Below are 114,968 nucleotides of genomic sequence, written 5' to 3'. Positions count from 1 at the left end.
AAGTTGCTAATCATACCACCAGGTACTTGGTGTGTTAATACGGATACGTCTGGATAAGGAGGCAGTGTGTCGTATTTTTTATACTTTTTTCTAACCTCTCTAAAAACATTGCCAGCTTCTTCATAGAGTGCTTGGTCTACATCTATTTGATAGCCAAATTCCTTAAAAACATGTATCATTGTTTCTCCAGATGGATGGGAAGTCTGAGATGATAAGCTATAAAAAGCCGTATCAAACATAGTTGCTCCAGCTTCTAAAGCTTTAAGCTGAGACATATTTGCAAGTTCTGCAGTGGTCTGCGTATGTATATGTATAGGAAGCTTAAATTCTTGTTTTAGAGCTTTTACCAAATCAAAAGCCATTTTTGGAGTTAGTATGCCAGATTGGTCTTTTATAGAAATTATATCTATACCCATATTTACTAAATCTTTTGCTATTTTTACGTAGTATTCGACGGTATGGACTGGGCTTGTTGTATACGATAATACCCCTTTTACTATAGCATTTAAGCTTTTGCCGGTTTCTATGGCTTTTCTCATGTTTCTAACATCGTTTAATGCGTCAAAAATTCTAAAAACTTCTACTCCATTGTCGTAGGATTTTTTAACAAAAGCCTCCACAACGTCGTCTGGATAATTCCTATAGCCTACGATATTTTGACCTCTTAACAACATTTCAAGTTTAGTATTTTTTGTGATGTTTTTAAATTGTTTTAAACGTTCCCATGGATCTTCTTTTAGGTACCTAAGACATACATCAAATGTAGCGCCGCCCCAAACTTCCAAAGACCAAAATCCGCATTTATCCAAAATTTCTAACGCAGGAAGCATATCCTCTGTTCGTACTCTCGTGGCTAAAAGACTCTGGATACCGTCTCTTAGGCTAACATCGGTAAAATATAATTTCTCCATATCACTATTATACACTAAAATGGTAAAATAATTTTTTATGGTTGAAAAGCTAAAGACCTATTGGGAAAAATTTTTGGATTTTATTACATTACACCATGAAGTGCCCATTCACATGTTGCTGTTGTCATTTCTAACAGGGTTGTTGGGTGGTATAGGTGCTATTGTTTTTAGATCTATGATAGCATTCTTTCATAATCTTTTTTTTTATCAGAGGATAGATATTTTTTATAATGCCGATAAACATAGTTTACCAAGTCCCCTTGGTTGGTTTGTGATGTTTATACCGCCTTTGGCCGGTATGATAGTAGTTTACATAGTCCAAAACTACGCTATAGAAGCAAAGGGTTTTGGGACACCAGAAGTTTTACATGCGATTTACTATAGAAAAGGTAAATTAAGGCCTAGGATAATAGGGGCAAGGATATTGGCTTCTTCGATATCAATTGGCGCTGGTGGGTCTGTGGGTAGAGAAGGTCCGATAGTACAAATAGGTGGTGTAATAGGTTCCACGCTAGGACAAATATTTAAATTAGAATACTGGCAGATATATACACTTATAGCTTCTGGTGCTGGTGGTGGCATAGGGGCTGCTTTCAACACTCCTTTGGCAGGTGTGGTTTATGCTTTGGAGGTAATATCACCAGAGGCTAGCGTAAGAACCATAATACCAGCTATAATATCTGCTGGAGTTGCAAGCTATGTTGGTAGACTTTGGTGGGGCAATAAACCCTCTTTTATAGTAGAAAATACTAAATTTATAATACCTTCTCTACAGGCCCTACCTCTTGAGGCTATAGCATTTTATATACTTTTAGGTATCTTGGTTGGTATAGGAGGGGCTATGTACGTATATTGGATATATTATTCTGAGACGGTTTTTGTAAAAATCTCTAAAAACCCTTACATAAGGCATTTTGTCGGTATGACTATAGTTGGTTTTTGTGCTGTTATGTTTATGCATTTTACTGGACATTACTACGTACAGGGCATAGGCTATGCTACCGTTCAAGACGTGCTAAACCAAGCTATAAAAAATGCCTGGTTTTTAATATTTTTATTCTTCATGAAGCTTCTCTTAACTGGAGTTTCTCTTGGCTCTGGCGGCTCTGGCGGTGTGTTTTCTCCTGGTATTTTTATGGGTGCTACGTTGGGTGGGGGTGTTGGGCTTTTAGCTAAGCAAATAGATCCACACATTCCAATTAATATGGTATCGTCTGGTGTAGTTGGCATTGCAGCGATGCTAAGTTCTACGGTAAGCGCTCCTATTACCGCTGTGGTTATGAGTTTTGAAATGACACGAGACTACAGGGTTATTGTGCCTTCTATGATAGCATCGGGTGTAGCTTTTGGTGTAAGGCGTATGATTATACATTATAGCATAGATACATTTAAACTAGAAAAACAAGGTTTTCATATACCAGAAACATATGTAAGAGTTTTAGATTATCCGAATGATTCCCAATAATGGGCGATACAGGGCTCGAACCTGCGACCTCCACCGTGTGAGGATGGCGCTCTCCCAACTGAGCTAATCGCCCTTGGGATATTAACTAAAAGTATTTTAACAAACCTTCTACTATTTTGTTGGTATCTATCTCATAAGAACCATTAGCAATTTTGGCTTTTATCTCTTCAATCTTCTTTGACATATCTTTTATATTTTCGTCGGAGTTTGAATTTATATTTTTAGCTATAGATGATAGTTCTACTTTGTAAGCCTGCTCACTGTTTTCTTGGGGTGTAACCTCTTCGTTTACAACACTACTGCTTTGTTTTTGTAATTTATCTTTCTTTGCAATAGAAGTATCTAGCCCAGCGTTTCTAGTGATATCTCCTTCTATCCTACTCATATAACACCTCTATATAAATATCGGAATATATTTAAGATATTTTAATATAAATTGTTTGCAAGGCTTTTATGAATATAAAACAAAGCTCTGGCTCCCAAGAGCAAGGATGCCATTAACCAATCTATCCATATCAAGAAAGCTATTATTAACCAAAGCGATGCGTAAACTATGCTTTTAATAAGTAAGTGTGATATGTATACTGTTATTATATATTTTAAAAGCAACAAAGCTAAGGATTCTACAGCGGATACTGCAAGTACATAAATTTTACGAATATTCTTGCTTTGTATAAAAATGCTATATACAGAATAAAAAAATACTGTAAAAAACAGTAAATAGCTGAGATTTTTAGTAAATTCCAAAGGTAGATTAAGATGTTTGAACATCAAGCTTATATAAAACAAATAAACAGAACCACCAGTAAATACTACAACAAAAAACATTAGGTACAAGAAATACATAACCTCTATGCGTTTTGCCTCTTTTTTATCCCACATCAACGCTATGGCATAATCTAAATCTTTTATAAATCCAGTAGAAAAATATAGAGATACCAAAGCTCCTATAATACCTGCTTTTAACCTCTTTTGCTCTAAATAGGATATGTCTTTTATTATTTTATTTGTAAAATCTGGGAACACAGCGCTAAAGTGATATATATAATTGTCTATTTTATTTTCTAAAAACATATGCAGAAAAAAACCAGCCCCAAGTATAAGGGGTACTATTGACATTATAAAACTAAAAGACAAAGCACCGGCATGATAAAGTATTTTTAATCTAAAAAAGTCTAATACAAAGTTTATTAGGTTTTTCACATACTTAAAATGCCGCTGCGAGTAGAACTATGATACCAGCCACTATAACTCCAAGTACTACTATTGTGGTAACGAGGTCAAAAGCACCCATTCCTTTTTCCATATCAAGCTCCTTTAGTCCTTTTGAGGACTACCTCTTTAAATTCCTTAAGCGTTGGATTTATATGTATCGTCTCGTTTAATTTTCCTTCCAATACTTCCATAGTCTTATAGCCATTACCAGTTATATATGCTACTACAATTTCATCTGGCTTGAAGTGCCCTTGCTGAGCTAATTTCTTCAATACAGCTATAGTGGTACCGCCCGCTGTTTCTGTAAATATCCCTTCTGTTTGAGCTAAAAGCTTCATACCTTCTATTATTTCATTGTCATCGGCTGTTTCCCATGTGCCACCAGTTTTTCTTACCACATCAAGAGCATAAATACCATCTGCCGGATTTCCTATGGCTATTGATTTTGCTATGGTATTTGGTTTTACTGGTTTTACAAAATCAAGCCCTTCTTTAAAAGCTTGGGCTATCGGTGAACATCCTAGGGCTTGAGCCCCGTATACCCTAGTGTTATATTTGTCTATCAAACCTACTTTGTAAAATTCCTCTATACCCTTATAAATCTTTGTTAAAAGGGAGCCACTTGCCGCTGGAGTTACTATAGCATCTGGAGCTATCCACCCAAGTTGCTCTATAGTTTCAAAAGCAAGGGTTTTTGAACCTTCTGCATAGTATGGTCTTATATTTATATTTACAAAAGCCCATCCTAAATCGTTGGCAATTTCTGAGCATAGCCTGTTTACATCGTCGTAATTTCCATTTACTGCCACCACTGTAGGATTGAAAACAAGACTACCGATAATTTTTTGGGATTCAAGATTTGCAGGTATAAAAACGTAGCAATTTAGATCTGATTGAGCGCAATGAGCTGCTACAGAATTTGCCAAATTACCGGTGGATGCGCAAGCCCCGGTATCAAAACCAAATTCTTTTGCTTTGGATAAAGCTACAGATACAACTCTATCTTTAAAAGAAAGTGTTGGATGGTTTACCGAATCATCTTTTATATATAAATTGTTAAGACCAAGTATTTTTCCAAGTTTATCTGCTTTTTTAAGAGGGGTAAAGCCTGCTGTTAGCCCAACGGTAGGATTTTCTACAGGTAACAAATCTATGTATCTCCATAAACTTTTTGGACCTTTTGATATGTTTTCTTTGTTTATTGTGCTTTTAATATAATCATAATCATAATTTACTTCCAAAGGACCAAAACAAAACTCACAAACGTGTATTGGTTCTATAGGATATTCACGCTTGCATTCTCTACATTTTAGTCCTTTGAGTTTTGCCATTTCCTAAAAACCTCCAAAATGTAATAAGTAATTATTATAACTCTTTCATACAACACTTGGCATATTTTCTTGTTTAGATGCTTTTATGGTTTGGAATAAGCTTCTTCCAGTTTTTTTTCTTGCTATCTCCATAAGCCCAAGAGCCGTATATCCATAGACTGTGGTTTGGACGTTGTCTTTTGAAAAGCCATTTTTCAATACATCAAGCACCTCTTTTCTATGAACTTGATCTTTCATGAAAATAAAATCTATCATTATGATACCACCTATATTTCTAAGCTTTATTTGTCTTGGTATTTCTTTGGCTGCTTCCAGGTTTGTGGAGTAAGAACTTGATTCTATACAATCACAGGTATTTTTACCGCTATTTACATCTATTGTAGTCATAGCCTCTGTCTCTTCTATTACTAAAAAACCACCGCTTTCTAACCATACATACTTGCTTAAAAGCCTGTTGATGTGCTTTTCTACTTCGTATAAGTTTTCTAAACTCTCTTTATCAATAATCATTTCAACGTTTATATTTAAATCGTTTGACAATATGAAACCCACTATATTGTTGTAAACTTTTATATCAGATACTACAATTTTCTCTATACCACCAACATAATCTTTTATCATTGATACATAGCATGGCTCTTTAGGTTCTAATTGCATAATAGCTTTGTGAGATATGTCTCTTATGAGTTTTGCTTTTTTCCTATAAAATTCCAACTCTTGTCCTATTCTCGATATGTCTACATTTTTAGCTTGAGTCCTAATAATTACAGATTCTTTTTCTCTTAAAAGCCTATAAACTTTATCAATGTAATCGCTTTTAAAATTCTCATCAAAAAGATGTGAGGTTTTTACAGATTTATCAGCCTCATAATATATTATGTACTTTCCTTTAAAAGAGAGTTTGGTGGTTAATTTAGCTCCTTTAAATTTGGATGGTTCTTTTTTTACTTGAACAACAACATAATCTCCTATTTTATATTCTTTATCAGCTTCTTTGAAAGGCAGATACCCATCTTTTTTTAAACCTATATCAACAAAATATCCTTCTACTCCGTTTGCGATAGATTTTATCTTACCTAAAAAAATAGATGAGCTATATTCAGGATCGTTTAAATTGTCTACTTTAATATCTAAAAGTTCGTTACTTTTAAAAAGCATTGAAAATATTACATCATTCTTTTTATATACTACCAATTTCATCTTTTATATTATCTAACATTTTTAATATTTTAGCCGCTCTATCAAAAGATTCATCTTCTAAGCCATCTAAAAACTGCCCTAACATATCCATAAGCTTGTTGCCGTCTTTTCTCGTATAGGAAGTCCCATTCTCTAAGATAATTTCTTCATCTGCAAAATTCATAAAAATGCTTCCTTTGTTGGTATGAACAGTCCAACTCCTATCTATAAAATGGTGATTCCAAGCTACTTGCAACTGAAACGGTATTTCGTTGTTTACTTTTCCTGTTAGCTCCCAGACGTGCCCAACTCTAACGTTTTCTATTCTAACATCTCCAAATAAATACAATAAATTGTACAAATCATGCCAAGCTAAATCCCATATAGGATTTATATAACCTCTTCCTTTGTTTAGTCTTTTTATCTCTATATATTTTGGCTTTATGTGTTTTGGAAATTCTTTTATGCAAAGCGAGAATCTTTCAATTTCTGATATCCATATTTTATTCTTAAATTCTGTCAAGCTTATAAACTCTTCATAAGATGTGGCTGGTGGTTTTTCTATAAGTATATCAGCCCCAGTGTTTAACAACAACATTTTTGCTATATTTACATGTTGAGTAGGGTCTGTTGCTATGATAGCCTTAGAAATAGATGAATTTAAATCACCTATATCGCATACATAGGGAAAACCTTTATCTAATATTTTATTAATGTCTTTATCACAAAGCACTATATCCTTGGTTAATTGCTTTAGTACGTTTAGATATTTATTGCCCATATTACCAACGCCTATCAATACAATATGGTTTTGTACGCTCATAGCTCACCTAACTTGTAAGATTTCACTAAAAGTCTTTGTTGCTCTATTATGTAGCTTCTTATGTCCTCTTCTTGCTCTTTTGTTACATCTTCAAATTTTATACCATAACAAAAATGGTCTACAGCATCAAATTTATTTCTTATGGTACCAAATATTATTAAATCTTTATCGTATATGCGAAACTTTACAAATACTTTCTGAAGATCAGACAAAGATATACTAGTGCAAAACCTTGTTCCTCCTATGCTCAAATCCTTTATCACTCCTTCTATAAGATTATCTTCTTCTGGTTCCGGTAAAATCTGTTCTTTTTCATAAGCTTCCAGTTCCTCGGATGTAGGAAAATATATATATGCTTTTAAACTTAACTCTATCCTTACTGCGTCCCTGATAGGTGTCCTTAGAACCTTGTCTGAATGCTCTACCTTGTATAAAATCCTACCAGAATCTTCATATATTCCAATAACTTTTGAAGTAAAAGATGTTTGAACGTAGTCTTGAGTGATAAAACTAAACGTTACAATATCTCCTATTTTGATAGGACTCTTGTTTATGTTGTAAAGTGCTAGATAGATATATTTTTCGTCTTTATCCCATACAACAGCATCGTACGGTCTTTCATTAAACAAAATCTTTCCACTTTGATACAGTTCTATGTCTTTTGTGGTAGATATAGGTAAGAACCACGGTACATGGTCAAAACCAAGTTTATGCCTTAATTGGTTTATAATATCCGCAAAAGATGTATCTTTATTCAGAATTTTTGATGCCACTATTTCAAAAACCTTTTTATTGTTAAAGACTAAAGATACGTTCCATCTATAATCTGTAGAATATTTCCACAACAATTCAGCTTCCAACTCTGTTAGCCCATATTCTTTGGCTTTTTTGAAAAAATCTTCTTTTATTTTGTTTCTTTTTTTAATTTCTACTATCAAATATGGTATTAAAAAAAATAAAAATATAACGGTTAACAGCATCCATAAAACTATTATTATATTTGTGGTATTGGAACTGCTATACCATATATTTACCGCTTGCTGTAAAGTATTCATTAGATCTTATTCGGAATTTTGTAGATATCTTTCAGCAGCCATGGCAGCTATGCAACCCTCTCCAGCAGCAACAACAACTTGACCTGTTTGACCACTTCTACAATCCCCAGCAGCGAATATGCCTGATACTGAAGTTTCCATATTATCGTTAACCTTTATATATCCATACTCATCTAACTCTACCAAATCTTTTACTATATCTGTGGCCGGTATCATACCTATAAATATAAAGACACCATCTACGGATAAGATAGAATGTTCACCGGTTTTAGTATCTTCCAACAATAAAGAATTAACAAAATCGCTACCTTGGATGGCTTTTACCACTTTGTTTGGTACAAACTCTATTTTTGGATTAGAGAAAACTCTGTCTTGAAGAAGTGGTTTTGCCCTTAGTTTATCTCTTCTGTGTATTAGGTAAACTTTTGAGGCAAAGCGTGTTAAAAAGATCGCTTCTTGCGTTGCAGAATCACCACCGCCGACAACAGCTATTGGCACATCCTCAAAAAGAGCACCATCACAAGTAGCGCAATAAGATACACCTCTATTTAAAAATTCTTTCTCGCCTGGTACGTCAAGGGTCCTCATACGGGCACCAGTGGTAATTATGACGGTTTTCGCTCTTAACTCTGATCCATTGTCAAGTTTAAGGATTTTAATATTATCGTTGTCGTTTTCCACAGATATCACACCTTGCCTATGGATTTTAAGCCCAAACCTTTCAGCTTGAGCTTTGAATTTGCTTGTAAGTTCTTTGCCGCTTATACCTTCTGGAAACCCAGGATAGTTTTCTACTAAATCCGTTATAGCTATTTGGCCACCAAGTGTTGATTTTTCCAAAAGTATTACATCCATCTTGGCTCTAGCACAATAAAGCCCGGCTGTAAGACCGGCCGGACCTCCACCAACTATTATACAATCGTAAATTTTATGAGTGTTTATCATAAATTGTTTTTGATCATCTTTCTTAAGCCATCTTCTGGTTGTACACCAACTCTTGTATCTACCACTTCGCCATTTTTAAACATCATTATAGTAGGTATAGCTCTTATACCGTATCTCATGGATACACCTGGGTTATCGTCTGTGTTTAGCTTACCTACCTTTATTTGGCCAGCAAATTCACCGGCTAGTTTCTCAACGACTGGGGCTATGATTCTGCAGGGCCCACACCAAGGTGCCCAAAAATCAACCAAAACTGGAACTGAGGAGTTTATGACCTCATTTTCCCAGTTGGCGTCTGTAAGTTCAACAACATTTTGTGCCATCTTGAACCTCCTTAAACAATAAATTATAAACTTCTATAGCTCTTTTGTCCTTGATAAAATAACATATTATAGGTCCTTCTCTTTTCCATCCTACAATACCTTTTGAGCGAAGTATGGCAAGGTGCTGAGATATATTAGGTTGTGGGATTCCTAGCACATCCCCAAGATTTTTTACACATTGCTTGTGTTCTATCAGAAGTTCCACAATCCTCAACCTTACCGGATGCCCTAAAGCTTTTAAAAACTCGGCTATTTCTACAAGAGGCCCTTCGTTTTCTATTTCCATACTCATAATGAAAATATTATAAACTAATTTTTTTTATATTATGCGTTTTTTAAAAGCTTTTAAAAATAAAGGGCACAAGGCCCCAATAGAATGGACAAAGCGCGGTTTAAAAACTATATTGAGCGTTTATATAAAATGTGCGTCCTGGTTCTGGTAAATTTACTCCTATATTGAAAGGATTTGAGTAATAATCGTTATACATGTAATATTCTTGATTTAGAAGATTATCAACCCCAAGCACTACCGATATGCCGTTTTTAAGATTTATCCCACCAGATACGTTTACCAAGCCATAACCTGGTACTTTTTTCTCGTTTAAATCTGTGTTTACTTTATCCTGAGTGCTTGCTAAGATGGTCTCTATTTTACCAAAGTATGTTTTGTTGTCGTATTTTAGCGCCAAGACTTCCCTAAAAGGTGGTATGTCTGGTAGATTTGGGCTTGTGATGTGCTTAGCTTGGTTTGTTATTTGATAACCTCTAACGTAGGAGGTTTCTGATGATACGCTAAGAGTATCTGTTATAAAATATTTAGCGCTTAGATTGGCACCATTCATATAGGCGTTTGTATTCCAATATTCGTTTATCTTTCCTTTTGGGTTAGAAAATTGTGTTATGGTTATATAATCGTATATATATCTATAATAAAGATCAAGGTTCATAGAAAATCTGTTGTAATTAGAGGAAAGTCCTACATCAAACTCGTTGTTTTGGGCTGGTTTTAGGTTAGGATTTCCTATCCAATATTTACCCATGTTTACAAAATATATGTACCTTTCTTCTGGATCTGGTACTCTTACAGTATGCCCAAAGCCAACGTAAAAATTGTTGTATTGGTTAATGGTTTTATTAAGCTTTATATAACCACTTAGATATGTGTCTTCTTTGTCTTGTGGTGATGCTCCATAAAGTGAAGCGTATGAATATCCCATATTTTGGTAAGATAGATCTTTTTTCACCAAAGAACCGTCTGGTGATGATTTTGTATGGTCTATTCTAAGGCCTATGTTTATTTTTAGGCTTTTAAAAGCATTAAAATCTTTTTTAGTAAAAGCACCTATGTTTGTAATAAACACATCTGGGATTATGTAGGGAGGACTCATGCCCATTGATGTTTGATTTAACACATACCAATCTCTTCTGTAAAAATCAAGCCCAAAGGTGGTATCAAATACATCTGTGGAAATGGAAGAACCGTAGGTTTTTGTGCGAGCGTAGGTGGCCATGTACGGTTGAGGTCTATATTGGTTTGTCATAAGGTGATATACGTCTGTATAGTAAGTTTTGAAGTTTATACTTTTGATATCCTTTGAGATGTTTTCTTTGTCTATGTGAAAATTAACGATATTTGATCTATCGTATATGGCATCCATACTAAGAAATGGATACAGCACGTTGTTGGCGCTTTGCTTTATATATTCTAAACCTATATCTGTATTTGTAGTGGGTGTAAAGCCAAATTTAGTCATGTAAGAGTTTATGTTAAAATCATGGGTTGGTTTAGATTTATACTCGTTTGGTATATAATCTGTGATTTTGACACCATGAGCGTCTTTGTAAGGTTCGGCGGTTTTAAAAGAATACCCTGCCACAAAGTAAAACTTGCCGTTGTTGTAAGAAGCCTCTACGTTTGGATTTACAAATCCGTAAGAGTTTGCATTAAACGATAAATTTGAGTGAAATCCAAGTTTTGGATATATGGTTTTGACGTCTACCAAGCCACCCATAGAACCTTGGTGCGTTACGTCGTAGGGGCCATATACGATTTTTATCCCCTGAAGAAAGTTTAGAGGTATGTGAAAAGCTGGTACATCCATCCTACTTGGACATGCTCCGTAAAGCCTCGCCCCATCTATCAAAACGTTTATATTGTCTCTGTTTAGACCATCTAAAACTATATCGTTTGCAATAGGACCTTTGGAATAGTTAAATATACCAACTTGATTGTCAAGAGCTTGAGCTAAATCCACACTGCTTTTTCTTTGTAGTGTTTTACTGCTTTTAAAAGCCTCAAAACCTTTTGAACTACCAATTATTTCTAAAGGTTTTAGCAAGAAGATACTTGAAAAATCTTGTGCAAGACCAATAGATGAGAAAACACAAAGACTAAGAAGCACTTTCTTTACCATTTCCTATCCTCCTTTAGCTTTAAATCATATTTTATTTTAACATATATTTTTCGTGAAATCAAGTGAAATATTTGAGGTAAATTTAAAATAGATGTTATTTTTGGCTTTTAATATTTGAAGTAATGAGAAAAATAGATATTCTGTCAACGGTAGTTTTTTATACGTCTCCGGGCGGAGTCGAACCGCCGGCCTCGAGATTAGGAATCTCGCGCTCTATCCTACTGAGCTACGGAGACTAGCAATCTTAATATTATAAATGAAAATGGCTATTTTTGTATGGGGTAAATGTATTGTGAGCGCAATTTTTATAATCAACACCAAAACAATAAAATGTGTGAGTTAATGTTTAAAAAGCCTGCATAAAGCAGGCTCTTAAATTTTATTGGATGCTTATATATTGAACCATTCCGTTAGAACCAAGTAGCCAAATGAAGTTGTGGTTTATCACTTCTGGTAGTCCCATCCATTCCAAAATAGATGATCCAATATCAAAAGTATCGTCTTTTACTATTACAGGATTGTTTGATAATACACTTGATAATATGCTTGCACACATATTAGCTGGTGGTTCTGTTGTAAATGATATTGTAAGAGATGACGAGCTATTGGCAAGTGGTATGGAATAAGATATAGGATAACCGCCTTGTATCCAGTTAGATCCGCTACAATTGTTTCCGTCAGTATAAATATTGAAGTATGGTATTTCTGCTGATAATACGTCGTTCGTCATCCTAATAATCGGTGTTCCAGTATCATATATTGTTATGTAAGTAAGACTGTTAGGGTAATTGGCATTCACATATGGAGCATTTCCATTGCCAGTATAGCTAATCAAGTTGTTTGCACTAAAACTTCCAAGCGTTATACTTCCTATTGGTGTTGTAAAGCCTGGTGTTGCATAGTAAGTGTTAGATAATGGATAGAAACTTAATGAATAAGCGTTAAAGTATTGGTTTTGTTGCCATAGATAATACAATGGGCAGAAAGTATTGACAATTATATTTGTGCTATCAAAAGATGCAAATGTATTTTGCCCGCAGTCCATTCCAAAGTCACCTACTATATAATTTCCAGTTGGAAATGGAGCATTAGTGCCACTTGTGTTTGAATTTACTGCCACAGGCATATTTATGCAATCTGTTGATGCCGACGTTAAACAAACTTGCACGTTGGCTACCGTGCCTGAGAAAACTGTGCCATCACCAAAGTGTCCGTAAAAGGTTTGTGATGTGTAAGCTGACTGAGGTATAGGGAACGTTCCCTGATTGACAAGAACACCTGATGCCCCAGTATCAAATAAAAGATTTACTGGTTGTCCGTTGATATAAACAACGATAACTGGAATATTGGATGGTACAGTAGCAGATGATAAAATCCTGCTACCGGCATAAATATTCATCGCTATTGGATTGGCTGATATTTATGTTTGGGTTTGTGAACTGCCACCACCTCCGCCTCCACCGCCACAGGAAGCAAGGGTTAAGCCTATAACGCCTACTGCCAAAAGTTGTTTAGCGTTCACCTTCTTCATCTTACCACCTCCGCTGTTGTTGTTAGAAAACCTATGGTTCCAAAGGTAGTATACTTGTATGTGCCAGTGGGACAGGTGTACTCATAGGATGCCATCCTTAGAGGTATTCTTGTGATAAGCTGTTTTTGGCAGTTTTGTGGGTTTTGGATAAAGTAAGATACTGGGGCTAACTCTCTTGAGGAGATAGCTATTACTTTGGTGATGTTGTTGTTAGCATCGGTATATACCTTGTACTGGAAAGTATTACCTTGGACTGTGTAGATGTGAACCGTGGCAGACTTGTTGGACTGATTACCCACTACTTTTTGACTTACCACATTGTTTTGTGGTGTGAACGGCTGGTTCAAAAATAGTTGCATATTACACCTCCTTTTAAGTTTAGTTTTTTATTATACCGCATCGTGTAGAAATTAGTTTAATATTATAAACACATGCCGCTAAAACTATAATACATCAAACTATACTGTGCTGATAGGATGTTTTAAATCATTTTTAATAATAAATTTAAATTTATATTCTTTCTTATGAAGAAAGCGTTTGCGATTGGAAAATTGAAAGAGTTAGGTTATAAAATGACACCTCAAAGAGAGTATGTGCTTGATCTTTTTTTAGATTCCAAAGATCATCCAAGCGCTGAAACTCTTTATGGTATGATAAAAGAAAAATTTCCATATATATCTTTGTCCACAGTTTACAATACCCTCAATACATTAGTAGATATAGGATTAGCAAAAACTATTTACTTAGAAGATAAAACGTATTTTGATCCAAACTTAGAACCTCACTCTCATTTTATATGTGAACATTGTGGTAGCATCTACGATATGGAACCTGTATCTATAGATTTAAGCAGTGTTAAAAATGATAATATAGCCAGAACTACTAGTGTAGAGGTTTTTCTCTACGGAGTATGTAAAAACTGCATAAATGTAAAAGCAAATTAGTTGATAAAGCTTTTACTTTCATATAGAATATAGATATGTTTTTTTGGAAAAAGTCGGATACTGAGAAAAAGGCAGAGGAAGGGTCTAAAGAAGCTATATTAGAGCTTATAAAAAGCGGTAAAACCTCTAAAGCAGAATCTATATTAGAAAACTTTAAAGACAACGAAGAACTAAGAAAAATACTATTTGATTTATACTTAAAAAATAACGAATATTACAAAGCATATACGCTTATAGAAAAGTATAAAGATGTGGGTACAGCTCCAGAAAGGGCTTTGGTATACGAAGAATCTGGATATATCACAAAAGCTATAGAGGAATATTTAAAGATAGGAGATTTTAACAGTCTTTATAAAATAGGGCTTTTATATAAGCACATAGGAGATTACCAGAAGGCTTTAGAATTTATCAATAGAGCTTATCAGATAGTTCCTTACGATAAGAAAAAAGAAGTAGAAGAGCTTTTGTTTGACCTCAAAAAGATATTAGGAATAGTGGATATACCAAAAGAAAGCCTCTTTGAAAAAATAAGTAAGACCCTCAAAAAAACAAAAGATACTATCTTGCTAAATACTATTTTTATAAATAGAAAAATAGATGAAGAGCTTTTTGAGGAATTAGAGGAGAAGTTAATAAGAGCGGATATAAACGTTAAGCTTGTTTTAAATATTGTAGAAAATCTCAAAAAAGAAGCTATAAAACGCAATTTACAGACAGCAGAACAGCTTAAACCACTTTTGAAAGAAGAGCTTTTAAGCATTATAAGAAACTGCGGTAACAAAGATTTATTTTTCGAGCTTTTAAATGAAAAAGAAAAACCGTTTGTTATATTGTTCTTAGGGGTTAATGGGTCTGGTAAAACCACTACGATAGGAAAACTGGCTAGCATATACAAGGCTCAAAATAAGAAAGTGCTTCTTGGAGCAGCGGATACCTTTAGAGCAGCTGCAATAGAGCAATTAGAAGTATGGGCCCAGAGGGCTCAAGTGGATATAGTTAAAAAACAAGAAGGTGCTGATCCTGCATCGGTGGCTTTTGAAGCCACTAAAAAAGGTTTGGAAGAAGACTACGATGTGGTAATTATAGACACGGCAGGAAGGCTACATACGAAAGAACCACTTATAAATGAGCTTAGAAAAATTAAAAAGTCTATTCAAAAAGCTTATGAAAAAGCTCCTCAGAAAGCTTTGCTAGTTATAGATTCTACTATAGGCCAAAACTCTATATCTCAAGCAAAGATATTTAAAGAGGCTGTAGATATAAACGGTTTGGTGATAACGAAATTAGACGGTACATCCAAAGGTGGAAGCGTTATCTCTATATGTAAGGATTTAGCACTACCAATATATATGACAGCAGATGGTGAAAGAATGGAAGATTTGGACCCTTTTGATCCGGAAACGTTTGTAGACGCTCTACTTAGTTAGTCTATCTCCTCTTCTTCACCCTTATCAAGCTTATAAGATAAATAAAGAGCTCCAGCCACAGCTATTACTATAATAACCAATATAACGGCTCCTAAACCCTCAAAATGAAGAAAACCAAGATTTCCCATTGGAAATATTTTATAACATCAATATAAAATCTATATAAAATATTAAGCTAATTTTAAAAATAGCGCTCCTAACGGTGGAAGCGTTAAACTTATGGAAAAGTTAAACTTATGCCAAGGTTCAGCATGCGCTTCTATGAGTCCAGCGTTTCCAACGTTAGAACCCCAATAGTACATAGAGTCTGAATTTAATATTTCTTTATAAAAACCTGGTTTTGGAACACCTATTTTATAATCATGTCTTGGGACAGGAGTGGCGTTAAAAATACAGATTACGAAATCACCGTTTTTGGCTTTTCTTAAAAACGAAAAAATAGATTGCTCTACGTCTTGAAAATCAATCCATTCAAAACCTTCTGGATCGTGGTCTAATTCATAAAGAGCAGCCTCTTGGTGATAAAGTCTGTTTAAATCTTTTACCAAATTTTGTATACCTTTATGCGAATCAAACTCTAAAAGATGCCAGTCCAAGCTTTTATCGTGGTTCCACTCGTCAAATTGGCCAAACTCACTACCCATAAAAAGAAGCTTTTTACCAGGACTTCCATACATATAAGATAGTAAAAGTCTTAAATTTGCAAATTTTTGCCAGTAATCACCGGGCATTTTTCCTATCAAAGAACCTTTTCCATGCACCACCTCATCGTGAGAGAGCGGTAATATGAAGTTTTCGTTAAAAGCATAAAGCATCCTAAACGTTATATCTTGTTGATGATATTTTCTATGCACAGGATCTTTGGAAAAATAGTTTAGCGTGTCGTGCATCCAGCCCATATCCCACTTAAAGCCAAACCCCAAACCCCCGATGTAGGTGGGTTTTGTAACCATAGGCCAAGCGGTGGATTCTTCTGCTACCGTAAATATCCCCGGATTAAAGATATATACTGCTTCATTTAGTTTCCTTAGACAATCAATAGCTTCTAAATTTTCTTTACCACCGTAAATATTTGGTTCCCATTCACCTTCTTTTCTTGAATAATCAAGATAAAGCATGGAGGCAACGGCATCCACTCTTATACCATCTACATGATATTTATTAAACCAAAAATTCGCACTGCTTATTAAAAACGCCCTAACTTCATGTCTTCCATAGTTAAATATATAGCTCCCCCAATCCGGATGATAACCTTTTCTTTTGTCCATGTGCTCGTAAAGATGAGTCCCGTCAAAGAAAGAAAGCCCATAATCGTCTGTGGCAAAATGAGATGGCACCCAATCGAGTATCACACCTATATCGTTTTGATGCAAAAGTTCTACAAGATACATAAAATCTTTTGGCTCTCCATGTCTGGATGTGGGAGCAAAATAAGAAAGCGTTTGATATCCCCAAGACCCGTAAAAAGGATGCTCCATAATAGGTAAAAACTCTACATGGGTAAATCCCATATCTTTTACATACTCTACAAGCTGATGGGCTATATCCTTATAAGATAGAAATTCGTTTTCTAACGTTCTTCTCCAAGAACCAAGATGCACTTCGTATATGCTTATGGGTTCTTTGTAGTGGTTTGACTGTCTTCTTTTTGAAAGCCATAAATCATCTTTCCATTGATAGCCAGATATATCGTAAATTATACCGGCACTTTTTGGTGGGACTTCTGTATAAAACGCGAATGGATCTCTTTTTTCTACCTCGTATCCAAAGTTTGAGACTATGTAATACTTATAAAGTTCATAGCTTTTAAGACCCTCTATGAAGATTTCCCATATGCCAGAGCTTCCTTTGGGTCTTAAAGGGTATTCTTTTTTATTCCAAAAGTTAAAACTACCCTCTACATAGACTTCTTTTGCGTTTGGAGCCCAAACTGCAAAATATACTCCACCTTCAAGTACATGAGCTCCAAGCTTTTCATAAAGATGATAATGCGTTCCTTCGTTAAAAAGATACAAATCTTCATCGGTTAAAAGGCTTATATCGTAATTGTATTTATAATAAGCCATTATTTTTTACTACATCTTTTAAAAAGCTAAAAAACTCGTCTTTTAAATCCTCTCTTTGTAAAGCAAATTCAACTATAGTTTTTAAATAATCAAGCTTGTTCCCTGTGTCATATACCCTTGCTTTAACTTTGTAAGCGTAAACTGCCTCATCTTCTAAAAGCATCTTCATAGCATCTGTGAGCTGTATTTCTCCACCTTTGCCTGGTTTTGTGTTTTTAAGCTTTTCAAAAATAGTAGGTGTAAAAAGATACCTTCCCAAAATAGCCAGATTCGAAGGAGCTGTTTCTACGTCTGGTTTTTCTACCATATTTTCTATTAGAAATATATCATCTTCTATTTCTTTTCCAGATACTATACCGTATTTATACACTTCTTCTCTTGGAACTTCATAAACTGCTACTATACTTTTCCCAAATTTTTTGTAAAGATTTTTCATCTCTGAGATGATGTTTACATCTGTCTGAATTACTATATCACCGAGAGAGACAACGAAAGGCTCTGCACCTACTACGGGCTCAGCTGTTAAGACAGCATGTCCAAGACCGAGCTGCTCTTTTTGTCTTATATATATTGGATTTATAAGGTGAGAAACTGTTTTTATGTTTTCAAGTAGGTCCTTTTTGTTGTTTTTCTCGAGAAAAATCTCTAAATCTGTATTTACATCAAAATGGTGCTCTAAAGGTCTTTTATGCCTTCCAGTGACAAATATTATATTTTCTATGCTGCTCATCAAGAGCTCTTCTACAATAAATTGGATAACTGGCTTATCTATTATTGGAAACATCTCTTTTGGCATTGCCTTAGTAGCTGGTAAAAACCTTGTGCCCCACCCAGCAGAAGGTATAACGGCTTTTCTAACATCCATATGTTTGTCCCCTAGTTTTGTTTAAAATAGGTGAGACAGGGGTCGAACCTGCGACCTACGCCTTGTAAGGGCGTCGCTCTCCCACTGAGCTACTCACCTTAATTGAAAATATAATAACATAAAATAAAAAAGTTTGCACAACTTTTAAAAGTAGATGATTGGTATCATTTATTATTAAATTTTTATAATTTGTTATTATAATATCCTCATATGAAAGGTTTTACTAAAGAAGAACAGAAATCGGTATTAGGGATAACGTTTGCCATAGCCGTTAGAATGTTGGGGCTTTTCTTGCTTTTGCCAGTTTTATCTCCTTATGCAAAGGGTTTGCCTGGTTCTACACCTTTGCTTGTGGGATTGGCGTTTGGTACTTATGGTTTTGCTCAAGCGTTTTTACAAATTCCGTTTGGCTATCTATCTGATAAATACGGTAGAAAACCCATTATAACAATAGGTATGCTAACTTATGTGCTTGGAAGCTTTTGGGCGGGTTTTGCTCATACGGCCATAGAGCTGGTGTTAGCTAGGTTTGTCCAAGGATTTGGGGCTGTTTCTTCAGCTTTATCTTCTTTAGCAGCAGACCTTACCCGAGAAGAAGTAAGAACACAAGCTTTTGCCCACATAGGTGCAGCGATAGGTATAGTTTTTGCTTTTTCTATAGTGGTAGCTCCTATCATGGCTCATTATTTAGGTGTTCCAATGATGTTTTATATTACAGGTATACTATCTTTTATAGCTATGATATATATATTGCTTTTTATAAAAGAACCAAAAGTACATGCCAAAGATAGGGAGATACACCCGTCTTTGAAAAACATTTTAACGCTTTTAAAAGATAAAAATCAAATAATGTTAAATACTTCGGTGACCGTGGCTCATTATTTCTTGGTTTCCGTATTTACAGTGGTTCCAATTTATTTTATAAAACATGATTTTCCGAAGTCTCATCATTGGATAGTTTATCTTCCCACAGTGTTTTTAGCCTTAGTTATAATGGTGCCAGCCACCATAGTTGCAGAGAGGAAAGCTAAGATGAAGGAGGTTTTTCTAACGGCAATTTTTTCGTTGATTGTTGGTTTTACATTGTTTTTCATATTTAGAGGAGTATTAGCAGGTGCCTTGTTGATAATGTTTTTCTTTATTGGATTTTTCTTGCTAGAACCTATTATGCCTTCTCTTTTGACAAAGTTAACTCATAAGGATTTAAGGGGGCTTTCAATGGGCTTTTACAATATGAATCAGTTTGTTGGTGCTTTTCTAGGAGGTCTTTTTGGTGGTATTTTTCTTACAAGCCCAAAAACTATGTCTATAGTTGATGTTGCAATAGGAGCAATTTGGCTTATATTAACTTATAAATGGTTAAGTTCAATAAAGATACCAAGAAGTTCAAGAGAGGTAGAAGAGGAATTCATAGAGCCGCCTGGGCTTTATTGATAGGCTTTTTAATATTTTTATCTTCTTGCGCAAATAGTACAAATGCTTATGCTCATTATATTTCATATAAAGTAAACTCTTTGGTGGGTGCTAATTTGAGCAAGCTTATCGAAGAGCTTGGTCCACCCTCAAGTGTTGTCAAATTAAAAAATGGTTCCCGCATATTTAGTTATATATTTGTAAGAAGATACGTATATCCCTCCACTTGTACAGGTTACTCTTATTATTTTGGGGCTGTAGATTGTTTTCCACCGGAAGTTGAAGAGAGAAAATTTTATGCAAACTTTTGGGTAGATAAGAATGACAAAATTTATAAGGCAGAATTCTCAAATAGCAAATTTTAGTTTATTATCCTTCTTCTAAAGGTTCTGGTTTAATTATATATTTTTTATCCTTTTTATATACTTTAAAACGTTTATAATATCCTTTTCTCATATCTTTAAAAAAGAAATATTTAGGCAAGTAATACATAAGCGCTAAGACTGAAAGGAGTATGCTAATGCCAATGTAATCATCTAAATGCATATAAGGAGCCCTTATCAAAAGCTCTCTTAACACAGCTATGATAGTTGTTTTTATTATAAGCGCTGTATCAAGGCGTCTTTCTTTCAAATATACTATCATAAGCCTAAAAAGCTCTGCTAGAATAAAAAGATACGTAAATTTTGGAAGTATCTTAGAAAATGTATATTTTTCATATATCATATATCTCCCGATATCTATGATAGCAAGAATGCTTAAATAAAATAGTAAAAGCGTTAAGGATACGATGATAGCATCTTCAAAAAATTCAAACAAATCTCCAAGCCTATCGTGTAGTTTGTGTGGTTCTAGTAAAGCTCTATATGTTTTATGAAGAGTTTTTAGGCTGTTCATAAAACTATTATATAAAATTTCTTATTTTAAAAGCTAGAAAATATATTAAAATATATGTAATAAACCTTTAAGGAGGAAAGCCATGAAAATAACTTTAAGCGTTATCAAAGCAGATATTGGAGGATATGTAGGTCATTCTTGCACCCATCCAGATGTGGTAAAAACCACAGAAGAATATGTTAGAAAGTTTGTAGGTAATCTTATAATAGATTTAAAAGTACTTACCTGTGGAGATGATATAGCTCTTGTTATGACGCATCAGCATGGTGTGGATAGCGAAAAGATACACAAATTAGCATGGGATGCTTTCAGTGCTGGCACAGAAGTAGCTAAAAAGCTTAAACTATACGGCGCTGGTCAGGATTTGTTGACTGATGCTTTTAGTGGAAATATAAAAGGTTTAGGTCCTGGTGTTGCTGAAATGGAGTTTGAAGAAAGGCCATCAGAGCCGGTGATAGTATATTTTGCAGACAAAACGTCACCTAGCGCTTGGAACCTTGCTCTTTACGAGATGTTTGCTAGTCCCATGAATACAGCTGGTCTTGTTATAGATCCAAAAATGCACGAAGGCTTTACCTTTACTGTGTTAGACGTTTATACTGGAAAAGCCGTTAAACTAAACACTCCATCAGAGCTTTACGATTTGTTAGCTCTTATTAGCTCAGCATCAAAGTATGTGGTTAAAGAGGTGCATAGAAATATAGACGGTGAAATAGCTGCAGTTGCATCTATTCAAAAATTGTCTTTAATAGCTGGCCAGTATGTAGGAAAAGATGATCCAGTAATGATTGTACGTACTCAAAGCGGTTTTCCAGCTGTGGGTGAAGCCTTAGAACCTTTTGCTAGACCTTGGATAGTAGAGGGCTGGATGAGAGGATCTCACAATGGTCCAATTATGCCAGTTGGCTTTGAGGATGCAACACCATCAAGATTTGACGGTCCGCCAAGGGTAATAGCTGCTGGTTTTCAAATAGCCAACGGTATGTTGGTAGGTCCAAGAGACATGTTTAAAGATAAAGCTTATGATTATGCTAGAAAAGTAGCCTCTGATATAGCAAACATATTAAGAAGACAAGGTATTTTTGAACCACACAGATTGCCAAGCGAAGAGATGGAATATACTACCTTACCAAAAGTTATAGAAAAATTGAGTTCAAGGTTTTTTGATGTGGATAACAACGTCTCAAGCGATAAGTCAAATATGCTAGTTAAAGAAGACATGGATTAAGGAGGACTGATATAGCCTATGGCAAAAGGTACAGTAGCATACAAGATTTTAGAAAATCATTTAGTAAGCGGGAAGCTTATACCAGGTGAAGAGATAGCTATAAGGATAGATCAGACTTTAACTCAAGATGCCACAGGTACTATGGCTTATTTGCAATTTGAAGCCATGGGCGTAGATAGGGCAAAGACAGAATTGTCTGTTAGTTATATAGATCACAATATGCTTCAAACGGATTTTAAAAATCCAGATGACCATAAATATCTTATAAGTGTTGCCAAAAGGTACGGTCTTTATCTATCAAAACCAGGCAATGGTATATGCCACCAAGTGCATGTTGAAAGGTTTGCAAAGCCTGGTAAAACGTTGATAGGCTCTGATTCTCATACTCCAACAAGCGGCGGAGTGGGAATGATAGCTATAGGCGCCGGTGGTCTTGATGTGGCAGCTGCTATAGCCGGTGAACCTTTTACGCTTAAGATGCCAAAAATTGTTGGTGTAGAACTTGTTGGTCAGCTCCAAGATTGGGTAAGTGCAAAAGATATCATTTTGGAGCTTTTAAGAAGATTAACGGTAAAAGGTGGTGTTGGTAAAATCTTTGAATATTTTGGTGAAGGTGTAAAAACGCTAACGGTCCCAGAAAGAGCAACTATTACAAATATGGGAGCCGAACTTGGAGCTACTACATCGATATTTCCGTCTGATGAGCAAACGAGGTTATTCTTAAAAGCCCAAGGAAGAGAATCAGATTTTGTTGAAATACTACCGGATAAAGATGCAGAGTACGATGAGGTGATAACTATAAATCTTTCTGAATTAGAACCTCTTATAGCATGTCCTCATTCACCAGACAATGTAAAAAGAGTTAGTGAAGTAGAAGGCATTCCAGTAGATCAAGTGGCAATAGGTTCTTGTACCAACTCCTCCTTTGCTGATTTAACAAGGGCGTCGCTGCTTTTAAAAGGGCAAAAGGTAAACGACGATACTATATTCGCCGTTTCTCCTGGTTCAAAACAGGCTCTTGAATATGCAACTCAAACAGGCATATTGTTAGATTTCTTGAAGGCTGGAGCCAGGATATTAGAAAGTGGATGCGGTCCTTGTATTGGTATGGGATATGCACCACCTTCAAAAGGAGTATCTGTTAGGAGCTTCAATAGAAACTTTGAAGGGCGTTCTGGTACAAAGGATGCTGGCGTATATTTGGCTTCTCCGGAAGTATGCACCGCCTCAGCTATAGCTGGTGTTATAAAAGATCCAAGAAAGTTGGCAAAAGAAAGAAACATCCCATATAAAAAAGTAGAAATGCCAGAGAGATTTCCATATGGAGATGAAGCTATAATACCACCCCTACCAGAAGAAGAGGCAAAAAAAGTAGAAATATATAGAGGTCCAAACATAAAACCTCTTCCAGACTTTGATCCGTTTGGAGACAACGTAAAAGCTAAAGTAGCCATAAAAGTTACAGACAACATAACCACAGACCACATCATGCCAGCTGGGGCTCAAATATTGCCGCTTCGTTCAAACATATACGCTATATCTGAGTATGTTTATCATCTTGTGGATCCTGAATTTGTTAAACGCACAAAACAAAACAAAGAACAAGGATACGACAGCGTTATAATAGGTGGGGAGAATTACGGGCAAGGATCATCCAGAGAGCACGCCGCTTTAGCTCCAAGATTTTTAGGTGTTAGAGCTGTTATAGCCAAATCCTTTGCAAGGATACATCATGCTAATCTTGTTAATTTTGGTATAGCACCTTTGGAATTTACAAACAAAGCCGATTACGATAAATTCTCTTTAAACAATGAGATAGAAATATCAGATGTAAGAAAATCTATAGAACAGAACAAACCCGTAAAAGTAAGAAATCTAACTACCGGTGAGGAAGTTGAGGTCGCTTACAATCTAACGCCAAAACAAAAAGAGATACTCCTTGGTGGTGGGCTTTTGAGATATATAAAATCCAAAAATAGGAGATAAACATGGGGCATAAGAAAACTGTTTCCATTATAGGTGCAGGGAACGTAGGAGAACACATAGCATCTCTTTTGGTACTCAAAGGTGCCGTAAACATAAGGCTTTTTGATTTACCAAAGAAAGACGGGGAGAAACTGTACGCTCATGTGAAAGGTAAGGCCCTAGACATGCTCCAAATGGCATGCGCTCTTGGAATAGACACTGATATAAGTGGTTTTGTAGTAGACCAAAACGGAAACGGTTACGAAGCGTTAGAAGGTTCTGACATAGTGGTAATAACGGCCGGGTTTCCCAGAAAACCCGGAATGTCTAGGGATGATCTTCTTGGTATAAACATATCTATAATGAATACGATATCAGAACAGATTAAAAAATACGCTAAAAATTCTATAGTGATAGTTGTTACGAATCCTGTAGATATAATGACTTATGCGGTATACAAATTGCTCGGATGCAATAGAAAAAGAGTGATAGGAATGGCTGGTGTACTAGATTCTTCAAGGTTCAGGACATTTATATCTTTAGAATTAAACGTATCTCCAAAAGATGTGCATGCTTATGTAATAGGTGGTCATGGAGACGAGATGGTACCTTTAGCAGGTGTTTCAAATGTAGGTGGTATACCTATATCAACTTTAATCGATGAAAAAAAGATAAAGGAGTTAGTAGAGAGAACTAGGTTTGGAGGTGGTGAGATTGTGGATTATATGGGTACTTCAGCTTATCATGCTCCAGCGGCTTCAGTGGTTGAGATGATAGAATCTGTGGCGTTAAATGCAAAAAGGGTTTTGACTTGTTCTGTGCTTTTAGATGAAGAAGCTTCTAAATATTATGAAGCTGAAAATTTGTGCGTGGGTGTACCTGTAAAGCTTGGTGAAAATGGAGTTGAGAAGATTGTGAAAGTCCCAATGACGGATTTTGAAAGAGATCTTTGGATGAAGTCTGTGGCATCTGTAAAGAAAAATATAGCCATAGCAGATGAATTTGTAAGCAAATATATATGAGTATAATAGATGCTTGGATAAAACATTTAGAGAGGACAAGGAGTGCTTTTACAAGAAATTCTTATATAAATCATATAAAAACGTTTTCGCATGTTGTTTCTAAAAACTTAGAAACTGAAGAAGATTTATCAAATATAGCATCAAAGAATGTATATCAATTTGTGGACTATGCGTCTTTGTCTCCACAAACAATGTTGGCTATTTTTAGTGCTTTGAAGCACTATATCAAATTTGCTTATAGAAGAAATATTTTATCTGAGGAAAATTACAACGATATATTAAAAGCCATAGAAGAAGTTAGAGAAGATTTAAATATGAAAAAACAAAAATATCCACCTAAAGCTCTATCCGAGGACGAGCTAGAAAAAATATTTAAAGCTGTAAAAGACACTAGATACTATAAGATCTACAACCTTTTTCTCAACAGCGGTATAAGGCTTATAGAATTTGAAAAATTAAGACCAGATAACTTTTTTTTAGATAAATCAAATATTCTTTGGATAAGACTGGACGCTAACATGACGAAAAGGAACAAACCACGCATAACTCCCGTTATAAGCTTTAGCAAGGATAAGACGATAGAGATCGGGCTCCAAATATACGAGTGGATAGAAAACTTTGAATATAATTTTAGGGTTAAAAGAGGGGTTTTGCAAGTGTATACAGATAGATTATCCAAAAGACTAAATATAGATTTTAGTATCCATAGTTTTCGGCATACTTATATTACAAACTTGGTAAACTATGGATTTTCAGCAGAAATTGTAAAAGAGTTTGTTGGGCATTCTGATATTAAAACCACAATAGATACATATTATAAATTTTCACAAAAAAGGGCTCAAGAACTTGTAAATAAGCTTTTTGGCAACAATTAATGCTATGATATAATATTTATATGCTTTTAGAAATATTGTCAAAAGCCAAAGAAGCTTCAGTTTCGGATATTCACCTAAAGGTAGGTGCAAAACCTTTTTTTAGAGCACATAAAAAACTATACCAAGAGGAGTCTTTACAAGTAATCACAGAACAGGATATGCAAAATATTGTGCAGGAGCTTACAAAAAAGTATCCAGCCAAGCTAAATGAATTTCAAGAAAGAGGAGAAATAGATATATCTTATGAAACAAATTTTTCAAGATACAGGGTAAACATATACAAGCAAAAAGGATATACAGCTATAGCTCTAAGAGTGTTATCAAACTTTATACCTCGCCCAGAAGAGATAAACCTGCCAAAGGTAATGGAAGATGTTGTGCTAAAGTATACAAAAGGTATTATATTGGTAACAGGTCCCACTGGCAGTGGTAAATCCACAACACTTGCTTCGTTAATAGATAGAATAAACGAGGTTTACGATAGAACAATTATAACCATAGAAGACCCTATAGAATACGTTTATAAAGATAAAAAATCTTACGTAGTCCAAAGAGAGGTTGGGCTTGATACCATGTCTTTTCAAAGTGGTCTAAGGGCAGCTTTAAGAGAGGACCCGGATGTAATACTTGTAGGTGAAATAAGGGATACAGAAACTGCTCTAATAGCTCTTCAAGCCGCTGAAACCGGACACCTTGTTTTTTCTACACTTCATACAATAGATGCAAAAGAAACCATAAATAGATTTATAGGCATGTTTCCACTGGAGATGCGAGAGCAAATAAAACTCATGCTAGCAGGTTCTCTTGTTGCTATTTTTAGCCAAAGGTTGTTACCAAGAGTTGACAAGTCTGGAGTAATTCCAGCGATAGAAATTCTTCTAAATGTAGGTGCCGTAAAAGATATATTGTTGGACCTTACAAGGCTAGATGAAATACCAGAGCTTTTAAGACGCAACAAAGCAGCCTACGGTACCCAGGACTTTGATACACACTTGTTAGAGCTATATAACAGAGGTATTGTATCGAAAGAAACAGCGCTTTTACAAGCATCCAAACCTCAGGACATGGCATTAAAGATGCAAGGTATAACATGATACAAAATCTGTCTGGAGATTCCAAGTTATTTCTAATAAACGTTGTATGGGCTTTTTTGCTTTTTTTTGGTATCATAGGTTTTGTTTTTATTAAAAGCCTAAAAAAAGAGAAAACAGAAAAAAAAGATGAGTTTGATTAAAATCATTGAAAACTAATTTAAAATTATTATTATTTAATAGCAAATCTTATTTAGGAGGTAAGAAATATGTCAGAGCATGTTCATGTTGGCATGATGGTACCAGATTTTGAAATGGAAACCTATAATCCAAAGACTGGGTCCTTTGGAAAATTTAGCTTAGCAGAAGCTAAAGCAAACAAAAAATGGACAGTATTGTTTTTCTATCCTGCTGACTATACTTTTGTATGTCCCACAGAACTGGCTGATCTTAAGAACATTCAAGATGAGCTTGAAAAGAACGGCGTTGAGCTCATATCTGTTAGCACAGACACAAAGTATGTGCATTTAGCTTGGGCTAGAGATGAAAAACTTTTGGAAGGTATAAAATTCCAAATGGGAGCCGATCCTACTAGTAAGGTTTCAAGGCTTTTTGCAGTGTATGATGAAAACACAGGACTTGCTTTAAGAGGTACATTTATAATAAACCCAGAAGGTAAGTTGGTAGCATCAGAGGTAAACTTCTACAACGTTGGTAGAAATGCCGATGAGCTTTTAAGAAAAATAAAAGCTAACATATATCTTATGAGCCATCCAGATGAAGCCTGCCCTGCCAAATGGCAAGAAGGTGCTAAAACTTTAAAACCATCGGAAGCTTTGGTGGGTAAAGTCTACGAAGCCTTAAACTCTTGAAATAACTCTTAAAATCATTTTCACCGTCCCATGTATGGGACGGCTTTCAATTTAGCATGTCTGACAACCTGTTGCTTTGGCAAGCCCTTGCGGCATATTTTTTATAAGAGCTAACACAAACATAATGCTTTGAAGTGTCTGAGGATCTTTAAGCTCTTTCAATAAACCAAATAAACTTGGTTTTTGTTCTTTTTCGGAAAACTCCTTAGTGGTTTTGTTTACAGATTCCAGTAGATAGCTTCCTATACTTTGGGCTCTTAAAGAGGCAAAATAGTCTATAGTGTCAACTACAACAGATGCCACCCTTTCTAGCATGGAGTCAGAAAGGGCATTTCTTACGGCAACGAGTGCTTTTGCAGTATCTACAAGAGCTTCCATACCACCATCTTTAGCCAAAGTAGTAAGCATAGGAATCATAGTTTTTAGCTCGGCACTTCTAACCTCGTCTGTGAGCTCACCCAGTTCTGCCATAAAAGAAACAAGCCTTTCTAACATAGAATCGGTAAAAGCGTTATCAATCACCGCCAAAGTGTTGGAAAAGCTTATTATGGCGTCTATAGATTTATTTAGGGCATCTGCGTTTTTAGCTATTTTTTCTATAACCTCCATAAGCTGAGAGTTTGATATATAATCGGTAAGCTCCACGATTTTTGACAAGCTAACTGTAAGCCTTTCTAACATAGAATCGGTAAAAGCGTTGTTCATTGCATTTATAGCCGACAAAAGCCCAAATACGGCATCCAAAGAAGATTCTAAGGTTTCAGCGTTTTTGGATAGCTTATCTATTGTATTAAGGAGTTTAGAAGAGGCTATTGCATCAGATAACTCTGCTATGGTGGATACACTGTTTGCAAGCCTTTCCACCATTGAGTCTGTCAAAGCATTTGTAGCTACGTCCAAAACCTCTTCCATAAAATCCCTCCTTACAAGACACCTCTTGCAGTTAACCAATACATACGGTTATATCCTAACTTCAACCAGTGTATCATTTTGGATGGTGGCATAGGACTTGGCGGAGTGGTATAGTTAAAGTGTATATAGGTACCTTTATCAAAACCTGTTTCTATAAAGCACATGACTTTACCGTCGTAGTCTCTGGCTGGATGACCTTCTTTTATTTCAGCTATAAGGTTATCTGCTACTACATCAGATTCAAAGTGAGCGGTAGAACCTGCTTTCGAAATAGGTAAGTTTGTGGTATCTCCAGCCACGTAAACGTTTTCATAACCTTCATATTTTAGGCTATGTCTATTTGTTGGTACCCAACCATCATTTGAAATACCAGAATCTATAATAGCTTGGGCTCCCCTGTGAGAAGGTATTGTAATAAGCAAATCACATTCAACGGTAGAGCCTTCTGCGCTGTGAACAGCTACGGACCCATTATGAGCTTCCACTTTTTCCATGTTAAACAGCGTTTCGTATTTTATGCCTCTTCTTTCAAACTCTGGGACACCCCACTGGGCTACTGGCTCTAGCGCGTGTATTCTACCTATGGGATAGGTATAATATATTTCTACTTTATCCCTAATACCTTTCTTGTTAAAATAATCATCCAACATAAATGTTACCTCGAAAGGAGCTACAGGGCACTTATGAGGTACCCCCATAGCTATGGCTATCCTACCCTTTTCAAACTTTCTTAGTTTTTCTCGTAACTCTGTTGCACTTTCTAACGTGTAAAACATGTTTCCGTGTTCTTTGAGCCCTGGTATTAACTCTGGCATTGGTCTTGAACCTGTGGCTATCACAAGGTAGTCATACTTTAGCTTTTTACCTTTTTCCGTATGTACTTCACACGCTTTTGGATCTATACCTACCACCGTATCGTGGTGGAAGATGATAGAAGGAGCCAACAAGCTTCTTTGGTCTCTTATAAGCTCATCTGGTCTCATTTTATCAAAGAGCACATATAAAAACCCCGGTTGGTAAACATGCTTATCATCTTTGCTGACCATCGTTATCACAACTTCAGCCTTTGATAGCTCCTCTTTTAAGCCTCTTGCCAAAAGGTTAGCTATTATTGTGCCAGCTACTCCACCACCTACTATTACAACGTGCTTTGCCATATGCTTTACCTCCTTTTTAGCTTACTTGGTTCTTTTTACAACGATGGACCAATATCCATCTTTTTCTTCTACTCCTACCATTTCATGACCTACTTTTTTTACCCAATCTGGTATATCTTTTGCCGATCCCTTGTCGGTAGATAATACTTCTATGGTAGTGCCTACGGGATTTGACTTTATAGCAGCTATAAGCTCCATCAAAGGCCCCGGGCAAAAGCTTCCTCTTGCGTCAATTACCTTATCAGCCATTCAAACCTCCTCATATAAATAGAATTTTTGCATCTTCAGCCATATCAAGAAAAGATGTAAGGCCTATGATATCGTCAAACAAACCCTCTTCCAAATCTTCCATGTGCCATCCTAAAACATCCATTGCCATAGAGCATGCGTATATTTTTACATCTCCAAGCATCTTTATTTGTTTTAATATATTTATAAAATTAGGAACGTTTTTACTCAGCATAAGTTTAGAAAATTCTCCCTCAGGTATAATTCTGTCTTTTAGCTCTTTACCTTTTTGAAAAGCCAAAACACCGTTCATGGAGACAAAAAATAAAACTTCTCCACCTACAGTAGCGTGTATTGAGGCCATCATAGCGGCCAATTGAATTTTCTCATGAACTTGAGTGGATATTACGAAAGCTAATTTGCCCATAACTTCCTCCTGTCTTTTTATTTAATTTTAGCAACTAAGTTTTAACTATTCCATAAATGTTATTTATTTATTGTGTAAAATATGCTTATAAGAGTATATAAATATATACTAATATTAAAAATGACTGTTTATTTCATTGAATAAAAATGTTTTATATGTTAATATTTTAAGATGGAGTTTATACTAAAAGTCCCGGCTTCTATGAGCAATTTAGGGGCTGGCTTTGATACATTTGGTCTGGCAGCCAATCTTTACAATGTTTTTCATGTTAAAAGCTCAAGAACATTTTCTATATCTTTTATAGATTTAGATATAAAACCAGAAGAAAATCTTTTTTTAAAAGTGTATAAAAGATGTATAGAAATTTTTAACGAAGAAGAAATGCCTGTTAGTATTACGATAAAAACTGAAATACCTTTTTCAAGGGGGCTTGGTAGTAGCAGCAGTGCTATAATAGGAGCGATAAAAACCTTTAGTTTGTTGTATGAAAAAGAACTTTCTTATAGAGATATTTTTAAAATAGCTTACGAATTTGAACCTCATCCTGATAATTTAGTTCCAGCTTTGGTAGGTGGGTTTAACGTGTGCTTAAAAGATGAAGAACAGACATTCTTTAATACGATAGATTTTCCAGAAGAGCTAAAAATAATAGCTATTATACCAGATATAAAGATACCAACGGAAGAAGCAAGAAAGATACTTCCAACTAAAATAGATATAAAGGACGCAATTTATAACATACAAAGATCAAATCTACTGCTTAGTTCTCTTGTTTTAAAACGTTTTGAGCTTTTAAAAGAAGCTGTGAAAGATAAGCTTCATCAACCTTATAGAAAAAGCTTGATACCATTTTACGACGATATAGAAAAAATAGCTTATGATAGTGGTGCAAAGGCAGTTTTCATAAGTGGTTCTGGTAGCACGATAGGTATTTTTGCATTAGAAAATGAAGAGATTATCGGCAAAACCTGTGTAGAGTTTTTAAAATCAAAGGGTGTTGATGGTACGTATAAAATGCTTTCGGTAGATAAAGAAGGAGCAAGAGTATGTTAGAGTTAAAAAGTTTTTATTTTAAAGACGATATACTCTACATATTAGACCAAAGGAAGCTTCCCCACGAAGAAGTTTATTTTGAAGCAAAAAATGTAGAGGATGTAGCTTATGCTATAAAGGCCATGCTTGTAAGAGGGGCACCTGCTATAGGTTGTGTAGCAGCATATGGATTTGCTATTGGTATAAAAGACGGCTTAGATGTGGAAAAGGTTTACGATATATTATCAAATACAAGGCCTACTGCTGTAAATTTGTTTTGGGCTTTAAATAGAACGAAAGAAGCGTATTTTGAAAACAAAGATCTTTTAGAAGAGGCAAAAAACATAGAGCAAGAAGATATAGAAGCAAATAAAAGAATGTCAGAGTTTGGGGCTTCTTTGATAAAAGAAAAATCTGTTGTACTAACACACTGCAACACTGGAGCTTTGGCTACTGCTGGTGTAGGAACAGCACTTGGTGTTATAAAAGAGCTTTATAAACAGGGTAAAATAGATTATGTTTTAGTGGATGAAACAAGACCTTATTTACAGGGTTCAAGGCTTACGGCTTTCGAGCTTTTAAAATCAAATATACCACATAAAATAATAGTGGATTCTTCAGCCCCTTTTCTTATATCAAGAGGTATAGTAAAGGCTGTTTTTGTAGGTGCGGATAGAATAGCTTCCAATGGAGATACAGCTAACAAAATAGGTACTTTTATGCTCTCTTTGGCTTGCAAAGCTTACAACATTCCGTTTTACGTAGTAGCTCCAACTTCTACAATAGATTTCAACGCAAGGTCTTTTAAGGATATACCTATAGAAGAAAGATCAAAAGATGAGGTTTTGAAGTGCAAAGACGCTTTTGTAGCTCCTGCTGGGTCTGAAGCCATAAATTATTCTTTTGATATAACGCCAGCTCAAAACATCAGTGCTATAATAACAGAGAACGGGATAGCATACTATCCTTATGTTGAGAGTTTAAAAAACTTTAAGGAGTAAATATGAATATAGTAGCCATAGGAGGAGGTACCGGATTATCAAGCCTTTTATCTGGTCTTAAGAGGCTTGTGGGAAAAAATGTAGATAATTTATACGCTATAGTTACTGTAGCAGATAGTGGTGGAAGCACCGGTAAGCTAAGGAAAATATACAACATACCAGCTCCTGGGGATATAAGAAACTGTATAGTGGCTTTATCAGAGCACGAAGAGATAATGAAGAAACTTTTTCAGCATAGGCTAAAAGGAGAAGGGTTAGAAAATCACGCATTTGGAAATTTGTTTCTTACGGCTCTTACAGAAATAACTGGTAGCTTCGTGGAGGCCATAAAGTTAACTTCAAAGATATTGGACACGAAAGGAAGTATTATACCGTCCACTACAGATAGCGTTGATCTTGTGGCAAAGTTTAGCGACGGAGTTATAGTAAAAAATGAAGAAGACATAACAAACTACGGAAAGCAGAAAAAAGCCCATATAGTAGATATCTGGATAGAACCAGAAAATCCTTTTGTACCCATAGAGGCTATAGCGGCTATAGAAAGCGCAGATTTTGTAATATTTGGGCCTGGTAGTTTGTATACCAGCATAGTACCAAATCTCCTTATCAAAGAAATAAGAGAAAGTGTAAAAAACTCCCCAGCTAAAAAAATATTTATATGCAACGTCATGACACAACCAGGAGAAACAGACGATTATACAGCTTATGATCATATAAATATGTTTAGAAGGTTTACACAAATAGAGTGCATAGATGTAGCAATAGTAAATACAAAGATGCCCCCAAACGACATTTTGAAAAAGTATATAGCTACTGGCCAAGAGCCGGTGGTACCAGATGTGGCAAAAATATCCAAAGAAAATATAGATGTATATGCAGAAGATCTGATAAGTGAAAATATATCTTTTGTAAGACACGATCCCATTAAATTAACAAATTTATTAGAACAGGTGATGGGAAAGTATGTATTATATTGAGTTTGATACAGATTTTATGCCAAACAAAGAAACGGATATAATAGTAATAGGTAGTGGTATAGCTGGTCTTTTTTGTGCTATCACTCTTAAAAACTTAAAACTAGACCCGGTGGTTATAACAAGAGGCATTGGAAACACCTACTATTCTCAAGGTGGAATAGCAGCCGTTGTATCCAAAGAAGATTCTACTGCTTGGCATGTTTTAGATACACTAAGGGCTGGAAGAAACTTAGGAGATGTAAAAAATATAGAGATTTTAGCTCAAGAGGGTCCAAATCGCATAGTAGATTTAGAGCTTTACGGTGTTAACTTTGATAAGAGAGAAGATAGTAGTTTTGAAACTACAATAGAAGGCGGCCATTCTTACAAAAGAGTTTTAAAAGTAAAAGATTATACTGGCAAAGCTATATACGAAGCACTTTTTAAGAAAGCCAAAGAGTTAAATATAAGGATATTAGAAGGAGAGCTTTTAGAAATTATAACAAAAGATAACGCTTTGGTAGGTTGCATAGTAGAACAAAACGACGAGCTTGTTTTTTGGAAATCAAGGTTTTTAGTTTTAGCCACAGGCGGGGCAGCCTCTATGTACTCTCACACGTCAAACCCCCTTAAAACAAGGGCAGATGTAATAGGAATAGCCCTAAGAAGAGGATTTTTAATAGAAAATCCAGAGTTTGTTCAATTTCACCCTACTGTATTTGAAAATACAAACCTCCTTATATCTGAAGCTGTAAGGGGAGAAGGTGCAATACTGGTAAATCAAAACAACGAAAGATTTGTAAACGAGCTAGAACCTCGTGATGTGGTGGCAAGGGCTATATATAGAGAGATGCTAAAAGGAAACAAAGTTTATCTTGATATGAGAAATCTTAAAGTAGATATAAAAACAAGATTTCCTACTATATATAATTTTCTCATAGAGCATGGATTAGATCCTTACAAAGATCTTGTTCCTATTACACCGGCAGCCCACTATTATATAGGTGGCATAAGAACGGATGAGAACGGTGAAACTACCGTAGACGGTGTTTACGCCATAGGAGAAGTAGCTAGTACAAGAGTACATGGAGCCAATAGACTAGCCTCAAACTCTCTTTTGGAAGGGGTTGTTTTTGGACACAGGGCAGCTTATTCTATAGCTTTATCAAAAAGATCTTTTAAGCTTTTAAAAGCAAAAAACCAAAGATCAACAGCAAAAGATACAGATTGCCAACAATATTTTGAAACAATAAAAAATACGATGTGGCAATACGCTGGTCTTGAAAGAACAGAGGAGGGACTTCTTTATGCCATTAAAAAGATAAGAGAGATTATAAAGTTTTGTATAGAGGCAAAGCCCACAAAGAAAAATAAAATCATATTTGATGTGAGTTTGTCAGCTTACGCTACTTTACAAGGGGCCTTAAAAAGAAGAGAGAGTAGAGGCTGTCATTTTAGGTCTGATTTTCCTTATGAAAAAGATGAATATAGGTATAATACGAAAATATGTTTAGAAGATTCGTTGGAGAATTTACTTGATTAACTTATTTTGCTTTTGCCATAAGAAAATCTTATATATATAAAAGCTATATAACATTATAATTATATTGTTAGACTAAGTAGGAGGTTATTTATGAACAAAGTTCTTTTAGATACGTTGACTACTCAAAAAGAAAGTCCAGAATATCTTCAGATAAGCATGGCAGCAGCCATGACGCTTGGTTTGGTGCCGGGGACATTTTATAGGAATGCAAAATTAAGTTGTATAAATACACTTCTTACTTATCCTTCTGGATGTCATGCCAACTGCGCTTACTGTGGTCTTCAGAAGGCGAGAGAAGAAGAATTTTCAAAAAGAAATTTCATAAGAGTCGAATGGCCTACTATCAAACTAGATGATATATTGGAAAAGGCCAAGCAAGTAGGACACGTAGAAAGGCTATGCATAGCTCAAATAACACATCCTCGTTCCATAAGAGATACAAAAACTGTTTTAGAAAAGGTATTATATGAGCTTGGAGATCAAATATTTGTTTCTCTTCTTATAAACGCCACTGGTACTAGATATCAAGATATAGAGGACTATAAAAAATTAGGAGCGGATACTGTAACGGTAGCTCTAGACTGTGCTACACCAGAACTTTTTGAAAAGATAAGGGGAAAATCTCTAAATAGCCCTCATAAGTTTGACTATTTCTGGAAAGTGCTTGAGTGGTCAGCTGAAGTTATGGGAGATGGGTTTGCCGGATGTCACCTAGTAGTAGGTTTAGGAGAAACAGAGCAAGAAATGATAGAACGTATACAAAAAGTAAGAGATCTAGGTGCTAGAACGCACTTGTTCTCTTTCTGGCCGGAAGAGGGTTCTTTGATGGAAAATGAAAAACCATGTCCAGCCCCTCAATATAGAAGAGTACAAATGGCAAGATACATAATAGACAACGAATACGGTAGATATGAAGATATGAAGTTTAACGAAAAGGGTCAAGTTATAGATTTTGGCATTAAAAAGGATTTGTTTGAAGAATTGTTTGCTAGCGGTAAACCATTTATGACAGCTGGTTGCAGAGGTAAAACCACAGAAGTGGCTTGTAACAGACCTTTTGGAGACAGCTCACCTACAAACTTAAGAAGTTTTCCTTTTCAACCAAACAAATCAGACTTATCCAACATAAGAGAGCAGATGTTTGATTACGATATGGAAAAAGCTTATCCTGATTTCTTAAACCCAAGCACTGGTAGATATTTCTAATTTTTATGTAGGAGGCTTTTGCCTCCTATTGACTTATAATATTTCTTATATAAATTTATGTTTATGAAAAGAGTTTTATGGCTTTTGTTGTTAATAAATTTATCTTTTGCAGTAAAAATAAGAGACATAGTGACATTTGAAGGAAATAGAAGCAACGTGCTAATAGGTTATGGTATAGTAAGCGGTTTAAACGGTACAGGAGATAGCAAAGCTACTATATTTACAGTTGATTCTTTAGTAAATGTATTATCTAGGATGGGAATAAATTTCACGCCAGCCCAGATAAATCAGATGACTACAAAAAATGTGGCAGCGGTAATGGTTACTGCAAAAGTCCCACCATATGCAAAAGCTGGTACACCTTTAAATGTTACAGTCTCTTCCATAGGTGATGCCAAAAGTTTACAAGGTGGTGTACTTCTTATGACTCCACTAAAGGGGCCAGATGGTAGAGTTTATGCCTTAGCTCAAGGTCAAATAGTAGTTCCTGCTACTGGTGGAAATACTATAAATCAAAATTTAAACAGCGGGTATATTCCAGATGGTGCTACTTTGGAAAGAAGTTTACCTTTTACAATGCCAAAAAAGTATATAGATTTATATCTAAACTACCCAAGCTTTAATACTGCAAACGCTATACAAGATGCTATAAACAACAAGTTTGGATACGGGACAGCTGTGGCAATAGATAGCGACACGGTAAGGGTAAAATTACCTCCATACAACGCCGTTGATTTTCTATCGATGGTAGGGGATTTAAATGTTCATGTTCACAATCCGTCTAAAATCATAATAGATAGCAGGACAGGTACTATAGTAATGGGAGGAGATATAAGGATATCGCCTGTGGCTGTGGCTTCTGGTAATATATCTGTAGAGGTAAGACAAGCTCCCGCTAATCCACAGCAAGCAAACAAAACTACTAAAAACGGTAAAAAATACAGCATATTTTTTGTAAAAGCTCCTACGTTAAGACAACTTGTTAGTTCTTTAAACAGTGTTGGAGCAAAACCGTCAGATATAATAAATATAATAGAAGCTATGGCAGCCCAAGGGGCCATTCATGCAAAAGTAGAAGTAGAGTAAAGGAGATGAAACATGACAGATTTTAAACCAAATCTTGTAAACCCAAATTATTTGCTTCCTCCTGAAAACTTTGCAAACGAGTTTTCCAATTTAAACAACAAAGAAAAAATCAAAAAGTCTTCAGAGCAATTTGAGGCTTTTTTCTTGGAAGAGATATTAAAAGAAGCTTACAAATCTTTTGCAAGCGAAAATGATTTTCAAGCAAACACATATCAGGATATGTTTTTTCAAAATATAGCTAAAGTATTAAGTGAAGCTGGAGGTGTTGGGTTTGGTAAGTTTATAGAAAAAGCCGTAGAACAGGAGATAAAAGATCAACATCAAACAAATTTATTAAACCAAGAAACTGGCAACAAAATAAATGGCAAGGCTTAAAGATTACTACGCTGTGTTGGGCGTAAAGAAAGATGCCACAGAACAAGAGATAAAAGCAGCTTACAGACAATTAGCCAAAGAGTATCACCCAGATGTTAACAAAGATTATGAAGATCTTTTTAAAGAAATAAACGAAGCCTACAGTGTTTTAAGCGATAAAGAAAAAAGAGCTGAATACGATAGTCTTCTTATAAACCCTGACGAAAATAAAATTAGGAATTTTACAGAATATATTCAGGAGTTTATAAACTCGATATTTAACGGAGAAAAAGAGCAAAAGCCAAAAAAAGGTGAAGATATAAAGCTTAAAATTTTTTTAACGTTAGAAGAAGCCTATCTTGGTGCATCAAAAGAGGTAGAGTACGAGAAATGGATTCCATGTCCAGATTGTGGTGCAAAAGGATATATAGGAGAAGCAGAAAAAGCAAAATGTGAGGCTTGCGAAGGCACTGGCAAGAGAGTAAGCGGCATTTTTTCTTTTCCAAGACCTTGTTCAGTGTGTAGAGGAAGAGGCTATATAATAAAAAACGCCTGTAGCACATGTCTTGGAAGAAAAAGAATAGCAAGAAAATCAAAAATCATAGTACAGATTCCTCCTCAAACTAACGACGGGGATATACTGAAAGTGATTGGTAAAGGACATGCTGGTTTTGGCAACAGAGAACCCGGTGATTTATACTTAAGAGTTTTTATAAAAGATCATGAGATTTACAAAAAAATTGGAAACGATATACATGTAGAACTTCCTATTAGCTACGCAGATGCAGTCTTAGGAGCAAACATAAAGTTTAGATGGATAGATGGTAAAGATCTTGATGTATTCATACAACCCGGCGCCGAGTGTGGTTCTCAAAAAGTAATTCCAGGGCTTGGTTTTCAAAACGGCAACCTCATTTTTCATATTAAAATCCAAATACCAAAACAACTATCTAAAAAACAGCAAAAACTAATAGAAGAACTAAGAAAATTAGACCAAGAAGAAAACAACAAATCTATCTTTGGCATTGTAAAAAGCATATTTGGTAAGTGAATTTATTTCCAAAGCTCTTTTTCTTTGGATTTTTGGCATTCGTATAAAAAAGCGTATTTCATAAACACATAAAACATACCAGAAAAAGCTATGATAAGTCCTTTTGTGCCTTCTTTATATCCGGCTTTTAATATAAAAAATTTAAAAAAGATCCAAAAGGGGTTTAGGATAAGATTGTAAACATGAAAGGGCTTATTGTTTTTACACATGATATCGGCGCTTGTTTTTGCGTATTTTAATGTTCTTTCAAACTGATCTTTTAGGTTTTTAAAAGAATAGTGGTTTAAATAGCCTTTTAGCTCATAATATTTGTGGTGATTGCATATGACCTTTTCGTGAAGATCACCGCTATATTTACAAACATCTTTTTTAAAAACTCTTATAAGCTTTTCATCGTTCCATATATGTTTTAAAAAATCTCCCATGTAAAATGTACGTCTTGTTATTATACCTATCTCATAATCTGATGATAAAAAATCTTTTAAAGAGTTTTTAAGCTCATCCGATAGTTCTTCATCGGCATCTAAGATAAAAACAATATCGTTTTTGGCTTTTGATATACCAAAGTTCTTCTGGGCCGCATAGCTTATCCATTCGTTAAATATGACTTTGGCTCCGCATGATTTTGCAATATCTATGGTTTTGTCTGTAGAACCTGAATCTATTACAAGTATCTCATCTGCTACATCTTTTATGCTATCTATGGCTCTTTTTATGTTTTTTTCTTCGTTTTTTGTAAGAATTACAAAAGATATTTTACGTCTTTGCATATTCATGAGACCATTGGCCTATAGAACCAGCCCCCATAAACACAATAACGCTATCTTTTAGCTCATCAAGTCTATCAAAAAGCTCTTCTTTTGATGGTATATAAACACACTCTTCTTTTGATACTTTGTTTATCATATCTAAAGAAGAAATACCAAACGTATTTTCCTCAGAAGCCCCATATATATCAAGTAAGAATACCTTATCTAAGCTTTTAAAAAGATCTACAAAATCATCTATAAGATAGTAAGTTCTTGAATATCTATGAGGTTGGAACACCACTACTATATTTTTGTCTTTATATTTTGATTTTAGGGCTTCGTAAACGCTTTTTATCTCCGTTGGATGATGTCCGTAATCATCGTAGATGAGGTTTGTGTTTTTTTCACCGACAAATTCGATCCTTCTTTTGGCGTTTTTAAAGCTTTTAAGAGCGTCTCTTATAACAGGTTGTTCTATTTCCATAAGTGTTGAAACGGCTATTGAAGCAAGTGCGTTGTAAACGTTGTGGATACCTGGGATTTGAAGCTCTATTGTGTTTAGTTTTATACCTTTGTAAAATACATCAAAACGGGTGTTGTCGCTGTTAAAAACTATATTTTTAGCTTGAAAATCCCCAGATTCTATCCCGTAAGTGATTATCTTTTTATGTATTTTTGATAATATAGACCTAACACCGGTATCGTCTATATTTACCACCGATGCTCCGTAAAAAGGTACGTTGTTTATAAACTTTACAAAGGCTTCTTTTATATCTTCATAATCTTTGTAGTATCCAATATGCTCTTTGTCTATATTTGTAACTACGTTTATAACAGAGTTTAGTTTTAAAAAAGATCCATCAGACTCATCGGCTTCAGATATCAAAAGCTCGCTTTTTCCAAGCACTGCGTTTGAACCAAAGGTCTGTAAGATACCACCTATTAAAACAGTAGGATCTAGTCCAGCTATATGTGATATATGAGAAATCATAGATGTGGTGGTAGTTTTGCCGTGAGAGCCTGATATGGCTATACCCTCTTTCATCCTAAACAAATCTGCCAACATATCCCCTCTTGATATCACTTGAAGACCAAGCTCTTTGGCTTTTAAAAGCTCTTCGTTTACATTTGATATAGCAGACGAATACACTACTACTTCTTTGCCTATCACATTTTTAGCATCATGTCCTATATAGATGGTGGCTCCTTTTTCTTTTAGTTCCTTTATAACATCGTTTTGTCTAACATCAGAGCCAGATACCTCATAACCCATATCAAGCAGTATCTTAGCGATACCGCTCATACCTATACCACCAATACCTATAAAATGAAACTTTCTAAATTTTTCTCTAAACATTTGTTATATTATAGCACCAACACAAAATAAACAATTTTGTATAAAAAATTTTTTATATATAATGATACCTATCATAGAAAGCATTTAGATGTTTTGTTATAATAACCTCAGGTTTAAGGAGATGGCGTTCTCCTTGATGCTCATAAAAGCATCAAAACCGCCTCACATATAAGGCTAATAACGCCTACCTGCTCTATATATTTTTGAGGAGGCTATGTGAACTACTTAGCGGTTCTTGTAGGTGGTGGTGTAGGTGCTTTGGTGAGGTATCTAGTATCTATTTTTATTCAGAAGTTTGTGCCAAACTTTCCTCTTGGTACAATGGTGATAAATACAACGGGAGCGTTTTTAATAGGGTTTTTAAGCATATACCTAACTGAGGTGATAGATGCTCCTCCAAATATAAGACTTCTTCTTATAACAGGCTTTCTTGGTGGATATACGACATTTTCTACATTTACATTAGAAGGCATAGGTCTTATAAACAATGGAGATTATTTAAAAGCTTTTTATTATATAGTGGGCACAAACGTAATTGGGTTTTTATTTGTGGCTCTTGGTAGATTTTTGGGAGGTTTGTTATGAAAGGGTATCTTCTTCAAATACTTATAGAGCATGGGATAAAGTATAAAGGTAAATCTTTGTGCAGTAGCATAGAGCATGTTTGCATGGAAAACAATATTCACGGTGCAACGGTGTTCAGAGCTATAGAGGGTTATGGTAAATCCCGTAAAATACATCATCATGGTTTATTTGAAAAAAATGAACCAATAGCCGTTGAAATCATAGACACAAAAGAGAATATAGAAAAAATATTACCTGTATTAAAAAATATACTTCAAGAGTTAAACACAGGTCTTATAACCCTTGAAGAGGTGGAGATAGTAAGATGAAGAAGCTAAGAATATACTACAAAGAGCAAGATAAAATAGGGCATAAAAATGTAAAAAATTATATCTATGGGCTTTTAGAAGAAATTGGTATAAAAGGCGCCACTATATACGAGTCAATTTATTCTTATGGACCCTCTGGCCGGGTTTCAAACGAATATATAGAAGTAGAATCTTATAATCCGGGCATGAAGATGGAGATAGTAGATGAAGATGAAAAAATAAACACTCTTGTAGACAGACTAAAAGACAAAAATATTCATATTGTTATAGCAGATTGCCAGGTAGTGCATGGATAATATATTCCACAAGATAGGTAGTTTTATATCAAGGCAAGATTATTTTTTAAAGTGGTTTATACTTGGGCTAATAAACGGTGTTGTATCTGGGCTTGGTGCTCTTTTCTTTTATTATAGTTTAAAGCTTTGCGAGTTTATATTTTTTAACAAAATCCTTCATTATCATATACCATCTCCCACTGGTGAGGAACCAAACAACCTTATTTTTAAGCCGGGATTGGTTTATCTACTACCCATTGTAATAGCTTTTGGTGGTTTTATAGCCGGATTCATAGTGTTTAAGTGGGCTCCGGAGGCTGAAGGTCATGGCACAGATGCTGCTATAGATGCCTATCACAACAAAAAAGGTTTTATAAGAGATAGGGTGATTTTTATAAAATCAATAGCTTCTGCCATTACTATAGGATCTGGTGGTTCTGCTGGAAGAGAAGGTCCTACGGCGCTCATATCTGCAGGGATAGGCTCTTGGCTTGCAAGACTTTTGGGGCTCAGCGAAAAAGATAGAGAAAGGATGTTGGCCTTAGGTATAGGAGCAGGTATAGGCACTATCTTTAAAGCTCCCATAGGTGGTGCTATCTTAGGAGCTGAAATCCTTTACAAATCTGATTTACAAGCCGATAACATATTTCCTGGGCTTGTGGCTTCTGCTGTAGGATATTCTATATTTGGAAGTATCGTTGGTTTTGTTCCTGTGTTTGGGTATTATTTGCAAAATTTTAACCCTCTAAGATTGCCCCTTTATATAATCTTAGGTATCGTGTGCGGAATCGTTGGACGCATATATGCAAAAACATTTTATTATTTTAAAGATAATCTTTTTAAAAGCCTAAAAACAAACATATATTTAAAACCTGTCATAGGTATGTTTTTAACAGGTATTATAGGTATGGCTTTCCCGGAGGTTTTAGGAACTGGTTACGGTTGGCTTCAGGGTGCTATAGATACAAAGTTTAGTATGTTTGATACATACGGTATTCCTCTTTTTATATTCTTTGTTTTGTTGGCTTTTATAAAAATAATAGCCACATCTTTGACGGTAGGTTCTGGAGCTTCTGGGGGTGTGTTTGCACCGGGGCTTTTTATAGGTGGATTTTTAGGAGCGGGGCTTGGTATTGTTTACCATCAGCTTTTTCCGTCTTTGGTGAATACAAGTCATATAGGTGGTTTTGTGATAGTTGGTATGCTGGCTTTGTTTGGCGCCGCTGGTAAGGCTCCTGTGGCAGTGACTCTTATGGTGGTAGAGATGACGGGTAGTTATCAGCTTTTACCAGCTTGTATGTTGGCGGTGGCGGTAGCTTACCTTATATCTGGAGATTATTCTATATACAAATCCCAAGTAAAAACAAGAGAAGATTCACCCGCTTACAAAAGCTTGGCTTAAAATTATAATAGGAGGGGGTAAGATGATAGATTTTCCAAAAAGTAAAACAAAGATCGTATGCACCATAGGACCAGCTTCACAAGAGGTTGAAACTCTTACAAAGATGATAGAAAATGGAATGAACATTGCAAGGATAAACTTTGCTCATGGGAGTTTTGAAGAGCATGAAACTGTTGTAGAAAATATAAGAAAAGCCTCAAAAATAGTAGGCAAAGATGTAACGATAATGGGAGATTTACCGGGACCAAAGATAAGAATAGGGGATATCAAACCGATGGAGATTAAAAAAGGAGATATCCTCATCTTATCAGAAAAGCCCCAAGAAGGAGTAATACCAATAAATTTTAAGGATTTTAGTAAGTATGTGAAAGTAGGTGATAGTATATACATGAACGATGGTTTTGTAGAGCTAATGGTGGAGAAAGTAGAAGATGATAAAGTATACGCCGTTAGCCTAAGCGCCGGTAAAATCTCTTCTCACAAAGGCGTAAATTTACCAAATGTAGACCTTCCGGTAAGAGCCATCGGTGATTATGAAAAAAGATGTATCGATTTTGCTAAAAAGATAGATATGGATGCTATAAGCGTATCCTTTGTAAAAGACCAAAGAGATGTAATAGATGCAAAAGAATATTGCAACACCATAGATTATCATCCTTTTATAATAGCTAAAATAGAAAGACCACAGGCTTTAAAAAATATAGATGAGATTTTAGAAGCCTCGGATGGTATCATGGTGGCAAGAGGGGATCTTGGCATAGAAACACCTATAGAATGTATAGCTATGGCCCAAAAACATATCATCAAAAAAGCCAACTTAGCTGGAAAACCTGTGATAACAGCTACCCAAATGCTTGAATCCATGATAGAAAGCCCAAGACCCACAAGGGCAGAAGCCTCAGATGTTGCCAACGCCATATTGGATGGTACAGATTGTATCATGGTATCTGAAGAGTCAGCGATAGGAAAACACCCAGATTTGGTGGTATCTACGTTGGCAAATATAGCAGCGTGCGTTGAAAAAGAGTTTGACAAAAACCCTATCTACAAAGCTTTTTTGCAAGAGCTATCAACTTTAAACACCTTAGAAGATATAATGGCATACAACGCTTTTAACATGGCAAAGCATATAAACGCATCTCTTGTGATTGTACCCACCACCAGCGGTACTACAGCAAGGCGTATGAGCAAGTTTAAACTCCCTGTTTGGGTGCTTGGTATCACACGTGATGAGAGGGTGAAAAAACATTTGGGGTTTTCTTACGGGGTTTTTGGCTTTTACGATCAAAACCCTCCCACCGACAAATACAGTGTAAACGCTTGGAAAGAGTATATAAAAAACATCGTTGGAGATAATCTTTATAAAAGCCTACAAAACACTTACGCAGTGCTTCTCAGAGGACCTTCTAAAAGAAATAAAGACGTTGGTAACTCTTTGGAGGTTATAAAACTCTAGTATTTATTAAGATGATCTTCTAAAAACTTTCTTAGTATGGCGTTTTTATCAAAGTTATGATGCTTAAGACAATCTATAGCTTCTTTGGTTGATATAGACAAAAGGGCTTTGACGATAGCCATTAGCTCGTAGGTGTCTTTTTCTTCTGATAGCATACTACAAAGCTTAGGAACAGCTTTTTGATTTTTTCTTTTTTCTATTACTTCTATTACAAGCATTCTATTCTCTGGTATTGGGTTATCAAGGCCGTATAAGAGTTTTTCATCAAAATCAAGAGATGTAAAATGATAGATATCTTTCCCGCAATTGGGACATATCCTTTCATCCCCTTTTAGTTCAGCCCAGCAATAAGGACAAAACCATTTCATTGCTCTATTCCTTTATTCATAGGTTCAATATGAATAATCATAGCTTAATTTATTAATAGTTATAGGGCTAAGGAATTGTCTTTTTATAACAGGGTATTCATTAAGTACACCTTTAGAAAAAAGAATTTGAAAAAGATGATTGGAACCGGTCAGGAACGATACCGCAGAACCTATTAAGTAAAGGTCCCACATGCGGAAGAACTCCTCGCCATTTTTTTTCACAACTTCTTCGGCATGCTTATAAAATCTTTTTCTCCACTCTTGAAGCGTCTTGTAATAATGGAGTCTCCAATCATCTATATCTATAAGGTTGAATTCTGACCCTTTGGTTGCTTCGATTATTTCGGTAAGTGCAGGTAAATATCCTCCGGGAAATATGTACTTTCTTATCCACTTGCTCTGGCTTTCTGGCAAAACCTTTCCTATGGTGTGAAGGAGGAAAAGGCCTTTTTCTTCAATAGTATTGTGTACTATTTTAAAGAAGTCTTTATGTCTTCCTTTACCTACATGCTCAAACATACCTACCGAAACTATTTTGTTAAACTTCTCTCCAAGGCTTGGTAGATCTTCATAGTGCATTAGATAAACTCTTGTTCTACTACTTAGTCCATTGTTTTCTATCTTTGATTTTACATAATCGTATTGGTTTTTTGAAACCGTTATACCTACAGCTTCTATGTTGTATAGTTTTGATACTTCAAGAATTATGGCACCCCAACCACAGCCTATATCCAATAATTTATCCCCATCGGTAAGTTGCAGTTTCCCATATATAATCTTCCTTTTTTCCTTTTGCGCCATCTCTAAACTCTGATGTGCATCTGTAAAAAAAGCACAAGAATATGTCATAGAATCATCAAGCCAAAGCTTATAAAAGTCGTTGCCAAGATCATAATGACTTCTTACTTCCTTTTCCTCAGTAAACTTCAGAAGTCCGGTATATTTAAGAATATTTCTAAATAAACTATTTCTAAAATTTTTCTCTTGTTTATTTTCTTCAAGATAATTAAGGCAGGCCACTAAAAATCTCTCAATATCTCCATCTATCTCTATGGCTCCTTTCATATATGCCTCTCCAAAGCCCATTTCAGGATCTTTTAGTATGTTTAATATAACATTCTTATCTTTGACTTTAACTTTGCAATTACCACTACCGAGAACTCTACCGTCTGGAAGCTCGACGCATAGTCCTTCTTCTAACTTTTTACTAACCTCCTGAATTAAAGATTCTAACATTTATAACCTCCTCATTTTATTTTTCTTACACAAGATAAAGCCTCACTTGAGCCTATCAAAAATTTTTGCACTCGTCTTTTGCCTAAAATATTTATTATCATCATTCTACTTTCTATATTTCTTTATTCATAGGTTCAATATGAAAATACCGCAGTAGTTTGATCTTAAATCTGGTAGTGCTTCTTTGGTTTCTGAAAAAGCACCGTATTTGTCCTGGGTCATAAGTACAAACTCTTTTGCTTTTGAAATGTACTTTAATTCTCTGTTTAGAGCTTTTAAAAGCCAATAACCTGCATAAAGAGTTGAAATGTTTGTATATTTTAAGTTAGGGATTGGCACTATGCCTAAATCCTTGTCAAAATAAGGGTCTATATCTTTTTCCAAATTACTTGTTATTGCATATATTAAAGAAACCGTTTTTATATCTGATTTATCTATAGAGCTTATAAAATGCTTGGTTTTTTCTTCAGAGTATCCTATATCGTAGTATGCTGATATCCTTTTAAACATCAGTATCCTTAAAAGTTCTAAGTTTATATCTTCTAATTGTTTAGTGGATATCTCAAAGCGTAGCTCAACGTCTTTTCTATATGTTCTAGGATCTTCTTTTAAAAGCTCAATACATCTAATAGAATAATAATATTTTTCAAGTGTATCAGCCTCTAAAAATGAGTTTAGGATATATCGGATAGTTTTATCAGATATACTTTTACCAAACATTATGAGCGTTCTTATGGCATAGTAAGTATCGTAAATGTTTGATTCTTCCAAATATATATGCCTATAAAACGAATACCCGCCATCGCTACACAGCTTAGACATCACATATTCTACAGATTTTTCAATAGCTTTTTCCATCTTTATATACCCCTCCATATATTAATTGCGAAAGCTTCAGAAATATTTATTGGAAACGTACCAGAGAAAAAATTGGACACATCTTTTTGGTCAAAACCTACGAAGATATGTCTTATCAAAGCTTCAATGCCGCCTACAAGCGATGCAGGATAGTTCATAAAACCTCCTAAAATATCTTAGAGCTTGTAGGCGTTATCAGCCTCTTTTGAAGGAGGCGCTTAAAGGAGAACGCCATCTCCTTGTGGTTATATCTTAACATTAAAAGGTATAAAATCACTATGAGAAAACTCATTGCATATATAAAAAATTTTTTATATAATAAATACTAACCTAAAAGGAGGTAATGTTTATGGAAGGTAAAAAGCTAAAAGACGTAAGCGAAGTAAAACAAACCCAAGAAGGTGTTAAAATAGATATAGTAGAAGATGTGGATCCAAGCAAAGTAGAGCAAATAGTGGAAAACTGCAAAGCAGGAAGATGTGAGTGTATGAGCGATGAAGTTAAAGCTAAGGTTAGTTTTATGGATTTTAAGAAAGAAAACGGCAAGCTTAGCATAGAGATAAAAGGCGATTTGACAGAAGAGGATATAAAAGCTTCTATGGAAAAATCCAAGGTAATAGTAAAATGACAAAAGAAGAGCTAAGGCGCATATTTTATGCGCTTTCTGATGATATAAGGCTTGAGATAGTAAGTATGCTACTAAAAGAAGAAGAGATATGCGTATGTAGTTTCATGAAGCATTTTAACATGTCTCAGCCAAATATCTCTTTTCATCTTAGGATTTTAAAAGATGCTTCTTTGTTAAAAGCTAGAAAACAAGGCAAATGGGTTTATTATTCAATAAACAAAGAAAACCAAGTTTTGGAGCTTTTAAAAGATATCATAATAGAATCTGTAAATGTTGACATAGATTATTTATCTTGTAGTATAGAGGAGGGGCCAAGATCATGAACATAGCTTTTATATGCGTGGGAAACTCTTGTAGAAGCCAAATGGCAGAGGGCTATGCAAAGCATTTTCTAAAGGATTTAAAATCCAAACACAACATATACTCCGCTGGGATGAACCCAAAAGATCAAATACATCCTTTGGCCATAGAGGTAATGAAAGAAGATGGGATAGATATAAGTTCTCAATACCCAAAAGCCTTGGAAGATATACCTCTAAAAGACCTTGATATATATATCACGCTTTGCGGTGAAGAGGCTTGCCCAAACATACCAGGAGTTAAGCATCTTCACTGGGGTTTAGAAGACCCAGCCAAAACAAACGATATAAACGTTTTTAGAAACGTTAGAGACATCATAAAACAAAAGGTAAAAGATTTTTTGTATGAACTTGAAACTTAAAATTTTTATATCTGGTCTTATCTTAAGTGTAAACGGGTTTTCTTTGAGCCTAAAAGAGGCTATAGATCTTAGTCTAAAGCACAACACCTTTATCCAAAAAGCCAAAAACAACATCTATATAAAAGAGCAAGAGCGCAAAAAAGCCATAGTGTCAAAACTTGGTGAGGTAGATCTAAACGCCGATACATCAAAATTTAACACCCCAAGGTATCTCATACCCTTTGTAGTAACGCTTCCAATTTCACCAAGTTCAATACCCCCAAGCGCTTACAATTTGACTACATTGTCTTTGTCTTATACAATCCCTTTGTTTACTGGTTTTAAGCTTTTAGAAAATATAAAAATATCTGATTTAGCACGCAATATAGCAAGGTACAACTATAAACTCACCAAAAGACAAATCGTTTTCAACGTATACTCTTTATATATAAACGGCATTATCCTAAAAAAAGATCTCATGGCTCAACAGGAAAGGCTAAAAGCCTTAGAAAAGTTTTATCAAGATGTGTCTTTGGGAGTAAAGCTTGGAAAGTTTGCACCGGTGGATTTGATGAAAGTTCAATACGAGTTAGCTCTAACTAAAGCCAGTATAAAATCCATAAAAGACGATATAGACTCTGTAAAAGCATCTTTAAACACGCTAACAGGTTTAAAATCTATAGATTGGCATTTTGAACCTATCAAGTACAAAGAAGAGCATTTTGGAAATTTAGAACAACTTATAAATATAGCCCTAAAAAACAGATATGAGCTAAAAGTGGCAAAAGAAAACGAATATATTGCCAAAAGAAAGCTTTTCCTGTCCAAAAGTTCATATCTACCAAATATTTATTTTAACTACACATATTCAAAAATCATAGGTGGTGGTGCCGAAGAGCCCCAATGGAGTTATAACCTTATGGCATCTATGCCAATATTTGATTTTGGGAAAAGGTATTTTGATATACTATCAACTCACAAAGAATACCTAAATACAAAAAAAGACTACGATCAAACCGCCCTTGATATAAGAAAAGAGGTGGTAGATGCTTATTCAAAATTAAACTCCGCAAAAGAAAACTTAAGAGCTTCTCAAAAAGCGCTTGCTTACGCAGAAGAGGTGATGAAGATAGAAGAACTAAAGTATAAAACTGGTGCTGGGGATATGTATGATACTCTTTTGGCGATAGCAAACTTCTACAACACACTTGCAAATATGTATAAAAATAAATATACCCTTTATCTCATGCAAAAATATATGGATTACGTGTTAGGAGAGAAGTTATGAAAGCTAAAGCAGTTGGTATTGTTATAGCTATTCTTGTAATAGTTTTGGCTATTTACGCTTTTATAAAAAGAAAAGAGTATATAGAAAATGAAAAAGCGGCAAAGGCATATCCTATCGTATTAAAAACGGCAACGACACAAGAGGGAACAATAGCTGATAAAGAAACATTTTTGGGTAGATTTGAACCCAAAAACGAGGCAAGTATAGCATCGAGGGTGAGCGCTTATATCCTCTATGTGGCTAAAGAAGGCACAAAAGTTAAAAAAGGAGATTTGTTGGTAAAATTAGACAACTCAAATATAGTTTCTAATATAAACGCTTTGAGAAATAACCAAGCATCTATAGCTTTTCAACAAGAGGCTTTAAAAAGAAACCTAAGAGCTTTAAAAACCAAATACCAAAACCAAAAAAAGATATATGAAAGAGACACGGTGCTTTATCATCACGATGCTATATCAGAAGAGGCTTTTGAAAAATCCCAAGACTTGTATCAAGAGGCAAAGTCCCAATATGAGGCTACTATAAATCAAATAGAAGGGCTCTCACAGACGATGATGGGCATTGGCAATCAAATAAAGGGTTTAGAAGATGATCTAAAGTATACAACCATTGTAGCTCCTTTTGATGGTGTGGTATCAAAGCGCTATTTAAAAGAAGGAAATTTAGCGATCCCCGGAAAACCAATCATTGATTTGGAAGGCACCGATGGTAAGTATGAGGTTTATGTGGATGTGCCACAAGACTTTGTAAATTATGTAAAAGTAGGTGATGTAGAAACCATAAAACTAAATGGAAAAACTCAAAATGCCACAGTAGAAACCATCATACCAAAAGCCCAAAACAATATGATAAGCATAAAACTATATTTAGACAAAAACACCATAGGTGCAATCCCAGATATGTATATAAAAACAGAGCTTACAAAAGGTCAGTGTAGCGCTGCTCTTATACCAAAAAATGCAGTAAATCATACATCAAAAGGCTATTATGCTCTTGAGATAATAAACAACAAAGTCCATTGGGCAGCTTTTACACCCATTGCAAGAAACGACGAGTATTTTTGTACAAAAGATATACCTCCAAATGTAAGACTTGGTATAGCAAATAGATCTGAGATGCTATCTATCCAAGAAGGACAAAAGGTTCTAACAGAGGGCTCAAAATGATAAACTACTATATAAAAAAGCCCCACGTAGTTTTTGCTACTCTTATAGTGGCTCTTTTTCTTGGGATCGTTGGATATTTTGAGCTCCCAAGGGATTTGTTTCCACCTTCCAACAGGCCTCAGGTGGCAGTAGTGACTATAGAACCCGGTGCTTCTTCCAAATATGTAGCCGATCATGTTAGTTCTGTGATAGAAAGAGAGCTTTATACTATAGACGGAGTAAGAAGGGTGTTTTCTGCTTCTCAGGATGGGCTTTCTGTGGTCACTGCAGAGTTTCATTACGGTAAAAGCATAGGCCAAGCAGAAACAGACGTGGCAAACTCCATCACAAAGATAAGAAGCTTACTTCCTTCAGATATTCAAGAACCAGCCATATATCCCATCACCTCTTACACCCCACCGGTGGTAGTATTAGGCGTATGGCCTAAAAAGGGTGCAAACTTATCTCTTGCAGACGTAAGGTATATAGCAGATAACTATCTAAAACCCTCTCTTCTTAGAACAGGTGTCGTATCAAACGTGGATGTGTTTGGGGGTTATCAAAAAGAGATAGATGTAGAAATAGACCCCATAAAACTTGCCTCTTATCATCTAAGCGTTTCAGATGTTATAGATGCTGTTAAGTTTGCCAATAAAGATGTCCCCATGGGTATTATATTAAACAAAAACTCCCAATATGTATTTAAGCTAAAAACTGAAGCCAAGAGCTTAAATCAAATTGAGAACATATACATAACACCCAATATAGCCCTAAAAGATATCGCCACCGTCAAATACGCTATCCAAGATCCAAGATCCATGTATAGAGCCAACAGGCATCAGGCTATAGCCCTAGCTATACAAAGGCCTTACGGAGGAGCTGCTCTTACCACTATAGATGCGGTTTATAAGCTTTTGCCAAAATTAAGAAACGAGTTTCCAGAACTAAACATACAAGTAGCTGATTCTCAAAAAAGACTAATAGAGTTATCAAACGACAACATGTTTGAAGCTCTGAGAGATGCAATTATATTTACATCTTTGGTGATATTTATATTCTTAGCAGATCTTAGGATGACTTTGATCTCAGCTATGTCAATACCTTTTGTTTACGCTGGTACCATAGGTATTATGTGGATACTGGGTATAGAGTTTAACTTAGTTACCCTTACAGCTATAATCCTTGCACTTGGCATGCTTGTAGATGATGCTATAGTTATACTTGAAAATATAGAAAGGCATTATGTAGAGCTTAATAAAGGCCCAATACAAGCGGCAATCGATGGTACCAAAGAGGTTATGCTTGTGGTGTTTGCCGGGACTTTGGCTACGTCTATAGTGCTTTTGCCACTTTTGTTTGTAGGAAGCTATCCTGAACGTATATTTAGACCTTTGGCTGGAACGCTTATAATAGCGGTGCTTGTTTCTTATATTGTTTCTATAACGTTTATACCTATTGTTAGTATTAGGTTTTTAAAATCTGAAGGTAAAAAACTACCCTTTGAGACATTTATAAACAACGTTGTAGAAAAAATACTAAACCCTCTTAAAAGCTTTTATATAAGCTGGAACGCTCTTATGATAAACAACAAAATGGCTATGAGGGTTTTTATGATTTTGGGAGTGCTTCTTTTTGTTGTAAGTTTAAGAGATATCTTACCTTTAGAAGGAAGAGATCTTATGCCGCCTATGGATACTGGTATTGCTCTAGCAAAAGTAACATTTTATCCAAACACATCTATATACAAAGTAGATGAAGAAACCGCCAAGATAGAAAAATACATATATAGCTTAAAATCAGACGGCAGATACGTTACAAAAACCACATCCATAGCCATAGGTACAGAACCAGGTGTTTTTACAGTGGGTGGTGGTACGCCTTACCAAGCTTCAATGACTATTCATTTTATAAATCGCTTCAAAAGGACAAAAACTTTGTGGCAACTTGAAGATGAGATAAGAAATTTTATACATACGCTTCCGGATGTTGAGTATGCGGATGTTTATGATTATGGCGCTACAGCAGTTTCTTCTATAACCGCTAACCTCGATGTAACACTTTTTAGCCCATCTTTGAGCGCTCTAAACGAATCGGGTAATGAGATTATGAAAGTACTTGCCCATACCAAAGGTCTAAAATCCTACTCAAGATCTTGGGATATGAACGCTTTGGAATATGATTTTAAGATAGATAAGCAAAAATGTGCATTTTATCATACTACTCCTTTTGCCGTAGCATCGCAGGTGGCTCAAGGGCTTAGCGGTGTGGTTTCATCTGTTTTCACAATACCAAATCAAACTGGATATCTCATAAGGGTTATATCCTATCCTCAAGATAGGGACAAGCTTTTTAAGTTTAAAACTTATCCTATAAAAACACCAGATGGATTTATACCATTGGAAGCTTTTGGACATTTTGTAGTAAGTCATCAACCCACCGTTATCACAAGACAAGCTATGGAATATACCCTTGATCTTTATGGTTATAGATCTACATATCCAATCACTCATATAATGGATAGTTTTGACAGAGAATTTAAGAAACTACACATAAAACTCCCACCAGATGTAAAAATGGAACAAACGGGAGATATATCCATGATGAGCGATTCTATGGGTAGAATGGCAAAAGCCATAGGTATAGGCATAGTGCTTCTTTATCTGGTGCTTGTGCCTGTGTTTGGTTCTTGGAGATCCCCTCTTGCTATCATACTTGCAATACCTCTTGGTGCAATAGGCGGTGCTTGGGCACTTCTTATTATGGATAAACATGGCTCATTGCCAGCTATTATGGGTTTTGTGCTTTTAGGAAGCATAATAGTTAAAAACTCAATGCTTCTTATAGATTTTATCCAAGAGCGTCAAAAAGAGGGTATGGATTTAAAACAAGCCATATCAGAAAGTATAAGACTAAGGACAAGGCCTGTTTTGATGACAGCCTTTGGTACAGCAGTGGGTATGATACCAATAGCCTTAGAATGGGCTATAGGACTTGAAAGACTTGCTCCTTTGGCAGCAGTGGCTATAGGTGGACTTCTTTTAGGTACGTTTTTAAGCTTGGTTTATGTACCAACGTTTTATTATTTACTTTCTAAAAAAGGACAAAACAATGAAACCTAAAGTATATATCATCCCGGCTATATCCATGTTGTTTTCAATATTTGCCTTGTTTGAGGCTTTTACAAAGAGTATAAGACATGATGTTATAAATTACATCAAGGTGTCATCTTACGATACGGGATATCTGTTTTTGCTTTTGTATGTGATACCTGTTTTACTTATTTTTATTCACGTTAAAAGCCTAAAAGGAAAAACCAACAAGTTTTATCCAATGGGTATACTATACAGTATGGTGGGGCTTGTACTTAGTATCTTAGTAAGTGTTAGAAAAGCCGATGTTTTTTTTGATTTTGTAGTAAAATACCATCCTTACATATACATATTTCCCATTTTTGCGATAGCGATGTTTTTGAGGAAAATGAACAAAAAGCTGTTTTTAGCAGTACTCTTGTTGGATGTTGTTTATACTTTGCTTTTAATAAAATATTTGCCGATACACCATTTACATATAAATGTTTCTTCTACTTATACAAAAATGGCGTTTACCTATCTTATACTTATGTTTTTACATATAATAGCTTACAATAAACTAAAATGGACAGAAAGCAGGCAATTGACATAATTTATTTTATAATAAAATTTAGCATATCTATTTTTGCTATCCTAAATCCCTTTGGTGCTTTGCCGGTGCTTGTAAGCCTCACAAAAGGCTATACAAAGGAGGATAGATCTTATGTAATAAGAACATCTTCCATATACGCGGGTCTTACTTTGATATTTTTTGTGTTGTTTGGCGATCTTTTGTTCGAAATATTTGGTATAGGTCTTGGAGCTTTTCAAATAGGCGGTGGTATCATACTATCGTTTGTATCTATAAATATGATATTTGGCCAGCCCCATAGAGAAAGGGCTTCCAATCAAGAGCTTGAAGAGGCTGAACAAAAAGAAAATATAGCTATAGTACCCATAGCGATACCACTCTTAGCAGGACCTGGTGCTATTAGTACTGTTATAACAATAGCGTCCTCTTACCGTAGCGTATTTTACCATGTCTTGTTGATTTTGAGTATTTTAGTGGCCTGTATAGGAGTGTTTTTAGTTTTTAAAAGCGTAGATAAAATAGTCAAAATACTTGGTAAAATTGGTATAAACATCTTATCAAGGCTTATGGGGATACTTCTGATGTCTTTGGCTATGCAGTTTATTATAAAAGGAATACAGTTAGCGTTTCCTACTTTAGGAAAGTAAAATTTTTTATGATATAATATTTTTATGAAAAGGTTATCATCGCTTGAAAAGATTCAGTATGCTAACATACTATCTATAGTAATATTTGCTATATCTTTGATAGTAGAGATTTACCAATATGGTTTATTTGATGTAGCAAGGGTTTTAAATATTTTTAACTTCTTAGCAGCATGGTTTATTTTTGTAAATATAAGGAAAGTCCAATCGTTTATAAAAGACACTGCCAACGTATTAAAAGAAGCTTCTAATGGTGAGCTAACAAATAGAATAACCACTCATGATGCTGGAGAATTAGAGCTCTTAAGAGAAAGCGTTAACAATTTACTAAATCAAATAGAAAGCTTTATCGTAGATTTAACAAATATAATAAAAGCCGCATCTAGTAAAAATACCGATGTAAAAATAGATGAGTCTATATTCAAAGGTAGTTTTTCTGAGGTAGCCAAGGGGTTTAAAGAGCTTTTAAATTTAATAGAAGAAAACGAAAGATTTATGGAAAGAGCAAACTTTTCTCAACAACTTTCTAAAATAGGTGGAGGAATATCTTCTAACCTAAAGTTAATAGAAAAAGATATAAAGAATATATTTAATAAGTTAAACGTAATAAAAGATCAAAGTGCCCAGACCTCTCAGCTGTCAAAAGACGCCACTAAAGATGTAGAGGATGTGGTAAAGGATTTACAAAATATTTTAGAAGATATTAAAAATTCAAATGACTCCATACAGACTCTTGTATCTAAAACAGAAAGTATAACCAAGATATTGAGTGTTATAAGAGAGATTGCCGACCAAACAAATATGCTGTCTTTAAATGCTGCCATAGAAGCAGCCCGTGCTGGTGAACAGGGAAGAGGCTTTGCGGTGGTAGCGGATGAAGTAAGAAAACTCTCCACAAAAACTCAGAAAGCTACGGATGATATTGCAAAAGTTATTACAGAACTTCAAGTGTATAATAAAGAAGCTAGCAGCCGCATTGATGAGATGATAAAAAGTGCATCACTTTCTACAAAGTCAATAGATAAATTAAAAGATGTGATAGAAGAATTTGATAAATCCGCTGAATATAGCGCAAACCTTGTTTTATATTTATCAGACGTAGCCGGTATGCTTTCTAAAAAGATAAGCCATATAATCTTCAAACATCAAACCTTTACATCGGTATACATCAACAAACTAACTTTTGATTATAAAGATGAAAACAGCTGTGAATGCGGTCTATGGTATAACTCAGAAAATGCAAATAGATTTAGAAAGTATAACGACTTTAATATCATCGGTGAGCTTCATAAGGAATTTCATAATCTTGTTTATGATATTGTGTCTAAAATAAACAAAGGTGAGGATCTATTTAATTATAAAGAACAGCTTTTAGATATGTTAAATAAGCTAGAGAATCTAAGTGGAGAAATGTTTGATTATACTGATAAAGTTGTAGAAAATGAAGAAAAAGACATGCTTATTCGTGAACAAATTTAATAGCTTTTTAGATAAAAATACATTATATTATTATATATGCTGACAGAAGAGCAGTTGAATGAACTTAAAAATATGCTAATAGAGCAAAAAAATATGATAATAGAAAGACTTGAAAAACAAATAGACGATGTAGAAGACGTTACTTTTTCAGGCGGGGACGAGCTAGATAGAGGAGGCCTTGAAGGTTCTAGGCTTTTAAGATATAGGACTACTGATAGAGAAACGAAATTACTTAAAAAGATTGAATATACGCTGGCTAGGATAGAGAATGGTACATACGGGTATTGTGAAGTATGCGGAGCAGAAATACCTTACGAAAGGTTAAAAGCAAGACCCGTCACAAGTATGTGCATAAGATGCAAAGAGTTAGAAGAGGAGAACGAGGATGGATAATTGGATGTTTCCGCGTATTAAAAGTTTACCGCCATATGTGTTCGCTGTGGTAAACGAGTTAAAAACAAACATGAGAAAAAACAATGAAGACGTTATAGACTTGGGTATGGGAAACCCAGATTTACCCCCAAATCAAGATGTTATAGAAAAACTCTGTGAGACTGCCAAAAAGCCAGATGTGCATGGTTATTCGGCATCAAAAGGTATACCAGGTCTAAGAAGGGCAATAGCGAGTTTTTATAAAAAAAGATACGATGTAGATTTAGACAAAGATAGAGAAGTTGTAATGACAATGGGGGCAAAAGAAGGTTATTCTCATCTTATGCTTGCTATGTTATCGCCAGGGGACAGTATAGTAGTAAGCAATCCCACATACCCTATACACTATTATGCACCCATTATAAGTGGAGGTAACGTCATAAGCATAAATATAGAAGAACCAGATTCAGAAGATTTTGAAAACAAATACCTTGAAAATCTTTTTAATTTAGTTAAAAATAGTTTAAAAAAGCCGGTAGCTATAGTGCTTAACTTTCCCCATAATCCCACAACGGCTACTGTTAGTCTTGAGTTTTTCAAAGAGGTTGTAGCTTTTGCAAAATCAAGAGATATATGGCTTATACACGACTTTGCTTATGCTGATCTTGGTTATGATGGATATACACCTCCTTCTATCCTCCAAGTGGAAGGGGCCAAAGATATAGCTGTAGAGCTTTACTCGATGTCTAAGGGCTTTTCAATGGCTGGTTGGCGGGTAGCTTTTATGGTAGGCAACGAAATACTTGTCAAGAACCTTGTTCATCTTAAAAGCTACTTAGACTATGGTCTTTTTACACCTATTCAAGTGGCTTCTATAAAAGCTTTGGATGGAGATTACTCTTTTGTAGAAAAAAATAGGGATATTTATAAAAAAAGAAGGGATGTGTTGATAAAAGGTCTAAACGATATGGGATGGCATGTAAAACCGCCAAAAGCTGGTATGTTTGTCTGGGCCAAGATACCTTCTTCTCTTAATATGAATTCTTTGGATTTTTCAATGTACTTACTAAAAGAAGCTAAAGTGGCTGTATCTCCCGGGGTGGGTTTTGGCGAAATGGGAGAAGGATATGTTAGGTTTGCTTTGGTAGAAAATGAAAAGCGTATAAGACAAGCTTTAAAAAACATGAAAAAAGTCTTAAGCCATCAGCTTAAACTTAGTGCATAATATATGTATATAGTCCAAATACCGCCTGCTGAGGCATGGACACACTATAATGGCGGGATAGAAATACCTCAGCCCAAGCCGGCATCTCAGGTTTGGTTTTAATGGCAAGGTTATGTTTGTAAACTCTGTTAAAAGCGTAAAACCAGAAGATGTAAAAGTTTTCCTAATAGAAGGTACTTCTTTGAAGCTTTTAGAAAAACATATTAAAAATTTTAAAAGCCTAAAAACAACTATAGAAAAAACAATGGAAGTGGAAAGGTTTAAAGGTAAAAAGGGAGAGTTTATTAAACTTATAGATCCTATTGTTTATATTTTTTCCTTGGGAGAGCCAGATAAGATTACAGAGGATGTGTATAGAGAAGTGGCAGCAAAAGCAAGTGCAAAACTAAAAAAAGATAAAGTATCTAAGGCTGTGTTAATAGCTGATACAAGATATTCAAGAGCTATTACAGAAGGGCTATTATTAGGAAACTATGATTTTGATAAGTATAGGACCAAAGACAAGGAAGAAAAATTTGACGTAGAAGCTATCAACATATTAAACGGAGATCAAAAGAGTATAAATATCGGCAGTATAGTGGCTGATGCTCAAGTTTTTTCAAGAAACCTCGTAAACGAACCCGGATGTGTTATAAATCCTATAACACTTGCAGATATAGCAAAAAAAGAGTGTGAAAAAGTTGGCTTGAAGGTTCATGTGTACGATGAAAAATGGATTCAAGAACAAGGTATGAACGGCCTTTGGATGGTGGGCAAAGGTTCTGAGACTCCACCAAGGTTTATGCACATAATATATAAACCTAAGAAAAATAAGAAAAATAGAAAGAAACTTGCTATCGTGGGTAAAGGACTTACCTTTGATAGCGGCGGGTTAAATATAAAAACTGGTGACTACATGAGAACTATGAAGTTAGACAAATCTGGGGCTTGTAATACAATAGCTATTATGAGAGCTATAGCAAAACTTGAACCAGATGTTGAAGTACACGGGTTTATAGGAGCAGCTGAAAATATGCCAGATGGCAAAGCTTATAGACCAGATGATATAATAGTGTTTAGAAACGGTAAAACCGCCGAGATAGACAATACAGACGCAGAAGGTAGAGTAACTTTGGCAGATGTATTATCTTATGCTTCCGAACAAAAACCGGATGTTATAATAGATATGGCTACCCTTACTGGTGCTTGCGTAGTAGCGCTTGGTGAATTTACTGCAGGACTTTTCATAAATGATCAAGAGCTTGGAAACGCGCTTTTAGAGATTTCAAAAAAAACTGGCGAAAGGCTTTGGCAACTTCCATTAGATGATGAAAATCTAAGGGAAAAGATAAAATCTCCCGTGGCGGATATTAAAAATACAGGTGGAAGATACGGCGGTGCTATAACGGCTGCTATGTTCTTGCAAGAGTTTGTAGGAGAAGGCATAAAATGGGCTCACCTTGATATAGCAGGACCAGCTTTCACAGAAAAAGAATACAAATATTATTCAAAAGGCGGTACAGGTTTTGGTGTGAGAACACTTATTGATTACATATTAAATACAAAATGATAGTAATAGTAGGAAATGGCCCTGCGGCAGTTAGTGCCGTAGAGGCTATAAGAAAAGTAGATAAAGATATACCAATAAGGCTTTTTTCCGCCGAGAGTTTTCCAGCATACGCCCCAAACTGCATGGAAAACGTCTTAAGAGAAGACATAAGCGAAGAGGCTCTTTTTTTTAAAGGTGGCTTTGAGTTTTATAAAAAAAATAACGTTGATATCTTTTTGGAGACTCCAATAGTAGAAATAGATCCAGATGCTAAAAGCCTAAAAACCAAAAGCGGTGAGACATATAAATACGATAAGTGTCTTGTGGCTATAGGCACCTATTCTTTTATACCTCCTATAGAAGGTGTGGACTTAAAAGGGGTTTTTAGTGCCAAGAGCTTATCGGATGTTTACAAAATAAAAGATTATCTAAAAAGAAACGAAGTGAAAAATATCGTTATCATAGGAGCAGGTCCAATAGGCGTAGAAGACGCCCAGACACTTTTACATATGGGATACAAGGTGCACGTTGTAGAGATATTCGACAGAATACTTCCAAGGATGCTGGACCATCAAATGTCTTATATTTATCAACAAGCTTTAGAAAAAGAAGGTATAAATTTTTATACTGGGCATCAGGTAATAGCCATTCAAGGAAAAGATGGAAAAGTAAAATCCGTGTTGGTAAAAAAGCTGTCAAATGACAATAGCTTTGAAATAAATGCCGATATGGTAATTATGTCAGTGGGGGTAAGACCCATTATAAACGTAGTTAAAGATGTAGAAATACACAAAGAAAACGGAAGAATTGTAGGTGGTATACTTACAAATGAGCATCAAGAAACATCTGTGAAAGATATTTACGCTGCAGGGGATATATGTTCAAGTATAGATATATGGGGTCACCATAGATGGATAGCTCTTTTTCCGGCAGCTGTTCAAGAAGGTTACGTGGCTGGTTTTAACATGGTAGGCAAAAAGACTATAAACACTGGAAGCGTTGATTACAATGCCGTTAAAACAAAAAAAGTAACGGCTGGTTCTGGTGGTCTTTTTGAAGATGCTGATAAGTCTTTGGTCTTTGAGAAAGATGGCATCTTTTTTAAGGTTTTTATAAAAAATGACTTAGTGTACGGATATCAATTTGTAGGATACAAAAATCCCATAAAACTAAATCCAAGAAATAGAATTTTATCCTCAAAGGAAATAAAAATGGGTGGTATTGGCTTAGAATCTTCAGGTGTTTTAATGCACCATTTTATGAGAACAAAAAAACCGCTGACCAAGTTTGATATAGAGTCTATGAAGATGGGTAATCTAAGAGCCCTTTCAAATCCAGCCCAAGATATACCTCTTTGGGTATAGTATGGAACATATAAAAGCCATAAGGGGATTTGATGATATATTCTTTGAAGAGACAAAGAAGTTTAGGTATATAACAGATACTTTTAGGAAGCTTTTTGAAGTTTACAATTTTGAAGAGATAATTCTTCCTATAGTTGAATACAAAGAACTTTTTGATAGAAGCGTAGGTGAAGTCACAGACATTGTTCAAAAAGAGATGTTTGTGTTTGAAGACAAGAGTAAAAGACTACTGACATTAAGACCAGAAGGCACGGCTGGAGTGGTGAGGTCAGTGGTAGAACATGGACTTTTGTATAAAAAACCTTTCCTAAAACTTTTTTACGAAGGGCCTATGTTTAGATATGAAAGACCTCAGTCTGGTAGAAAACGCCAATTCCATCAAATAGGTTGTGAAGTTTTAGGTCTTGATAGTCCAATTGCCGATTTTGAAATAATAAACCTTTGTTTTGATGCTTTTAAAAAACTAAACATAGATATAACCCTTGAAATAAACTCTATTGGATGCCCCGTATGTAGGCCAAAATATAGAGAAGCTCTAACAAATTATCTTAAAGATATCGAAGGACTATGTAAGGATTGTGAAGAAAGGCGCTTTAAAAATCCCTTAAGGATCTTGGATTGTAAAGTTGAAACCTGCAAAGATCTTACAAAAGAAGCTCCAATAATGCTTGATTATCTTTGTGAAGATTGTTCTAATCATTATAAAAGCCTAAAAATATATTTGGATTCTTTTGGAATACCTTACAAAGAAAATCCACGCCTTGTGAGGGGTTTAGATTATTATACAAAAACTGTGTTTGAATTTGTAAAAGATAATCTTACCCTTTTAGCCGGTGGAAGATACGATAATCTAGTAGAAAGTTTGGGTGGTCCAAAAACACCTGCTGTGGGTTTTGCCGCTGGTATAGAGCGTATTATGTTGTTTTTAAAATCCCAATACAAAGAAGAGTTATACGCTGTAGTTTACATAGAAAACACGGTATTAGAGGCTTTAGAGGCTTTAAAAGTTGCAAATATTCTAAGGGAAAAAGGCAAAAGGGTAGAGCTTATATCAAAAGGATCGAATTTAAAGAAAAAGCTTGAGATAGCCGACAAATTACATGCTTCATACACCTTAATCATTGGCCCAGAAGAGTTGAAAAAAGGCATTTATATATTAAAAAATATGAGTACAAAAGAGCAGCAAAAGATAGGAGATTTAGAATCCTTGTTTAATGCATAATGCACAAGTATATAAGAACTTACTATATTATTTAACATTCATTGATTTATATCATTTATATTTGCATTTTTACTTTATTTGGTTATAATAAATGAGATGCTTAAATTGAAAAAACTCAGCGTTTTTATATTGCTAATAGCGGGACTTGTGTCTGTCTTAGTAGCTGCAACTCTAATTGTTACGATGAATACATACATAAATGATGTTAAAAGCATAACTATACAACAATCCAAAGCTTTAGCTCAACAAACGTTTAGTGATATGTTTCAAATAATGAAAACAGATTGGACTAAAGAACAACTAGAAGATTTCCTTAAAAGTTTAGAAACTGCCCATAAAAATTCTAATACCAAAGTTTATATATATAGAGGAAAGTTGGTAGATGAGTTATTTGGCAAAATAAATCAGAAAAAACCTAGCCCTTATGTTGATAAGGTATTCAGAACTGGAACATTCTATTCTTATAAGACCGACTCATCTATCAGATATTTTTATCCGTTAAAGGCTCAAAATGTATGCTTAAGATGCCACATAAACGCTAAAGTTGGAGATACGCTAGGCGTTATAGAAGTAAAATCAAACATATATAATGCTATACACAAAATAGAAGTTGATATTTTTAAAAGTTTATTCTTTTCTTTGGTTGTTATCGTTGCAGGAGCATCGTTTGTATCGTTTGTAATTATGAAAGTAATTCATTCCAATGTAAATAAATTTAAAAAAGAAATAGAAAACATAGTTTCTGTAGATGACTTAACCAAAATAAATTTTAGTAACATAGATTTTTTCTTCAATGAAATAAATGAGATAAGAGATAGTATATCTACTCTTGTAGAAAAATTAGCTAAGATTACTGTAGATAAGGAAATACTAGAATTTGAGATAAAACTATTAGAGCAATTTATAATTACATCAGAAGCTATAGCAAATTGGCAAGAATTTTTAGAAGGTCTATTAAAAGATATAGCTAAGCTTATGGACTTTGTATTTTTCTACACTATTTTCAGAACTGGAGAAGATAAGTTTGAATCGTTTATTTTTTGGAGATGTAAATGTGAAGGCTACAAGAAAAAAGTAGAAGAAGATATTTTGAAATCCCTTAAAACTTCTGGTATATACGTGCCTGGTGCAAAGGTGGACTTTCAACATATCTTGCTTGAAAATTCAATAGAAATAATAGATTACGAGAAAATAGCTAAGTTGTCAAAGAATCTTATACTAGAAAAGCCGTTGATAGGTGGTTCAGTAGGTATAGGTATAAGCTTTCAAGCTAGTGAAAACGAAGTTAAAAAGATGGCTGTAGAAGCTTTATTAGCAACGATTTTAAATATTATAGGTTCTATAAAAGCTATAAACAAATATACTAAAGAGCTCGAATATTATGCTACTAGAGATCCGCTTACCAATCTTTACAATCAGAGAGTTTTCTGGGAGCTATTAGAATACGAAGTAGAGAGAGCCAAAAGGCATAATTATAAATTTTCTTTGTTGGTTATAGATTTTGATAATTTCAAATTAATTAATGATGCATATGGTCATACGGTCGGTGATAATTTTTTAAGGAGAGTAGCTAAAATAATAGAGGCCAATTTTAGAAACGAAGACATAATAGCAAGATATGGCGGAGACGAATTTGTAGTTATAATGCCATATACTGATGCAGAACAAGCTTTCAGCGCCTCTAAAAGACTATTAGATGATATAGATAAGTTTTCTATGGAAGTAAACAGTGGCAAATATGCAAAAGCAACGATCTCTATAGGAGCTGCGGTGTATCCAGACCATGCTAGAGCGGCAAAAGAGTTATTTGTCTTAGCCGATAATCTGTTATATAAAATGAAAGAAGAAGGCAAAAACGGTATAAAATTGCCGTCAGACGAAGATCTGGGAGTGTTTGCGCAAGAATTTGGGAAAATCAGTTTCTTGCTAATGGAAACGATAGATAAGAAAAAAGTAATTCCATATTTTCAACCTATAATAGATATAAAAACTATGAAACCATATGCATATGAAGTATTGATGAGGATAGAAGATAATGGAGAAATATTATCAGCTTACAAATTTATAGAGATTGCCGAGACACTAGGATTAGTGTATAAACTTGATTATATTTTAATAGAAAAAGCTATAGATACTATAGTTAAACATAAATTGCCGGATAATATTAAAATATTCTTTAACCTTTCCCCTAAATCTCTAATAATAGGGGATTTCATAGACAAAGTTAAAAGCATTCTAACACAATATAGCTTTCCATCTACCCGCATAGTATTTGAAATTACAGAGAGAGATACAATAAAAAATATAGAAATAATAAAAAAATTTGTACAGGCTTTGAAGTTAGAAGGCTTCTCTTTCGCTATAGATGATTTTGGTGCAGGTTTTGCTTCTTATGCATATATCAAACACTTTCCAATAGACTTTGTAAAAATAGATGGTGAAATAGTAAGAACGATGACTTCTAATAAAATAGATGAAGCATTCATAAAAAGCACTGTAACATTAACAAAAGCCTTAAATATGAAAACTATTGCAGAATTCGTCGAAAATGAAGAGACGTTACAGGCTCTAATTTCTGCTGGTATAGATTTTGTTCAAGGGTATTATGTAGGCAAACCTTCAAAGAATTTATTATAATATTTGATATGAAAAGTTTTAATATAAGTATACTTTTGGCAATGTTTTTCGTTGTTTTCAGCTTTTACACTAAAAAGGTATACGCTTTTCAATATAAATATTGCTTTGAACAGGCCGCAAATAAGTATGGTGTAAATGCAAAACTCCTTTATGCCATAGCAAAGGTTGAGAGCAATTTTAATTCATATGCAATAAATGTGAATGCCGATGGTAGAAGTATAAAAGAATATTATCCAAAGAATAAATATCAAGCCAAAATAGTGTTAAATTATTTGCTTAGTCATGGCTACAACTTTGATGTAGGAATAGCTCAAATAAATATAATAAACATAAAAAGATGGGGTTTGAACCCTTACGCTCTGTTAGATCCTTGTTATAACCTTGACGTATCTGCTAAACTTTTGAGAGAGCTTGTGGATAGGTACGGGCTTAGCTGGCAAGCCATATGGCATTACAACGGAAGGCCTTCTTACGCTTATAAAGTATACCATGCGCTCATATGGCTTCAAAACCATAATAGCATATACGCTACTTCTTATCAAAATCCATAAAAATCTTTGAAGGTGTAGCTCCTTTTTGACATAAGTATTTGCCTCTGTAAACTTTGCTTGGTATTTCGTCAAGTTTAGCAAAAACAAGTTGACATATCCTCATGCCTTTGTAAAGCTTAATAGGATATTTGTTAGCATTGTAAAGCTCTAGCGTAATTTGACCTTCAAATCCAGCGTCTACCCAACCAGCATTTTCTATGAAAAGCCCAAGACGCCCCAAGGAGCTTCTTCCTTCTACAAAAGCTGTTATAAATTCTGGAAGTTTTATATATTCCATGGTGGAGGCCAATAAAAATTCGCCGGGGTTTATAATAAAATATTCTTCGAAAGTTACAGTTTTTGCCTGTATAGGGCTTTTAATATCTATTATATCTAGCTCTTCGTAAAAAGCTATCGAATTACTAAGTCTTAGATCCAAAGAAGAGCATTGCAAAGAAGATTCATCAAAAGGCTCTACTATAATTTTTGAGCTCTTTATGTAGTCCAATATGGTTTTATCGCTTAATATCAAGGCTTCTCCTTAGCTTTTTTGGGTTTGGAGCCTTTTTTAGGCTTCTGCTTTACAATGTTATCCTTAAAAACAATTTTAAACACTTCATCTAGATGGTCTACAAAGTGAAATTGCATTTTTTCTTTCACATAATCTGGCAAATCTTCCATTACTTCAACTTTGTTTTTTGATGGTAGTATCACTTCATATATACCGGCTCTTTTTGCAGCAAGAATCTTTTCTTTAACACCACCTATGGGTAAGACCCTTCCTCTTAAAGTAACCTCGCCCGTCATAGCTACGTCAAGTCTTACTGGCTTTTCTGTAAATATCGACAATATACCAGTAGCTATAGCAATGCCAGCCGATGGGCCGTCTTTTGGTACAGCACCTTCTGGAACGTGTATATGTACATCGTATTTTGTAAACAAGGAGCTATCTATTCCATACTGATCTGCCTTTGATTTTATATAAGAAAGAGCAGCTTGGGCAGATTCTTTCATAACATCACCTAAAGAACCGGTCAATATAAGAGCTCCTTTGCCTTTTAATTTTGTAACCTCTATATACATTATTTCACCGCCTACTTCGGTCCAGGCAAGACCAGTAACAAGACCAATAGCTTGTTCTAATTCTTCTTTTTCTCTGATAATACGAGGTACGCCAAGGAGTTCTTTAATGGCAGTTTTATTTATTACAAAAGGCGGTTTTTGACCTTTTAGTTTTTTAACAGCCAATTTTCTCAATAAAGATGCCAACTTTTGTTTGAGGTTTCTAACACCTGCCTCTCTTGTATAACTCCTAATAACTTCTAATATAGCTTCATCTTCTATGTTTATTTCCGATTCTTTAAAGCCGTGATCTTTTATGATGGCGGGTAACAAATGATTTTTCGCTATATGAAGCTTTTCTTCTTCAGAATACCCGGAAAGATAAAGCACTTCCATTCTATCTAAAAGAGGTTGTGGTATAGTATCTACTCTATTGCCAGTTGCTACAAAAAGCACTTCCGAAAGATCAAAAGGATGCCCTATGTAAAGATCCGTAAAAGACTTATTTTGTTCTGGATCCAACACCTCTAAAAGAGCTGCCGCTGGATCTCCCTGGAAAGACACAGACAGCTTGTCTATCTCATCAAGCATGATAAGAGGATTTTTAACGCCAGCTTGCTTTATGGCTTGAATTATGCGCCCTGGCATAGCCCCTACGTATGTTCGCCTATGGCCTCTTATTTCTGCTTCATCTCTTATGCCACCTAAAGAAATCCTTACAAATTTTCTTCCTGTAGCTTTTGCTATAGATTGCCCCAAGGATGTTTTTCCAACCCCTGGTGGTCCAATAAAACAAAGTATTGTAGACTTAGAGCCCTTACCCTTTGTAAGTTTTCTGACAGATAAGTATTCTATTATACGCTCTTTTATCTTTTCTAAATCGTAATGGTCTTTATCCAAAAGTTTTTGAGCTTTTTCTATATCAAAGATATCTTTTGTTTTTTTGTTCCAAGGAAGTTCAAAAATCCAATCAAGCCATGTCCTTATAACTGTGCTCTCTGCTGATTCTGGATACATCTTTGATAATCTATTTATCTGTTTTTCTATATCTTCTTTTACAGATTTTGGCACTTTTAATTTTTTTAATTTCTCTAAATATTCTTTTACCTCTGCTTGTCTATCGTCGCTTTCCCCAAGCTCTTCTTGTATTGCTTTCATCTGCTGTCTTAAATAGTATTCTTTTTGCTCCTTTTCCATTTTTTCTCTGGCACTATTTTTTATTCGATTTTGCAACTCCAATATGCCCACTTCCGAAAGGAGCAAATCATGGATTTTGACAAGCTTTTTCTTAAGATCTGTAATCTCTAATATGCTTTGAGCATCTTGGGCTTTTAAATCAAGTATAGAAGCGACAAGATCTAAAAATTTATCTAACTCTTCGGTTTCCCTAACTATCCCTACAAAATCAGGTATTATTTGCTTACCCAAATTGACAGCCTTTTCTATTAAATCTTTTATAGAATTTACATAAGCCTTTTCTTTTGGTGGTAAATCATCTATTTTTATTATTTCTTCTTTGATCGGCAAAACATCTGCAACATAAATGTTGTTTACTTTTTCTAAAGCTTTGAGCTCGCCCTTTTCTAAACCTTGGGCCAGTATCTTAAGTCTACCATCTTCCAGAGGAACTGCCCTTAGTATTTTAACTATAGTACCTATTTTATATAGCTCGTTAAGAGACTTTGGCTCTTCTTGGTCTCTATCTTTTTGTAGTACAAAAAACATAAGCTTATTATGTTTAAAAGCATCTTCTATAGCTCTTACAGAAAAAGGCCTTCCTACAAAAAGTGGTATAACCATTCCGGGAAATACTATAATATCTCTTAGCGGCATCAAATTTAACTTTTGAATTTCTTGATTTACGTAAATGTTTTGGGTTTCTAAATCCATATTGCCTCCTTTAAGTTAGGCTATAAGAGAATGCCAAATTTTTAGGCCATCCAAACCACCTAAAATATCTTCGGATATACGCTCAGGATGAGGCATCATACCTACTACGTTACCAGTTTTGTTGCACACCCCAGCGATGGAATTCAAAGAACCGTTTGGATTTTCTCCTTCGTATCTAAACACCACTTGGTTATTCTTCTCAATTTCTTCCAACACATCTTCAGGCGCATAAAATCTACCATCGTGGTGAGCTATGGGTAGCACTATTGTCTCCTTTTCTTCTAATTCTTTTGTAAAAGCTGTAGAAATATTTTCTACTGATATATTTACCCTTTTGCATATAAATCTATCGTTTTCGTTTGGAAGAAGTGCTCCAGGCAAGAGTCTTAACTCTGTTAAAATTTGGAATCCGTTGCATATACCAAGCACATATCTACCTTTCGCTGCAAAGTTTACTATGGCTTCTGCCAGAGGTGTTTTGGAAGCTAAAGCCCCCGGTCTTAAATAATCTCCGAAAGAAAACCCTCCTGGTAATATAACGGCGTCAAAGCGCTCCAAATCTCCAACGGTATAATCAATTAACTCTGCGTCTTCTTGTAAAATGTCTTTTACTATATAGTAAGTATCGTAATCGCAGTTAGAACCCGGAAACACGCAAATACCTATTTTCATCATAGCACTTCGTAATCTTCAATAAGTGGATTTATAATATAATCTTCAATCATCTTTTGTAGATTTTCAAGTGAATCAGCTTCTATTTCTATTATTTTCCCTATTCTTACATCTTTTATATCGAAACCAGCTTCGTTTAACACATCTTTTAAAGCCCTACCTTGAGGATCTAGAATACCTTCTTTTGGTGTTATTATTACTCTTTTCTTCATGATTTTATTATAAATCATTTTATTGCGTTAGGTGGAAAATTTAGTAATTAGAATATTGTTATATTTGTATCTCTTTTCTCTGCATAAGAAATAATTAAGTATGTATTTATCTAAATAATATAAACTTTATAAAGAATTTCAAGGAGGTTTTTTATGAAAAAAGCTATTTTAGCTATGGGTTTAGTAGGTATATTGAGCGGTTCTGCTAATGCTATTGTGATGATGGACGCAAGCTATGCCAGAGAGCTTTGTAGTCTTTGGGACCAAACGCCGGCACTGGTGGGTATGGCCTCTTCAAGTAGTGAATGGAGAGGAGCGCCTGTAAGAAAGCTGTTTTTATACAGAAAAGATTGCTCTCCTAGAAAACAAATTGAGCTATATATTCAGAATATGAACGGGAAAGCCGAATGTATTTATGGTGGTTGGGCAAAAGATGGACGCACTGGAAACGATTTTCTTATGTATGCTACCACAAAACATTGGATAGAAATGGGTAGAGGTGAATACGGCCCAATGCATGCCATGATGTTTGGTGAACTCTCATTTTCTGGCCCTAAATTTGTGGCTATGGCTAATATGGGACCGTTTTCAAAGTTTTTAAGGCTTTTAGGAAGAATACCTGCTCAAACCAACGTTTGTCCTTAATCTTTTAAAAAGTGGATGGGGGTTGGGAGAGGAGTTTTTTTAACTCAACATATACTTTTTCTTTGTTTGTTTTATATAGCTTCCCTAAGTCTATAGCTTGATCTTTGTTTAGGATATTTTTTCTCCTTAAAGACTGTATAAATTGTGTTATATTTTTAGGATTTTTTGAGAAGCTGCCTCTATCAAAATCCAATATGTATATATTTAGCGAATCATCTATCAGTATATTTTTGTATTCTTTATCAAACTCTCCTCTGTTTAATCCTATATTGTCCAAATAGTAAGCTGCCTCTAATATGGACTCTAAAACATACCTTTTCTTTTCTTCTTCTAAAAGCCAAAAAACTTTTTCAAAAGGCTTACCATCTATATATTTGTAAACAAAAAAATCTTCTCCTTGGCATACTATCTGTGGAAACCTTTTGTCAGCATATAGAAATGACAATATATTTGCCTCTTTTTTTATAGCGTAGATGGCCTCTTGATGTATGGCTTTTTTTATACAAAAAAGCTCTTTATTATCTTCATACGTATATATTTCACCTCGCCAACCCTTTGCTAAAAAACAAATATTTTTGTCTTGTATAAACTGCTCAAAGTTCACGAGAAGCTTCTGCAACGCTTACAGCTTTCATAACACTTGAAGCTTTTGATAAAGATTCTAAATATTCCTTTTCTGGTATTGAGTCTGCTACTATACCAGCCCCTGCTTGCACATAAAGATCATTGCCCAATATTGTAGCTGTTCTTATAGCGATAGCAAAATCTATGTTTTGATTTAGGCTTATATAACCAATAGCGCCACCGTATACATTTCTTTTTGTAGGCTCTAACTCTTCTATAATCTGCATAGCCCTTACCTTTGGAGCTCCAGATAGAGTGCCGGCTGGTAACGCATGTTTGATTACTTCAAAGATAGAATGTTGCTTTGCTTTTTTCCCGTATACATTTGAGACTATATGTATGACATGAGAAAATTTTTCTATATGCATCATGTTATCCACATAAACACTTCCAGGCTCTGCTATGGCACCGATATCGTTTCTTGCCAAATCAACAAGCATGACGTGTTCTGCTATTTCTTTTTCATCGCTTAGAAGTTTTTTTGCAAGCTCTTCATCTTCTTCTTGGGTTTTGCCACGTTTTATAGTCCCGGCTATTGGTCTTATTTCTACCGTATCGTCTTGGATTTTAACCAACGTTTCTGGAGAAGAACCTATAATTTTTACATTATCAAAATCTAAAAAATACATGTATGGAGACGGGTTTAAATACCTAAGCGCCCTGTATATGTTTATAGGATTTGTATGTATTTTTTTGTTAAACCTTTGAGAAGGTACTACTTGTATCACATCGCCGTTTTCTATATAGTTTTTGCATATGTTAACTATGTTAATAAATTCTTCTTTGGTCATATTTGAAGACCATTCTTTTAAATCGGGTTCTTTATTGTTTATATCAAGAAACGAAATACCTTTGCTATTTTTTAATTTAATAATTATATCTTCTATGTCTTTTAAAGCTTTTTCGTAATCTTCTTTAGGATTTCTTACCCTTATAAGTTTTATAATTTTAATAGTGGCTTTTAAATTATCAAATACTATTAAAAAATCGGTAAATATCATATCTATGTCTGGTATGTCTAAACCAGATTTTTGTGCTTTTGTATATTTCTCAATAGGATGATAGTGCTTTACTATATCATAGCTTATATAACCAACAAAACCACCACAGAATTTTCCAAGTGTCTTATCCTCATAAAATTTAAAGCTTTTATAAAGATTTTCTAAAGCTTCTAATGGCTTTGACGTTCCTTTGGTTATCGTATCGCCATCTTTTATAAAATAAGTATCATCTTTTTGATAAAAACGTAAATTTTTACCCTTACATATAAAAGAGTATCTTCCCCAGTTTTCTTTCGTTTCGGCGCTTTCTAATAAAACATTTTGACTCTCTTCGTCTTTTAGCTTATAAAATATAGAAAAAGGAGTTTCAGAATCAGCCAATATCTCGGTATATAAAGGGATAGTATTGTAATCTTTACAAAGGCTTAAAAAATCATCTTTAGCTATATTTACTTTCATTTTTTTTATTATAACATGGGTTTTTATTATATATTATTATATTGATGAAGAAAGTTATTATATTAGGAAGCGGGCCAAATAGGATAGGCCAAGGCATAGAGTTTGACTATGCTTGTGTACACGCTATACAAGCAGTGCAAGAAGAAGGTCTTGATGCTATTATGATAAACTGTAATCCAGAAACTGTTTCCACAGATTACGATACTGCCACAAGACTTTATTTTGAGCCTATCGTAATGGAAAATGTAAGCTATGTGATAAAAAGGGAGAGTGATGTACTTGGAGTGCTTCTTCAGTTTGGCGGTCAAACACCTTTAAAGCTGGCTAGCGAGTTTAGGGAGAAAAATATTCAAGTGTTGGGGACATCTCCAGACAGCATAGATTTGGCTGAGGATAGGGGAAGGTTTAACGCTTTAATGAAAGAGCTTGGTATTTTGCAACCAGAAGGCGGTATTGCTATCACAAAGGAAGAGGCTATAAAAGTGGCAAAAGATATAGGTTATCCTGTTTTGGTAAGACCCTCTTACGTACTGGGTGGAAGGGCTATGAAAATCGTTTACACAGAAAGCGAGCTTCTTGACTATCTTGAGCAGGCTGTGGATGTTAGCTATCAAAGACCTGTTTTAATAGACAAATATTTGAACGATTCTATAGAAGTAGACGTAGATGCTTTATCAGACGGAGAGGATGTTTTGATAGGTGCTATCATGGAACATATAGAAGAAGCCGGGATTCATTCTGGTGATAGTGCAGCCTCTATCCCGCCTTATACCTTAAAAGAGGATGTTTTAAAAGAGATAAGAGAGCAAACTATAAAAATAGCAAAAGCCTTAAAGGTAAAAGGGCTTATAAATCTTCAATTTGCTATAAAAGACAATATTCCTTATGTGCTTGAAGTAAACCCAAGAGCCTCTAGAACTGTACCTTACGTTAGTAAAAGCGTTGGGTATCCGTTGGCAAAGATAGCTACAAAAATATCACTTGGCAAAAGACTAAGAGAAATTGTCCCTGAAGTGTTTGACAAAGAGCATCATGTTGCATCCGATTTTTTGCCCAAAGATTTTAAATATTTTACCATAAAAGAGGCGGTATTTCCTTGGAATAAATTTCCAGAGGTAGATCCAATATTGGGACCGGAGATGAAGAGCACCGGTGAAGTGATGGGCATTGGTACTTCTTTTGGTATAGCTTACTATAAAGCTCAATTAGCGGTTGGAAGCAAAATATCACTTTCTGGAAACATTTTTATTTCAGTAGCTGATAGAGATAAGCCCAAGATAACTGAGCTAGTATCTGAGTTTTTACATCTTGGCTTTAAAGTACTTTGCACTGAAGGGACCGCGTCTTTCTTGAAATCAAAGAATATTTTGGTGGAAAAAGTTTTAAAAGTTTCAGAAGGGCGTCCAAATATAGTAGATTACATAGCAAATGGAGATATACAGATAATCATAAACACACCCTCTGGTCATAAAGAACGCTCAGACGCTTTTTATATAAGAAGAGCTGCCATAAATCATAAAATATCTTACACCACCACTATAAGAGGAGGATATGCAATACTAGAAGCTATAAAAGCTATAAAAGCTAGCAATGGAAAAATAGAGGTTTTCTCCTTGCAGGAGATAAGGTGAGCATTCAAGAAAAAATACTTCATGCAATAATCGTAATGATAGGGGCCTTTATGGCTATTTTGGATACCACAATAGTGGATGTCGCTTTGCCTAAAATGATTGCGCCGTTACACACCGATTTGTATGGTATTCAATGGGTAGTTACTGCTTATATGATATCTTCTGCAGTGCTTTTACCTTTAATTGAGTATATAGAATCCAAAGTTGGTTTAAAAAATATGTTTGTAGCGGGTATTGGGCTTTTCACGGCTGCGAGCTACATGTGTGGTGTTTCCCATAGGCTTGATGAAATTGTTTTATTTAGAAGTATTCAGGGGGCTGTGGAAGCTCTTATAATGGTATCAGCTCAGGCAATACTGTTTAGTATTTTTGAAAACAAAGGCACGGCTATGGGTATTTTTGGTCTTGGAGCTAGCTTAGCCCCGGCTGCTGGCCCTACCATAGGTGGATGGCTTACTCAACATATAGGCTGGGAAGCTATATTTTTTGTAAATGTTCCTGTGGGTATTTTAAACACATTTTTATCTATTTTCTTTCTTAAAAACCTAAAAATTGGTAAAAAAATAGAAAGTTTTAACCTGATAAGTCTTCTATTTATAAGTATAAGCACCATATCTTTGATAGTGCTTTTATCAAACGGTCAGAAATGGGGATGGTTTAGTTCAAACATTACTATAGTTTTTTCCTATATAGCTTTGATAAGCTTTTTGCTTTATATAGCAATAGATGTATATTCTAAAAATAAGCTTATAGACCTTAGCGTATTTTCAAAAAGAAACTTTCTTATGGCATTTCTTGCATATTTATGGGTACTTGGTTTTTCTATGTATGCTGTTTTTTATGCATTACCTTTGTTTTTTGAAAAGTTAAAAGGAATAGAGAGTTTTAAAACAGGTCTCATGCTGCTTCCTTTTGCTATTTCTATAGCTGTTTTTTCGACTGTAGGGGGAGTATTGAGCGATAAGAAAAATCCAAAGATCGTTCTTTTGGTATCAACCGCTATATATATTGGAAGTCTTTATTTTTTCTTGTTAAAATTTGATTACTACACACCAAAATCAGTGGCAGAATTACAGCTTATAATAGTTGGTGTTGGACTTGGTTTATTTTTCCCGCCGGTTACCGTTATCGCTTTATCTGGATTAGAAGAAAAAATGCTTATAGTGATTACCATTCTTGATTATATAAGGTTTATAGGGGGCTCTTTTGGTACAGCTATTGCTACAAATATATTAAATACCAGAACAGATTTTCATTTTGACAATATAAGTTTTATCCAAAGTTTTAATGCTTTTAAAATAAAAGAGTTTTTAAATTCCAATTATCTGTCAAAACCAATAAAAGAGGCTATTTTATACAAGGCTATGGAATTACAGGCTTTTTCGGAAGCTTTTCAAGATTTATTTTTCTGGTGTGTGGTGTTTGCCCTTATAGGGGTGTTGTTTTTTGCCATTGATTTTAAGATGAAGTTAAAAGCATAGAAACTTCTTTGGCAATTTGATATATTGTTATTATGAACGATGTAAATAACGATTTAAAATCTTTTGAAAATCTTAATTTAAATAAAAAATCCGTATGCCCAAAATGTAAAGGCAAAGGGTTTATAATAACAGAAGATAACACTGTAGAACATTGCGATTGTATGTTTTCTTCTAAAGAACCTTTGCTAAGGGCTATGAACATACCAAAAAGATATTGGAGTATAGCAAACAACCAAGATATTTTAAACAACGAAGGCGTAAATCAAAGCTATACAAATGCCTATATATCTGTGCTTGATTACGTTAATAAATTTAAAGAAATTTCAGGGAAAGGACTTTTTTTAATAGGACCACCAGGGGTTGGAAAAACTTATTTGTCTGTATTTCTTTTGCTTTATTTAGAAGAAAAATACAGAATAAAAGGACTTTTTTACGATGTGAGAACGCTTATAGTAGATTTAAAAGCTCTTATAGGTAAAGATAGATATGCTGACAATATGAACAGTTATGATAAATTTCTTACAAAGATAATCAAATCGCCCATACTTGTCTTAGATGATCTTGGTAGCGAAGTGCTAACAGATTACAATAGAGATTTAATTACATATATAATATCTTCTCGTTATAACGACATGAGGCCAATTGTTATAACTACAAATTTTGATCTTGCAAGATACGATATTAACCCAAAAGATGTGGGACTTGAAGATAAGCCAGCCACCAAAAGCAACAAGAAAAAGATGGATATGATAACATTAAAATTACAAAAGAAACCTTTTGAGAACGAGCAAGAAGACGTGCGTGGAAAAGTATTTTCTTACAAAGATCTACCAAATGCTTTAAGAGGAGACTTAGTCTTAAGGTTGGGAGATAGTATAGCTTCAAGGTTGGGGGAGATGTGTGATTTTATATATATATTTGGGCAGGATAGAAGAGCGTTAAAAGGGAAAACGAAAAAAGGAACTTAATATGGTAAAATCAAAAGATTTTATGACTTTTAGTAAAGATATTATAATTAAGGATTGGCAGCTAAAACTTTTGGCTTTGTTTATAAGCGTTGGATTGTGGCTTTACGTAAACTATGGAAACTATGTACCGATAGAGGTCTACAAAACCGTTCACGTAAAGCATAAATCTAAGGATTACGTTTACATAATGGAACCTAAGAACGTTATTTTAAGTGTACTGGTAGTGGATAGGGTTTTAAATCCTAAAACGTTAAGAGATACAAAAGCCTATATAGACGCTAGGACTCTTAAAACCGGAATAAATATTGCAAAAGTAAATATTGAAGCACCTATGCCATTTTTAATAAAACCAAATCTATCAAAACCCACATATGTCAGAGTTTTTGTTAAGAAAAAGCAGTAAAAATAGTTTATAATCTAATAGTTATGATTATAGAAGGCTCTTTTTTAGGTGAAGGTTTAAGGATAGGCATAGTAGCTTCTAGGTTTAATTCAACCCTTGTAGACAGGCTTATAGAGGGCTCTTACGATGCTCTAAAAAGACATGGAATAAAAGAAACAGACATAATGCTGGTAAGAGTACCAGGAGCATGGGAATTACCTTTAGCCTGTAAAAAACTAGCAAAAAAAGATGTAGATGGTGTTTTGGCTCTTGGAGTGTTGATAAGAGGTCAAACCCCGCATTTTGACTATATAGCCGCAGAAGTATCTAAAGGTTTGGCAGTTATATCCTTAGAACTTGAAAAGCCTATAACGTTTGGTGTGATAACAGCAGACAGCATAGAGCAAGCTATAGAGCGCTCTGGTACCAAGCAAGGCAACAAGGGTTTTGAAGCGGCAATGGCTTTGATAGAGACTATAAACGTTTTAAGAAACCTTTGATTATGTTTGACATACTTATAAAAAACGCTAAAATGGATGGTAAGGTAGTTGATATTGGTATAAAAGGTGGTATTGTTAAAAGCATAAAACAAAATATGGAAGAACCAGCTAAGGAGATATTGCAGGCAAAAGATAAAATAGTGATGAGTTCTTTTTGCAACATGCATACTCACGCCGCCATGAGCCTTTTAAAAGGTATAGGCCAAGATCTCACGCTCATGGATTGGCTACAAAAAGTTATATGGCCTTTAGAATCAAAATTTGTGTCTAAAGAATTTGTGAAAGATGGTACTTTGCTAGCTGCTGCAAAGATGATAAGAGGAGGCACTACGTTTTTTCTTGATATGTATTTTTTTGAAGAAGAAGTGGCCAATGTGGTTGAAGAAGTGGGTATAAGGGCTGGTATTGGTTTTGGGATACTTGATTTTCCAACAAAAGTTGCCTCTACTCCAAAAGAATACCTTGAAAGAGCAAGATATTTTTTAGAAACCTTTATATCTCATAAGTCTGTTATACCGGTTTTGTGTCCTCACAGTGTTTATACTTGTTCCAAAGACACCCTTCAAAAATCCCTTGAGCTAGCAAAAGAGTTTGATGCTTATATACATATGCATATATCTGAAACCAGAAAAGAAGTAGAAGGGGTGTTGGAAAAATATTCAAAACGTCCTTTAGAATATTTAGATGAGATAGGTGTGCTATCAGATAAGTTCATAGGCGCCCATGCTGTACACCTTAGCGAAGACGAAGTATCTATAGCATCTCAAAGGAAGATAACAGTAGTTCATTGTCCGGATAGCAATCTAAAGCTTGGGTCTGGCATAGCACCTATTTGGGAGTATGTTAAAAAAGGTGTTAGAGTAGCTCTTGGTACAGACGGGGAAGCTTCTAACGATAACCTTTCTATGTTGGAGGAGATGTCTATTATGGCTAAACTTCAAAAAGGTTATTTCGAGGATTCAACCGCTATGCCTGTAAAAATTGCGATAGATATAGCTACAAAAAATGGTTTTGAGGCTTTTAATATAAAAGCTGGACTTATAAAAGAAGGGTACGACGCTGATATACTTATAATAAACCCAAGCGAAGATATATCAAATATCCCTATTTACAATGAGAAAGCACTACTTCTTTACTCTTTAAACGAAAGTTCAGTAGAAACTACTATAGCAAGGGGCAAAGTGTTATATCATAAAGGGGAGTTTAGAACTATAGACATAGAAAAACTCAAATTCAACGTAAATCGCTGGAAAGAAAAAATCCAAAGCGCTTTGGTATGAATGTCGTATACCTTGGTATAGGAAGTAACTTGGGTGATAGAATTTCTTATCTAATAAAAGCCTTAGACAGGTTAAAAGAGATATCTTATGTAGAAAAAATATCTTTTGTGTATGAAAGTTTGCCCTTTGGTATGGAAAATCAGCCAAAGTTTTTAAACTTTGTAGCAAAAATCCAAACTAATTTAGGTGATTTTGAGCTTTTAAAAACTATAAAACAAATAGAAAAAGATTTAGGAAGACAAGAAAGACCAAGATGGCATCCAAGAGAAATAGATATAGATATATTACTTTTCAATAAGAACATCATACTCACAAAACCTTTAGAGGTGCCTCATCCATATATTTTAGAAAGGGATTTTTTCTATTATCCTCTGTTGGAAATAGACCCTGAGGTGTATCATCCATTAAAAAGGGCAAAGCTAAAAGATATAAACACAAAACCTATAAACAGGTTGGAGTTTTTCTCTGGGCTTTATATATAAACTATATTACAAACTGATTTATACCCCTAGAATCCACAAGCACTTCTAAGTTTCCATCTTTAAAGGTATAAGCTACACCTTTTAGCTTATCTATTATTATCAGCCTTACCCATTCGTTAACCACTAGTTTTAAAGCCTCTTTTACCTCTTGGGCAGCTTCTAAGACTTTTTCGGCAGGTGCTTCTATAAAGGTTAAAAGCCTGATGGGTTCATGGTAAGGTACTCCGTCGTGATAGACAGTCTGATAAGGTAGTCCAGTCCTTAGATCACCGTAGTTTCCTGTCCAAACACCTACTTTTGCCACTACGTTGTGGTATACTTTAGACCCAGCTCCAAGTCTTTCGTTGTCTGTAGTAGAAAAATAATGTTCCATATTTATCCATTCACCTATTATAAATGGCCCTGAAAGGATGTTTTTGAGGATTTTGTTGTCTTTGTCTATCTCCCAAGTGTAAGATTGCATAAAGAATCTATTTTTTAGGGCTATATTTTGAGTGCTGGAACGCTTTCCTACATAAACCCCCATATTTTTTGAAAGTCCCCACTCTGGTCTTGTTTCAGACCAGTCTATAGCCCTAACAGGTATTCTATCGCCAGAGCCTGCATAGGGAAGTGTTTTTGCCCTTTCTTCCCTTGTTTTTTGAGAAGCTATTTTAAAATCTTTTACTATTTTATCAAATAACGCCCTATCTTTTTGAGGCATAACTTCTGTATCGTAAAAAGTTATCTCGTCGGTGGTAGTGTTGTGTATGCCTGGTATAAATATTGTATCTTCTGGTATTTTGATACCAACTTTCTCTAAACCTTTTCTTATTTGATTTCTGTTTGCTATACTTGCCAGTATTCTAACGTTTGGAAGTCCGTTGTTACCACCACAAGCACCACAATCAAGAGCAGATTCAAAAGGATTGTTATCTGAAGTGCTTCCATGGGCTATCAAAAGCACAAACTTTGGTATGTTTTCTGTAAGTCCTATAAGTTTTAAAAAGTTTTCTACAAGTTTTATCTGTTCTTCTTCTGTATAACCTACGTTTGAAAGTCTAATCTTTTCCAATTCAAAGCTCTCTTTGTTTATATTGTATTTTGTTTTTAAAATCTCTAATATGCGTTCATCTATACCTTTGTGGTTTTCATTTATAATTGCTTCAAATAAATCTTTGGCTTTTTTATCGTTTATATGTTTTTTGAACTCTTGATGATAAGCTTCTTGAATCTTTTGTATAAAAAACTTTTGGGCATAAAATTCTATCTCTTCTTGACTTAGTTTGTCTATTGTAAAACGTGTTTTTGGTTTTTTGGCTTTTATAAAAGACAAGATCTTTAGTGTAAAATCTGGAAAAAGGGTTTTGCCAAACAAGTTTACACCAAAGAGCCATCCCATAGCTTCCACCATAAAAAACGGTGTGTAGGGGTTATTTTTAAGAGATTCTAAGGTCTTTTTAAATGTGTAGTTTATATTGTGCTTTGTTTTATAATCATGGTGCTCGTCTTCTGGAAGCTCAAATATGATTTTTTGAGGTTTTATCAAAGCTGGACACAAATATTGCTCATGGCCTTTGTCAAATTCTATAAAGGCTATTGGAGTACCAAAAAAGCCTGCTACTCCGTAGGTGTTGTAATTTCCAAGCCTCTCAATATGTCTTCTTATGGCCTCAGATCTTACATCTATACAAAAAACAGCGCTTGCCAATATGTCCCTTTGAATTTTTTCGTTAGATTGCAAGAAATCTATAGTGTACTCTTTTATATATGAATCTTCTAAAGATTTAAGCCATATGTATCCTTCCTCTTCTTTTAACTTTTCTATTAAAAATGCAAAATCCGTTATATCTTTTTGTTTATCAAGGTGTAGTAAAAGTTCGTTTGCTATGTTTTGAATACGGTAAGCCTCTAAAAACACCTCTTCTGAAAGATAATCGCTTAAAATAGCTTTTGGACTATCTTTTTCTTCTAATCTATCTATATATTTTGATGGAAGTATGTTTTTGGCTTTTAAAAGCTTCAAAACAAAAAGCGTTTTATTTTGCTCAAAAGCCTTTTGAAGTTCTACAAAATTTGATATAGGATAATGGTTTAGATACTTTTTCTCATAATGAAGCCTTACGGCTAAATATTCAAGCAAAGATGCCGGGTGTATCTGCTGAAAATAATAATCCTCGTTGTCCTCTCTATATTTTATAAAAGCTGCCCATCCAAAATCTTTTAAAAGATGATTTAGTATATATCTTTCAACGTTTTTCGGAGACAGCTCATGTAGTATGGTATCTGCATATTCTTCTTCGTTTAAGCTAGTATTTAAACCTTCATAGAGCTTAAAAGCTCCAAACATGCCTTTTTCTCTTTCTGGCATTGACATTGTAGTCTGACCTTCATCTAAAAACCTTGCTACAAACTCCAGTATCTCTTTTTCTATAATATCTGTGGTGTTGTCTTCTAATATTGCATCTAATATTTCAGAGAGCATCATATCTTCTATAAGCTCTTGAAATAGCGTGTCTTCGTCTTTAACTATCTTTTGATTGAAGTAATCTATTAGGTTTATATCTGGGGTTGTGGAAGATTTTACTTTGTAATATTTCCAGTCTTGACTTATTTCTGTTATAAACTTTTTGGACTCAGCAAAATACATCTGAAGCCCAATACTTTTTAAAAACTCAAAAAGATTTTTTTCTAAAATATCTCTTTTTATAATACCTTCTTTGTAAAGTTCTACATAGTAATCTGGGTCCATATAAACTTTTGCCTTATAAAGTTTTGAAGCTTGTTTTAGGGCTTCTTTGAAAGGCATATCTTCAAATCCATGTAAAGGATTATGATGTACAAACGTAGTCATAGGCCAATAGTGTGGTATATATTTCCTTACATTATCAAGATAAGCTTTTACCATGCTAAAGCCTCCAAAAGATTAGAAAATCCAATTACGGCGAGCACCAAAAGCAAAAATGTCATAGCTATAGCAGTTTTACCAGATATATCTTTGTAGACGATGTTTTCATTAGGTGCTCCAAAGATGGTATTTTTCATTATCCTAAAAGCCATAAAAAAGTTTGCAAAGAATATCCAACTAAATATTATATAATTTACAGTGTTAGCACTTTCTTTTAAAATACCAAAAAACAACGAAAAAAAGTTTGAAAAAGGTGGATAAAGTCCCAAAGCCATAAGCGTTAATCTAAGCATCAGAGCTAATTTTGGAGATTTCAAGGCAAGACCTTTTACATTGTAAAAATTTGCACTTTCAAATATCTCTATGTACTTTATGGATATAGTATAAAGTAAGAACGCACTTCCTAAAACAGATAAGTAATACACGTTAAAAATATGACTTGGTAGTACGAAGACCGATATTGCGTTTAAAAACAAAAAATAATAACTTAACCTTGTAAGATTTGTGGTTTTATAAGACAGATAAAACGTCAGTAAAGATGTAGCAAAAGCTACTGCTTCAAGTATTATATTGTAAGAGCTTTTTGGTAAGTAAGGGAATAGTGTGTATATTAAAAATCCAATGGCTGATATAGAAAATATGATAAGGGCATTTCTTGGTTTTGGGCTTTTAAAAAGTATATAATAAGGCAATGCACCCATCAAAACAATAGCCAAATAAACCATAAACACCTCCTAAAAATATATATGACAAATAGACATTTTCAAGTGTTAGGTATAATATTATAATAAATGTATGAATAGAAGACCAAGAAGACTAAGGGCAAACGAGACCATAAGAACGCTTGTAAGAGAGACAAGCGTAGATTTATCGGATTTGGTATATCCTCTTTTTATAACATACGGAGAGAACATAAAAGAACCCATATCCTCTATGCCGGGAGTTTATAGGTTTTCTATAGACAAAGTGTTAGAAGAGATAAAGGAGTGTCTCGATTTTGGTATAAAAGCTTTTATACTTTTTGGTATACCAGAGAAAAAAGATGAAGAAGGTAGAGATACGTGGTGTGACAGTGGTATCATACAGCGGTCTTTAGAAGCTATAAAACAAAAGTATCCAGAAGTTTACCTTATAACCGATGTATGCTTTTGTGAATATACTTCTCATGGACATTGTGGTGTTATATTAAACAACGACGTAGACAACGATTTGACATTAGAAAATCTGAAAAAACAAGTGGTTTCTCATGCAAAACATGGAGCAGATATGGTAGCACCATCTGGTATGATGGATAATATGATAGCTGCTATAAGAGAAGCTCTTGATAGCGCAGGTTTTTATAAAATACCTATTATGGCTTACTCCGCTAAATACGCTTCCAAGTTTTATGGACCTTTTAGAGATGCCGCAGATTCTGCACCGTCTTTTGGTGATAGAAGAACTTATCAGATGGACCCTGCCAACAAAAGAGAGGCTATTATAGAAATGGACTTAGATTTTGAACAAGGGGCAGATATTATAATGGTAAAACCAGCTTTAGCCTATCTTGATATAATACATATTGCAAAAGAGCGTTACAATATACCAATAGCTGCTTACAACGTAAGCGGTGAATATTCTATGATAAAAGCAGCCCATAAACTTGGTTACATAAACGGCGTTGATGTGATGAACGAGACGCTTCTGTCAATAAAAAGAGCTGGAGCTGATATCATCATAACATACTTTGCCAAAGAGTTTGCTCTTCAAAAGTTTTTAGATTGATATTAAAACATTTTTTATCTCAGTATAATCTTCTATAGCAAATGAAGGTCCTTCTCTTCCTATGCCGGAAAATTTAAAGCCACCATATGGCATGTGATCTACCCTAAAGTTTGGACCTTCGTTTATGTTTACGCCTCCTACTTCACACTTTCTCACAAACTCCATAGCCATATTTATATCTTTTGTATAAACCCCTATCTGTAAGCCGTAATCTCCTTCGTTTATTATGTTTACGACCTCGTCTATATCTTTGTATCTATTTATATTTACCACCGGTGCAAAAGCCTCTTCTTTAAATATCGTACTATCTTTATCCACATCCAAAAGCAGCGTTGGCAAAAGATAGTTTGTTCCTTTTATATTTTCTATGTTTTTGGCTTTTTGTACTACTTTTGCACCTTTTTCCATAGCTTCTTTTATCCATTGTTTTACCCTTTCCACTTGATTTTTATCTATCATAGGCCCCATATCTACTTCCTCATCCATGGGATCTCCTATCTTTATATTTGATATTTTTTCTTCTAAAAGCCTCAAAAATGGTTCTAAAACATATTCGTGCACAAAAATTCTTTGAATTGATATGCAAACTTGCCCAGCCATTGAAAAACCGCCCTGAACTGCTTTTGTAGCTGCTTTTTCTAGATCTGCATCTTTATGAATTACCAGGGCTGAGTTAGAACCAAGCTCTAAAACAAGTTTTTTAATACCTGCTTGTTTTGCTATAAGCTCTCCCACCATTTTGCTTCCTGTGAAAGATACCACTCTTACATCTTTATGTGTGGTGAGCGCTTTTCCCAAACCCCCGTAACCCGGTAAAACAGATATGGCTTCTTTTGGTAATCCTGCTTCAAGAAGAAGCTCACCCATGATTATTGGGCTTAAAGGTGTTTTTTCGGAAGGTTTTACTATGACAGGGCATCCAGCAGCTATAGCTGGACCTACCTTATGGGCTGTTAAATTTAAAGGGAAGTTAAAAGGTGATATAGCTACCACTATACCAGCAGGTACTCTTATGTAAAATCCAAATTTTGATTTGCCGTTTGGATGTGCATCCACTGGATACGTCTTGCCGTATATTCTTTTTGCCTCTTCCGCTGAAAATCTGAAGGTTTCTATAGCTCTATCTACTTCTACCCTAGCCTCTTTTATAGTTTTTCCTACTTCGTATACGATAGTCCTTGCTATTTCTTCTTTATTTTTTCTTAAAAGCTCAGAAGTTTTGTAAAGTATTTCATATTTTTCAAAAGCACTTAAACTTGATAGTTTTTTAAGCCCTATCTTTGCTTTTTCTATGGCTTTTTCTACATAAGAATCGTTAACAACGTAAGATTTTCCTATTTTTGTATTGTCGTATGGATATATTACATCCAAAACCGTACCTGTTTTTATAAACTCTCCACCTAAAATAGGTTTTTTTACTATCATAGGTTTACATTATAAGTTTTCTCTTGGTCTTTGTCAATGCTAAAAGAGTTGTGGTATATTTTATATATGAGTTTAGATATTTTTAGAAAAAAACATTACGTTGAAGAGCAAAAACTTTTGAGAGAAGTTAAAGCCACAGAGCTAGTTTTAATGGGTGTAGGCGCCATAATAGGCGCTGGTATATTTGTAATTACCGGTATGGCTGCCGCTACCATGGCGGGTCCTGGTATTGTGCTATCTTTCATACTTGGGGCTATTTCACTTGGTATTAGCGCTTTTGCCTATGCTGAGCTTGGTTCTGCTATACCAGTTTCAGGTAGTGCTTACAGTTATACCTATTCTTTTTTAGGTGAGATAATAGCGTGGCTTGTAGGGTGGAATCTTGTTTTAGAATATGGTATATCAACTGCTGCTGTGGCTGTTGGATGGTCTTCTTATTTTAGATCGTTCTTAAAAAATAGTTTTGGTATAACGTTACCTCATGCATTAACGGGGGCTTACAATCCAAGCGCTGGTACTTATATAGATATAAGTGCTTTTTTGATAATACTTTTTATGTTTGTTATTCTGCTTTTAGGTATAAAAGAAAGTGCCTTCGCAAGCTCTTTTGTGGTGGTGCTCAAAATTTTGGTACTTATCGTATTTGTGGTATTTGCACTACCTCATATAGATTTTAAAAACTATGAAGATTTTCTACCTTATGGTATATCTGGTGTTTGGCATGCTACTGGCCTTATAATATTTGCCTATCTTGGTTTTGACGCTGTTTCTACTGTAGCCGAAGAAGTCAAAAATCCTCAAAGAGATTTACCTATAGGTTTGATAGGTTCTTTATCGCTAAGTACGTTTTTTTACATTGTAGTTAGCTTTACGTTGACAGGTGTTGTAAACTACAAAGAGTTAAATGTACCAGATGCTCTTTCGTTTGCGATGGAAAAGTTAAACATGCATTTTATAGCCAGCATCATATCAATAGGTGCTGTTATCACCATTACAAGTGTTATTATGGTTATGGGGCTTGGGTTTACACGGGTAATTTACGCTCTTTCAAGAGATGGGCTTTTATTTGAGTCTTTGTCTGACATTCATCCGAAATTTGGCACTCCGCATAAAGCTACTATAGTAGGAGCACTTGTGCTTTCTTTAGCAGCTGGTTTATTTCCTTTAAAGGATTTAGCAGAAATGGTTAATATAGGTACATTGTTTGCCTATTTTATGGTGGGTATCAGCATTATTTTATTGAGAAAATCTAAGGACTATAATCCAAAGTTTAGAATGCCAATAGCAAAAATACTTTTACCATTAAATTTGTTTACACTTCTTCTTATTATGGTAGGGTTACCTTTGTTAACATGGATAAGATTCTTGGTATGGTGTCTTGTTGGGCTTTTAATATATATATTTTATGGATACAAACGTAGCCAATTAAACAGATGAATTTTGTGTATGTAGATAAAGAGCCTGTTTTAATAAAAGCTTTAGACTATCTTTCCTCTGGTGATATTTGGTTTATAGACACAGAAACCACGCCAAAAGATATAAGACTTTTTCAAGTAGGATTAGAGAGCGGTCCTATTTATGTGATAGACTTTTTGTTTGTAAAAAGAGCTCCAGAACTTATAAAAGATATAATAGCTAAAAAGGGTGTAGCAGGACACAACTTAAAATATGATTTAAAGTATCTTATGAAATACGATATACATCCTTATACTACGTTTGATACTATGGTAGGAGCACAGTTGATAGGTTTAAATAGAGTTTCTTTGGCGAGTGTTTACAATCATTTTACAGGTGAAAGTATCGACAAAAAAGAGCAGTTTTCAAATTGGTCTTCAAAAGAGCTTACAGAAAGTCAAATTTTTTATGCTGCAAAGGATGTAGAGGTTTTGAGGCTTTTATACGAAAAGCTAAAAAATGAATTAAACAAAGAACCCACCATCATTGAGATATTACAAAAATCAAGGGTGGCGAAGGTTTTTGGATTGGAAAGCACATACGCTATAATAGAAATGGGGTTTGTACAGGAGCTTGCTAAAATTGAACACACCGGAATAGGAATAGATACAAAAGAAATAGAGACTATGAAAAAACAATTACAAAAGAAAACCCAAGAGCTTGCTATGAACTTTTATATAAAGTATCGTATAGATATAAGTAGTCCTAAAAAAGTAGGTGAGTTTTTAGAAAATCATTTAAATATTTCACTTCCTCGTACCGATAAAGACAATATAATAACAGATGATAGTGTGTTGATAGAGCATCTTGACTATGAAAACGAGAAAGCAAAAGATGTGATAAGTAGCGTATTGGAGTTTAGAAAGCTTCATAAGTTACAAGAAAAGCTATCAGAGATTTTAGAGTACAACGAAAACAACCGTATACATCCAGAGTTTTGGCAAATAGGAGCCGTTACTGGAAGGATGTCCTCTTCAAGACCCAATGTTCAAAACATACCAAGAGAATTAAGAAGTATTCTAAAAGCTAAAGACGGATACGTGTTTGTAATAGCTGATTTCTCACAAATAGAACTAAGAATAGCAGCAGAGTATGTTAAAGATGAGGTAATGATAGATATAATAAATAAAGGAGAAGACCTTCACAAGTTTACAGCCTCATTAATTACAGGTAAATCGTTGGAAGATATTACAAAAGAAGAAAGACAAAGGGCAAAAGCTGCCAATTTCGGTCTTATATACGGTATATCAGAAAAATCTCTTTCTTTGTATGCAAGAAACTCTTATGGGATTGATATGTCTATAGAAGAAGCCAAAAGATTTAGAGAGGTGTTTTTTTCTACATTCCAAGGGATAAAAGCTTGGCACGAAAGGATAAAAAAAGAGCTAAAGGCAAAAGGTGAAATAAGGTTAAAAACTATCGGCGGAAAACCTATGATAGCCTACACTTTTACCGATGCTGCCAATTATCCAATACAAGGTACTGGAGCAGAATTGTTGAAGCTTTCAGTTTTAATTTTTTCTCAAGAGCTTAAAAGAGCTTTTCCAAGCATATTTCACGAAGTAGCAAACGTTGTAAACTTGGTACACGATGAGATAGTGGTGGAAGCAAAAGAAGATTATAAAGAAGAAGTATCTAAGCTTTTAGAAAAATCTATGAAAAAAGCTGGCTCTATACTTCTTAACAATGTAAAAATAGAAACAGAAATAGTTATCAATCACCGCTGGACAAAGTAATGCTTAGATTCTTAAGTATAAGAATTTTGCAGGGTATTTTTGTAGTTTTTACTATAAGTTTTTTATCATTTTTAGCCATAAACTTTGCACCAGGGGGATTTTTTGATCAGCTTAAGCTAAACCCAAGTGTATCAAAAGAGACTATAAAACAGCTTGAGGCTTTTTACGGTCTTGATAAACCACTTTTAATAAGATATATAGATTGGCTTTTAAATGCTTTGAGGTTCAATTTAGGTTATTCTATAGAATACAACGAAAGCGTAAAAAAACTTATTTTAGAACGCATACCAAATACTCTGATGGTATCTATACCATCGGCTTTTTTATCTTGGAGTTTAGCCTTTTTTATCGGTGTTTTATCGGCTTTTAAAAAAGATACAAAACTGGATAAATTTTTACAAGGTTTAGCTTATATATCAATGTCTATCCCATCTTTTGTTATGGGTTTTTTAATTATGATGTTTTTTTATCAAACGCATTTTATCAATATATCCGATATGTTAAGTGGTGTCAACATAAAGCATCTTGTGCTACCAGTAAGCGCTCTTGTTCTATCTTCTTTTGGTGGGCTTTCAAGGCTTGTAAGAGCAAACGTGATTGAGATATTAAATAGTCCTATATATATTTTCTTAAAAGCTTCAAAAGTTCAAAAAAGTGTTGTTCTGTGGCATGTTTTAAGGAATGCAATACCCCCTTTTATAGTGCTTCTTGGATACGAGTTGTCATCTTTGATATCTGGAGCTGCCTTGGTGGAAATAGTCACCAACTGGCCTGGTATGGGACTTCTTATACTAAACGCTGTATTATCAAAAGATTTATTTTTAGTAATGGGCAGCCTTTACGTTGGAAGTATAATGCTTGTGCTTGGTAACATTATAGCCGATGTGTTGCTATTTGTGAACGATCCAAGGATCAAAAGAGATACCATTTTTTAACGGCTTAGTATCTGATAAAATTTGTAAAATAAAAGCCCCAACATAAAAAGCACATAAATTCTTAGAAATATCAAAGAAAACTTCACCCAAAAATTATACTTGCTCATAATCCTTAACCTCCTTGAAATAACGTCTGAAAAGCATACACTACAGAAAGCACCATAACAAACACTATTATCAAAGCCACAAACACGTTTGACCATAGGTTGTTTATATAGTTTCCCATAAGCTCTTTATCATTTAAAAGCAAAAGTAAAAACAACAAGGCTGGTGGTAATAAAAACGTATTCATAACCTGTACAAGCAAGTTTATAACAATCAAAGGAGCATGTGGTATAAGAACTATACTACCAGCTACACTTACGCTAAGTATGTAAATTGTATAAAACCATTTTGCCCTTTGAAAAGGTAAATTAAGGCTATGTTCCCAGCCAAACACTTCTCCAAAAGCCCAAGAAGTAGAAAGAGCCAGTGTTACAGCAGCCACAGCACCAGCAGAAAAAAGCCCTATTGCAAATATAGTCCCAGCGTACTTACCTAAAAATGGTACAAGAGCTCTTGCTGCTTCCGAAGCATCTTGTATGTTGTTGTAAGGTGGATGTCCGTATAAAGTAGCACCTGTGGTTATTATGATTGAAGCAGCTACTATAGCAGTACCAAGGCTACCTATAAACGTATCTATTCTTCCTATTTTTATATCATTTATACCCATCTTTCTATCCACCACAGCGCTTTGTTGGAAGAAAAGCATCCAAGGGGCTATAGTGGTACCTATGTTTGCTATAAAAAGTGTTAGAAAGGTAGGTGAAAATATATCTATACCTTGAAATGTAAAAGATTTCAACACCTCATTTATATCTGGATGGGCTTTTATAGCCGCTGGTATGAAAACTAGCTGCAAAAGGGCAAAAGCTATTAGAGATTTTTCTACAAACATGTATCCACCGCTTAAAACAAGTAGTATCATAGCTCCAACAGCTATTGGAATAGTCACTTCGTAAGGAAATCCAAACACCATTTTGACAGCGGCACCCACACCTATAAACTCGGTAACGAGCGTAAAAGTGTTTGCAATAAAAAGGTCTGCCAAAGAAAACATACCCCAAAACTTACCAAATTTCTTGTATATAAGTTCAGCATGTCCTTCTTTTGTAACAGCTCCGAGTCTTACAGTCATCTCTTGAACCACAAAAGCAAGAAGTGACATTATAACTACAGCTCCTACCAACGTATATTTTGTTTGAGCTCCTGTAACGGCATACGTAGTAATGCCACCAGCATCGTTATCTGCCATCATCACTAAGAAGCCAGGCCCAAGCACTAAAAACGGTGCTATAAACCTTCTTGCAAATTGTGTGAATTTTGATTGTTCTACCATGCTAATATTATACTTTGCCTTTATTAAATTTTCATTAAAACGTTAGAATATATTTATTTTATGTAGAGATACAACTTTTTTATTTTAACTTGTTTAATTTTAAAGATTTGTTTTGTGATTTTAAGAAGAAGGTTTAAGATAATGCCCAAAGATAGGGCGGATTGTTTATGGTTCTTCGTCTAAAACGAGCAAGACATTTACTCTTGAGATATCAAGGCTAACAAACTTTGGCATATTTTGAGATATATTTTGAGATAAATTTGAAAAACTATACCAATTCTCAGCATCTTCATTTTTAATAATATCAAGCAATCCATTTTTATCAACGACTGCCACTCTTTTATTCATCTTAATTAGTTTTTCTTCCATTCTCTCTAGAGATTTTTGACTTTTACATCTTATAAGCCTAACTCTGTTTAACATCTTAGCTCGCCACAAGCTTCTTAACTTCATACACTTACCTCCTTTCAAGTATATCTTAAATATACGCTTTTAATGTTAATATTTTATTAATTTTTGATGAAAAATACATGAAGATACTTTAATTTTTCAAGCTTTTAAAAGCTTCATAAAGAACCTCTAAGTCCTCGCTGGAATAAGATAGCGATGCAGTTAACCTTAGAATGGCTTTGTTTTTTGGTACTGTTGGGTATCTGATAGCTTGTATAAATACGCCATTTTCTAACAATTTATTTCTTAGTTTTAGAGCTTCATCTTCTTTACCTACTTTTATTGGTATTATAGGTGTGATAAAGTCTTCTTTTGGTTGAAAATTGAATTCTTTTATCATATCTAATATAAATTTTGTTCTTTGTTGTAACTCTTCTTTATATTTGTTTAGATTTTTTTCAATAAGTTCTAAGGCTTTTATAGAGGCAAAAACCATTGGAAGTCCTAAAGCGGTAGAAAATATGTAAGATCTCGCTTTGTTTGCTATGTACTCTATGATTAATTTTTTTGCACAAACAAATCCACCTTGAGAGCCTATTGCTTTTGATAAAGTGCCCATTATAATCGTATTTTCTTCTGGTAAAAGCCCAAAATAATCATATATACCTTTTCCTATAGTGCCGGTGGCATGTGCTTCATCAAGAATAAGATAGGCTTCAAACTCTTTCGAAATATCTATTAACTCTTTTAACCTTGCTAAATCTCCTTCCATGCTAAACACAGAGTCAGATACTATATAAGCCCTTCTATATTTTTGTCTTGTAGCTTTTAAAAGCTCAAAAAGATGCTTTATGTTGTTGTGTTGATAAATATATTTTGAAGCTTTTGATAGCCTTATCCCGTCTATTATTGATGCATGGTTTAATTCATCGCTGTAAAAAACATCTTCTTCATTTCCAAGCGCTTGAAAAAGTCCTATGTTTGTAGAGTATCCAGAGGGAAAAACTATGCAATCCTCTTTGGATTTTAACTTACTAAGTAGAAGCTCTAGCTCTTTATGGTATTTTGTATATCCATTTACAAGGCTTGAAGCAGTAGCACCTATAGTATTTACTTCCCTTAGTTTTTCTACGATATAATCTATTACTTCTTTATTTTTAGACATACCAAGATAATCGTTTGAACAAAATATTTTTTTATCTTTTATAATTTCTCTTTTCCTGTATAGTTTTTGGCTTTTAATATATTCTAATTCTTCTTCAAAGTTCATAAATGTATTATACAAACTTTTAAAAAGTGATATAATTTATTTTATTATGATTACTAAAAGCTTATATACGGGGGCAGAAATAACTTGGTGTAGGAATTGTGGGAACTTTGGCATAATGGGTGCCTTGGGAGCAGCTATCAACGAACTTACGGATAGTATACCTCTCGAAAAATTCGTCATGGTAACAGGCATAGGCTGTCATGGCAAAATATTTGATTATGTTGATATAAACGGTTTCTATTCTTTACACGGAAGAGCCATCGCCACTGCAACCGGTATAAAACTAGCCAATGAAGATTTAAAAGTAATATGCTTTGTAGGAGATGGTGATGGATACGGCGAAGGTCTTGAACATCTTATCTTTGCTGCCAAAAGAAACATAGACATTACGGTTATAGTACATGATAATAGAGTTTATAGTCTTACTACTGGACAGTTTACGCCTACCAGTGCTTTGGATTTCAAAGGTAAATCTACACCAAAAGGACCACCAGAAGATCCTATAAATCCCATATCGCTTTTGATGGAAGCTGGAGCCACTTTTGTTGCAAGAGGATACTCTGGTTACATAGATCATCTTAAAGATATTATAAAAAAAGCAGTGCTACACAAAGGTTTTTCTATTGTGGAAACCCTCCAGCCTTGTGTGATATTTTACAATACGTATGACTTTTATAATACTCGTGTTTATAAGCTTGAGGACCATAACTCAGAAGATTTTGATAAAGCATATACTGTAGCTAAAGAATGGGATTATATAAAAACAGATGCAAAAATTTCGATAGGTGTTATATATGAGAATACAAACAAAAAGACCTATGAAGAGAGAATATAAAATGATAAAATTATACAATTTTTACAAATTAGTTTATAATTATTTTATGAGCGGGGTGATACATGAAAATGTTTAAAATGAGCAATATTGTCAGGGGTGTGAAATTTTATATGTTAGCGTTTAGTCTGTTAAGCCCCTTGGTGTCTTTAGCGTATCCTTCTGATTTTAAAGATCAGGTTAATTTGATTTTTAATGTGTTAACTGGCAAATCTTGTGAAAATTTATACGATGTTGCAAATGCTATATACAGAAATCAGGCTAATGAATATAATGCTGACATAACCCCTCTAACATCTTACGAAAAAGTAAAAAAAATATGCCAAGAAAATAGATTTATATGTGCCGAAGACAACAACGAGCTTTTATTTAGCATAGGAAAGATTAAAGATGAAAATGATGGATATAAAATAGTTACAATGAATTTCTATGCTAAAAGCAATAAAAACCTTTTAACAAAGTGCAATATAGTTGTAAATACTAAAAATACAAACAGAGGTTATCCTATATCTTTGCCAGAGATATCAAGCAATTTAAGGGATTGTATAAAAACTATTGAGAATAAACATTGTGTTGTAAAAGCCTTAAACAACATTTATACTACTTTAGAAACTTTACCATAGGAGATAGTTATGAATGTGAAAAAAATAACTGATGTATATGAAATAGGAGATTTGGATGTAATTTATCTTTACAATGGGGGGTTAGAGCTTTTCAAATTTATAGAAAGTCTTGGTAAAGATAATAAAGATATAATGCGAATTAAACTTACAAACTATATAGAGTTCGATAAACCCGTTAAGCTCGTTACTCCAACTTCTGATTTAGAATTTACTAATATAGAGGACTTTTATGAATACCTATACTAAGGAAGATCTAAAATGGTTAAATGTATAATGTCCTCGAACAAGACCTTGAAATTGTGGGTAAATTATATAAGAGATCTAAATCCGCATATCATCGCTTCCCAGCATGGATATTTATATAGCAGTGATAACGTAAATAACTTGTTAGATTTCTTATGGGAATTAAAATGTGGTGTAGATATAGCTTGAGAAATTTTATCCTAAAGCATTGGATAAAAACAAGATTTTATGAGTACTTTTAAAGTTTTTAAAATAAAAGTCGATTTAGAGAATATATGATGAATGAACTCAAAGAAAAGATTTTAAACTGGTATAATTCCCTTACGGAAAGGGATAAAAGCATAGTTATTATCTTTATAGCTGTTCTATTGCCCGGGATATTTGTATATTTTTATTTTAAGCAAACAGCTGAAAGAGGCAAAATAGAACAAAAGATATCAAGCTTACCTTCTTTGGAACAACTGAAATTGCAAAGCATTACCCTAGAAAAACAGGTTCTTTACTATAAAAGCCAAATACCAAAGTTGCAAACGGAGCTTTTAAATCCCAACATAAATTATGCTTATGCCACTACACCAAATCAAATACCAATAGTTTTATCCTCTGCTATATCAAAAGCAGGAGGTTATATTACATCTATGGAAGAAGGTATACCAAAAGATGTTACAGTTGATAAAAACGGAAAAGAGGTCATAGCGTTAAAGCCTAAAATGAATAAGAAGAAACACAACAGGGTTGAACAAACTAAGGAGCTTTTTGATATTGAAATTTTACCAGTGAAATTAACAGTGGCCGTATCACAAAGCAATATAAACAACTTTTTATCTTCTTTGAATAAACCAAATCCAGCTTATCCGTTCTTATTTATTAATAGCATTAAATTTGGATTCGGCAAATCTCAATGCAGCAACAATATTTTCGAAGATAAAAGCTACTACATCGTAGATACAACAAATGTATATTCTCAATTTTTAGATACATCTAAACCAGTAATATTGTGTATGTCAGGCTATGTTGTTTCTAGTATTACAAGCAAAGAACACTTTAATGAAAAACAGGGAGTCAAAAATGCCAAATAAGAATAAACTTAAAAAGTTAAATGTCAACTTACTTAAAGACAGACTTTCCAACGAGAGTTCTTTTATTTTAAAGATTCCTACTCAAGCTATATTTTCTTTACTACATGTTAGTTTAGATGAAGAGAAGATAAAAAGTCCTAGTTTTATAATCTTGTCTTTATCCCTAATCACTACTATAATTTTTCTACTTATAGACACTTTTTTGTTTTTCTCTAACTTATCACTTAAACATGCTTACAATGAAAAATTACAAGCTATAAAACCCTATCAAAATAGATTGTCTATATTAAACAATCAAGTATTTTCTTTAAAAGCTAAATACGATAAATTAAACGAACTCGTTTCTAGCTTTAAAGATATAAATAATATCTTTGATAACTATTATAAGCAATATTCTTCTTTATATCATTTTGTAGATTTTGTTTTGGATAGTTTTACAGTTAAAGGTATATATCCATCTTACATAAGTATAAATACAAACCCTGTTAATATAAATCCAAATATTGTAAATATATCCATAGAAGCTAGCTCTTTTAAAAACAGTTCTCCATTTTCTTCTCTTAAATATATTAATGATTGCTACAATATCAATATAAATGGATTATGTGTTAGCTATATCCAAGAAAAAGATACGCTCAAAGTAAATAAATTTGGATTTGTATATTTTGATAAAAGTTTCAATTTAACTGCCAATTTAATATCTACTTTTCCCCAAGAGCAAGGAGGATTAAAAAATGAAAAAAAGAAATAATATTTTAGTTAGTATTGGCAAAGGTATTATAGTTTTGCTGTTCATTGGTTTAGGATTTATGAATATATCTTATTCTCAAAGTTTACCAAGTTCTATAAATGGTTATAATCTAAAAAATGCCGAAGGATACATAAGTGTAGAAAAAAATGGTGTTGTAAAACATTTTATAGTAGTATCCAATGGAAATGGCATAGGGCTTATTCCGGTAAAGGAAAATCCAGCAAAAGTTCTGAAAAGCGTAAAAAACATAGTCAGCAACATAAACAATCAAGGAGGAAATACCAATGAAAAATGAATTGAAGAACAGATTTAAACATAAACTTTTGGCTACACTATCGTTTTTTGCTTTTAACCTAATGATTATGAACAATTCTTACGCTGTAACTATAAGAAATATGAAATTTGAGAATGCTAATCTATCTGATGTAATTAAAACAATAGCAACCATAGATAATAAAAGCATTATATTTGGTCCAAAATTTAAGGATGAAAAAGTGAATATAAGTATTACAAAACCTATATCAGCAGATCAACTATTTCATGACATTATAAGAGAATATTGCTTAACTTATACTACAACAAATGGTATAGTAGTTATAAACTCTGGAAAATGTGAAGCGAGCACATCACCTAGTGGTTTGCCACCTTTGTCTTCCCTTTTAAAAAGTGGAAGTTTGGCTACTACACCAAGTTCTTTGCAAAGTGTTAATAGAGAGGAATTAGTAAACACTGAAACGATGATATTAAGAGGTATATCTGCTGAAGAAGCGTATTCACTAATTAAACCTATTAAAGGTATACTTAAGGTTTATAGAGCTGATGAACTTGGTGTAATAATAGTGAGTGGTTCTCCAAAGGCTATAAAGCAAGTAAATGGAAAGCTAAAACCATATTTTGCACAACCACCAAGACCTGGAGAAGCAATGATAAGTGTTCCGCTTTATGTTTACGAAATAAGCCCTGTTAACTTTGAAAAACTTATAACTCATTATCTTTCAAAAGACGCCGTTATAATACATGAAGAAGGTAACAAAATCATTTTAGAAGATTATCCACAAAACATTGAAAATATATTAGATTATTTTCCTCAATATGTGTCTCTTAAACCAAAATATGTTACAGAGGTTTTATTTATAAAAAAAGACTTGGAAAAAGCGTATAACTTAGCAGAGTCCTGTAAACTTAAAAAAGTAGCTAAAAGCAAAGAGTTTAAAGCCATAATACTAACTGGTAATCCAAGTAACGTTATATCTTGTGAAAAAGTGCTTTCAGCCTATGTCTCAAGCACTCCAAGACAAAACGTAATGAAATCTCAAACATTTTATATAAAATATATCACGCTTGATAAGTTTGAAAAACTTATAAAACCTTATCTTTCAGATAAAGCTATAGTGACACCTATAAATAAAATGAGCGCCGTAACGATAATAGATTACATTCAAAACCTTGAAGATATAAAGAAACATCTAAAAGAATATATATCCACCAAACCACTATATATACAGATAGACGTAAAAGCTGTTGAGATAAGCAAAGACTATCAGAAACAGTTAGGCTTAGGCATAGGCGGTGCTTATGCAGGCAGAGGCATTACAATTTTAAATACCAGCAATTTTAATCCAATAAGTCCATTGGCAAATGCTTTTAGTTTTACACCAGGTAGTAGTCCCATTGTTACAGCTACGCCTATAAACGCTCCTAACGGTTTGATGTCAGGCATATATTCAGAAGGTAAGTTTCATGTCCTGGGTTTTGAAATTCAGGCGTTAGAATCTATAAACAAAGCAAAAAGTGTCTTTAAAAGCACTTTGTTAGCCATGAATGATCAGCCGACGTCTTTAACCCAAGGCATTGAATATCCATTTACCACAATATCAACTCCAGGGCAAGCGGTGCCTACAGTCACATTACAAAATGTTCTTAACTCTATAAAGGTTACACCTCAAGTATTACCTAACGGCAAAATATTGCTAAATATAAATATTCAAAACATGTCTTTAGGTCCTTTAGCAGCCAATGGACAGCCTACTATAAATCAAAATAGTAACTCTCTATCTATAGTTTTATCTGACGGTGCAACTTTAGCGATAGGAGGGGTAGGCCTTAAAAATGAAAGCAATGGTTTACAAGGAATACCAGGATTAGACAAAGTCCCGATTATTGGTAATGTTGGTATGACAAAAAACGAGTCAAAAAATAACACAAATCTTTTTATATTCATAACTGCTAAGAGGGTTGAGAAATGAAGTTAAGTTTAGGTTTAAAACATAAAAAAGCTTATAGTATTTTTCTATCTAATACTTATTTTAGTTTAACACTTTTAAACAAGGATTCTTGTGAATTAATAACAAAGCATGAGAAAAGCCAAGATTCTTATACTATAATTGATGACATAAGATCAAATGCTTCATTATTTAAAAATATAGAATCAGGCGACGCTCATATAATTTTAGATGTAGGCCTTGGCATAGTTAAGACCAGGTTTTTACCAAAAGCTATAAAACAAAAAGATATTGAGAATGCTTTAAAGCTATCACTTGAAACCGATATTGGTCATAAATTAAACAAGCATTATTTAGCCTATGACATATTGTTGAAAACTGATGATGGGAATATATATTTAGTGGCTTATGCGGGAAAAGAAGATGTTATACTTGCTGAAAAATCTTTTAAAAAATATGGGTTAAACGTAAAAAGTGTATCTCATTTTGTGGTAGATTTTATAAACGCCTTGATAGAATTGAATGTAAATATACCTATAAATGCTATTTATATTAACAAAGATTATTATTTTTTATTAAAGCTAGGAGAAAGATTTATAGATTATAAAAAAGTGGATATAACTAATTTTAATGAACAAAGAGAAAGTATTTTGGAAGATATTAATAGTTCCGCACTTTTCTTAGGATTAGAAGACATAAAACTTGTGTATTCAAGCTTGTTTACAGAAGATCATGATTTTTACGACAGATTAAGAAAGCTTTTACATGTTGGAGAGGAGCTCTTTCCTCCTTACGATTTTGATTGTTATCTCTTACAGGTTAATAGGAGCATTTACTGATGCCTAAATTTCAATATGTAGCTTATACAAAAGATGGCAAAGTAGAAAAAGGCGTTATAGAAGCTCAAAATCAAGATGTGATAGCTCAAATATTGTCTTCCAAAGAACTTATTCCTGTATCTATAGAACTTGCCAAAGAGAGAACTCCTTCTTTTTCCTTTGGTAAGAAAGTAAAAGAAAAAGAATTATCTTTAGTGTTGCGACAGGTTGGGTTTTTAATTCAAGTAGGTATAAGTGTGCCGCAAGCTTTGGAAATGGCAGCAAAACAAATAGATAACAAATATTTTCAAGAAACACTTTTAGAAGTTGCTAAAGATGTTAGTGAAGGGGTTACTGTAGGCCAAGCGATGCAAAAGAAGAAAAACGTTTTTCCGCCACTTCTTATAAGTTTAGTAATGACAGGGGAAGAAACAGGACAACTTGACAGATCACTAATCTTAGCTTCAGAATATTATGAAAAATTAGCTAAGATAAAAGGTAAAATAAAAAGTGCTTCTTTTTATCCCTCTTTTGTCCTTATAATAGCCACCATTATAACAACGGGTATTATTTACTTTTTAGTACCAATATTTGCTAGTATATACAAAGGTTTTGGCGCATCGCTACCGCTTCCTACGTTAATGCTTTTAAAAGCTTCAAATTTTTTACATGAAAATATATTAAAGTTTATAATTATTTTAATTATTTTAGGTTTTGTTTTTAAACGCCTTTATCAAAATAATATGGAGTTTAAAAAACGAATAGAAAAAACGCTGTTAAAACTACCTGTTTTAGGCAATGTTTTCCATAAAATAATGATGAACTCCTTTGCTACATCGTTATCGTCTTTGTTTTCTAGTGGTGTATCTTTAGATAGATCTATGGAATTAATATCTCAGACTAGCACAATGCAAATAGTAAAAGAGGGGGTAGAAAAGGCTTCTAAATCTGTAAAAGAAGGAAAACCGCTATGGCTATCTTTAAAAGAGACAGGGCTATTTGATGATCTCTTTATATCTATGGTTAAAATAGGCGAAGACACTGGACGCCTTGATGATTTGTTACAAAGTATCGTAAGGTTTTACGAAGATGAAGTAGATAAAGCAATAGATGCCATGATATCTTTGATAGAGCCTACTATGATTGTAATAATAGGAGGCATAATAGGTGTTATATTAATAGCTCTATATATGCCAATATTTAAAATTGGTTCGTTGATAAAATCTTAACTATTTTATATTTTTTTCACAACTATATGGTATATTTTACGTATGCATAGGGATTGGTCAAATACTTATAAATTTTTACATTGGACTTTCGCCCCTTTAATAGCATTGCAGTTGTTGCTATCGCTTTTCATGAGCTCTAAGAAACCAGGGCTTCCATATTTGCTATATAACATTCATGTAACGATAGGTCCTATTCTAGCTGGTGTTATAATAGTTCTATGGATATATATATTAACGAATGCTTCTATAAAATCTCACTTTTTCCCGTATAATAGATGGGATGAAGTGGGTAATGATTTTAAAAACCTTATAAAGTTTAAACTAGCAGAAACTGGACCAAGACCTGGGCTCCCCGGTTTTGTTCATGGGCTTGGTTTAATAGACGTTAGCATAGTGCTTGTAGTGGGTGTTATAATGCACTTTCTTTTTCCATTTTCTTTAAAGGATCCATCTTTAAAACCAATCGTTCATTTTTTTATGGAAATTCATGATTTTTTTGGAAATTCAATGTGGGTTTATATGGTAGGTCATACGTTTATGGCGCTATTACATAGATTAGTTTCTAAATAACTTTACCTGGGTTAAATAAATTTTTTGGATCAAAACTTTGTTTTATAGCTTTTAAAAGCTCAATACCTACGTCTTTTAACTGCCATTCTAAAAATTTCTTTTTAGTAAGACCAACACCGTGTTCGCCAGTGATAGAACCCTGATAATTAAGAGCTAACTCAAACACTTCATCTACTGCCTTTTCTGCTCTTTCTAATTCATCTTTATTTAATTTATCGTAAAGTATGTTTACATGGAGATTACCGTCTCCTATATGTCCAAAATTTACTATAGTAAGGTTATATTTTTTTGCTATTTTGTTTATTTTTTGCAGAGCTTCAGATAGATATATCCGTGGGAAAACTATATCCTCGTTTATCTTACCAGATTTGATGTTAGCAAGGGCTGGACCTATATTTTTTCTTGCACTCCAAAGTTTTTGTTCGTGTTGAGGGTTTTGGGCTGGTATAACACCTGCTCCTAAAGACTTTAGTATGTTGGATACCTCCATTTTTTCTTTTTCTACACTTTCTTTTTGTCCGTCAAGCTCTATTAATAAGACTCCTTCGGCATCTTCTGGAATACCGGCTGGATAGAATTTTTGTACAGCTTGTATAGAATTTTTATCCATAAATTCCAATGCGCAAGGTAATATACCAGACGTTAATATTTTGGTTACAGATTTACCTATATTTTCTATGTTGTTGAATATCCCCATTATGGTTGATTTGTAAGGTGGTTTTGGTATCAATTTTAATATAGCTTTTGATACTATACCAAGTGTTCCTTCCGAACCAACTACAAGCCTCGTTAGATCATATCCTGCTACATCTTTTATAATGGGGTTTCCAGTTTTTAACAGCTTTCCTTCTTTTATATACATTTCTAGCCCTAGCACATATTCCCTTGTGACCCCATACTTCAAACACCTTGGACCACCGGCATTTTCTGCTATGTTGCCACCTATGGTAGAATATTTAAAGCTAGAAGGATCTGGTGGATAAAATAATCCTAGAGATTCCACGTAGTCTTGTAATTCCGATGTAATAACCCCTGGCTCCACGTAAGCTGTGGTATTGCCTACGTCTACATGAAATTTATTCATTTTTTCAAGGGATATAACCAAAGAACCGTCTACTACCGGTGTAGCACCGCCTGTCAAACCTGATCCTGCCCCTCTTGGTACCATGGGTATATCTTCTTCATAGCAAATTTTTACTATCATTTCTATATCTTCTGAAGATGTAGGAAAAGCAACAGCTATAGGCGTAGTATGTTCTATTGGAATGGCAGTAGCATCGTAAGAGTAGAGTTTTCTTTCTACTATAGAATCGTTAATTTTATCGCCCAAAGCATCTTTAAGTTTTTTTAATTTTTTTTCCATGTATTAGATAATAACTTAAATCTTAAGCAAGTCAAGGGTTTTAATCATTAGAGATTATGTGCCATGTTCCCAAGAGGACATATAAGCTATCTGTTCTGGTGTGAGTATGTCAATCTCTATGCCCATGGAATCAAGCTTTAGTTTAGCTACTTTTTGGTCTATGTCGTCTGGCACTTTATACACATCTTTTTCTAATTTGCTATGATTATTTAAAATAAATTCTGCTGATAGTGCTTGATTGGCAAAAGACATATCCATAACAGAAGCTGGATGACCTTCTGCTGCCGCTAAGTTTACAAGCCTTCCTTCTGCCAACACGTATATACGTTTTTTACCGCTTTTAGTATTGATAATATATTCTTTAACCATAGGCCTTCTTTCGTTTATTTCTAATGCAACGCTTTCTAAATATCTGACATCTATCTCTACGTCAAAATGTCCTGAGTTTGATACGATAGCTCCGTTTTTTATTACTTCAAAATGCTCTTGCCTTATCACTTTTGTATTTCCTGTTACGGTTACAAATATATCTCCCAATGGAGCTGCTTTTTCCATTGGCATAACCAAAAAACCATCCATCCTAGCTTCTAACGCTTTTAAAGGGTCTACTTCTGTAACTATAACATTAGCGCCCATGCCTCTTGCTCTCATAGCTACACCTTTACCGCACCAGCCGTAGCCTGCTACTACAAAAGTAGAACCTGCTATGAGACGATTTGTAGCTCTTAATATACCATCTAGCGTAGATTGTCCTGTGCCATATCTGTTATCAAACATATGCTTGGTAAGAGCATCATTTACTGCTATAACTGGAAATTTAAGAGCCTTATCTTTTGCCATAGCTTTTAGCCTTATAACACCTGTAGTTGTTTCTTCCATTGCTCCAAAAATCTTTTTGGTTAGCTCTTCGTATTCTTTGTGAGCAGTAGAAATCAAATCAGCTCCATCGTCTATCAATATATTTGGATTTTTATCTAGGATGCTTCTTAAATGCTTATAAAATGTATTGTTATCCTCGCCCTTTATTGCAAATACAGGTATGTCATAATCTTTTACCAATGAAGCGGCTACATCGTCTTGAGTTGAAAGCGGGTTTGAAGCACAAAGATATACGTTTGCTCCCCCTTCTTTTAATGTTATCATAAGATTTGCTGTTTCTGTAGTTACATGAAGACAAGCTCCTATGGTTATGCCGTGAAAAGGTTTTGTCTTAGCAAACTCTTCTCTTATAGATTTTAATACAGGCATATCAATACCAGCCCATTCAATTCTATCTTTTCCTTGCTTAGCCAAATTAATATCTTTTATATCGTAATTCAAATTATTTGGCCTCCTTTTTTATTTTGAAGGTGCATTTTTCATGTCCTTGAGCTTGACAAGATACCTCTACAACATTATATTTTGTCTGTAATAATTCTGTTAAAAAACCGCTGAAAAATCCAGCCATTGGTTCACAAACAGGTTTTTTGCTTTCTGGTATAGCTTCTACAAGTATAGAGCCCTCTACATATATCTCCATGTTTTCCACCGATGTTTCCATAAACGTTATTAGTCTTGATGATTCAGCTATTATAGTGAGTAAGTCTAAAGCTTCTGAAAGTTTATCTGTGGTTACTTCATACCGTTCTTTCAAAGTTATTGCACCCTTTTTCCCTCCAAGCTCCGCTGCCTTTTTAACAAAGGCACCTATGCCCAACTTGTTTAACTTAAAAAGCTCTTTATAACCATCTATAAGAGCTGATCTATGTATTAGAACGGACTCCCTTTCTATAGCTTCCGCTAGTATCCTTAGATTATCTCTAAATTCCATATCTTCACCCACCCTACTATTATAACATCATAAAAAAATAGCTTCATCGTAATCTATATAATCGTAAGTTTCCCTGCTTCTTATAAGCCTATATTTCCCATTTTCTATAAGCACTTCTGCCGCTCTTGGCCTTATATTATAATGGCTTGACATAGAAAATCCGTAAGCACCGGCGCTTAATACTGCAAGATAATCTCCTCTGTCTACTTTATGTATTTCTCTGTCTTGAGCTAAAAAGTCTCCAGTTTCACATATTGGTCCTACTATATCAGTTTTAATAAAATCTTCTTTATATTTGTTGTGAGTAGGGACTATATGGTGATAAGCCCCGTATATGGAGGGCCTTATAAGGTCATTCATGCCAGCATCTACTATTACAAAATGTTTATGACCTTTATCTTTTAAAAATTGCACTTCTGTTATCAAGATACCAGCGTTGCCTACCATCGATCTGCCGGGTTCTAAACAAAGCCTTGCTTTTATATCTTTAAAAGCCGGATACAAAGCTTCTTTTAAATCTTTAGGATGTGGTTCCTGCTCTTCGGGTTTATACTTTATACCTAAGCCTCCTCCCATATCTATATACTTAATATCAAACCCATCTTTTACAAGCTTGTCGTAAAGCTCTCTTACTTTCTCAGAAGCTTCTATATAGGGTGATACATCCAAAAGCTGGGAACCTATGTGACAGTGTATACCTATTACATTAAGGTGTTTTAGGCTTTTAGCATACTGATACTCTTTGTAAGCAGTTTTTATATCAACTCCAAATTTGCTTTTTTTCATACCAGTGGATATATAAGGATGGGTTTTAGGGTCTACGTCAGGATTTACTCTTATTGCTACGTTGGCTTTTTTCCCAAGATTTTTTGCTATATCGTTTAATATATCGAGTTCTATCGACGATTCTACGTTGAACATTTTAATCTCGGCTTCAACGGCAGCTTTTAACTCTTCCATAGTTTTACCAACACCTGCATAAACTATCTTAGAAGCCTCTATCCCGGCTTTTATAGCTTTTCTAAGCTCACCACCAGAAACTATGTCAGCCCCAAAACCCTCATCTTTTAAAAGCTTTATAATGCTTAAATTTCCATTTGCCTTCAAAGCGTAGTGAAAATCGGTATCTTTGAACGCCTCTTTGTAGGCTTTAGCTTTATCTTTTATGTAAGAAGCCGAATACACATAAAGAGGTGTCCCAAATTCTTTAGCCAGCTCTTCTAAATCCACATTTTCTAAAAATAACTTATCTTCTTTGTAATCTAAATACTTGTTGTAATCTTTTAGCATATTCTCTCCTCTTTTGTGATATAACAAACTGCTACAGAAAACTCCTTCTCATGAGATATGGATATAAAAGGTTTTAATTTTTGAGCTTTTAGAAAATCGTTTATATAGGCATCTTTAATCCTTAACTCCGGTATTCCGTTTTTAGATTTTACTACCTCAAAATCTCTAAAACTAAAACGTCTAATGGATAAAAATGAGAAAGCTTTTATAGAAGCTTCTTTTGCAGCAAATCTACCAGATAGACACTCAACGTTCATTTTGCATAAATTTATTTCGTACTCTGTATATACCCTATTTAAAAAATGATAACCAAACCTTTCTAGGGCTTTAGCTATCCTTATATTTTTTATAATATCTATACCTAACAATCCTCTTTTAACCCTAGATTTTTAAGCATTGTAATGGCTGGACACCAATTTGTAAAAGCAGATTGTATTTGATTTATAGCCATAAACAATATGAGAAGTTTCCAAAGAAATCCTACGTCAGAACCCAATATACCAAATAAGAAAACGAAAAGAAGTACACTACCCGATAACAATCTTAAGCCTTGATTAACTGTTAGGCTTTTAAGAAAATCCATATTTACCTCCTTTATACTAATACTTCAGAAGCTACTTCTTCAGGATGAGCGATTCTACCTAAAACAGCACTCGCAGCAACTACAGCCGGGTTTGCCAAATAAGCTTCGCTTTGTGGATGGCCCATGCGACCAGGAAAGTTCCTATTGGAAGTAGATATGCATCTTTCTCCTTTGGCGAGTATTCCCATATGCCCGCCCAAACAAGGACCGCATGTTGATGTGCTGACGGCACACCCCGCTTCTATAAATATATCTACCAAACCTTCATGGAGGGCTTGCAAGTATACATTTTTTGAAGCTGGTATGACAACGCATCTCGTGTAAGGATGAACCTTCTTACCCTTTAATATGCTTGCTGCTATTCTTAAATCTTCAATACGACCATTTGTACAAGAACCTATAAAAGCTTGATCTATAGTTATGTGGGTAGATTCAGAGACTGGATGTACATTTGAGGGTAAATAAGGCCATGCCACCATAGGTTCTATAGAAGAAGCATCCCACTCGTATACTTCTACATAATGTGCATCTTTATCGCTTTGATATATCTTGTAAGGTTTTTTTGCTCTTTTTTCTACATATTCTATAGTTTTTTCGTCCGGAGATATGATACCACTCTTTCCGCCAGCCTCTATCGCCATATTTGCTATGGTTAGTCTTTGTGATACGTCCAAGCTTCTTATGGCTTCTCCATCAAACTCCATAGCTCTATAAAGCGCACCATCAACACCTATTTGACCTATCGTATAAAGTATCAAATCTTTACCACTAACCCACTTATTAAGTTTTCCGTAAAATATAAATTTCATCGATTCTGGCACTTTTAACCATATCTCGCCAGTGGCCATAGCGTAGGCTAAGTCTGTGCTTCCTACACCTGTAGAAAAAGCTCCAATACCTCCGTAAGTACAAGTATGAGAGTCAGCTCCTACTACCAAATCACCTGGTACAACTATTCCGTTTTCTGGCAACAATGTATGCTCTATACCTTCGCCTTCCCCAAAAAACCATTTTATATTGTGTTTTTTAGCAAAATCTCTTACTATTTTAGCTTGTTCTGCAGATTTTATATCTTTCGCTGGAACAAAATGAGATAGGACAAGCGCAATTTTATCCTTGTCAAATACTTTTTCTATGCCGTATTTTTCTAAAGTTTTTATGGATAAAGGAGCAGTGACATCGTTGGCCATTGCCAAATCTATTTTGGCAGTAACAAGCTCTCCAGGAAACACTTCCTTTTTCCCAGCATGATCTGCAATTATTTTTTCAGTAATAGTATGTCCCATATAATCACCTCTTAAAATCTAGCTAACTATTTTACAATATGAGAAATTTATTGTCAACAGTGGCTTTCTCATACGTTAACAACATTTTTATCAATTTTAGGCTCTACATTATTTTCTTTTTTCTCCAAAGATTCCTCTTGTTTACAAGCATTTTTTACCTCAACGCCATGTAAACTAAGTATCTCCACAAATTCTTTACAATCTATGGTTTCTTTTTCTATTAGCCTTTTTACCACACTGCTTAAAGCTTCTTTGTTCTCGGCTATAACTCTTTTTGTTTCTTCGTAAGCAGATGCTAGGAGTTTTTGCACTTCTTTGTCTATCTCTTTTAGAAGATCTGGGCTTCCTTCCGTGACTGTAGAACCCCCAAGGAAAGGATTGATATTTCTTCTTACAGATATTGGTCCTACATTCTCGCTCATTCCCCAAGTAGCCACTATACGGTAAGCTAAATCGGTAGCCCTTTGTAGGTCATTTTCTGCTCCTGTAGTTATACCATCCTTACCGTAAAACACTTCCTCCGCACATCTTCCACCCATAAGTATATGTATTCTTGAAAGAAGATCTGCTTTATCGTAAATATGCTTATCGTCTATTGGAAGCTGAGTAGTCACTCCCAAAGCCATACCTCTTGGTATAATTGAAACTTTGTGAAGAGGATCTGCGTCTGGCATCATAAGCCCCATTAAAGCGTGTCCTGCTTCATGAACAGCTATTTTTTCTTTTTCTTTTGGCGATATGGCCATACCTCTTCTTTCCAACCCCATCATAACTCTATCTATAGCTTCTTCCAAATCCTCCATATGTATAAGATCTTTTCTTTTTCTAGCTGCCAAAAGCGCTGCTTCGTTTAATATGTTCTCAAGGTCAGCTCCTGTAAATCCGGGCGTTGCTCTTGCTATAAGCTCTAAATCTACATCCTTTGCAAGCGGTTTATTTTTAGCGTGTACTTTTAATATCTCGTATCTTCCTTTTACATCTGGCTTTGGAATAAATATTTGTCTATCAAACCTTCCTGGTCTTAGAAGAGCTGGATCTAAAATATCTGGTCTATTTGTAGCTGCTATTATGAGTATACCTTCAGAAGTGTCAAAACCATCCATTTCTACCAGAAGCTGGTTTAATGTTTGTTCTCTTTCGTCGTTACCACCTAGGTTGATAGCCCCTCTGCTTCTTCCTACCGCATCAATCTCATCTATAAATACTATACAAGGGGCATTTTTACGAGCTGTTTCAAACGTATCTCTCATTCTAGCGGCACCTACACCTACAAACATCTCAACAAAATCTGATCCAGATACCGATATGAAAGGTACGTGTGCTTCTCCTGCAAGAGCCTTAGCTAAAAGTGTCTTTCCAACGCCTGGTTCTCCATAAAACAGTATTCCCTTTGGAGGTCTACCACCTAATTTTCTAAATCTTGCCGGGTCTTTTAAATATTCTATAACTTCAGCCACTTCTTCTTTAACTTCATCCATACCAGCTACATTGTCTAGCTTTACGTTTGGTTTTTCTTCTATATACACTTTCGCTTTAGATTTTCCAAAAGAGAACGCTCTTGTGGGTCCACCGTTTCCCATTTGTCTCATCATTAAAATCCAAATACCAGCAAACAAAAGTACCGGAAACCAAGATATTAGCATTGATACAAGCCAGTTTCCACTGGAGGATATATCTCCTCCGCTAGATGGTGAAGCTTTTACCTTTACTCCATCTTTTATCATTTCATCTATAATAGATGTATAACCTTTTGGAATATAGGTTTCTACTTTCTGGCCGTCTTTGGTATAAGCTATTATCTTGTCGCCTTTGATATCAGCCTCACCTATTTTGTTTTGTTTTACCATGTCAACCAATGTTGTTAAAGACATAGGGGTTGCACTTGGTGAGGATGAACCTTTTTCCTCAAACAAGTTAAAAGCTACTATCATAAAACCTATAATTAAAAACCAAATAAGTATATTCTTAGCTGTCTGCAAAACACTTACCTCCAAAATGAAGTGATAAATATAAATTTAAAATAAAATTAAAAATTAGCAATACTTTTCCAGATATTTTCTGCAAGGTTAATTCTCTGATTTTCGTCTGGATTTTTATCTAGCCTCCATATATTAATATGCTCTTCTATCATATCTTGAAGTATATAGGCATTTGAATATTGTGAGGGTTCTTCATAATCAAAACCATTTAAAACAAACCCAAGAGGTTTTATATCTTTGCTTTTAAGATAAAAATAAGTTAAAAAGCTATGATTAAGCGTCCCAAGATAAGCTCTTGCTACAACAAGAGGCAACGCATGTAAAGATTTAATTAAATATGCATAATCTATAAGCGGTTTTACCTTTATAGGCACAGCAATACCACCTGCTCCTTCCACTATAAGCACGCTAGCTTTTTGTTCTCTTTCTTTTATTGTTTTAATGATTCTATCGACATCTATATCTACTTCTTCATCTAAAGAGCAAGCGTAAGGAGACATTGGTTTTTTGAAAATATATATTACACTTTCTTGCCATGGTTTACCTAAAATACTACTTACTTTGTAAGCATCTTCTGGTTTTTCATCAACACCAGTTTCTATAGGCTTTATATAATCAACGTTTATGCCTTTATTTTTCAAGTATTCCACCAAAATGGTGCTAATATACGTCTTACCAACACCTGTATCTGTGGCGCTTACAAACAATATCATCTTTTGTTTTGAATAGCCGTTTTGAGTTTTTCTATAAAATCATAAATACCCATAACACCTTGGAATTCTTCGTTTTTACTTCTAACAGAAAAGGTTTTTTCTTGCACCTCTTTATCCCCAACCACTAAAAGTATCGGTATCTTTTGAAGCTCGTTGTCTCTTATTTTTGCATTCATTCTTTCTGGTCTATCGTCTATATATGTTCTTATGTTTTGGACTTTTAAAAGCTCAAAAACTTCTTTAGCATAGTCTAAATGTCTATCGGCTATAGGTATTATAGCAGCTTGTATAGGAGAAAGCCAGATTGGTAAATGACCTGCATAATGCTCTATCAAAACACCTGTAAATCTTTCTATAGAACCAAGCAAGGCTCTATGTATTATGTATGGTCTATGTTTTTTGTTGTCTTCTCCTACATATGTAAGGTCAAAACGCTCCGGAAGATTAAAATCAAACTGTATGGTAGAGCACTGCCAGAATCTACCTATAGCATCTTTTATTTTTATATCTATTTTAGGACCGTAAAAAGCACCACCACCTTCATCTATTTCGTATGTTTTGTCGAGGGCTTCCAAAGATTCTTTTAAAGCACTTTCGGATATTTTCCAGTTTTCTTCTGTACCTATGGCATCTTTTGGTTTTGTGGATATGAATATCTGATAATCATAAAAGCCAAAATCTTTCAACACATCAAAAGCTAGTTCAAGCGTTTCTTTTATCACGCTTTTAACATCTTCTTCTTTACAAAATATATGCGCATCATCTTGGGTAAAACCTCTTACCCTCATCAGCCCATGTAAAACCCCTGACATCTCATATCTATAGACAGTGCCGAGCTCTGCTATTTTGATAGGAAGCTCTTTATGGCTTCTTATTTTTGATTTGTATATAGCCATATGAAACGGACAATTCATAGGTTTTACATAATAAGACTCTTCTTCAATCTTCATCCCTGGAAACATATTTTCTTTGTAATAGCTAAGATGTCCGCTTGTTTCCCAAAGCGTTGACTTTCCTACGTGAGGTGTATATACAAACTGATAATTTAAAGCTCTGTGCTTTTCTTTAAGATAGTCCTCTACCACCTGTCGTAGTATGGCACCTTTTGGAAGCCAAATTATAAGCCCTGGACCCACTTGTTCATCTATGGTAAAAAGCTCAAGTTCTTTCCCAAGTCTTCTATGGTCTCTTTTTTTGGCTTCTTCATAAAGTTTTAGTCTTTCTTCTAGTTCTTTTTCCGTCCAAAAGGCTATCCCATATATTCTTTGTAGCATTGGTTTTGATGCATCTGCTCTCCAATAAGCACCAGCTATAGAACTAAGCTTAAAAGCCCCAGCCAATGCTGTGTTTGGAATGTGTGGCCCTCTGCATAAATCCACAAATTCTCCTTGTTCGTATACGCTTATTTTAGCATCACTTGGTAAGGAATTTATGATATCTAGTTTATAAACTTCTTTTTTATTTTCAAAAAACTTCAAAGCCTCTTCTCTGGGAAGTTCTTTTCTTTTAATATCTAAACCTCTTTTTATTATTTCTTTCATTTTGTTTTCTATGATCTTTAAATCTTCTTCGCCTATATGGTGGCCTTCTACTTCTACGTCGTAGAAAAAACCATCCTCAGTGGTTGGTCCTATTCCAAGATGTACTTTTTCATCTCCATATATTTCTTTTAGGGCTTGTGCCATAATATGTGCTAAAGAATGCCTTAATATGTCGAGGCTTTCTTTGTCTTGTTTTGTTATGGGTTTTAACGTTCCACCGTGGTATATTGGTGTTTGCAAATCGTAGATGATACCGTCTATAGATATTCCTATAATATCTTTTGAATCTAAGTTTAAAGCTTTTAAAAGCTCAATACCAACTATTCCTGCTTGCAGATCATATTCTTGATTGTTAAATACTATTTTCATACTAGAACCTCTTTATACGTTGAATCTAAAGTATATTATATCACCATCTTTTACAATGTAGTCTTTTCCCTCCAACCTTATAAGCCCTTGCTCTTTTGCCTTTGTCATGGACTTAACTTTTATATAGTCATCGTAGTTTATTACTTCTGCAGCTATAAAGCCTCTTTCTATATCAGAATGTATTTTGCCAGCAGCCTTTTGAGCTTTGGTATCTTTTGCAATAGCCCAAGCCCTAGATTCTTTTGGACCAGCGGTAAAAAACGTTATAAGCCCCAAAAGTTTATACCCGCTTTTAATAATAGAAGATAAGCCGGTTTCTTTTAAACCATAAAGGTTTAACATTTCTTGAACTTCTTCTTTTGACATATCAATCATTTCTGACTCTAGCTTTGCACACACTGGAATTACTGGAGCATTTTCTTTTTCTGCATATTCCAATAGATTTCTGTAATGTTTGTTGGAAGTAGGTCCTTGAATTTCTTCTTCAGATAAATTTGCTACAAACATTGTAGGTTTAATGCTAAGAAGAAATAGCTTATTTTTTGCATATTCTTTCTCTTCTTCTGTGAGATTAGCCCTTCTTAAGGGAATCATTGGGTTTAAAATCTCTTCAAACTTTTTTAAGTATTCTAACTCTTGTTTTGCTTCTTGATTTCCGCCTTTTGCAATTTTTTCTATTTTTTGAATAGTTTTTTGTACGGATTCTAAGTCTTTTGCTATAAGCTCTAAATCTATAATTTCTATATCCCTTATGGGATTCACTGAGCCTTCAACGTGTGTAATGTTCTCATCTTCAAAACATCTTACCACTTGTACTATGGCATCTACATTTCTTATGTGTGATAAAAATTGATTTCCAAGGCCCTCGCCCTTACTTGCACCCCTTACCAAACCAGCTATATCCACAAACTCTATAAATGTTGGCACTACTTTGGCAGAGTTTTCTAACCTTGCTATTTCGTAAAGCCTTTCGTCTGGGACTTCCACCGTGCCTATGTTTGGCTCTATTGTACAAAATGGATAATTGGCAGCCTGAGCTTTGGCTGCCTTTATAAGAGCATTAAATAACGTAGACTTTCCTACGTTCGGTAAACCAACTATACCGCAACTAAGGGGCATTTACTCTTGCTTTTCTCCTTGGTTTTGCTCCTTCTTCTCCCCTTCTTCTAAAGCTTTTTTGGCTCCTTCTATAGCACCGTTGGCAGCCGCTGAAGCCACTTTTATTATGCTTTGAGCCATATTCATAAGCTTGGTGGTTATTTCTTTGCCTTTTTCTAGTGGTATCTCTACTATGCTTTTGCTTTCTTTGTCCAAACCAAGCTCTTTTTTTATCCTTGCTATTTCCTCTTCTAAGTTCTCAATAGCTTTTTTTACATCTACCTTTTCTTCCATGTTCCACCTCCTTATTTATATTATAAAGCTTTTCATATAATTTAGCTATGTGTTTAAGCATGAAAAATGCTTTTCAACTCTTTTGATAGCATTTTACATCCAAGTTCTTCAAAATATTCGTCGAGTTCTTGGTGATCAAGTTTAGCTATTTGCCATATCAAAGAATCCAAATGTATCATGTTTATGTTGGGTACATTTTTCAAGATGCCTTCAAAAAAAGTTATTATTTTACCATCATCAACGTCTTCTAAGCCTATTTTTGTTGCAAAATGCTTTATCCTTGAATCCACAGGTATAGGTATACCGTCAAAGTCAAAATCTTTGCAACCTTTCATAATAAGCCCTACACCCAAGCACTTCATTGCAAAAGCTATGGTTTTTTTCTCTTTTTTAGACTTCATCGTAAAAGCCAACTCTTCCCATATATCTTTGAAATATCTTCTAAAATAATGGGTATTTTCTTGTTTCCACATTGTTTTTGCAAGGTTTGAATCAAAAAAGTTGTTCACTCTTTTAAGCTTTCCTTTGTAAGATCTTTCTTTTTCGTAAAAGCTTAAAAAAGTATTTCTAAGAGCTTCATAATCTTTCTTGTTTTCATTTAGCAACAAGATATTTTTTAATATTGGAAAATACTTTTCTTGAGCTTTTCCCTTTAGCTGGTAAGCGTTTAAACCGCTAACAACCATTATGATTGCAAAAGCCCCAAAATGATAAAAAGGCGTAAGATTTTTAAAGTAAGAATATTCTGGTTCTTTTGATATTATTTTATCCCAAGCTTTTGGTGGTATTTTTTTTAAAATTTCTTCAAGTTTTTTTCTTTTCATTATCTTGAATTATCTGAAGCATATTTTTTGCTGCCTCTTGTTCCGCGTACTTTTTACTGTTGCCTTTTCCTGTGGTTCTTAGATCTTTAAATAGACATTCAACTGTAAAGGTTTTCCTATGCTCTGGACCTTCTACGCTTATGACGTTGTATATAGGTCTTTCTTTCCACTTTTTTTGAGTTATCTCCTGTAAAGCTGTTTTGTAGTCCTGCTTTAAGCTATTTGAGTTTACCATCTCAAGTATTTGGCTTTTAAAATGATGCTCAAACAAACTTTTTGTAAGCTTACAATCGTATCCACTGTCTATGTATATAGCAGCCCAAAAAGCTTCAAACACATCGCAGAGAATAGAAGGGTTTTTGTTAGAACCCTTTAGCTCTTCACCCTTACTTATAAGTATATATTTTTCAAAGTTTAGAGATTTGGCGAGACTAGCTAAAAACTCTTCGCTTATTAAAAAAGATTTCAATTGAGAGAGCTCACCTTCCTTTTTATTTGGAAAAGCCTCCACCAATATATTTACGGTCATAAAATTAACGAGAGCATCCCCTAAAAATTCTAATACTTCGTAGTTTTCTGAGCTTTTGGAAAAAGATATATGTGTAAAAGCTTTCTTTACTAAATTTTTATCCTTAAATCTATAACCTATTTTTTCTTCTAAAAGCTCAAAACTATCCATTTAATTGTGTTTTTAATCAACTTTGCTAAGTATTATACAGGCGTTTGTGCCTCCAAAACCAAAAGAATTTGACAAAATGTTTTTCACATCGTAGTTTATAGCTTTGTTTGGCACATAATCCAAATCGCATTCAGGATCCGGATTTTCGAGGTTTATAGTGGGTGGTATTATGCCAGTTTCAATAGTTTTAACAGATGCTACCGCCTCTACCGCTGATGCAGCTCCCAATAGATGCCCAATCATGGATTTATTGGAACTCATCTTTAGCTTATAAGCGTGATCTTTAAAAATCTTCTTTATCGCCAAGGTTTCTATCTTATCGTTTAGAGGTGTTGAAGTGCCGTGAGCGTTTATATAATCTATATCTTCTGGGTTTAAAGAGGCATCTTCTAAAGCCAATCTCATACACATAGCGGCGCCTTCTCCATCTGTGCATGGAGCCGTCACGTGGAAAGCATCGTCTGTCGCTGCGTACCC

At 34.5% G+C, this 114,968-nt stretch carries 117 protein-coding genes, 3 tRNA genes and 2 riboswitches (2 of these 122 cut by a window edge); of the genes, 63 read left to right on the top strand and 57 right to left on the bottom strand.

Annotated elements, in window-relative coordinates; genetic code table 11:
* Positions 1-911: the 5' portion of a sodium-extruding oxaloacetate decarboxylase subunit alpha gene (oadA, locus tag HY04AAS1_RS03165; protein ID WP_012513674.1), read on the bottom strand. 949 nt of this gene lie to the left of the window's left edge; the window shows 911 of its 1,860 coding nt (coding positions 1-911); the start codon lies at positions 909-911; the stop codon falls past the left edge of the window.
* Between the two features lie 37 nt (positions 912-948).
* Here oadA and HY04AAS1_RS03160 point away from each other — a divergent pair, with 37 nt between their 5' ends.
* The gene (locus HY04AAS1_RS03160) at positions 949-2,376 is read left to right on the top strand and encodes a chloride channel protein (RefSeq protein WP_012513673.1); all 1,428 of its coding nucleotides are present in this window, start codon (positions 949-951) and stop codon (positions 2,374-2,376) included.
* Here HY04AAS1_RS03160 and HY04AAS1_RS03155 read toward each other — a convergent pair.
* The 14 genes from HY04AAS1_RS03155 to HY04AAS1_RS03090 all read right to left on the bottom strand — a co-directional run bounded on the left by HY04AAS1_RS03155 (position 2,377) and on the right by HY04AAS1_RS03090 (position 13,551).
* Positions 2,377-2,449, bottom strand: a tRNA-Val gene (locus HY04AAS1_RS03155). It lies immediately after the preceding gene.
* A gap of 12 nt (positions 2,450-2,461) precedes the next feature.
* Entirely contained in the window at positions 2,462-2,761 is a 300-nt protein-coding gene (flgM, locus tag HY04AAS1_RS03150) for a flagellar biosynthesis anti-sigma factor FlgM (protein WP_012513672.1), read from the bottom strand.
* A gap of 41 nt (positions 2,762-2,802) precedes the next feature.
* Positions 2,803-3,579 (bottom strand): YhjD/YihY/BrkB family envelope integrity protein, encoded by a 777-nt coding sequence (locus HY04AAS1_RS03145; RefSeq protein WP_012513671.1) that lies wholly within the window; start codon positions 3,577-3,579, stop codon positions 2,803-2,805.
* Between the two features lie 104 nt (positions 3,580-3,683).
* On the bottom strand, positions 3,684-4,922 hold the full coding sequence (thrC, locus tag HY04AAS1_RS03140) for a threonine synthase (RefSeq protein WP_012513669.1): 1,239 nt from the start codon (positions 4,920-4,922) through the stop codon (positions 3,684-3,686).
* A gap of 45 nt (positions 4,923-4,967) precedes the next feature.
* Positions 4,968-6,122, bottom strand: a complete 1,155-nt coding sequence (locus tag HY04AAS1_RS03135) for a ribonuclease E/G (protein WP_012513668.1) — start codon at positions 6,120-6,122, stop codon at positions 4,968-4,970.
* A complete protein-coding gene (locus HY04AAS1_RS03130; RefSeq protein ID WP_012513667.1) occupies positions 6,103-6,924 on the bottom strand; it encodes a Gfo/Idh/MocA family oxidoreductase in 822 nt (273 codons plus the stop codon). Before HY04AAS1_RS03130 ends, HY04AAS1_RS03135 begins: the two co-directional genes overlap by 20 nt.
* Positions 6,921-7,979, bottom strand: coding sequence for a PilZ domain-containing protein (locus HY04AAS1_RS03125; protein WP_012513666.1), 1,059 nt, complete (start codon positions 7,977-7,979; stop codon positions 6,921-6,923). The genes HY04AAS1_RS03130 and HY04AAS1_RS03125 overlap by 4 nt, the downstream gene beginning before the upstream one ends.
* A gap of 6 nt (positions 7,980-7,985) precedes the next feature.
* Positions 7,986-8,924, bottom strand: coding sequence for a thioredoxin-disulfide reductase (trxB, locus tag HY04AAS1_RS03120; protein ID WP_012513665.1), 939 nt, complete (start codon positions 8,922-8,924; stop codon positions 7,986-7,988).
* The gene (trxA, locus tag HY04AAS1_RS03115; RefSeq protein ID WP_012513664.1) at positions 8,921-9,247 is read right to left on the bottom strand and encodes a thioredoxin; all 327 of its coding nucleotides are present in this window, start codon (positions 9,245-9,247) and stop codon (positions 8,921-8,923) included. The genes trxB and trxA overlap by 4 nt, the downstream gene beginning before the upstream one ends.
* The gene (locus HY04AAS1_RS03110) at positions 9,228-9,539 is read right to left on the bottom strand and encodes a metalloregulator ArsR/SmtB family transcription factor (protein ID WP_012513663.1); all 312 of its coding nucleotides are present in this window, start codon (positions 9,537-9,539) and stop codon (positions 9,228-9,230) included. The genes trxA and HY04AAS1_RS03110 overlap by 20 nt, the downstream gene beginning before the upstream one ends.
* Before the next feature lie 100 nt (positions 9,540-9,639).
* Positions 9,640-11,661 (bottom strand): TonB-dependent receptor, encoded by a 2,022-nt coding sequence (locus HY04AAS1_RS03105; protein ID WP_012513662.1) that lies wholly within the window; start codon positions 11,659-11,661, stop codon positions 9,640-9,642.
* A gap of 162 nt (positions 11,662-11,823) precedes the next feature.
* Positions 11,824-11,897 (bottom strand) — tRNA-Arg (locus HY04AAS1_RS03100).
* A 143-nt stretch (positions 11,898-12,040) separates the two neighbouring features.
* Positions 12,041-13,060, bottom strand: coding sequence for a hypothetical protein (locus HY04AAS1_RS03095; RefSeq protein ID WP_012513661.1), 1,020 nt, complete (start codon positions 13,058-13,060; stop codon positions 12,041-12,043).
* Positions 13,061-13,188: 128 nt separating this feature from the next.
* The gene (locus tag HY04AAS1_RS03090; protein WP_012513659.1) at positions 13,189-13,551 is read right to left on the bottom strand and encodes a hypothetical protein; all 363 of its coding nucleotides are present in this window, start codon (positions 13,549-13,551) and stop codon (positions 13,189-13,191) included.
* Between the two features lie 165 nt (positions 13,552-13,716).
* Here HY04AAS1_RS03090 and HY04AAS1_RS03085 point away from each other — a divergent pair, with 165 nt between their 5' ends.
* Both HY04AAS1_RS03085 and ftsY read left to right on the top strand, forming a co-directional pair.
* Positions 13,717-14,136 carry a Fur family transcriptional regulator gene (locus tag HY04AAS1_RS03085; protein ID WP_012513658.1) on the top strand — a complete coding sequence of 140 codons (420 nt, stop codon included), beginning with the start codon at positions 13,717-13,719 and terminating at the stop codon, positions 14,134-14,136.
* A 35-nt stretch (positions 14,137-14,171) separates the two neighbouring features.
* Complete coding sequence (ftsY, locus tag HY04AAS1_RS03080; RefSeq protein WP_012513657.1) at positions 14,172-15,563, top strand: signal recognition particle-docking protein FtsY; 1,392 nt, start codon at positions 14,172-14,174, stop codon at positions 15,561-15,563.
* On the opposite strand, the gene HY04AAS1_RS08530 is transcribed toward ftsY, so the two are convergent.
* The 4 genes from HY04AAS1_RS08530 to HY04AAS1_RS03065 all read right to left on the bottom strand — a co-directional run bounded on the left by HY04AAS1_RS08530 (position 15,560) and on the right by HY04AAS1_RS03065 (position 18,593).
* Entirely contained in the window at positions 15,560-15,691 is a 132-nt protein-coding gene (locus HY04AAS1_RS08530) for a hypothetical protein (RefSeq protein ID WP_012513656.1), read from the bottom strand. The two genes, ftsY and HY04AAS1_RS08530, sit on opposite strands and share 4 nt — an antisense overlap.
* Before the next feature lie 42 nt (positions 15,692-15,733).
* Entirely contained in the window at positions 15,734-17,629 is a 1,896-nt protein-coding gene (gene glgB, locus HY04AAS1_RS03075) for a 1,4-alpha-glucan branching protein GlgB (RefSeq protein ID WP_012513655.1), read from the bottom strand.
* Positions 17,616-18,494 carry a UTP--glucose-1-phosphate uridylyltransferase GalU gene (galU, locus tag HY04AAS1_RS03070; RefSeq protein WP_012513654.1) on the bottom strand — a complete coding sequence of 293 codons (879 nt, stop codon included), beginning with the start codon at positions 18,492-18,494 and terminating at the stop codon, positions 17,616-17,618. Before galU ends, glgB begins: the two co-directional genes overlap by 14 nt.
* A 27-nt stretch (positions 18,495-18,521) precedes the next feature.
* Positions 18,522-18,593: transfer RNA gene (locus HY04AAS1_RS03065), tRNA-Val, on the bottom strand.
* 111 nt (positions 18,594-18,704) lie between these two features.
* Here HY04AAS1_RS03065 and HY04AAS1_RS03060 point away from each other — a divergent pair.
* Both HY04AAS1_RS03060 and HY04AAS1_RS03055 read left to right on the top strand, forming a co-directional pair.
* On the top strand, positions 18,705-19,928 hold the full coding sequence (locus HY04AAS1_RS03060) for an MFS transporter (protein ID WP_012513653.1): 1,224 nt from the start codon (positions 18,705-18,707) through the stop codon (positions 19,926-19,928).
* A gap of 95 nt (positions 19,929-20,023) precedes the next feature.
* Positions 20,024-20,272: a hypothetical protein gene (locus tag HY04AAS1_RS03055; RefSeq protein ID WP_337954087.1), complete on the top strand. Its 249-nt coding sequence runs from the start codon at positions 20,024-20,026 to the stop codon at positions 20,270-20,272.
* A gap of 4 nt (positions 20,273-20,276) precedes the next feature.
* Here the strand turns inward: HY04AAS1_RS03055 and HY04AAS1_RS03050 are convergent, their stop codons facing one another.
* The gene (locus HY04AAS1_RS03050; protein WP_012513651.1) at positions 20,277-20,804 is read right to left on the bottom strand and encodes a phosphate-starvation-inducible PsiE family protein; all 528 of its coding nucleotides are present in this window, start codon (positions 20,802-20,804) and stop codon (positions 20,277-20,279) included.
* Positions 20,805-20,886: 82 nt separating this feature from the next.
* Here HY04AAS1_RS03050 and fbp point away from each other — a divergent pair, with 82 nt between their 5' ends.
* From fbp to HY04AAS1_RS03020, 7 genes are all read left to right on the top strand, one after another.
* On the top strand, positions 20,887-22,032 hold the full coding sequence (gene fbp, locus HY04AAS1_RS03045; protein ID WP_012513650.1) for a fructose-1,6-bisphosphate aldolase/phosphatase: 1,146 nt from the start codon (positions 20,887-20,889) through the stop codon (positions 22,030-22,032).
* A gap of 18 nt (positions 22,033-22,050) precedes the next feature.
* Entirely contained in the window at positions 22,051-24,018 is a 1,968-nt protein-coding gene (locus tag HY04AAS1_RS03040; RefSeq protein ID WP_012513649.1) for an aconitate hydratase, read from the top strand.
* 2 nt (positions 24,019-24,020) lie between these two features.
* Complete coding sequence (locus HY04AAS1_RS03035) at positions 24,021-25,019, top strand: malate dehydrogenase (RefSeq protein WP_012513648.1); 999 nt, start codon at positions 24,021-24,023, stop codon at positions 25,017-25,019.
* The gene (locus HY04AAS1_RS03030; RefSeq protein WP_012513647.1) at positions 25,016-25,894 is read left to right on the top strand and encodes a tyrosine-type recombinase/integrase; all 879 of its coding nucleotides are present in this window, start codon (positions 25,016-25,018) and stop codon (positions 25,892-25,894) included. The genes HY04AAS1_RS03035 and HY04AAS1_RS03030 overlap by 4 nt, the downstream gene beginning before the upstream one ends.
* A gap of 20 nt (positions 25,895-25,914) precedes the next feature.
* Complete coding sequence (locus HY04AAS1_RS03025; RefSeq protein ID WP_012513646.1) at positions 25,915-26,988, top strand: PilT/PilU family type 4a pilus ATPase; 1,074 nt, start codon at positions 25,915-25,917, stop codon at positions 26,986-26,988.
* Positions 26,985-27,128, top strand: coding sequence for a hypothetical protein (locus HY04AAS1_RS08480; protein WP_012513645.1), 144 nt, complete (start codon positions 26,985-26,987; stop codon positions 27,126-27,128). Before HY04AAS1_RS03025 ends, HY04AAS1_RS08480 begins: the two co-directional genes overlap by 4 nt.
* A 66-nt stretch (positions 27,129-27,194) precedes the next feature.
* Positions 27,195-27,797 (top strand): peroxiredoxin, encoded by a 603-nt coding sequence (locus HY04AAS1_RS03020; protein WP_012513644.1) that lies wholly within the window; start codon positions 27,195-27,197, stop codon positions 27,795-27,797.
* Between the two features lie 51 nt (positions 27,798-27,848).
* On the opposite strand, the gene HY04AAS1_RS03015 is transcribed toward HY04AAS1_RS03020, so the two are convergent.
* Genes HY04AAS1_RS03015 through HY04AAS1_RS03000 form a run of 4 tightly spaced genes read right to left on the bottom strand, consistent with a single transcriptional unit; the run spans position 27,849 to position 30,521 of the window.
* Positions 27,849-28,709 (bottom strand): DUF1641 domain-containing protein, encoded by an 861-nt coding sequence (locus HY04AAS1_RS03015; protein ID WP_012513643.1) that lies wholly within the window; start codon positions 28,707-28,709, stop codon positions 27,849-27,851.
* Positions 28,710-28,720: 11 nt separating this feature from the next.
* On the bottom strand, positions 28,721-29,866 hold the full coding sequence (locus tag HY04AAS1_RS03010) for an FAD/NAD(P)-binding oxidoreductase (RefSeq protein WP_012513642.1): 1,146 nt from the start codon (positions 29,864-29,866) through the stop codon (positions 28,721-28,723).
* A gap of 21 nt (positions 29,867-29,887) precedes the next feature.
* Positions 29,888-30,115, bottom strand: coding sequence for a sulfurtransferase TusA family protein (locus HY04AAS1_RS03005; protein ID WP_012513641.1), 228 nt, complete (start codon positions 30,113-30,115; stop codon positions 29,888-29,890).
* Between the two features lie 10 nt (positions 30,116-30,125).
* On the bottom strand, positions 30,126-30,521 hold the full coding sequence (locus HY04AAS1_RS03000) for a DsrE/DsrF/DrsH-like family protein (RefSeq protein WP_012513640.1): 396 nt from the start codon (positions 30,519-30,521) through the stop codon (positions 30,126-30,128).
* 171 nt (positions 30,522-30,692) lie between these two features.
* Between HY04AAS1_RS03000 and thrB the strand changes: the two genes are divergently transcribed.
* The 8 genes from thrB (at position 30,693) to HY04AAS1_RS02960 (ending at position 38,750) form a co-directional block, all read left to right on the top strand.
* Complete coding sequence (gene thrB, locus HY04AAS1_RS02995) at positions 30,693-31,574, top strand: homoserine kinase (RefSeq protein ID WP_012513639.1); 882 nt, start codon at positions 30,693-30,695, stop codon at positions 31,572-31,574.
* Complete coding sequence (gene mtnA, locus HY04AAS1_RS02990; RefSeq protein WP_012513638.1) at positions 31,568-32,554, top strand: S-methyl-5-thioribose-1-phosphate isomerase; 987 nt, start codon at positions 31,568-31,570, stop codon at positions 32,552-32,554. The genes thrB and mtnA overlap by 7 nt, the downstream gene beginning before the upstream one ends.
* 2 nt (positions 32,555-32,556) lie before the next feature.
* Positions 32,557-33,531 carry a YvcK family protein gene (locus HY04AAS1_RS02985; protein ID WP_012513637.1) on the top strand — a complete coding sequence of 325 codons (975 nt, stop codon included), beginning with the start codon at positions 32,557-32,559 and terminating at the stop codon, positions 33,529-33,531.
* Positions 33,518-35,053 (top strand): L-aspartate oxidase, encoded by a 1,536-nt coding sequence (nadB, locus tag HY04AAS1_RS02980; RefSeq protein ID WP_012513636.1) that lies wholly within the window; start codon positions 33,518-33,520, stop codon positions 35,051-35,053. Before HY04AAS1_RS02985 ends, nadB begins: the two co-directional genes overlap by 14 nt.
* Positions 35,054-35,143: 90 nt before the next feature.
* Positions 35,144-36,259, top strand: a complete 1,116-nt coding sequence (locus HY04AAS1_RS02975) for a radical SAM protein (RefSeq protein ID WP_012513635.1) — start codon at positions 35,144-35,146, stop codon at positions 36,257-36,259.
* Positions 36,260-36,322: 63 nt separating this feature from the next.
* Positions 36,323-37,345 (top strand): flagellar basal body P-ring protein FlgI, encoded by a 1,023-nt coding sequence (locus tag HY04AAS1_RS02970; protein WP_337954086.1) that lies wholly within the window; start codon positions 36,323-36,325, stop codon positions 37,343-37,345.
* A gap of 12 nt (positions 37,346-37,357) precedes the next feature.
* Complete coding sequence (locus tag HY04AAS1_RS02965) at positions 37,358-37,720, top strand: hypothetical protein (protein WP_012513633.1); 363 nt, start codon at positions 37,358-37,360, stop codon at positions 37,718-37,720.
* Positions 37,707-38,750, top strand: a complete 1,044-nt coding sequence (locus HY04AAS1_RS02960; protein ID WP_012513632.1) for a DnaJ C-terminal domain-containing protein — start codon at positions 37,707-37,709, stop codon at positions 38,748-38,750. Before HY04AAS1_RS02965 ends, HY04AAS1_RS02960 begins: the two co-directional genes overlap by 14 nt.
* Before the next feature lie 2 nt (positions 38,751-38,752).
* Here the strand turns inward: HY04AAS1_RS02960 and HY04AAS1_RS02955 are convergent, their stop codons facing one another.
* Entirely contained in the window at positions 38,753-39,520 is a 768-nt protein-coding gene (locus HY04AAS1_RS02955; RefSeq protein WP_012513631.1) for a glycosyltransferase family 2 protein, read from the bottom strand.
* Positions 39,507-40,856: a UDP-N-acetylmuramate--L-alanine ligase gene (murC, locus tag HY04AAS1_RS02950; protein ID WP_012513630.1), complete on the bottom strand. Its 1,350-nt coding sequence runs from the start codon at positions 40,854-40,856 to the stop codon at positions 39,507-39,509. The genes HY04AAS1_RS02955 and murC overlap by 14 nt, the downstream gene beginning before the upstream one ends.
* Before the next feature lie 108 nt (positions 40,857-40,964).
* Positions 40,965-41,050, top strand: a riboswitch (Fluoride riboswitch).
* A 22-nt stretch (positions 41,051-41,072) separates the two neighbouring features.
* On the opposite strand from murC, the gene crcB reads away from it, so the two are divergent.
* From crcB to pyk, 5 genes are read left to right on the top strand one after another with little or no spacing between them, the layout of a single operon-like run.
* The gene (crcB, locus tag HY04AAS1_RS02945; protein WP_012513629.1) at positions 41,073-41,441 is read left to right on the top strand and encodes a fluoride efflux transporter CrcB; all 369 of its coding nucleotides are present in this window, start codon (positions 41,073-41,075) and stop codon (positions 41,439-41,441) included.
* Positions 41,438-41,749 carry a DUF190 domain-containing protein gene (locus tag HY04AAS1_RS02940; protein ID WP_012513628.1) on the top strand — a complete coding sequence of 104 codons (312 nt, stop codon included), beginning with the start codon at positions 41,438-41,440 and terminating at the stop codon, positions 41,747-41,749. Before crcB ends, HY04AAS1_RS02940 begins: the two co-directional genes overlap by 4 nt.
* Entirely contained in the window at positions 41,746-42,045 is a 300-nt protein-coding gene (locus HY04AAS1_RS02935) for a DUF190 domain-containing protein (protein ID WP_012513627.1), read from the top strand. Before HY04AAS1_RS02940 ends, HY04AAS1_RS02935 begins: the two co-directional genes overlap by 4 nt.
* Positions 42,038-43,426 (top strand): chloride channel protein, encoded by a 1,389-nt coding sequence (locus HY04AAS1_RS02930; RefSeq protein WP_012513626.1) that lies wholly within the window; start codon positions 42,038-42,040, stop codon positions 43,424-43,426. Before HY04AAS1_RS02935 ends, HY04AAS1_RS02930 begins: the two co-directional genes overlap by 8 nt.
* Before the next feature lie 22 nt (positions 43,427-43,448).
* Positions 43,449-44,882: a pyruvate kinase gene (pyk, locus tag HY04AAS1_RS02925; protein WP_012513625.1), complete on the top strand. Its 1,434-nt coding sequence runs from the start codon at positions 43,449-43,451 to the stop codon at positions 44,880-44,882.
* Here pyk and HY04AAS1_RS02920 read toward each other — a convergent pair.
* From HY04AAS1_RS02920 to HY04AAS1_RS08420, 4 genes are all read right to left on the bottom strand, one after another.
* Positions 44,879-45,250 carry a HEAT repeat domain-containing protein gene (locus HY04AAS1_RS02920; protein ID WP_012513624.1) on the bottom strand — a complete coding sequence of 124 codons (372 nt, stop codon included), beginning with the start codon at positions 45,248-45,250 and terminating at the stop codon, positions 44,879-44,881. The two genes, pyk and HY04AAS1_RS02920, sit on opposite strands and share 4 nt — an antisense overlap.
* A 24-nt stretch (positions 45,251-45,274) precedes the next feature.
* The gene (locus HY04AAS1_RS02915) at positions 45,275-46,486 is read right to left on the bottom strand and encodes a class I SAM-dependent methyltransferase (protein ID WP_012513623.1); all 1,212 of its coding nucleotides are present in this window, start codon (positions 46,484-46,486) and stop codon (positions 45,275-45,277) included.
* 126 nt (positions 46,487-46,612) lie between these two features.
* Positions 46,613-47,344 carry a prenyltransferase/squalene oxidase repeat-containing protein gene (locus tag HY04AAS1_RS02910; RefSeq protein ID WP_012513622.1) on the bottom strand — a complete coding sequence of 244 codons (732 nt, stop codon included), beginning with the start codon at positions 47,342-47,344 and terminating at the stop codon, positions 46,613-46,615.
* A gap of 2 nt (positions 47,345-47,346) precedes the next feature.
* On the bottom strand, positions 47,347-47,502 hold the full coding sequence (locus HY04AAS1_RS08420) for a hypothetical protein (RefSeq protein WP_012513621.1): 156 nt from the start codon (positions 47,500-47,502) through the stop codon (positions 47,347-47,349).
* Positions 47,503-47,523: 21 nt separating this feature from the next.
* A riboswitch (Fluoride riboswitch) is annotated at positions 47,524-47,592 on the bottom strand.
* Between the two features lie 101 nt (positions 47,593-47,693).
* Between HY04AAS1_RS08420 and HY04AAS1_RS02905 the strand changes: the two genes are divergently transcribed.
* From HY04AAS1_RS02905 to HY04AAS1_RS02830, 16 genes are all read left to right on the top strand, one after another.
* Complete coding sequence (locus HY04AAS1_RS02905; RefSeq protein ID WP_012513620.1) at positions 47,694-47,972, top strand: hypothetical protein; 279 nt, start codon at positions 47,694-47,696, stop codon at positions 47,970-47,972.
* Positions 47,969-48,295 carry a metalloregulator ArsR/SmtB family transcription factor gene (locus HY04AAS1_RS02900; protein WP_012513619.1) on the top strand — a complete coding sequence of 109 codons (327 nt, stop codon included), beginning with the start codon at positions 47,969-47,971 and terminating at the stop codon, positions 48,293-48,295. Before HY04AAS1_RS02905 ends, HY04AAS1_RS02900 begins: the two co-directional genes overlap by 4 nt.
* Entirely contained in the window at positions 48,292-48,693 is a 402-nt protein-coding gene (locus tag HY04AAS1_RS02895; protein ID WP_012513618.1) for an arsenate reductase ArsC, read from the top strand. Before HY04AAS1_RS02900 ends, HY04AAS1_RS02895 begins: the two co-directional genes overlap by 4 nt.
* Positions 48,677-49,960, top strand: a complete 1,284-nt coding sequence (locus HY04AAS1_RS02890; protein WP_012513617.1) for a TolC family protein — start codon at positions 48,677-48,679, stop codon at positions 49,958-49,960. The genes HY04AAS1_RS02895 and HY04AAS1_RS02890 overlap by 17 nt, the downstream gene beginning before the upstream one ends.
* Positions 49,957-51,126, top strand: coding sequence for an efflux RND transporter periplasmic adaptor subunit (locus tag HY04AAS1_RS02885; protein WP_012513616.1), 1,170 nt, complete (start codon positions 49,957-49,959; stop codon positions 51,124-51,126). Before HY04AAS1_RS02890 ends, HY04AAS1_RS02885 begins: the two co-directional genes overlap by 4 nt.
* The gene (locus tag HY04AAS1_RS02880; protein WP_012513615.1) at positions 51,123-54,224 is read left to right on the top strand and encodes an efflux RND transporter permease subunit; all 3,102 of its coding nucleotides are present in this window, start codon (positions 51,123-51,125) and stop codon (positions 54,222-54,224) included. The genes HY04AAS1_RS02885 and HY04AAS1_RS02880 overlap by 4 nt, the downstream gene beginning before the upstream one ends.
* Positions 54,214-54,786, top strand: a complete 573-nt coding sequence (locus tag HY04AAS1_RS02875) for a hypothetical protein (RefSeq protein WP_012513614.1) — start codon at positions 54,214-54,216, stop codon at positions 54,784-54,786. The genes HY04AAS1_RS02880 and HY04AAS1_RS02875 overlap by 11 nt, the downstream gene beginning before the upstream one ends.
* Complete coding sequence (locus HY04AAS1_RS02870; RefSeq protein WP_012513613.1) at positions 54,759-55,412, top strand: MarC family protein; 654 nt, start codon at positions 54,759-54,761, stop codon at positions 55,410-55,412. Before HY04AAS1_RS02875 ends, HY04AAS1_RS02870 begins: the two co-directional genes overlap by 28 nt.
* Positions 55,413-55,436: 24 nt before the next feature.
* Entirely contained in the window at positions 55,437-56,888 is a 1,452-nt protein-coding gene (locus tag HY04AAS1_RS02865) for a methyl-accepting chemotaxis protein (RefSeq protein ID WP_012513612.1), read from the top strand.
* A 36-nt stretch (positions 56,889-56,924) separates the two neighbouring features.
* The gene (locus HY04AAS1_RS02860) at positions 56,925-57,281 is read left to right on the top strand and encodes a TraR/DksA C4-type zinc finger protein (RefSeq protein WP_012513611.1); all 357 of its coding nucleotides are present in this window, start codon (positions 56,925-56,927) and stop codon (positions 57,279-57,281) included.
* Positions 57,274-58,485, top strand: coding sequence for an aminotransferase class I/II-fold pyridoxal phosphate-dependent enzyme (locus HY04AAS1_RS02855; RefSeq protein WP_012513610.1), 1,212 nt, complete (start codon positions 57,274-57,276; stop codon positions 58,483-58,485). The genes HY04AAS1_RS02860 and HY04AAS1_RS02855 overlap by 8 nt, the downstream gene beginning before the upstream one ends.
* Before the next feature lie 112 nt (positions 58,486-58,597).
* Positions 58,598-60,034, top strand: coding sequence for a leucyl aminopeptidase (locus tag HY04AAS1_RS02850; RefSeq protein WP_012513609.1), 1,437 nt, complete (start codon positions 58,598-58,600; stop codon positions 60,032-60,034).
* A complete protein-coding gene (locus HY04AAS1_RS02845; RefSeq protein WP_012513608.1) occupies positions 60,031-61,377 on the top strand; it encodes an FAD-dependent oxidoreductase in 1,347 nt (448 codons plus the stop codon). Before HY04AAS1_RS02850 ends, HY04AAS1_RS02845 begins: the two co-directional genes overlap by 4 nt.
* A 1-nt stretch (position 61,378) precedes the next feature.
* Positions 61,379-62,599 carry a histidine--tRNA ligase gene (hisS, locus tag HY04AAS1_RS02840; RefSeq protein ID WP_012513607.1) on the top strand — a complete coding sequence of 407 codons (1,221 nt, stop codon included), beginning with the start codon at positions 61,379-61,381 and terminating at the stop codon, positions 62,597-62,599.
* 96 nt (positions 62,600-62,695) lie between these two features.
* Positions 62,696-65,236, top strand: coding sequence for an EAL domain-containing protein (locus tag HY04AAS1_RS02835; RefSeq protein ID WP_012513606.1), 2,541 nt, complete (start codon positions 62,696-62,698; stop codon positions 65,234-65,236).
* A gap of 8 nt (positions 65,237-65,244) precedes the next feature.
* Positions 65,245-65,787 carry a lytic transglycosylase domain-containing protein gene (locus HY04AAS1_RS02830; RefSeq protein WP_012513605.1) on the top strand — a complete coding sequence of 181 codons (543 nt, stop codon included), beginning with the start codon at positions 65,245-65,247 and terminating at the stop codon, positions 65,785-65,787.
* Here HY04AAS1_RS02830 and dcd read toward each other — a convergent pair.
* The 4 genes from dcd to purS are packed head-to-tail and all read right to left on the bottom strand — an operon-like array spanning position 65,765 to position 69,602.
* Positions 65,765-66,298, bottom strand: a complete 534-nt coding sequence (gene dcd, locus HY04AAS1_RS02825) for a dCTP deaminase (protein ID WP_012513604.1) — start codon at positions 66,296-66,298, stop codon at positions 65,765-65,767. The two genes, HY04AAS1_RS02830 and dcd, sit on opposite strands and share 23 nt — an antisense overlap.
* The gene (gene lon / locus HY04AAS1_RS02820; RefSeq protein ID WP_012513603.1) at positions 66,295-68,718 is read right to left on the bottom strand and encodes an endopeptidase La; all 2,424 of its coding nucleotides are present in this window, start codon (positions 68,716-68,718) and stop codon (positions 66,295-66,297) included. Before lon ends, dcd begins: the two co-directional genes overlap by 4 nt.
* A 15-nt stretch (positions 68,719-68,733) precedes the next feature.
* On the bottom strand, positions 68,734-69,390 hold the full coding sequence (purQ, locus tag HY04AAS1_RS02815; protein ID WP_041308001.1) for a phosphoribosylformylglycinamidine synthase subunit PurQ: 657 nt from the start codon (positions 69,388-69,390) through the stop codon (positions 68,734-68,736).
* Positions 69,390-69,602, bottom strand: coding sequence for a phosphoribosylformylglycinamidine synthase subunit PurS (gene purS, locus HY04AAS1_RS02810; protein WP_012513601.1), 213 nt, complete (start codon positions 69,600-69,602; stop codon positions 69,390-69,392). The genes purQ and purS overlap by 1 nt, the downstream gene beginning before the upstream one ends.
* A gap of 153 nt (positions 69,603-69,755) precedes the next feature.
* Here purS and HY04AAS1_RS02805 point away from each other — a divergent pair, with 153 nt between their 5' ends.
* Complete coding sequence (locus HY04AAS1_RS02805) at positions 69,756-70,247, top strand: SCP2 sterol-binding domain-containing protein (protein WP_012513600.1); 492 nt, start codon at positions 69,756-69,758, stop codon at positions 70,245-70,247.
* A 4-nt stretch (positions 70,248-70,251) separates the two neighbouring features.
* On the opposite strand, the gene HY04AAS1_RS02800 is transcribed toward HY04AAS1_RS02805, so the two are convergent.
* Complete coding sequence (locus HY04AAS1_RS02800; RefSeq protein ID WP_012513599.1) at positions 70,252-70,851, bottom strand: serine/threonine protein kinase; 600 nt, start codon at positions 70,849-70,851, stop codon at positions 70,252-70,254.
* Entirely contained in the window at positions 70,841-72,331 is a 1,491-nt protein-coding gene (gene trpE / locus HY04AAS1_RS02795) for an anthranilate synthase component I (protein ID WP_012513598.1), read from the bottom strand. The genes HY04AAS1_RS02800 and trpE overlap by 11 nt, the downstream gene beginning before the upstream one ends.
* A 44-nt stretch (positions 72,332-72,375) precedes the next feature.
* Here trpE and carB point away from each other — a divergent pair, with 44 nt between their 5' ends.
* The 7 genes from carB to folK are packed head-to-tail and all read left to right on the top strand — an operon-like array spanning position 72,376 to position 79,055.
* Entirely contained in the window at positions 72,376-73,962 is a 1,587-nt protein-coding gene (carB, locus tag HY04AAS1_RS02790; RefSeq protein WP_012513597.1) for a carbamoyl-phosphate synthase large subunit, read from the top strand.
* On the top strand, positions 73,959-75,443 hold the full coding sequence (locus tag HY04AAS1_RS02785; protein WP_012513596.1) for a DHA2 family efflux MFS transporter permease subunit: 1,485 nt from the start codon (positions 73,959-73,961) through the stop codon (positions 75,441-75,443). Before carB ends, HY04AAS1_RS02785 begins: the two co-directional genes overlap by 4 nt.
* A 32-nt stretch (positions 75,444-75,475) precedes the next feature.
* A complete protein-coding gene (locus HY04AAS1_RS02780) occupies positions 75,476-76,411 on the top strand; it encodes an ATP-binding protein (protein ID WP_012513595.1) in 936 nt (311 codons plus the stop codon).
* A gap of 1 nt (position 76,412) precedes the next feature.
* The gene (locus tag HY04AAS1_RS02775) at positions 76,413-76,814 is read left to right on the top strand and encodes a hypothetical protein (protein ID WP_012513594.1); all 402 of its coding nucleotides are present in this window, start codon (positions 76,413-76,415) and stop codon (positions 76,812-76,814) included.
* A 23-nt stretch (positions 76,815-76,837) separates the two neighbouring features.
* Positions 76,838-77,293, top strand: a complete 456-nt coding sequence (ribE, locus tag HY04AAS1_RS02770; RefSeq protein ID WP_012513593.1) for a 6,7-dimethyl-8-ribityllumazine synthase — start codon at positions 76,838-76,840, stop codon at positions 77,291-77,293.
* 2 nt (positions 77,294-77,295) lie between these two features.
* Positions 77,296-78,573: an amidohydrolase gene (locus HY04AAS1_RS02765; RefSeq protein ID WP_012513592.1), complete on the top strand. Its 1,278-nt coding sequence runs from the start codon at positions 77,296-77,298 to the stop codon at positions 78,571-78,573.
* Positions 78,570-79,055: a 2-amino-4-hydroxy-6-hydroxymethyldihydropteridine diphosphokinase gene (gene folK / locus HY04AAS1_RS02760; protein ID WP_012513591.1), complete on the top strand. Its 486-nt coding sequence runs from the start codon at positions 78,570-78,572 to the stop codon at positions 79,053-79,055. The genes HY04AAS1_RS02765 and folK overlap by 4 nt, the downstream gene beginning before the upstream one ends.
* Position 79,056: 1 nt before the next feature.
* Here the strand turns inward: folK and HY04AAS1_RS02755 are convergent, their stop codons facing one another.
* Together HY04AAS1_RS02755 and HY04AAS1_RS02750 are read right to left on the bottom strand one after the other, a co-directional pair.
* Positions 79,057-81,942 (bottom strand): DUF2309 domain-containing protein, encoded by a 2,886-nt coding sequence (locus HY04AAS1_RS02755; protein ID WP_012513590.1) that lies wholly within the window; start codon positions 81,940-81,942, stop codon positions 79,057-79,059.
* Positions 81,936-82,667 carry a hypothetical protein gene (locus HY04AAS1_RS02750; RefSeq protein ID WP_012513589.1) on the bottom strand — a complete coding sequence of 244 codons (732 nt, stop codon included), beginning with the start codon at positions 82,665-82,667 and terminating at the stop codon, positions 81,936-81,938. The genes HY04AAS1_RS02755 and HY04AAS1_RS02750 overlap by 7 nt, the downstream gene beginning before the upstream one ends.
* 70 nt (positions 82,668-82,737) lie before the next feature.
* On the opposite strand from HY04AAS1_RS02750, the gene hemB reads away from it, so the two are divergent.
* A complete protein-coding gene (gene hemB / locus HY04AAS1_RS02745) occupies positions 82,738-83,706 on the top strand; it encodes a porphobilinogen synthase (RefSeq protein ID WP_012513588.1) in 969 nt (322 codons plus the stop codon).
* On the opposite strand, the gene HY04AAS1_RS02740 is transcribed toward hemB, so the two are convergent.
* Entirely contained in the window at positions 83,698-85,131 is a 1,434-nt protein-coding gene (locus HY04AAS1_RS02740) for an aldehyde dehydrogenase family protein (protein WP_012513587.1), read from the bottom strand. The two genes, hemB and HY04AAS1_RS02740, sit on opposite strands and share 9 nt — an antisense overlap.
* Before the next feature lie 66 nt (positions 85,132-85,197).
* Between HY04AAS1_RS02740 and HY04AAS1_RS02735 the strand changes: the two genes are divergently transcribed.
* Genes HY04AAS1_RS02735 through HY04AAS1_RS02725 form a run of 3 tightly spaced genes read left to right on the top strand, consistent with a single transcriptional unit; the run spans position 85,198 to position 89,257 of the window.
* A complete protein-coding gene (locus HY04AAS1_RS02735; protein WP_012513586.1) occupies positions 85,198-86,568 on the top strand; it encodes an amino acid permease in 1,371 nt (456 codons plus the stop codon).
* Positions 86,565-88,322 carry a bifunctional 3'-5' exonuclease/DNA polymerase gene (locus tag HY04AAS1_RS02730; RefSeq protein ID WP_012513585.1) on the top strand — a complete coding sequence of 586 codons (1,758 nt, stop codon included), beginning with the start codon at positions 86,565-86,567 and terminating at the stop codon, positions 88,320-88,322. The genes HY04AAS1_RS02735 and HY04AAS1_RS02730 overlap by 4 nt, the downstream gene beginning before the upstream one ends.
* The gene (locus tag HY04AAS1_RS02725; protein ID WP_012513584.1) at positions 88,322-89,257 is read left to right on the top strand and encodes an ABC transporter permease; all 936 of its coding nucleotides are present in this window, start codon (positions 88,322-88,324) and stop codon (positions 89,255-89,257) included. Before HY04AAS1_RS02730 ends, HY04AAS1_RS02725 begins: the two co-directional genes overlap by 1 nt.
* A gap of 112 nt (positions 89,258-89,369) precedes the next feature.
* Here the strand turns inward: HY04AAS1_RS02725 and HY04AAS1_RS02720 are convergent, their stop codons facing one another.
* The 3 genes from HY04AAS1_RS02720 to HY04AAS1_RS02710 all read right to left on the bottom strand — a co-directional run bounded on the left by HY04AAS1_RS02720 (position 89,370) and on the right by HY04AAS1_RS02710 (position 92,295).
* Complete coding sequence (locus tag HY04AAS1_RS02720; protein ID WP_012513583.1) at positions 89,370-90,635, bottom strand: divalent metal cation transporter; 1,266 nt, start codon at positions 90,633-90,635, stop codon at positions 89,370-89,372.
* A 165-nt stretch (positions 90,636-90,800) separates the two neighbouring features.
* Positions 90,801-91,088, bottom strand: coding sequence for a hypothetical protein (locus tag HY04AAS1_RS02715; RefSeq protein WP_012513582.1), 288 nt, complete (start codon positions 91,086-91,088; stop codon positions 90,801-90,803).
* An 88-nt stretch (positions 91,089-91,176) separates the two neighbouring features.
* Positions 91,177-92,295, bottom strand: a complete 1,119-nt coding sequence (locus HY04AAS1_RS02710) for a pyridoxal phosphate-dependent aminotransferase family protein (protein WP_012513581.1) — start codon at positions 92,293-92,295, stop codon at positions 91,177-91,179.
* Between the two features lie 46 nt (positions 92,296-92,341).
* On the opposite strand from HY04AAS1_RS02710, the gene HY04AAS1_RS02705 reads away from it, so the two are divergent.
* The 10 genes from HY04AAS1_RS02705 to HY04AAS1_RS02660 all read left to right on the top strand — a co-directional run bounded on the left by HY04AAS1_RS02705 (position 92,342) and on the right by HY04AAS1_RS02660 (position 100,662).
* On the top strand, positions 92,342-93,130 hold the full coding sequence (locus HY04AAS1_RS02705; RefSeq protein ID WP_012513580.1) for a thiamine pyrophosphate-dependent enzyme: 789 nt from the start codon (positions 92,342-92,344) through the stop codon (positions 93,128-93,130).
* A gap of 182 nt (positions 93,131-93,312) precedes the next feature.
* Positions 93,313-93,750 (top strand): hypothetical protein, encoded by a 438-nt coding sequence (locus HY04AAS1_RS02700; RefSeq protein ID WP_337954085.1) that lies wholly within the window; start codon positions 93,313-93,315, stop codon positions 93,748-93,750.
* 9 nt (positions 93,751-93,759) lie between these two features.
* On the top strand, positions 93,760-93,996 hold the full coding sequence (locus tag HY04AAS1_RS02695; RefSeq protein ID WP_012513577.1) for a hypothetical protein: 237 nt from the start codon (positions 93,760-93,762) through the stop codon (positions 93,994-93,996).
* A 272-nt stretch (positions 93,997-94,268) separates the two neighbouring features.
* Positions 94,269-95,072: a hypothetical protein gene (locus HY04AAS1_RS02690; protein WP_012513575.1), complete on the top strand. Its 804-nt coding sequence runs from the start codon at positions 94,269-94,271 to the stop codon at positions 95,070-95,072.
* Entirely contained in the window at positions 95,062-95,823 is a 762-nt protein-coding gene (locus tag HY04AAS1_RS02685) for a hypothetical protein (RefSeq protein WP_012513574.1), read from the top strand. Before HY04AAS1_RS02690 ends, HY04AAS1_RS02685 begins: the two co-directional genes overlap by 11 nt.
* Positions 95,807-96,118, top strand: coding sequence for a hypothetical protein (locus HY04AAS1_RS02680; RefSeq protein WP_012513573.1), 312 nt, complete (start codon positions 95,807-95,809; stop codon positions 96,116-96,118). Before HY04AAS1_RS02685 ends, HY04AAS1_RS02680 begins: the two co-directional genes overlap by 17 nt.
* Complete coding sequence (locus tag HY04AAS1_RS02675) at positions 96,108-98,069, top strand: type II and III secretion system protein (RefSeq protein ID WP_012513572.1); 1,962 nt, start codon at positions 96,108-96,110, stop codon at positions 98,067-98,069. Before HY04AAS1_RS02680 ends, HY04AAS1_RS02675 begins: the two co-directional genes overlap by 11 nt.
* Positions 98,066-98,884, top strand: a complete 819-nt coding sequence (locus HY04AAS1_RS02670; RefSeq protein ID WP_012513571.1) for a hypothetical protein — start codon at positions 98,066-98,068, stop codon at positions 98,882-98,884. The genes HY04AAS1_RS02675 and HY04AAS1_RS02670 overlap by 4 nt, the downstream gene beginning before the upstream one ends.
* Entirely contained in the window at positions 98,884-100,092 is a 1,209-nt protein-coding gene (locus HY04AAS1_RS02665; protein ID WP_012513570.1) for a type II secretion system F family protein, read from the top strand. The genes HY04AAS1_RS02670 and HY04AAS1_RS02665 overlap by 1 nt, the downstream gene beginning before the upstream one ends.
* A 42-nt stretch (positions 100,093-100,134) precedes the next feature.
* On the top strand, positions 100,135-100,662 hold the full coding sequence (locus tag HY04AAS1_RS02660; RefSeq protein WP_012513569.1) for a cytochrome b/b6 domain-containing protein: 528 nt from the start codon (positions 100,135-100,137) through the stop codon (positions 100,660-100,662).
* Here HY04AAS1_RS02660 and HY04AAS1_RS02655 read toward each other — a convergent pair.
* The 15 genes from HY04AAS1_RS02655 to fabF all read right to left on the bottom strand — a co-directional run.
* Entirely contained in the window at positions 100,655-102,025 is a 1,371-nt protein-coding gene (locus HY04AAS1_RS02655; RefSeq protein ID WP_012513568.1) for an FAD-linked oxidase C-terminal domain-containing protein, read from the bottom strand. The two genes, HY04AAS1_RS02660 and HY04AAS1_RS02655, sit on opposite strands and share 8 nt — an antisense overlap.
* A gap of 54 nt (positions 102,026-102,079) precedes the next feature.
* Positions 102,080-103,345, bottom strand: coding sequence for an adenosylhomocysteinase (gene ahcY / locus HY04AAS1_RS02650; protein ID WP_012513567.1), 1,266 nt, complete (start codon positions 103,343-103,345; stop codon positions 102,080-102,082).
* Position 103,346: 1 nt separating this feature from the next.
* Positions 103,347-103,835 carry a V4R domain-containing protein gene (locus tag HY04AAS1_RS02645; RefSeq protein ID WP_012513566.1) on the bottom strand — a complete coding sequence of 163 codons (489 nt, stop codon included), beginning with the start codon at positions 103,833-103,835 and terminating at the stop codon, positions 103,347-103,349.
* Positions 103,836-103,862: 27 nt separating this feature from the next.
* Positions 103,863-105,125 (bottom strand): diaminopimelate decarboxylase, encoded by a 1,263-nt coding sequence (gene lysA / locus HY04AAS1_RS02640; protein WP_012513565.1) that lies wholly within the window; start codon positions 105,123-105,125, stop codon positions 103,863-103,865.
* Complete coding sequence (gene acpS / locus HY04AAS1_RS02635) at positions 105,119-105,493, bottom strand: holo-ACP synthase (protein ID WP_012513564.1); 375 nt, start codon at positions 105,491-105,493, stop codon at positions 105,119-105,121. The genes lysA and acpS overlap by 7 nt, the downstream gene beginning before the upstream one ends.
* Positions 105,487-105,708, bottom strand: coding sequence for a DUF2892 domain-containing protein (locus HY04AAS1_RS02630; protein ID WP_012513563.1), 222 nt, complete (start codon positions 105,706-105,708; stop codon positions 105,487-105,489). The genes acpS and HY04AAS1_RS02630 overlap by 7 nt, the downstream gene beginning before the upstream one ends.
* 11 nt (positions 105,709-105,719) lie before the next feature.
* Entirely contained in the window at positions 105,720-106,994 is a 1,275-nt protein-coding gene (leuC, locus tag HY04AAS1_RS02625; RefSeq protein ID WP_012513562.1) for a 3-isopropylmalate dehydratase large subunit, read from the bottom strand.
* A 68-nt stretch (positions 106,995-107,062) separates the two neighbouring features.
* Positions 107,063-108,973 (bottom strand): ATP-dependent zinc metalloprotease FtsH, encoded by a 1,911-nt coding sequence (gene ftsH, locus HY04AAS1_RS02620; protein WP_012513561.1) that lies wholly within the window; start codon positions 108,971-108,973, stop codon positions 107,063-107,065.
* 47 nt (positions 108,974-109,020) lie between these two features.
* Positions 109,021-109,686, bottom strand: a complete 666-nt coding sequence (gene bioD / locus HY04AAS1_RS02615) for a dethiobiotin synthase (protein WP_012513560.1) — start codon at positions 109,684-109,686, stop codon at positions 109,021-109,023.
* The gene (gene thrS, locus HY04AAS1_RS02610; protein WP_012513559.1) at positions 109,683-111,596 is read right to left on the bottom strand and encodes a threonine--tRNA ligase; all 1,914 of its coding nucleotides are present in this window, start codon (positions 111,594-111,596) and stop codon (positions 109,683-109,685) included. The genes bioD and thrS overlap by 4 nt, the downstream gene beginning before the upstream one ends.
* A gap of 12 nt (positions 111,597-111,608) precedes the next feature.
* A complete protein-coding gene (ychF, locus tag HY04AAS1_RS02605; protein WP_012513558.1) occupies positions 111,609-112,715 on the bottom strand; it encodes a redox-regulated ATPase YchF in 1,107 nt (368 codons plus the stop codon).
* Positions 112,716-112,988, bottom strand: coding sequence for a hypothetical protein (locus HY04AAS1_RS02600; protein WP_012513557.1), 273 nt, complete (start codon positions 112,986-112,988; stop codon positions 112,716-112,718).
* 53 nt (positions 112,989-113,041) lie between these two features.
* Positions 113,042-113,812, bottom strand: a complete 771-nt coding sequence (locus HY04AAS1_RS02595) for an N-glycosylase/DNA lyase (protein ID WP_012513556.1) — start codon at positions 113,810-113,812, stop codon at positions 113,042-113,044.
* Entirely contained in the window at positions 113,793-114,491 is a 699-nt protein-coding gene (rnc, locus tag HY04AAS1_RS02590) for a ribonuclease III (RefSeq protein WP_012513555.1), read from the bottom strand. Before rnc ends, HY04AAS1_RS02595 begins: the two co-directional genes overlap by 20 nt.
* Positions 114,492-114,503: 12 nt before the next feature.
* Positions 114,504-114,968 carry the final stretch of a beta-ketoacyl-ACP synthase II gene (gene fabF, locus HY04AAS1_RS02585; protein WP_012513554.1) on the bottom strand. It continues 777 nt past the right edge of the window, so the window shows 465 of its 1,242 coding nt (coding positions 778-1,242); its start codon lies off the right edge, out of view — the gene reads right to left on this strand; its stop codon occupies positions 114,504-114,506.

This window comes from Hydrogenobaculum sp. Y04AAS1, from assembly GCF_000020785.1.
Taxonomy (GTDB): domain Bacteria; phylum Aquificota; class Aquificia; order Aquificales; family Aquificaceae; genus Hydrogenobaculum.
This window is presented reverse-complemented; position numbering and strand designations above follow the sequence as displayed.

Excerpts from the sequence above, each read along its gene's own strand:
- thrB (WP_012513639.1), top strand. The coding sequence starts at position 30,693 with ATGGAGTTTATACTAAAAGTCCCGGCTTCTATGAGCAATTTAGGGGCT.
- thrC (WP_012513669.1), bottom strand. The coding sequence starts at position 4,922 with ATGGCAAAACTCAAAGGACTAAAATGTAGAGAATGCAAGCGTGAATAT.
- HY04AAS1_RS02920 (WP_012513624.1), bottom strand. The coding sequence starts at position 45,250 with ATGAAATGGTTTTGTCCTTATTGCTGGGCTGAACTAAAAGGGGATGAA.
- lon (WP_012513603.1), bottom strand. The coding sequence starts at position 68,718 with ATGGATTTAGAAACCCAAAACATTTACGTAAATCAAGAAATTCAAAAG.
- HY04AAS1_RS02885 (WP_012513616.1), top strand. The coding sequence starts at position 49,957 with ATGAAAGCTAAAGCAGTTGGTATTGTTATAGCTATTCTTGTAATAGTT.
- HY04AAS1_RS02670 (WP_012513571.1), top strand. The coding sequence starts at position 98,066 with ATGAAGTTAAGTTTAGGTTTAAAACATAAAAAAGCTTATAGTATTTTT.
- HY04AAS1_RS02975 (WP_012513635.1), top strand. The coding sequence starts at position 35,144 with ATGAACAAAGTTCTTTTAGATACGTTGACTACTCAAAAAGAAAGTCCA.
- HY04AAS1_RS03135 (WP_012513668.1), bottom strand. The coding sequence starts at position 6,122 with ATGAAATTGGTAGTATATAAAAAGAATGATGTAATATTTTCAATGCTT.
- HY04AAS1_RS02865 (WP_012513612.1), top strand. The coding sequence starts at position 55,437 with ATGAAAAGGTTATCATCGCTTGAAAAGATTCAGTATGCTAACATACTA.
- HY04AAS1_RS02880 (WP_012513615.1), top strand. The coding sequence starts at position 51,123 with ATGATAAACTACTATATAAAAAAGCCCCACGTAGTTTTTGCTACTCTT.
- HY04AAS1_RS02735 (WP_012513586.1), top strand. The coding sequence starts at position 85,198 with ATGAGTTTAGATATTTTTAGAAAAAAACATTACGTTGAAGAGCAAAAA.
- HY04AAS1_RS03125 (WP_012513666.1), bottom strand. The coding sequence starts at position 7,979 with ATGAATACTTTACAGCAAGCGGTAAATATATGGTATAGCAGTTCCAAT.
- murC (WP_012513630.1), bottom strand. The coding sequence starts at position 40,856 with ATGTTTAGAGAAAAATTTAGAAAGTTTCATTTTATAGGTATTGGTGGT.
- HY04AAS1_RS03160 (WP_012513673.1), top strand. The coding sequence starts at position 949 with ATGGTTGAAAAGCTAAAGACCTATTGGGAAAAATTTTTGGATTTTATT.
- carB (WP_012513597.1), top strand. The coding sequence starts at position 72,376 with ATGAAGAAAGTTATTATATTAGGAAGCGGGCCAAATAGGATAGGCCAA.
- HY04AAS1_RS02890 (WP_012513617.1), top strand. The coding sequence starts at position 48,677 with ATGAACTTGAAACTTAAAATTTTTATATCTGGTCTTATCTTAAGTGTA.
- HY04AAS1_RS03010 (WP_012513642.1), bottom strand. The coding sequence starts at position 29,866 with ATGGCAAAGCACGTTGTAATAGTAGGTGGTGGAGTAGCTGGCACAATA.
- thrS (WP_012513559.1), bottom strand. The coding sequence starts at position 111,596 with ATGAAAATAGTATTTAACAATCAAGAATATGATCTGCAAGCAGGAATA.
- HY04AAS1_RS02910 (WP_012513622.1), bottom strand. The coding sequence starts at position 47,344 with ATGGAAAAAGCTATTGAAAAATCTGTAGAATATGTGATGTCTAAGCTG.
- HY04AAS1_RS03030 (WP_012513647.1), top strand. The coding sequence starts at position 25,016 with ATGAGTATAATAGATGCTTGGATAAAACATTTAGAGAGGACAAGGAGT.
- HY04AAS1_RS02755 (WP_012513590.1), bottom strand. The coding sequence starts at position 81,942 with ATGGTAAAAGCTTATCTTGATAATGTAAGGAAATATATACCACACTAT.
- HY04AAS1_RS02955 (WP_012513631.1), bottom strand. The coding sequence starts at position 39,520 with ATGCAAAGACGTAAAATATCTTTTGTAATTCTTACAAAAAACGAAGAA.
- HY04AAS1_RS03085 (WP_012513658.1), top strand. The coding sequence starts at position 13,717 with ATGAAGAAAGCGTTTGCGATTGGAAAATTGAAAGAGTTAGGTTATAAA.
- HY04AAS1_RS03040 (WP_012513649.1), top strand. The coding sequence starts at position 22,051 with ATGGCAAAAGGTACAGTAGCATACAAGATTTTAGAAAATCATTTAGTA.
- HY04AAS1_RS02720 (WP_012513583.1), bottom strand. The coding sequence starts at position 90,635 with ATGGTAGAACAATCAAAATTCACACAATTTGCAAGAAGGTTTATAGCA.
- HY04AAS1_RS03000 (WP_012513640.1), bottom strand. The coding sequence starts at position 30,521 with ATGGGCAAATTAGCTTTCGTAATATCCACTCAAGTTCATGAGAAAATT.
- HY04AAS1_RS02765 (WP_012513592.1), top strand. The coding sequence starts at position 77,296 with ATGTTTGACATACTTATAAAAAACGCTAAAATGGATGGTAAGGTAGTT.
- HY04AAS1_RS02870 (WP_012513613.1), top strand. The coding sequence starts at position 54,759 with ATGGACAGAAAGCAGGCAATTGACATAATTTATTTTATAATAAAATTT.
- trxA (WP_012513664.1), bottom strand. The coding sequence starts at position 9,247 with ATGGCACAAAATGTTGTTGAACTTACAGACGCCAACTGGGAAAATGAG.
- HY04AAS1_RS02685 (WP_012513574.1), top strand. The coding sequence starts at position 95,062 with ATGCCAAATAAGAATAAACTTAAAAAGTTAAATGTCAACTTACTTAAA.
- HY04AAS1_RS02705 (WP_012513580.1), top strand. The coding sequence starts at position 92,342 with ATGATTACTAAAAGCTTATATACGGGGGCAGAAATAACTTGGTGTAGG.
- HY04AAS1_RS02895 (WP_012513618.1), top strand. The coding sequence starts at position 48,292 with ATGAACATAGCTTTTATATGCGTGGGAAACTCTTGTAGAAGCCAAATG.
- HY04AAS1_RS02860 (WP_012513611.1), top strand. The coding sequence starts at position 56,925 with ATGCTGACAGAAGAGCAGTTGAATGAACTTAAAAATATGCTAATAGAG.
- trpE (WP_012513598.1), bottom strand. The coding sequence starts at position 72,331 with ATGAAAGTAAATATAGCTAAAGATGATTTTTTAAGCCTTTGTAAAGAT.
- leuC (WP_012513562.1), bottom strand. The coding sequence starts at position 106,994 with ATGGGACATACTATTACTGAAAAAATAATTGCAGATCATGCTGGGAAA.
- HY04AAS1_RS02960 (WP_012513632.1), top strand. The coding sequence starts at position 37,707 with ATGGCAAGGCTTAAAGATTACTACGCTGTGTTGGGCGTAAAGAAAGAT.
- HY04AAS1_RS02680 (WP_012513573.1), top strand. The coding sequence starts at position 95,807 with ATGAAAAAAAGAAATAATATTTTAGTTAGTATTGGCAAAGGTATTATA.
- HY04AAS1_RS02695 (WP_012513577.1), top strand. The coding sequence starts at position 93,760 with ATGAATGTGAAAAAAATAACTGATGTATATGAAATAGGAGATTTGGAT.
- lysA (WP_012513565.1), bottom strand. The coding sequence starts at position 105,125 with ATGCTAAAAGATTACAACAAGTATTTAGATTACAAAGAAGATAAGTTA.
- HY04AAS1_RS03130 (WP_012513667.1), bottom strand. The coding sequence starts at position 6,924 with ATGAGCGTACAAAACCATATTGTATTGATAGGCGTTGGTAATATGGGC.
- HY04AAS1_RS02915 (WP_012513623.1), bottom strand. The coding sequence starts at position 46,486 with ATGTTAGAATCTTTAATTCAGGAGGTTAGTAAAAAGTTAGAAGAAGGA.
- HY04AAS1_RS08480 (WP_012513645.1), top strand. The coding sequence starts at position 26,985 with ATGATACAAAATCTGTCTGGAGATTCCAAGTTATTTCTAATAAACGTT.
- hisS (WP_012513607.1), top strand. The coding sequence starts at position 61,379 with ATGGAACATATAAAAGCCATAAGGGGATTTGATGATATATTCTTTGAA.
- HY04AAS1_RS02835 (WP_012513606.1), top strand. The coding sequence starts at position 62,696 with ATGCTTAAATTGAAAAAACTCAGCGTTTTTATATTGCTAATAGCGGGA.
- HY04AAS1_RS03095 (WP_012513661.1), bottom strand. The coding sequence starts at position 13,060 with ATGAATATTTATGCCGGTAGCAGGATTTTATCATCTGCTACTGTACCA.
- ychF (WP_012513558.1), bottom strand. The coding sequence starts at position 112,715 with ATGCCCCTTAGTTGCGGTATAGTTGGTTTACCGAACGTAGGAAAGTCT.
- HY04AAS1_RS08420 (WP_012513621.1), bottom strand. The coding sequence starts at position 47,502 with ATGAACTATCCTGCATCGCTTGTAGGCGGCATTGAAGCTTTGATAAGA.
- HY04AAS1_RS02655 (WP_012513568.1), bottom strand. The coding sequence starts at position 102,025 with ATGGAAAAAAAATTAAAAAAACTTAAAGATGCTTTGGGCGATAAAATT.
- HY04AAS1_RS02660 (WP_012513569.1), top strand. The coding sequence starts at position 100,135 with ATGCATAGGGATTGGTCAAATACTTATAAATTTTTACATTGGACTTTC.
- HY04AAS1_RS02805 (WP_012513600.1), top strand. The coding sequence starts at position 69,756 with ATGAAAAAAGCTATTTTAGCTATGGGTTTAGTAGGTATATTGAGCGGT.
- mtnA (WP_012513638.1), top strand. The coding sequence starts at position 31,568 with ATGTTAGAGTTAAAAAGTTTTTATTTTAAAGACGATATACTCTACATA.
- purQ (WP_041308001.1), bottom strand. The coding sequence starts at position 69,390 with ATGAAAATAGGTATTTGCGTGTTTCCGGGTTCTAACTGCGATTACGAT.
- HY04AAS1_RS02875 (WP_012513614.1), top strand. The coding sequence starts at position 54,214 with ATGAAACCTAAAGTATATATCATCCCGGCTATATCCATGTTGTTTTCA.
- HY04AAS1_RS08530 (WP_012513656.1), bottom strand. The coding sequence starts at position 15,691 with ATGGGAAATCTTGGTTTTCTTCATTTTGAGGGTTTAGGAGCCGTTATA.
- purS (WP_012513601.1), bottom strand. The coding sequence starts at position 69,602 with ATGAAGAAAAGAGTAATAATAACACCAAAAGAAGGTATTCTAGATCCT.
- HY04AAS1_RS03005 (WP_012513641.1), bottom strand. The coding sequence starts at position 30,115 with ATGGCTGATAAGGTAATTGACGCAAGAGGAAGCTTTTGCCCGGGGCCT.
- fbp (WP_012513650.1), top strand. The coding sequence starts at position 20,887 with ATGAAAATAACTTTAAGCGTTATCAAAGCAGATATTGGAGGATATGTA.
- HY04AAS1_RS02845 (WP_012513608.1), top strand. The coding sequence starts at position 60,031 with ATGATAGTAATAGTAGGAAATGGCCCTGCGGCAGTTAGTGCCGTAGAG.
- HY04AAS1_RS02740 (WP_012513587.1), bottom strand. The coding sequence starts at position 85,131 with ATGATAGTAAAAAAACCTATTTTAGGTGGAGAGTTTATAAAAACAGGT.
- HY04AAS1_RS02780 (WP_012513595.1), top strand. The coding sequence starts at position 75,476 with ATGAACGATGTAAATAACGATTTAAAATCTTTTGAAAATCTTAATTTA.
- HY04AAS1_RS03015 (WP_012513643.1), bottom strand. The coding sequence starts at position 28,709 with ATGGAAGAGGTTTTGGACGTAGCTACAAATGCTTTGACAGACTCAATG.
- rnc (WP_012513555.1), bottom strand. The coding sequence starts at position 114,491 with ATGGATAGTTTTGAGCTTTTAGAAGAAAAAATAGGTTATAGATTTAAG.
- HY04AAS1_RS03110 (WP_012513663.1), bottom strand. The coding sequence starts at position 9,539 with ATGAGTATGGAAATAGAAAACGAAGGGCCTCTTGTAGAAATAGCCGAG.
- HY04AAS1_RS02970 (WP_337954086.1), top strand. The coding sequence starts at position 36,323 with ATGAAAAGAGTTTTATGGCTTTTGTTGTTAATAAATTTATCTTTTGCA.
- HY04AAS1_RS02965 (WP_012513633.1), top strand. The coding sequence starts at position 37,358 with ATGACAGATTTTAAACCAAATCTTGTAAACCCAAATTATTTGCTTCCT.
- HY04AAS1_RS02675 (WP_012513572.1), top strand. The coding sequence starts at position 96,108 with ATGAAAAATGAATTGAAGAACAGATTTAAACATAAACTTTTGGCTACA.
- HY04AAS1_RS02665 (WP_012513570.1), top strand. The coding sequence starts at position 98,884 with ATGCCTAAATTTCAATATGTAGCTTATACAAAAGATGGCAAAGTAGAA.
- folK (WP_012513591.1), top strand. The coding sequence starts at position 78,570 with ATGAATGTCGTATACCTTGGTATAGGAAGTAACTTGGGTGATAGAATT.
- flgM (WP_012513672.1), bottom strand. The coding sequence starts at position 2,761 with ATGAGTAGGATAGAAGGAGATATCACTAGAAACGCTGGGCTAGATACT.
- HY04AAS1_RS02775 (WP_012513594.1), top strand. The coding sequence starts at position 76,413 with ATGGTAAAATCAAAAGATTTTATGACTTTTAGTAAAGATATTATAATT.
- HY04AAS1_RS03025 (WP_012513646.1), top strand. The coding sequence starts at position 25,915 with ATGCTTTTAGAAATATTGTCAAAAGCCAAAGAAGCTTCAGTTTCGGAT.
- HY04AAS1_RS02600 (WP_012513557.1), bottom strand. The coding sequence starts at position 112,988 with ATGGAAGAAAAGGTAGATGTAAAAAAAGCTATTGAGAACTTAGAAGAG.
- HY04AAS1_RS02690 (WP_012513575.1), top strand. The coding sequence starts at position 94,269 with ATGATGAATGAACTCAAAGAAAAGATTTTAAACTGGTATAATTCCCTT.
- HY04AAS1_RS02930 (WP_012513626.1), top strand. The coding sequence starts at position 42,038 with ATGGATAATATATTCCACAAGATAGGTAGTTTTATATCAAGGCAAGAT.
- glgB (WP_012513655.1), bottom strand. The coding sequence starts at position 17,629 with ATGGCTTATTATAAATACAATTACGATATAAGCCTTTTAACCGATGAA.
- HY04AAS1_RS02725 (WP_012513584.1), top strand. The coding sequence starts at position 88,322 with ATGCTTAGATTCTTAAGTATAAGAATTTTGCAGGGTATTTTTGTAGTT.
- ribE (WP_012513593.1), top strand. The coding sequence starts at position 76,838 with ATGATTATAGAAGGCTCTTTTTTAGGTGAAGGTTTAAGGATAGGCATA.
- HY04AAS1_RS02855 (WP_012513610.1), top strand. The coding sequence starts at position 57,274 with ATGGATAATTGGATGTTTCCGCGTATTAAAAGTTTACCGCCATATGTG.
- HY04AAS1_RS03050 (WP_012513651.1), bottom strand. The coding sequence starts at position 20,804 with ATGAACAGCCTAAAAACTCTTCATAAAACATATAGAGCTTTACTAGAA.
- pyk (WP_012513625.1), top strand. The coding sequence starts at position 43,449 with ATGATAGATTTTCCAAAAAGTAAAACAAAGATCGTATGCACCATAGGA.
- HY04AAS1_RS02985 (WP_012513637.1), top strand. The coding sequence starts at position 32,557 with ATGAATATAGTAGCCATAGGAGGAGGTACCGGATTATCAAGCCTTTTA.
- HY04AAS1_RS03090 (WP_012513659.1), bottom strand. The coding sequence starts at position 13,551 with ATGCAACTATTTTTGAACCAGCCGTTCACACCACAAAACAATGTGGTA.
- nadB (WP_012513636.1), top strand. The coding sequence starts at position 33,518 with ATGTATTATATTGAGTTTGATACAGATTTTATGCCAAACAAAGAAACG.
- HY04AAS1_RS02830 (WP_012513605.1), top strand. The coding sequence starts at position 65,245 with ATGAAAAGTTTTAATATAAGTATACTTTTGGCAATGTTTTTCGTTGTT.
- HY04AAS1_RS02905 (WP_012513620.1), top strand. The coding sequence starts at position 47,694 with ATGGAAGGTAAAAAGCTAAAAGACGTAAGCGAAGTAAAACAAACCCAA.
- bioD (WP_012513560.1), bottom strand. The coding sequence starts at position 109,686 with ATGATATTGTTTGTAAGCGCCACAGATACAGGTGTTGGTAAGACGTAT.
- HY04AAS1_RS03035 (WP_012513648.1), top strand. The coding sequence starts at position 24,021 with ATGGGGCATAAGAAAACTGTTTCCATTATAGGTGCAGGGAACGTAGGA.
- hemB (WP_012513588.1), top strand. The coding sequence starts at position 82,738 with ATGAATAGAAGACCAAGAAGACTAAGGGCAAACGAGACCATAAGAACG.
- HY04AAS1_RS03105 (WP_012513662.1), bottom strand. The coding sequence starts at position 11,661 with ATGGTAAAGAAAGTGCTTCTTAGTCTTTGTGTTTTCTCATCTATTGGT.
- HY04AAS1_RS02935 (WP_012513627.1), top strand. The coding sequence starts at position 41,746 with ATGAAGAAGCTAAGAATATACTACAAAGAGCAAGATAAAATAGGGCAT.
- HY04AAS1_RS02710 (WP_012513581.1), bottom strand. The coding sequence starts at position 92,295 with ATGAACTTTGAAGAAGAATTAGAATATATTAAAAGCCAAAAACTATAC.
- HY04AAS1_RS03020 (WP_012513644.1), top strand. The coding sequence starts at position 27,195 with ATGTCAGAGCATGTTCATGTTGGCATGATGGTACCAGATTTTGAAATG.
- HY04AAS1_RS02730 (WP_012513585.1), top strand. The coding sequence starts at position 86,565 with ATGAATTTTGTGTATGTAGATAAAGAGCCTGTTTTAATAAAAGCTTTA.
- HY04AAS1_RS02750 (WP_012513589.1), bottom strand. The coding sequence starts at position 82,667 with ATGGTTTATTTGGCTATTGTTTTGATGGGTGCATTGCCTTATTATATA.
- HY04AAS1_RS02940 (WP_012513628.1), top strand. The coding sequence starts at position 41,438 with ATGAAAGGGTATCTTCTTCAAATACTTATAGAGCATGGGATAAAGTAT.
- ftsY (WP_012513657.1), top strand. The coding sequence starts at position 14,172 with ATGTTTTTTTGGAAAAAGTCGGATACTGAGAAAAAGGCAGAGGAAGGG.
- HY04AAS1_RS02850 (WP_012513609.1), top strand. The coding sequence starts at position 58,598 with ATGTTTGTAAACTCTGTTAAAAGCGTAAAACCAGAAGATGTAAAAGTT.
- HY04AAS1_RS02595 (WP_012513556.1), bottom strand. The coding sequence starts at position 113,812 with ATGAAAAGAAAAAAACTTGAAGAAATTTTAAAAAAAATACCACCAAAA.
- trxB (WP_012513665.1), bottom strand. The coding sequence starts at position 8,924 with ATGATAAACACTCATAAAATTTACGATTGTATAATAGTTGGTGGAGGT.
- galU (WP_012513654.1), bottom strand. The coding sequence starts at position 18,494 with ATGGATGTTAGAAAAGCCGTTATACCTTCTGCTGGGTGGGGCACAAGG.
- HY04AAS1_RS02715 (WP_012513582.1), bottom strand. The coding sequence starts at position 91,088 with ATGAAGTTAAGAAGCTTGTGGCGAGCTAAGATGTTAAACAGAGTTAGG.
- HY04AAS1_RS02630 (WP_012513563.1), bottom strand. The coding sequence starts at position 105,708 with ATGGATTTTCTTAAAAGCCTAACAGTTAATCAAGGCTTAAGATTGTTA.
- HY04AAS1_RS02645 (WP_012513566.1), bottom strand. The coding sequence starts at position 103,835 with ATGGAATTTAGAGATAATCTAAGGATACTAGCGGAAGCTATAGAAAGG.
- HY04AAS1_RS03060 (WP_012513653.1), top strand. The coding sequence starts at position 18,705 with ATGAAAGGTTTTACTAAAGAAGAACAGAAATCGGTATTAGGGATAACG.
- HY04AAS1_RS02900 (WP_012513619.1), top strand. The coding sequence starts at position 47,969 with ATGACAAAAGAAGAGCTAAGGCGCATATTTTATGCGCTTTCTGATGAT.